This window comes from Lysinibacillus sp. NPDC093197, assembly GCF_044754025.1.
Lineage (GTDB): Bacteria > Bacillota > Bacilli > Bacillales_A > Planococcaceae > Lysinibacillus.
This window is the reverse complement of sequence record NZ_JBIVOH010000001.1, coordinates 864,256-955,834: the sequence shown is the minus strand read 5'-3', so window position 1 is coordinate 955,834 and position 91,579 is coordinate 864,256. Positions and strand designations below refer to the sequence as shown.

90 protein-coding genes (1 of these 90 cut by a window edge) are annotated in these 91,579 nt (G+C 36.6%); 58 read left to right on the top strand and 32 right to left on the bottom strand.

Annotated elements, in window-relative coordinates; all coding sequences use genetic code 11:
* The first annotated feature begins 554 nt into the window (after positions 1 to 554).
* The 6 genes from ACIP9G_RS04880 (at position 555) to recO (ending at position 6,039) form a co-directional block, all read left to right on the top strand.
* Entirely contained in the window at positions 555 to 2,675 is a 2,121-nt protein-coding gene (locus ACIP9G_RS04880) for an HD family phosphohydrolase (protein WP_340823625.1), read from the top strand.
* A 9-nt stretch (positions 2,676 to 2,684) separates the two neighbouring features.
* Positions 2,685 to 3,158 carry an rRNA maturation RNase YbeY gene (gene ybeY / locus ACIP9G_RS04875; RefSeq protein ID WP_340823626.1) on the top strand — a complete coding sequence of 158 codons (474 nt, stop codon included), beginning with the start codon at positions 2,685 to 2,687 and terminating at the stop codon, positions 3,156 to 3,158.
* A complete protein-coding gene (locus tag ACIP9G_RS04870; RefSeq protein WP_340823627.1) occupies positions 3,159 to 3,509 on the top strand; it encodes a diacylglycerol kinase family protein in 351 nt (116 codons plus the stop codon).
* Positions 3,510 to 3,748: 239 nt separating this feature from the next.
* Complete coding sequence (locus tag ACIP9G_RS04865) at positions 3,749 to 4,162, top strand: cytidine deaminase (protein ID WP_340823628.1); 414 nt, start codon at positions 3,749 to 3,751, stop codon at positions 4,160 to 4,162.
* A complete protein-coding gene (gene era / locus ACIP9G_RS04860; protein WP_401017818.1) occupies positions 4,149 to 5,066 on the top strand; it encodes a GTPase Era in 918 nt (305 codons plus the stop codon). The genes ACIP9G_RS04865 and era overlap by 14 nt, the downstream gene beginning before the upstream one ends.
* Before the next feature lie 178 nt (positions 5,067 to 5,244).
* On the top strand, positions 5,245 to 6,039 hold the full coding sequence (gene recO / locus ACIP9G_RS04855) for a DNA repair protein RecO (RefSeq protein WP_340823630.1): 795 nt from the start codon (positions 5,245 to 5,247) through the stop codon (positions 6,037 to 6,039).
* Positions 6,040 to 6,073: 34 nt separating this feature from the next.
* On the opposite strand, the gene ACIP9G_RS04850 is transcribed toward recO, so the two are convergent.
* The gene (locus tag ACIP9G_RS04850) at positions 6,074 to 7,504 is read right to left on the bottom strand and encodes an S-layer homology domain-containing protein (protein WP_401017815.1); all 1,431 of its coding nucleotides are present in this window, start codon (positions 7,502 to 7,504) and stop codon (positions 6,074 to 6,076) included.
* Positions 7,505 to 8,272: 768 nt separating this feature from the next.
* Here ACIP9G_RS04850 and ACIP9G_RS04845 point away from each other — a divergent pair.
* Positions 8,273 to 9,991, top strand: coding sequence for an HD-GYP domain-containing protein (locus tag ACIP9G_RS04845; protein ID WP_401017812.1), 1,719 nt, complete (start codon positions 8,273 to 8,275; stop codon positions 9,989 to 9,991).
* Between the two features lie 115 nt (positions 9,992 to 10,106).
* Positions 10,107 to 10,871, top strand: a complete 765-nt coding sequence (locus tag ACIP9G_RS04840) for a GNAT family N-acetyltransferase (RefSeq protein WP_401017809.1) — start codon at positions 10,107 to 10,109, stop codon at positions 10,869 to 10,871.
* A gap of 246 nt (positions 10,872 to 11,117) precedes the next feature.
* Here the strand turns inward: ACIP9G_RS04840 and ACIP9G_RS04835 are convergent, their stop codons facing one another.
* Positions 11,118 to 12,503 (bottom strand): glycine--tRNA ligase, encoded by a 1,386-nt coding sequence (locus ACIP9G_RS04835; RefSeq protein ID WP_401010533.1) that lies wholly within the window; start codon positions 12,501 to 12,503, stop codon positions 11,118 to 11,120.
* 503 nt (positions 12,504 to 13,006) lie between these two features.
* Here ACIP9G_RS04835 and ccpN point away from each other — a divergent pair.
* From ccpN to ACIP9G_RS04760, 15 genes are all read left to right on the top strand, one after another.
* The gene (gene ccpN, locus ACIP9G_RS04830; RefSeq protein WP_172772074.1) at positions 13,007 to 13,639 is read left to right on the top strand and encodes a transcriptional regulator CcpN; all 633 of its coding nucleotides are present in this window, start codon (positions 13,007 to 13,009) and stop codon (positions 13,637 to 13,639) included.
* Between the two features lie 18 nt (positions 13,640 to 13,657).
* Positions 13,658 to 14,470, top strand: a complete 813-nt coding sequence (locus ACIP9G_RS04825) for a pyruvate, water dikinase regulatory protein (RefSeq protein ID WP_340823635.1) — start codon at positions 13,658 to 13,660, stop codon at positions 14,468 to 14,470.
* 208 nt (positions 14,471 to 14,678) lie between these two features.
* A complete protein-coding gene (gene dnaG / locus ACIP9G_RS04820) occupies positions 14,679 to 16,511 on the top strand; it encodes a DNA primase (RefSeq protein ID WP_340823636.1) in 1,833 nt (610 codons plus the stop codon).
* A 32-nt stretch (positions 16,512 to 16,543) separates the two neighbouring features.
* Entirely contained in the window at positions 16,544 to 17,671 is a 1,128-nt protein-coding gene (gene rpoD, locus ACIP9G_RS04815; protein ID WP_340823637.1) for an RNA polymerase sigma factor RpoD, read from the top strand.
* Positions 17,672 to 17,954: 283 nt separating this feature from the next.
* On the top strand, positions 17,955 to 18,521 hold the full coding sequence (locus tag ACIP9G_RS04810) for a hypothetical protein (RefSeq protein ID WP_401017805.1): 567 nt from the start codon (positions 17,955 to 17,957) through the stop codon (positions 18,519 to 18,521).
* 495 nt (positions 18,522 to 19,016) lie between these two features.
* Entirely contained in the window at positions 19,017 to 19,367 is a 351-nt protein-coding gene (cccA, locus tag ACIP9G_RS04805) for a cytochrome c550 (RefSeq protein ID WP_172772070.1), read from the top strand.
* A 155-nt stretch (positions 19,368 to 19,522) separates the two neighbouring features.
* The gene (locus ACIP9G_RS04800) at positions 19,523 to 20,215 is read left to right on the top strand and encodes a tRNA (adenine(22)-N(1))-methyltransferase (RefSeq protein ID WP_401017802.1); all 693 of its coding nucleotides are present in this window, start codon (positions 19,523 to 19,525) and stop codon (positions 20,213 to 20,215) included.
* Position 20,216: 1 nt separating this feature from the next.
* Complete coding sequence (locus ACIP9G_RS04795) at positions 20,217 to 21,338, top strand: Nif3-like dinuclear metal center hexameric protein (protein ID WP_340823643.1); 1,122 nt, start codon at positions 20,217 to 20,219, stop codon at positions 21,336 to 21,338.
* 15 nt (positions 21,339 to 21,353) lie between these two features.
* Entirely contained in the window at positions 21,354 to 21,578 is a 225-nt protein-coding gene (locus ACIP9G_RS04790; RefSeq protein WP_401017798.1) for a hypothetical protein, read from the top strand.
* A 345-nt stretch (positions 21,579 to 21,923) separates the two neighbouring features.
* Positions 21,924 to 22,352: a lactococcin 972 family bacteriocin gene (locus ACIP9G_RS04785; RefSeq protein WP_401017796.1), complete on the top strand. Its 429-nt coding sequence runs from the start codon at positions 21,924 to 21,926 to the stop codon at positions 22,350 to 22,352.
* An 81-nt stretch (positions 22,353 to 22,433) separates the two neighbouring features.
* The gene (locus ACIP9G_RS04780) at positions 22,434 to 24,446 is read left to right on the top strand and encodes a hypothetical protein (RefSeq protein ID WP_401017794.1); all 2,013 of its coding nucleotides are present in this window, start codon (positions 22,434 to 22,436) and stop codon (positions 24,444 to 24,446) included.
* Between the two features lie 22 nt (positions 24,447 to 24,468).
* The gene (locus ACIP9G_RS04775) at positions 24,469 to 25,086 is read left to right on the top strand and encodes an ABC transporter ATP-binding protein (protein ID WP_340823649.1); all 618 of its coding nucleotides are present in this window, start codon (positions 24,469 to 24,471) and stop codon (positions 25,084 to 25,086) included.
* 168 nt (positions 25,087 to 25,254) lie between these two features.
* Entirely contained in the window at positions 25,255 to 25,503 is a 249-nt protein-coding gene (locus ACIP9G_RS04770; RefSeq protein WP_340823650.1) for a DUF2164 domain-containing protein, read from the top strand.
* 319 nt (positions 25,504 to 25,822) lie between these two features.
* The gene (locus tag ACIP9G_RS04765; RefSeq protein ID WP_340823651.1) at positions 25,823 to 26,359 is read left to right on the top strand and encodes an NADPH-dependent FMN reductase; all 537 of its coding nucleotides are present in this window, start codon (positions 25,823 to 25,825) and stop codon (positions 26,357 to 26,359) included.
* 327 nt (positions 26,360 to 26,686) lie between these two features.
* Positions 26,687 to 27,577, top strand: a complete 891-nt coding sequence (locus tag ACIP9G_RS04760; protein ID WP_401017789.1) for a PhzF family phenazine biosynthesis isomerase — start codon at positions 26,687 to 26,689, stop codon at positions 27,575 to 27,577.
* Positions 27,578 to 27,741: 164 nt separating this feature from the next.
* On the opposite strand, the gene ACIP9G_RS04755 is transcribed toward ACIP9G_RS04760, so the two are convergent.
* The gene (locus ACIP9G_RS04755; protein ID WP_340823655.1) at positions 27,742 to 27,939 is read right to left on the bottom strand and encodes a YwbE family protein; all 198 of its coding nucleotides are present in this window, start codon (positions 27,937 to 27,939) and stop codon (positions 27,742 to 27,744) included.
* A gap of 50 nt (positions 27,940 to 27,989) precedes the next feature.
* Complete coding sequence (locus ACIP9G_RS04750) at positions 27,990 to 28,526, bottom strand: tubby C-terminal domain-like protein (protein ID WP_401017785.1); 537 nt, start codon at positions 28,524 to 28,526, stop codon at positions 27,990 to 27,992.
* Between the two features lie 282 nt (positions 28,527 to 28,808).
* Between ACIP9G_RS04750 and ACIP9G_RS04745 the strand changes: the two genes are divergently transcribed.
* The 4 genes from ACIP9G_RS04745 to ACIP9G_RS04730 all read left to right on the top strand — a co-directional run bounded on the left by ACIP9G_RS04745 (position 28,809) and on the right by ACIP9G_RS04730 (position 33,531).
* Positions 28,809 to 29,657, top strand: coding sequence for a MurR/RpiR family transcriptional regulator (locus ACIP9G_RS04745; protein WP_401017782.1), 849 nt, complete (start codon positions 28,809 to 28,811; stop codon positions 29,655 to 29,657).
* A gap of 65 nt (positions 29,658 to 29,722) precedes the next feature.
* Positions 29,723 to 31,084, top strand: a complete 1,362-nt coding sequence (locus tag ACIP9G_RS04740; protein WP_401017780.1) for a GntP family permease — start codon at positions 29,723 to 29,725, stop codon at positions 31,082 to 31,084.
* Between the two features lie 116 nt (positions 31,085 to 31,200).
* The gene (garR, locus tag ACIP9G_RS04735) at positions 31,201 to 32,100 is read left to right on the top strand and encodes a 2-hydroxy-3-oxopropionate reductase (RefSeq protein ID WP_401017778.1); all 900 of its coding nucleotides are present in this window, start codon (positions 31,201 to 31,203) and stop codon (positions 32,098 to 32,100) included.
* The gene (locus tag ACIP9G_RS04730) at positions 32,101 to 33,531 is read left to right on the top strand and encodes a four-carbon acid sugar kinase family protein (protein WP_401017775.1); all 1,431 of its coding nucleotides are present in this window, start codon (positions 32,101 to 32,103) and stop codon (positions 33,529 to 33,531) included.
* Positions 33,532 to 33,747: 216 nt separating this feature from the next.
* Here ACIP9G_RS04730 and ACIP9G_RS04725 read toward each other — a convergent pair whose 3' ends face one another.
* Positions 33,748 to 35,010: a dicarboxylate/amino acid:cation symporter gene (locus ACIP9G_RS04725; protein ID WP_401017772.1), complete on the bottom strand. Its 1,263-nt coding sequence runs from the start codon at positions 35,008 to 35,010 to the stop codon at positions 33,748 to 33,750.
* Between the two features lie 258 nt (positions 35,011 to 35,268).
* On the bottom strand, positions 35,269 to 36,315 hold the full coding sequence (locus ACIP9G_RS04720) for a TRAP transporter substrate-binding protein (protein WP_401017770.1): 1,047 nt from the start codon (positions 36,313 to 36,315) through the stop codon (positions 35,269 to 35,271).
* Between the two features lie 112 nt (positions 36,316 to 36,427).
* On the opposite strand from ACIP9G_RS04720, the gene ACIP9G_RS04715 reads away from it, so the two are divergent.
* Positions 36,428 to 38,008, top strand: coding sequence for an ATP-binding protein (locus ACIP9G_RS04715; RefSeq protein ID WP_401018171.1), 1,581 nt, complete (start codon positions 36,428 to 36,430; stop codon positions 38,006 to 38,008).
* A gap of 126 nt (positions 38,009 to 38,134) precedes the next feature.
* The gene (locus tag ACIP9G_RS04710) at positions 38,135 to 38,839 is read left to right on the top strand and encodes a response regulator (protein WP_401017767.1); all 705 of its coding nucleotides are present in this window, start codon (positions 38,135 to 38,137) and stop codon (positions 38,837 to 38,839) included.
* A gap of 224 nt (positions 38,840 to 39,063) precedes the next feature.
* Here ACIP9G_RS04710 and ACIP9G_RS04705 read toward each other — a convergent pair whose 3' ends face one another.
* The 4 genes from ACIP9G_RS04705 to ACIP9G_RS04690 all read right to left on the bottom strand — a co-directional run bounded on the left by ACIP9G_RS04705 (position 39,064) and on the right by ACIP9G_RS04690 (position 44,484).
* A complete protein-coding gene (locus ACIP9G_RS04705; protein ID WP_340823667.1) occupies positions 39,064 to 40,032 on the bottom strand; it encodes a 4-hydroxy-3-methylbut-2-enyl diphosphate reductase in 969 nt (322 codons plus the stop codon).
* Positions 40,033 to 40,101: 69 nt separating this feature from the next.
* Positions 40,102 to 40,656 carry a VrrA/YqfQ family protein gene (gene vrrA, locus ACIP9G_RS04700; protein WP_340823669.1) on the bottom strand — a complete coding sequence of 185 codons (555 nt, stop codon included), beginning with the start codon at positions 40,654 to 40,656 and terminating at the stop codon, positions 40,102 to 40,104.
* A gap of 419 nt (positions 40,657 to 41,075) precedes the next feature.
* The gene (locus tag ACIP9G_RS04695) at positions 41,076 to 41,780 is read right to left on the bottom strand and encodes a response regulator transcription factor (protein WP_340823671.1); all 705 of its coding nucleotides are present in this window, start codon (positions 41,778 to 41,780) and stop codon (positions 41,076 to 41,078) included.
* A complete protein-coding gene (locus ACIP9G_RS04690; protein WP_401017763.1) occupies positions 41,773 to 44,484 on the bottom strand; it encodes an ATP-binding protein in 2,712 nt (903 codons plus the stop codon). Before ACIP9G_RS04690 ends, ACIP9G_RS04695 begins: the two co-directional genes overlap by 8 nt.
* Positions 44,485 to 44,849: 365 nt before the next feature.
* Between ACIP9G_RS04690 and kdpA the strand changes: the two genes are divergently transcribed.
* Genes kdpA through kdpC form a run of 3 tightly spaced genes read left to right on the top strand, consistent with a single transcriptional unit; the run spans position 44,850 to position 49,277 of the window.
* On the top strand, positions 44,850 to 46,544 hold the full coding sequence (gene kdpA / locus ACIP9G_RS04685) for a potassium-transporting ATPase subunit KdpA (protein ID WP_340823674.1): 1,695 nt from the start codon (positions 44,850 to 44,852) through the stop codon (positions 46,542 to 46,544).
* Between the two features lie 15 nt (positions 46,545 to 46,559).
* Positions 46,560 to 48,623 (top strand): potassium-transporting ATPase subunit KdpB, encoded by a 2,064-nt coding sequence (gene kdpB / locus ACIP9G_RS04680; protein WP_401017761.1) that lies wholly within the window; start codon positions 46,560 to 46,562, stop codon positions 48,621 to 48,623.
* A 12-nt stretch (positions 48,624 to 48,635) separates the two neighbouring features.
* Positions 48,636 to 49,277 (top strand): K(+)-transporting ATPase subunit C, encoded by a 642-nt coding sequence (gene kdpC / locus ACIP9G_RS04675; RefSeq protein WP_340823677.1) that lies wholly within the window; start codon positions 48,636 to 48,638, stop codon positions 49,275 to 49,277.
* A gap of 152 nt (positions 49,278 to 49,429) precedes the next feature.
* On the opposite strand, the gene ACIP9G_RS04670 is transcribed toward kdpC, so the two are convergent.
* Positions 49,430 to 49,609, bottom strand: coding sequence for a hypothetical protein (locus ACIP9G_RS04670; protein WP_401017757.1), 180 nt, complete (start codon positions 49,607 to 49,609; stop codon positions 49,430 to 49,432).
* Positions 49,610 to 49,868: 259 nt separating this feature from the next.
* On the opposite strand from ACIP9G_RS04670, the gene ACIP9G_RS04665 reads away from it, so the two are divergent.
* The 9 genes from ACIP9G_RS04665 (at position 49,869) to ACIP9G_RS04625 (ending at position 56,938) form a co-directional block, all read left to right on the top strand.
* The gene (locus ACIP9G_RS04665) at positions 49,869 to 51,170 is read left to right on the top strand and encodes a DEAD/DEAH box helicase (RefSeq protein ID WP_340823678.1); all 1,302 of its coding nucleotides are present in this window, start codon (positions 49,869 to 49,871) and stop codon (positions 51,168 to 51,170) included.
* A gap of 12 nt (positions 51,171 to 51,182) precedes the next feature.
* Complete coding sequence (locus ACIP9G_RS04660; protein ID WP_340823679.1) at positions 51,183 to 52,076, top strand: deoxyribonuclease IV; 894 nt, start codon at positions 51,183 to 51,185, stop codon at positions 52,074 to 52,076.
* A 243-nt stretch (positions 52,077 to 52,319) separates the two neighbouring features.
* A complete protein-coding gene (locus ACIP9G_RS04655; RefSeq protein ID WP_340823681.1) occupies positions 52,320 to 52,757 on the top strand; it encodes a LytTR family DNA-binding domain-containing protein in 438 nt (145 codons plus the stop codon).
* A 12-nt stretch (positions 52,758 to 52,769) separates the two neighbouring features.
* The gene (locus tag ACIP9G_RS04650; RefSeq protein ID WP_340823683.1) at positions 52,770 to 53,204 is read left to right on the top strand and encodes a DUF3021 family protein; all 435 of its coding nucleotides are present in this window, start codon (positions 52,770 to 52,772) and stop codon (positions 53,202 to 53,204) included.
* A 174-nt stretch (positions 53,205 to 53,378) separates the two neighbouring features.
* On the top strand, positions 53,379 to 54,680 hold the full coding sequence (locus ACIP9G_RS04645) for an alpha/beta hydrolase (RefSeq protein ID WP_401017754.1): 1,302 nt from the start codon (positions 53,379 to 53,381) through the stop codon (positions 54,678 to 54,680).
* 119 nt (positions 54,681 to 54,799) lie between these two features.
* Positions 54,800 to 55,588 carry a lipid II flippase Amj family protein gene (locus ACIP9G_RS04640; RefSeq protein ID WP_401018168.1) on the top strand — a complete coding sequence of 263 codons (789 nt, stop codon included), beginning with the start codon at positions 54,800 to 54,802 and terminating at the stop codon, positions 55,586 to 55,588.
* Positions 55,589 to 55,658: 70 nt separating this feature from the next.
* Complete coding sequence (locus ACIP9G_RS04635) at positions 55,659 to 56,009, top strand: VOC family protein (RefSeq protein WP_401017752.1); 351 nt, start codon at positions 55,659 to 55,661, stop codon at positions 56,007 to 56,009.
* 215 nt (positions 56,010 to 56,224) lie between these two features.
* On the top strand, positions 56,225 to 56,728 hold the full coding sequence (locus tag ACIP9G_RS04630) for a DUF6773 family protein (RefSeq protein ID WP_401017749.1): 504 nt from the start codon (positions 56,225 to 56,227) through the stop codon (positions 56,726 to 56,728).
* A gap of 15 nt (positions 56,729 to 56,743) precedes the next feature.
* Positions 56,744 to 56,938 (top strand): helix-turn-helix transcriptional regulator, encoded by a 195-nt coding sequence (locus ACIP9G_RS04625; protein ID WP_024362980.1) that lies wholly within the window; start codon positions 56,744 to 56,746, stop codon positions 56,936 to 56,938.
* A gap of 503 nt (positions 56,939 to 57,441) precedes the next feature.
* On the opposite strand, the gene ACIP9G_RS04620 is transcribed toward ACIP9G_RS04625, so the two are convergent.
* The 6 genes from ACIP9G_RS04620 to ACIP9G_RS04595 all read right to left on the bottom strand — a co-directional run bounded on the left by ACIP9G_RS04620 (position 57,442) and on the right by ACIP9G_RS04595 (position 61,454).
* Entirely contained in the window at positions 57,442 to 58,080 is a 639-nt protein-coding gene (locus ACIP9G_RS04620) for an ABC transporter ATP-binding protein (RefSeq protein ID WP_401017747.1), read from the bottom strand.
* A gap of 12 nt (positions 58,081 to 58,092) precedes the next feature.
* Positions 58,093 to 58,791 (bottom strand): hypothetical protein, encoded by a 699-nt coding sequence (locus ACIP9G_RS04615; protein ID WP_401017746.1) that lies wholly within the window; start codon positions 58,789 to 58,791, stop codon positions 58,093 to 58,095.
* Entirely contained in the window at positions 58,788 to 59,519 is a 732-nt protein-coding gene (locus tag ACIP9G_RS04610) for a hypothetical protein (protein ID WP_401017744.1), read from the bottom strand. The genes ACIP9G_RS04615 and ACIP9G_RS04610 overlap by 4 nt, the downstream gene beginning before the upstream one ends.
* Positions 59,509 to 60,402, bottom strand: coding sequence for an NADH dehydrogenase FAD-containing subunit (locus tag ACIP9G_RS04605; RefSeq protein ID WP_401017742.1), 894 nt, complete (start codon positions 60,400 to 60,402; stop codon positions 59,509 to 59,511). The genes ACIP9G_RS04610 and ACIP9G_RS04605 overlap by 11 nt, the downstream gene beginning before the upstream one ends.
* Positions 60,403 to 60,520: 118 nt before the next feature.
* Entirely contained in the window at positions 60,521 to 60,919 is a 399-nt protein-coding gene (locus ACIP9G_RS04600; protein WP_401017739.1) for a hypothetical protein, read from the bottom strand.
* Positions 60,920 to 61,217: 298 nt separating this feature from the next.
* Positions 61,218 to 61,454, bottom strand: a complete 237-nt coding sequence (locus ACIP9G_RS04595) for an endonuclease IV (protein WP_172772040.1) — start codon at positions 61,452 to 61,454, stop codon at positions 61,218 to 61,220.
* Positions 61,455 to 61,562: 108 nt separating this feature from the next.
* Here ACIP9G_RS04595 and ACIP9G_RS04590 point away from each other — a divergent pair, with 108 nt between their 5' ends.
* From ACIP9G_RS04590 to ACIP9G_RS04580, 3 genes are read left to right on the top strand one after another with little or no spacing between them, the layout of a single operon-like run.
* On the top strand, positions 61,563 to 62,309 hold the full coding sequence (locus ACIP9G_RS04590) for a metal ABC transporter ATP-binding protein (protein WP_340823698.1): 747 nt from the start codon (positions 61,563 to 61,565) through the stop codon (positions 62,307 to 62,309).
* A gap of 14 nt (positions 62,310 to 62,323) precedes the next feature.
* Positions 62,324 to 63,187 carry a metal ABC transporter permease gene (locus ACIP9G_RS04585; protein WP_340823700.1) on the top strand — a complete coding sequence of 288 codons (864 nt, stop codon included), beginning with the start codon at positions 62,324 to 62,326 and terminating at the stop codon, positions 63,185 to 63,187.
* Positions 63,184 to 63,612, top strand: coding sequence for a Fur family transcriptional regulator (locus ACIP9G_RS04580; RefSeq protein ID WP_172772037.1), 429 nt, complete (start codon positions 63,184 to 63,186; stop codon positions 63,610 to 63,612). The genes ACIP9G_RS04585 and ACIP9G_RS04580 overlap by 4 nt, the downstream gene beginning before the upstream one ends.
* A 67-nt stretch (positions 63,613 to 63,679) precedes the next feature.
* Here the strand turns inward: ACIP9G_RS04580 and ACIP9G_RS04575 are convergent, their stop codons facing one another.
* A complete protein-coding gene (locus tag ACIP9G_RS04575) occupies positions 63,680 to 64,015 on the bottom strand; it encodes a hypothetical protein (RefSeq protein WP_401017735.1) in 336 nt (111 codons plus the stop codon).
* A 338-nt stretch (positions 64,016 to 64,353) separates the two neighbouring features.
* Positions 64,354 to 65,442, bottom strand: coding sequence for a 3-phosphoserine/phosphohydroxythreonine transaminase (gene serC, locus ACIP9G_RS04570; protein ID WP_340823702.1), 1,089 nt, complete (start codon positions 65,440 to 65,442; stop codon positions 64,354 to 64,356).
* A gap of 221 nt (positions 65,443 to 65,663) precedes the next feature.
* Here serC and ACIP9G_RS04565 point away from each other — a divergent pair, with 221 nt between their 5' ends.
* Positions 65,664 to 66,200: a hydrolase gene (locus ACIP9G_RS04565; protein ID WP_340823704.1), complete on the top strand. Its 537-nt coding sequence runs from the start codon at positions 65,664 to 65,666 to the stop codon at positions 66,198 to 66,200.
* 248 nt (positions 66,201 to 66,448) lie between these two features.
* Here the strand turns inward: ACIP9G_RS04565 and ACIP9G_RS04560 are convergent, their stop codons facing one another.
* A complete protein-coding gene (locus ACIP9G_RS04560) occupies positions 66,449 to 66,955 on the bottom strand; it encodes a PCYCGC motif-containing (lipo)protein (RefSeq protein WP_401017730.1) in 507 nt (168 codons plus the stop codon).
* Between the two features lie 80 nt (positions 66,956 to 67,035).
* On the bottom strand, positions 67,036 to 69,333 hold the full coding sequence (locus ACIP9G_RS04555; protein WP_401017727.1) for a YhgE/Pip family protein: 2,298 nt from the start codon (positions 69,331 to 69,333) through the stop codon (positions 67,036 to 67,038).
* 191 nt (positions 69,334 to 69,524) lie between these two features.
* On the opposite strand from ACIP9G_RS04555, the gene ACIP9G_RS04550 reads away from it, so the two are divergent.
* The 6 genes from ACIP9G_RS04550 to ACIP9G_RS04525 all read left to right on the top strand — a co-directional run bounded on the left by ACIP9G_RS04550 (position 69,525) and on the right by ACIP9G_RS04525 (position 76,444).
* Positions 69,525 to 70,004, top strand: a complete 480-nt coding sequence (locus tag ACIP9G_RS04550; RefSeq protein WP_401017724.1) for a thioredoxin family protein — start codon at positions 69,525 to 69,527, stop codon at positions 70,002 to 70,004.
* 201 nt (positions 70,005 to 70,205) lie between these two features.
* A complete protein-coding gene (locus ACIP9G_RS04545) occupies positions 70,206 to 70,907 on the top strand; it encodes a tetratricopeptide repeat protein (protein WP_401017722.1) in 702 nt (233 codons plus the stop codon).
* A 287-nt stretch (positions 70,908 to 71,194) separates the two neighbouring features.
* Positions 71,195 to 73,366, top strand: a complete 2,172-nt coding sequence (locus ACIP9G_RS04540) for a bifunctional diguanylate cyclase/phosphodiesterase (protein ID WP_401017719.1) — start codon at positions 71,195 to 71,197, stop codon at positions 73,364 to 73,366.
* 383 nt (positions 73,367 to 73,749) lie between these two features.
* Complete coding sequence (locus ACIP9G_RS04535; protein ID WP_401017716.1) at positions 73,750 to 74,931, top strand: NAD(P)-dependent malic enzyme; 1,182 nt, start codon at positions 73,750 to 73,752, stop codon at positions 74,929 to 74,931.
* Positions 74,932 to 75,030: 99 nt separating this feature from the next.
* Entirely contained in the window at positions 75,031 to 75,588 is a 558-nt protein-coding gene (locus ACIP9G_RS04530; protein ID WP_340823714.1) for a hypothetical protein, read from the top strand.
* A gap of 202 nt (positions 75,589 to 75,790) precedes the next feature.
* The gene (locus ACIP9G_RS04525) at positions 75,791 to 76,444 is read left to right on the top strand and encodes an alpha/beta hydrolase (RefSeq protein WP_401017713.1); all 654 of its coding nucleotides are present in this window, start codon (positions 75,791 to 75,793) and stop codon (positions 76,442 to 76,444) included.
* A gap of 58 nt (positions 76,445 to 76,502) precedes the next feature.
* On the opposite strand, the gene proC is transcribed toward ACIP9G_RS04525, so the two are convergent.
* The gene (gene proC, locus ACIP9G_RS04520; RefSeq protein WP_401017710.1) at positions 76,503 to 77,303 is read right to left on the bottom strand and encodes a pyrroline-5-carboxylate reductase; all 801 of its coding nucleotides are present in this window, start codon (positions 77,301 to 77,303) and stop codon (positions 76,503 to 76,505) included.
* A 306-nt stretch (positions 77,304 to 77,609) separates the two neighbouring features.
* Between proC and cyoE the strand changes: the two genes are divergently transcribed.
* A complete protein-coding gene (cyoE, locus tag ACIP9G_RS04515; RefSeq protein ID WP_340823717.1) occupies positions 77,610 to 78,560 on the top strand; it encodes a heme o synthase in 951 nt (316 codons plus the stop codon).
* A 39-nt stretch (positions 78,561 to 78,599) separates the two neighbouring features.
* On the opposite strand, the gene ACIP9G_RS04510 is transcribed toward cyoE, so the two are convergent.
* The 6 genes from ACIP9G_RS04510 to ACIP9G_RS04485 form a co-directional block, all read right to left on the bottom strand.
* Positions 78,600 to 79,334, bottom strand: a complete 735-nt coding sequence (locus ACIP9G_RS04510; RefSeq protein WP_340823718.1) for a metallophosphoesterase — start codon at positions 79,332 to 79,334, stop codon at positions 78,600 to 78,602.
* Between the two features lie 375 nt (positions 79,335 to 79,709).
* Positions 79,710 to 80,162, bottom strand: coding sequence for a helix-turn-helix transcriptional regulator (locus ACIP9G_RS04505; RefSeq protein WP_340823719.1), 453 nt, complete (start codon positions 80,160 to 80,162; stop codon positions 79,710 to 79,712).
* Between the two features lie 175 nt (positions 80,163 to 80,337).
* A complete protein-coding gene (locus ACIP9G_RS04500; protein ID WP_172772022.1) occupies positions 80,338 to 80,742 on the bottom strand; it encodes a hypothetical protein in 405 nt (134 codons plus the stop codon).
* A 159-nt stretch (positions 80,743 to 80,901) separates the two neighbouring features.
* Entirely contained in the window at positions 80,902 to 82,230 is a 1,329-nt protein-coding gene (locus ACIP9G_RS04495; protein WP_340826456.1) for a hemolysin family protein, read from the bottom strand.
* Positions 82,231 to 82,261: 31 nt separating this feature from the next.
* The gene (locus ACIP9G_RS04490) at positions 82,262 to 82,681 is read right to left on the bottom strand and encodes a MerR family transcriptional regulator (protein WP_401017704.1); all 420 of its coding nucleotides are present in this window, start codon (positions 82,679 to 82,681) and stop codon (positions 82,262 to 82,264) included.
* Between the two features lie 184 nt (positions 82,682 to 82,865).
* Complete coding sequence (locus ACIP9G_RS04485; protein ID WP_340826457.1) at positions 82,866 to 83,351, bottom strand: hypothetical protein; 486 nt, start codon at positions 83,349 to 83,351, stop codon at positions 82,866 to 82,868.
* Positions 83,352 to 83,551: 200 nt separating this feature from the next.
* Here ACIP9G_RS04485 and ACIP9G_RS04480 point away from each other — a divergent pair, with 200 nt between their 5' ends.
* On the top strand, positions 83,552 to 83,680 hold the full coding sequence (locus ACIP9G_RS04480; RefSeq protein ID WP_255313805.1) for a hypothetical protein: 129 nt from the start codon (positions 83,552 to 83,554) through the stop codon (positions 83,678 to 83,680).
* Positions 83,681 to 83,815: 135 nt separating this feature from the next.
* Here the strand turns inward: ACIP9G_RS04480 and ACIP9G_RS04475 are convergent, their stop codons facing one another.
* From ACIP9G_RS04475 to ACIP9G_RS04460, 4 genes are all read right to left on the bottom strand, one after another.
* A complete protein-coding gene (locus ACIP9G_RS04475) occupies positions 83,816 to 84,388 on the bottom strand; it encodes a 5' nucleotidase, NT5C type (RefSeq protein ID WP_401017701.1) in 573 nt (190 codons plus the stop codon).
* 12 nt (positions 84,389 to 84,400) lie between these two features.
* Positions 84,401 to 85,516, bottom strand: coding sequence for a flavodoxin-dependent (E)-4-hydroxy-3-methylbut-2-enyl-diphosphate synthase (gene ispG / locus ACIP9G_RS04470; RefSeq protein WP_340823725.1), 1,116 nt, complete (start codon positions 85,514 to 85,516; stop codon positions 84,401 to 84,403).
* 96 nt (positions 85,517 to 85,612) lie between these two features.
* Positions 85,613 to 85,957 (bottom strand): hypothetical protein, encoded by a 345-nt coding sequence (locus ACIP9G_RS04465; RefSeq protein WP_340823726.1) that lies wholly within the window; start codon positions 85,955 to 85,957, stop codon positions 85,613 to 85,615.
* 53 nt (positions 85,958 to 86,010) lie between these two features.
* Positions 86,011 to 86,520 (bottom strand): DUF1189 family protein, encoded by a 510-nt coding sequence (locus ACIP9G_RS04460; RefSeq protein WP_401017697.1) that lies wholly within the window; start codon positions 86,518 to 86,520, stop codon positions 86,011 to 86,013.
* Between the two features lie 194 nt (positions 86,521 to 86,714).
* Between ACIP9G_RS04460 and ACIP9G_RS04455 the strand changes: the two genes are divergently transcribed.
* The 5 genes from ACIP9G_RS04455 to ACIP9G_RS04435 all read left to right on the top strand — a co-directional run.
* Complete coding sequence (locus ACIP9G_RS04455) at positions 86,715 to 88,346, top strand: Na/Pi cotransporter family protein (protein WP_401017694.1); 1,632 nt, start codon at positions 86,715 to 86,717, stop codon at positions 88,344 to 88,346.
* A gap of 63 nt (positions 88,347 to 88,409) precedes the next feature.
* Positions 88,410 to 88,889 (top strand): DUF456 domain-containing protein, encoded by a 480-nt coding sequence (locus ACIP9G_RS04450; protein WP_401017691.1) that lies wholly within the window; start codon positions 88,410 to 88,412, stop codon positions 88,887 to 88,889.
* Positions 88,890 to 89,084: 195 nt separating this feature from the next.
* The gene (locus tag ACIP9G_RS04445) at positions 89,085 to 89,690 is read left to right on the top strand and encodes a superoxide dismutase (RefSeq protein WP_401017688.1); all 606 of its coding nucleotides are present in this window, start codon (positions 89,085 to 89,087) and stop codon (positions 89,688 to 89,690) included.
* Between the two features lie 319 nt (positions 89,691 to 90,009).
* Positions 90,010 to 90,141 (top strand): hypothetical protein, encoded by a 132-nt coding sequence (locus ACIP9G_RS04440; protein WP_401017685.1) that lies wholly within the window; start codon positions 90,010 to 90,012, stop codon positions 90,139 to 90,141.
* Positions 90,142 to 90,254: 113 nt separating this feature from the next.
* On the top strand, positions 90,255 to 91,579 hold the 5' portion of the coding sequence (locus ACIP9G_RS04435) for a peptidoglycan D,D-transpeptidase FtsI family protein (RefSeq protein WP_340823734.1). Its footprint extends 880 nt past the window's final position; the window shows 1,325 of its 2,205 coding nt (coding positions 1–1,325); its start codon is at positions 90,255 to 90,257; the stop codon falls past the right edge of the window.

The following is a 91,579-nucleotide window of genomic DNA, read 5'->3' as shown; positions in this document are numbered from 1 at the left end:
GTTGGTCGACTCCTGCGGGAACAGCACAAAATGTAAGCCGCAACGGACGGCGCGACAGCGACGGTTGTGGCTTACGATGTGCCCGCGGAAAGCGCCCACCCGCAGTGGAAATCAACTGCCATAGTCATCTTTATATATAGGGTGAAATAGGTTGAAGCTGATAACTTTTGAAATTATTAGAAGAACGATATTGTGCTTAATTTTAAGCTTAGTCATTCTATAATAGAAACGAATACTGGTTGATTGCAGCGGAGGGTGGTCGACTCCTGCGGGAACAGCACAAAATGTAAGCCGCAACGGACGGCGCGACAGCGACGGTTGTGGCTTACGATGTGCCCGCGGAAAGCGCCCGCCCGCAGCGGAAATCAACTGCAATAACCTATACTAAAAATGAAGTGACAAATTCAGCGCTTTAAGTATGTTAAAGGCGTTAATAGGATAAAAATGTGACGGCTATACAAATACGTATAGCTGTTTTTTTGCTTTCTTATACATTTTTCGGGAAAAATGTTTTTTGAATTGGTATGATAGAAGATAGATAGAGGAGGTGCCGAATGGAGAAACAACTTCAAAAAATTACGGAGCTTATTGGGTTTCGCTACTTTTTGATTGTCGTTCTCATCCTTACAGGGGCATTACAGTTTGCATTTATGTATGGCAATGTAAAGGGTGTTACATACGATTTTAAACCATTGCAACTTGCATCAGAAACAGTAAGATCAACGAAAACGATTGAAGATACAGTTAAGACTCAGCAGGAACGAGAAAAGGCTGCCAATGCAGTTACGCCCGTTTATCAATTTTCAGAAGACGTTGCAACACAACGTGTAGCGATCGTGACGTCTTTATTTGATTATGTGCTTGAAGTAAAAAAGGCTGTTGATAGCAATAAAGATCCCGATGCAGAAGTAGACCAAGTGGCAAAGCTCCGCAAAAAGTTAGAATCTATTGATGTTGATCAAATGCCTGTCATTTTTACAGATGCACAGCTTGAAGGCTTATTACAACAAAGTGAAACAGATTTAAAGCGAACAAGCGTACAACTTTCAAAACTTGTACAAGAATATTTACAAAAATCAATTCGTAAAGAAAATGTGTTAGCTGCTCAAAATGATTTTGAAACAAAAATTCGTGGACAACGTGGCTATCCTGATAAGATTTTAAACACAGTCATCTTAATTGGACGTGCAAGTATTGTTGAAACCGAAACAATCAATGAGGAACAAACAAAAGTTAGAATAGAGCAAGCTAAGGAAGCAGTTGAACCAACGCGTATACTCCAAGGTCAAATTATTGTACAGGAAGGTCAGATTATTGATAATGAAACATTTAGGCAATTAGAGCTACTTGGAATGGTGAGTAATAAAGCATCAATGAAGCCGATTGCAGGGTTGATTATTTTAACTTTCCTTCAACTGATATTCATGTATATATTATTTGATCGCTGGGAAATAGAAGAACCCAAAAAGCGCAATGCATTACTCGTAACGGTTATTGTGTATAGTTTTTCAATTCTTCTAATGAAGTTTATAAGCTTAGTGGCAGATGGATTTGATGTGACGGTTGCATTTTTATTCCCCACTGCACTAGCTACAATGCTTGTCCGACTGTTAGCAGATGATCGAGCGGCGGTATTAATTACCGTTATGACGGCTGCTTCAGCAGGGGTTATTTTCCAAGAAGGGTATTCGTCTGTGATGCAGATGGAAATTACCTTGTATATTATCTTTGGTGGTTTTGCGAGTTTATTCTTTATGCGCAGTGTAGAAAAGCGCTCACATATTTTGCAGGCTGTTGCTGTTATATCACTAGTAAATATGGGCTTTATCGCATTTTATTTACTGATGACACAATCATCGTACGGACTGTCTGAACTGCTATTTTATTTTATAGCCGCCATATTATCGGCACTTTTATCAGGTGCACTTACAATGGGGCTATTACCATTTTTTGAGTCGGCATTTAGTTTACTATCGACATTGCGTTTAATCGAGCTGTCCAATCCAAATCATCCGTTGTTGAAAAAACTACTAATGGAAACACCTGGCACATATCATCATAGTGTAATGGTGGCAAATTTAGCTGAAGCTGCATGCGAAGCTATTGGGGCAGACGGATTACTAGCAAGAGTCGGCTGTTATTATCATGATATTGGCAAGACAAAGCGTCCAGCTTTCTTTATTGAAAATCAAATGTCAGGTATAAATCCACACGATTCAATGCCGCCGGAAACTAGTGCAGAAATAATTATTGCACATACTACTGATGGAGCTGACATGCTAAGACGTTATAAAATGCCTCAAGAAATCATTGATATAGCTCTACAACATCATGGGACAAGCCTACTTAAATTCTTCCTTTACAAAGCAAAGGAAGAGGGAAAAGTAATTGATGAGGCAAAGTTCCGTTATCCAGGACCGAAACCACAAACGAAAGAAGCTGCCGTCATAAGTGTAGCAGACAGTGTGGAAGCAGCGGTTCGTTCAATGAAGGAACCAAATGCTGAGAAAATTCACAAGCTCGTGCGTGCTATTATTGATGATCGTGTACAGGACCATCAGTTTGATGAATGCGATATTTCGATAAAAGAGTTAAAATGTATAGAGCAAGTACTTTGTGAGACGTTAAATGGGATTTTCCATTCACGTATTGAATATCCAAAGGCAGATAAGTAGGAGGCACTAATGATTTTAACGATTGATTTTACAGATGAGACAAATGAAGTAACTGCACAACATATGGAGCTCGTGGAGAAGCTTTTACAACATGCTGCAAAAGTAGAAAAGATTGAACCTGAAACAGAAGTATCAGTAACCTTTGTGACAAACGAAGCTATTCAAGAAATTAATAGAGACTATCGCGGTAAAGATCAACCAACGGATGTTATTTCATTCGCCTTAGAAGAATTAGGTGAAGGTGAAATGGAAGTAACATTTGAAGGAATGCCACGTATTTTAGGTGATATTATCATTTCAACAGATCGTACAAAGGAGCAAGCTGAGGAATATGGACATTCATTTGAGCGAGAATTGGGCTTTTTAGCTGTCCATGGCTTCTTGCACTTATTAGGTTATGACCATATGGTACCAGAGGATGAAAAGGTGATGTTCGGTAAGCAAGAGGAGATTTTACAATCTTATGGCTTAGGACGTGACTAAATGGACTTACGCAAATATTTACGTTCGTTTGGATATGCTTTTGAAGGGATAATTACAGCATGTAAAGAGCAAAATTTTCAATCACATTTGCTTAGTGCGGGCATTGTTTTAATTGCTGGTTATTTCACAGGTTTATCACGAGTAGAATGGTTTATTGTGCTATTATTAATAGCACTGATGTTTGCGCTTGAAATGATGAATACCGCTATTGAACGAGTTGTAGACTTAGCTTCAACAGACATTCACCCACTTGCTAAGCAAGCAAAAGATATTGCAGCAGGTGCGGTGCTTGTATTTGCGGTATTCAGTGCTATAATCGGTTTACTAATCTTTATACCAAAATGGTTTTAACTTGTTTTTAGCAAAAGTCCATCACCTTTAAAAGTGGGGAATGAATGCCAATTGTGCACTAAATTTAGTGAGAGTTTAAACTTTGGCTATATAAAGGTGAGGAGAATGTCACAGATTTTAGAGTGGCTTCGAGTGAACTCGAAAAAATCTGGACAGAATTACGCGTTAACGTAATTCATTAAAGAATGCCTAGTTAATAAAGGCATATATGATTTTTATGTAGAGGAGAATTAGCATAGATGAAAATGGATATGCATGCGTTACTAGAAGAATCTAAAAAAGCACGCGAGAAGGCATATGTGCCTTATTCAAAATTTAAAGTGGGCGCTGCGCTTTTAACAAAAAATGGGGATGTCATCCATGGCTGTAATATTGAAAATGCAGGTTATAGTATGACGAATTGTGCAGAGCGTACGGCGTTTTTCAAAGCAGTCTCAGAAGGTGTTTATGATTTTGAGGCGATTGCTATTGTAGCTGATACGGATGGCCCTTGTGCCCCTTGTGGTGCGTGTCGCCAAGTAATGATGGAATTTTGTGAGCCATCTATGCCTGTATATTTAACAAATTTAAATGGTGATGTCACGGTAACGTCAGTTGGCGAGTTACTACCGTTTGCATTTACAACGGAGGATTTAGAGAATGCTGGAAAATAATACTGGCTATAAGTCAGGCTTTATCTCAATTATTGGACGACCAAATGTCGGGAAGTCTACCTTTTTAAACAGAGTCATTGGTCAAAAAATTGCCATTATGAGCGATAAGCCACAAACAACACGAAATAAAGTACAAGGCGTACTAACATCAGACGATAGCCAAATGATCTTTATTGATACACCAGGTATCCATAAGCCAAAACATAAGCTAGGCGATTTCATGTTAAAAGTATCGAAAAATACATTACGTGAAGTAGACGTTATTATGTTTATGGTAAACGCTGAGCAAAAGCTTGGTAAAGGTGACGAGTTTATTTTAGAAATGCTTGAAGGCAATCCAACACCTGTATTTTTAGTAATTAATAAAATCGATCAAATTCACCCAGATGAAGTAATGAGTATTATCGACAGCTATAAGGAGCGTTATGACTTTGCAGAAATAGTGCCAATCTCAGCACTTCAAGGTAATAATGTTGAAAACTTACTGGCTACTTTAACAAAATATTTACCCGAAGGTCCACAATATTATCCTGCCGATCAAGTAACAGACCACCCAGAACGCTTTATTATTTCAGAGTTGATTCGTGAAAAAGTGTTACACTTAACGCGTGAGGAAATACCACATTCTATAGCGGTAGTCATTGATAAAATTCGTCGTGATGAAGAAACAGAAGGTAAAATCCGTGTAGCGGCGACTATTATTGTAGAACGTGATTCTCAAAAAGGTATTGTTATAGGTAAACATGGTGCACTACTGAAAGAAGTAGGTATCCGTGCTCGTAAAGATATAGAAATGCTGCTTGGATCTAAAGTGTATTTAGAGCTTTGGGTAAAAGTGCAAAAAGATTGGCGTAATAAATCGACGCATCTTCGTGATTTTGGATTCCGCGATGATGAATATTAATTTTCTCCGCCTGGCTTAATTGCTTAGTTGAGATTATAAAATTCTTCAATTTCTGAAGTGGACAAAGCGTCAGCTGAAGGGATGCTTTTAGCTATACAGGAAATAGTAAAAAGAGCTGTCCAAATACTGTTTGGAGAGCTCTATTTTCTTTGAAAACTTGCAGGAAGGAGGGGGATTGATGCTTTATAAATGGGAAGGTATTGTGCTAAAGGTTCGTGCATACGGAGAATCAAATAAAATTGTGACGCTACTAACGAGAGAAGCTGGTAAAGTGGCAACAATGGCGCGAGGTGCGAAAAAGCCTTCGAGCAGATTATCTGCGGTGACACAGCCGTTTACATATGGGATGTTTATGGTACAGCATCATACAGGTATGGGCACATTGCAACAAGGAGAGCATCTAAATTCAATGCGTCATATACGTGAGGATATTGTAGCAACTGCCTATGCAAGCTATATAATGGAACTAATTGAACGTGTTGTGGAAGAAGGGAAGGCTGAGCCTTTTGCATTTGAAGTACTTCTACAAGCATTACAAGCAATTGAAGATGGCTATGATCCGGAAGCCATTACACTTTTTGTAGAGTGGAAGATGCTGCCCTACACAGGTGTACAACCAATACTCCATGCTTGTGCATCATGCGGAGCAGTTGATGGGGAATTTGCCTTTTCCTTTGCACAAGGGGGCTTCCTATGTCATCGTTGTTATCAGCACGATCCATATATTATTCGACTAACACCAACACAGTTAAAGCTGATTCGCATGTTTTATACAGTTCCAATCGATCAAATTGGCAAACTAGAATTAAAAAAAGAAACAAAATATTTCATTAAAAAAATTATTACAACCATTTATGAGGAACAAACCGGTATCCGCTTTAAGACAAAGAAATTCATAGAGCAATTAGAAAGAACACCTGAATTACAGTTAAGACCAACTACAGACAAAACAGAAATGCCAGAGGACAATTAATATGTCCTCTGGCATTTTTTAAAATTCTAATGTATTAATAGTCATCGGAATCATCGTATAAATCGTAATAAGTAGCCCATTTATCTGCAATTTTCATAAACTCAACATTTAAATATGCAGTTTCTCCATTTTTTCCAGTTACGTGTAACACGGCATTGCCTTCTGCTAATGGCGTTACAATCAATTTATTGCCATCAATTACTGCTTTGACTGGTACTTTGTGTGTTGGATCAGAGCTATCATCTAAATCTTCTAATGCAACTTGCACAGGCTCAAAAGTAAAGTAATCGCTTGTAAATGTTAATTCATTTGTAATTTCATAAAGGTCAATACTACGTACAAAATCATACGTATACACATCAGCCGCCATTGTTTGTTGCTGTGCACCATTTGTAAAAGTTAATAAGTATTGTCCATCTTTAAATATGGATAATGTTGCGATATTATCTTTAGTATCGAATGCAAAGGAATCTGAAGATAGCGCTTGTCCATCAGCTGTTTGAATACTTACTTCTGTTGGTGTGAACGTTAAATCCGTTTCATTTAGATTAAGAGGTAGATTTTCTAAATAATCTCCTTCATTTACTTCTTCTAGCGTAGCTTGCAGCTTACCATTTACAGATTTCACATGAACTAAGAAAAAGATATCTGTAAATTCCTCTGTATCTTCGTTAAAACCAGTGATAACTAATTTACCAGTGCCTTCTTTTAATGGCTTGATTGTAATGGTATTTGTTATCTCTTGTTCGTCATCCCAAGTGAAAATATCTTCCGCTGGTTCTATCCCGCCATATGATGCAAAAATAAAATCTTGATTATAATGATCTGCATGAATCATCGCATTATTTTGAGTGTTTTCAGCGCGCACTACAAAAGAGGCTAGTTGAGAACGTTTTACATAGCTTTGAGGTCCAAAGGTAGTAGGCGTCGTACCTTTTGTAATGTTATTAGCAAATAATGTTTGAATATACGGCTCATATTCACTGCCAGCCTTTACATCTGTAAAAGGTGTATCAATATCGTCAGTGATTGTTAAATCGAAGCCTTTTACAAGCATTTTGGATAGTTGACCACGTGTAATTTGTTTTGTCGGATTAAAATAACCATTAGAGCCACTAATTATCCCTGCCTCTGCAAGAGCAGCGATTGCACCATAGTTTTCGTTATCAGGGGTAATATCCTTAAAGTGAGGATTTTTTACATGAACAGTATCTAGATGTAAAATGCCTGCTAAAATTTTAGCTGCCTGTGTACGAGTAATAAAATTTGCGGGTTTGAACGTGCCATCAGGATAACCAGAAATTATACCACGCTCGGCTAAGTTAATAATTGCTTTGCCTTCCTCTGTAGATGGATTAATATCGGGAAATAACGAAGCGGCATTAGCTGCTGGGGGGGCTATAACAATAGCACTTGTTGCTAAAGTTGCGGCCAAAGCCATTTGATAAAAACGATGAGTATTCAATTTGTTTCCTCCAATGAATAGATATACATTTATAGCGTTTTTCTTTTTAGTAAGAATCCTTCCTATGAACAGTTTCAAACTTCCGGACGATTGATTGTGAATGGTTGGTATTACTATGTATTGTTAAAAAAACGTACTTTAACATAAAAGATTAACTATAATAATATATTTATATCAAATTGTTGAAGGTGAGAATAGAGGGAATATTATCCACTATAAAATGGAAATTATGTGGTGTACATTGATATGAAATCTTCTCATTATTAGGAAAAAAAGATTAGTAGAACATCCACTGTATGAATTAGTGAGAAAAAATTTGTTTTTTTAGCTATATGTTACATTAATAAAAAAATAGTTATTTTTTGTAATTATAAACTTTTGATTTTATAGAATTAGGTCAAATGAAGTGAAATTTAATTGGATGAAATACTGAAGTTTGCATAATTTATGAATCTAAAGAACTATTTTTTAAATAGTTTATAATATATACATAGTATTAACTAATCATTTCAATCCCATATACTAGTTGAAAAGGCATTTTAACCTATGATATTGTAAAGATAAAGAAAATATATATTAGTTATTTTTGTATAATTATACTAATTAATACTTGGAAAACTAGTTTGGATTATTTAATTTAACACATATATATGAAAACCGTGCCTCTATCAGCAAAACGTACAATAGTGCGTTATTAGATTAATGCAGTCCTATGGAAAAGGGAGGGAGGTCACATAATGCTGTAAAGACGCGTGTGTGGCTGAATAAATGCTAAGAAAAGTGACATTAAGTATTGACGAAGTAGAAGCGAACGATATTTTAGCAGAAGATATTTTTTCCGAGTATCGCCTATTAGCTAAAAAAGATTTAGTGCTAACTGAGAGAATTATTGCATTACTTAAACTGAGAAAAGTAGAAGAATTATCAGTTTTTTTATCTTCAGATTCAGTAAGGGTTGTTCATGATTTAAGTTTACAGCGTACAAGAGAGTATGAGGATGTATTTGCACCGCTTTTAGAACAAAAAGAGGAAATAGATGAATATAAAGTAGCAGTCAACAATCTATTTATGACAACATTAGAAAGTGTTGTGCACGAATTACGTTATGGTCAAATTTTAAAAAGTACTCAAGACACAGCATATGTCAGAGGCGTGTTTGAGCGAATTTTAGAAAAAAAACATCGCTACGATTTACTAATACGTTTAAGAGAATGGGATGAGTACTCGTTTGTCCATTCATTTGATGCCTTTGTACTGGGAACTATTTTTGCGCGGCAATTAGGCTTAACGGACATAGAGATGCTAGCACGTGGTTATTTATTTCATGATATTGGAAAAGTATTTATTCCACAAGAGATATTAAGTTTAAAAAGAAAGCTGTCAGAAGATGAATTTGATATTGTCAAAACACATACAACAAAAGGCTATGAGCTACTTATAGAAAATGGTGAAGCGGATATCGCTTATTTAGCACGTGATCACCACGAACGTTTTGCGGGAAAAGGATATCCTAATCAACTATGTGCTGATAAGATGAGTGATGGCGTTCAACTATTACAAATTATTGATGTCTATTCGGCGATGACCTCAAAGCGTGTATATCATTCGGGATATAACGCAACAGATGCTTTAGCTGTATTATATCGGGATCGACATTTATATAATGAAAAGTTTATGCATAAATTTGTAGAGTGTCTTGGCATTTATCCTGTAAACTCAGTTGTGTTATTATCTGATAATCGTAGTGCACAAGTAGAGCTTGTCTATGATTTATTTCCAACGTTACCGAAAGTAAAATTATTAGATGAGCAAACGTCCATGAATTTACCCCTGAATTATAGTATAAAGATTGTTAAAATGATTGATTATCGTGCAAATAGTTTTGAAGAAATTTTCAACTTATTTATCGAACAGTTGATACGAAATGATGAAAATACTTTAAAAGTATATTTCAATAAATTAATCGATCATTTACATCCAAAAGAAATAGTTTTAAAAATCTTTCTACCTGCCTATCGTATTCTACGGCTACTAACTCGAGAAATTCAAACAGATATGAAGAAATTTAAAAATTCCATTCATATATTAAAGAAACTATTGGAAGAGCAATTAAGTGTTTTGTACATGGATTATCAGCATGAGCAAACAACAATTCTAGTTGTTGAAACTTCTATGCGTGAGAACTTTTTTATCAAACTTGTTCAGAGTATTTTGTATATTGATAAAATTGTGCCGTTCTTTATTAATCCTGGCGACGATCAACGTATTACACAACTGATGGAGCATTGCGGGGTCAATGTTGCCTACTTTATCGAGGAGGAACTAACGATAGACAAAAGAGTTCGCCCTATGCGTGAAGGCACATTTTTATATTATTCTTTAAGTGATATTGAGGAACTATTAGTAAACTTAGTTGGAATGAGTATGAAAAAGTTTTTATTTGAGGAAAAAATGCAGGAGCGTTTATTTATATCGTTAAAAGCATAGAACATGGCCAAATCAAAACTTGATTTGGTTTTTATTTTTGTATCTATAAAAAGGGATTGTTTGTTTAGTATTGAAAATAATAAGTATATGAAGCTAGTTTTAGGAGGGCGTAATAGTGGTTATTGAGTATGTAATAGAATTAAATGAACATAATATTTCTCAAAGTGGTTGCTTTTGTCAACGTAGTAAAACGAATGCTACTGGATACATAAATAAAAATAAATGGCTTCTTGAACGATTTCACGAAGGTTTAAAGTATATAAAAATAATGGAGAATAATAAGCAGGCAGGATTTATTGAATATACACCAATTGAGTTATCTTCAAGAGTTGTGTTTGGTGAAAACTATATGGTGATTCATTGTTTATGGGTAGGTATTACGGGAAAGGGCTATGCCTCTAAATTGATTAATAAGTGTCTATTAGATGCTAAGGAACAAAATAAGGCAGGGGTAATTGTTATCACAAACCCAGATACTTCTTGGACTCCAAGTAAGCATATTTTTTTAAAGCATAATTTCAAAGAAATAGCTCACGCGCCATATGGCTTTGAGTTGTTAGTTTGTAAATTTGGAAATGCGCCTGATCCATATTTTCCGAATGATTGGGATGAGAGGCTATCTTCCTTTCAAGAGTTAACGATTTTCCGTACTCCTCAATGCCCATTTGTAGATATTGCAACGGACAATGTTGTGGAGGGCGCAAAAAAACTTGGCATTCAGGCACAATTAATTGATTTGCAAAATAGGGAAGAATTGTTGAGATTTTCTCCAACACCTTATGGTATCTATGGAGTCGTCTATAAAGGTAAATTAATAGCTTTTCACAGACTTACTGTCCATTCAGCGATGAAACGTTTAAAAGAGTTACGTACATTTTAGCAGTGAGATTGTAGATAAAAATAATAAATCTGGACGCAATTACGCAGAGAGAAGTCCATGAATCGCTGGTGTGACGAAAGAAATCGCCGGTAAAAGTCCTCGAATCGCCTGTAAACCTTCGAAAAGCAACCGCCGTAGCAGACATCAACGGCATAGAAAAAAGTGTCAGATTGATTGCAGTCAATCTAACACTTATTTCTTTTGTCACAGCCGTTTGACTTTAGACAAATTTAATTCAAATTCAAATTAAAATTGAAGATGCTTTTCGATATACGCTTTTACATCAGCGATTGGCATACGAACTTGTTCCATTGAATCACGGTGACGAACAGTTACTTGACCGTCTTCTTTTGAATCGAAATCGAATGTGATACAGAATGGCGTACCGATTTCATCTTGACGTCGGTAGCGTTTACCGATTGATTGAGATTCATCAAAATCAACTGGGAACGATTTGCGTAGCTCTGACCATACATCTGCAGCCTCATCCGATAACTTTTTAGAAAGTGGAAGTACTGCTGCTTTAAATGGTGCTAAAGCAGGGTGGAAGCGTAATACTGTACGTTTATCATCACCCTCTAGCTCTTCTTCATCATAAGCGTCACATAAAAATGCTAATGTAACACGGTCAGCACCTAAAGATGGTTCGATGCAGTAAGGTACATATCGTTCGTTTGACACAGGATCAATATAAGTGAAATCTTCACCTGAATGTTCCATATGTTGTTTTAAGTCGTAGTCTGTACGATCAGCTACACCCCAAAGCTCGCCCCAACCGAATGGGAATTTAAATTCGATATCTGTTGTTGCGTTAGAGTAATGCGATAATTCGTCATCCTCGTGGTCACGTAAACGCATCGAATCTTCTTTCATTCCTAAGTTTAGTAACCAGTTTTTACAGAATTCTTTCCAATATGCATGCCATTCAAGATCCTCACCTGGTTTACAGAAAAATTCAAGCTCCATTTGTTCAAATTCACGTGTACGGAATGTGAAGTTCCCTGGTGTAATTTCGTTACGGAAAGATTTACCGATTTGTGCAATACCGAATGGTGTACGTTTACGCATAGAACGTTGAACGTTTTTAAAGTTTACGAAAATTCCTTGTGCAGTTTCGGGACGTAGGTAGATTTCGTTAGTTGAAGATTCTGTAACACCTTGGAATGTTTTAAACATTAAATTGAATTGACGGATATCAGTGAAATCTGCTTTCCCACAATCAGGACAAACAACATCGTATTTCACCATTGTTTCTTTCATTTGATCGAAAGTCATACCGTCTACAATAATTTCATCACCTTTTGCTAGGGCAGCATCCTCGATGATTTTATCTGCACGGTGACGCGCTTTACAAGCTTTACAGTCTACCATTGGGTCGTTGAAGTTACCAACGTGACCAGATGCGACCCATGCTTTTGGATTCATAAGAATTGCCGCATCAATACCAACATTATGCTCTGATTCTTGAACAAACTTTAGCCACCAAGCTTTTTTAACATTATTTTTTAATTCAACACCAAGTGGACCGTAATCCCAAGTGTTTGCTAAGCCTCCGTAGATTTCAGAACCTGGGAAGACAAAGCCTCGATGCTTTGCTAAAGATACGATTGTTTCCATTGATTTGTTAGCCATTATAATAGCCTCCTTCATAATTTTTACTTGCACAAGAGTGAAAAGTAAATGTGTTACATGACGAATTGGAAGAATGACCAGTTCAACCTTGTCATTTTCAAATCTAATTCGCCACATGCGCATATTGCATGATTTTAATTTAGCACGAGCTAAATTAAAAATAGCACCCGTCTCCGGGCACAAATAATGCCCAGGGACGAGTGCTAATACCCGCGGTTCCACCCTGATTGTTTTAAACGAACTGTTTAAAACCTCTTTTCAAAAAGTTAGCTCAAGGAGTGCCTTTTCTCTGCCACATTGTAGACTTTCACCATTTTCTACTCGCTAAAAATTGAACAGATACTTTTTTCCTATCATCGCCTGTATAACGCAAGTTTGCTCGAAAATACATTTAGAGCAAGCGTATGTGTCAATATTGTAGCATGTAGTTCTTTTCTTCGCAATAACCATTAAAATAGTATATAATAATTGAGCATAAGTATAACACTATTAGATTTGAGGCGGTGAGTCCAATCGAACTCAACAAACGTCAGGAAGACATTTTACAAATTGTGAAAGAGAACGGCCCGATAACAGGGGAGCATATTGCAGAACGTCTCAATCTGACAAGAGCAACTTTAAGACCAGACTTAGCAATTTTGACGATGGCTGGCTTTCTAGATGCTAGACCACGAGTTGGTTATTTCTATTCTGGGAAAAAAACATCCGTAACTTTAATGGATAGCATTAACAATTTAAAAGTAAAAGATTTTCACTCGGGACCTGTTGTTGTACCTGAAACAATGACGGTATATGATGCCATTTGTTTCATGTTTTCAGAGGATGTCGGAACCCTTTTTGTCGTTGATAAGAACGAATTTTTAACTGGGGTTCTCTCTCGTAAAGATTTACTGCGTACAAGTATTGGCACGCAGGATTTAAATAAAATTCCTGTACATATTATTATGACACGAATGCCAAATATCTCGTACTGTGAAAGATCAGATTCGTTAGTTGTTGCAGCAAATAAGTTAATAGAACGAGAAGTAGATTCGTTACCGGTAATCGAACCTCAAGAGGGTGGATTGACGATAGTGGGCCGTTTAACTAAAACAACCATTACACGTGCTTTCCTATCTCTTGCGCAAAATGTCTAACAGTTGAAGGGGAACAGAATGAAGAGATTACGCGTTTTTGTTATATCTGATTCTGTCGGCGAAACTGGTGATCAAGTAGCTAAGGCAGTTATTAGCCAGTTCCGACCAGGCTTAGAAAATACGATTATTCGGCGCTTTCCGCATATTCAAACAGAAGAGCTTGTTCGAAAAATAGTCTGCCTCGCTGCGAAACAGAAGGCATTTGTAGTTTATACACTTGTTCGACAAGACATGCGTGCATTATTGCATGATCTATGCGAAAAAGAAAAAGTTCATGCTGTAGATATATTGGGACCAGCATTAAAATCGATGGCAACCTTTATGGAAGAAATGCCATTAGAAACTCCAGGTATTGTGCATCAACTGGATGATGACTACTTTAAAAAAATTGAGGCGATTGAATTTGCCGTGAAATATGATGATGGCAGAGATCCACGAGGCTTATTGCAGGCTGACATTGTACTTGTTGGAGTTTCACGCACTTCAAAAACGCCGCTTTCACAGTATTTAGCACATAAACGTTATAAGGTGGCAAATGTACCGTTAGTCCCGGAGGTAGCACCACCAGAAGAATTATTAAAAATTGATCCGAAAAAATGTTTTGGCTTAGTTATTTCCCCTGATAAATTAAACTCGATACGAAAAGAAAGATTAATGACATTAGGTTTAAATGATGACGCCATCTATGCGCAACATGTACGTATTTTAGAGGAAATACAACATTTTGAAAAAGTTGTTGATGAAATAGGTTGCAAAGTGATTGACGTAACGAACAAAGCGGTAGAGGAAACAGCTAACGTTATTATTGAATATCTTGCAAGCCGTAAATAAGAAACCAAATTTAGTAAACCACCTCGGGTTAGTAGAGGCGGTTTTTTTGAGTCGGTTTTTAAATTTGTATAGATAAATACTAAAATTTGTTTTATAATAATAAAATTGTGGTAAAAATATTTAAAATGAGAAAAATCCTATTTTTTTGTCGAGAAATAAAGGATTTTTAAAACGGATATCGAATTGTGTTCTAGAACGTAAATTAAAGATGGTGATGAGTTTGGCAGGGAAAATACCAGAAGAAGTGATTGAGCAGATTCGTACACAATCAGATATTGTGGATGTCATAAGCGAATATATGCAGCTGACAAAGCGTGGGCGCAATTGGTTTGGTCTCTGTCCTTTTCATGGAGAACAAACGCCATCTTTTTCTGTGTCAACAGACAAACAGATTTTTCACTGCTTTGGTTGCGGAGCAGGTGGTAATGCTATTACTTTCGTCATGGATATCGAAGGGATTTCTTTCCCAGATGCCGTCGTAAAACTTGGTGAACGTGTTGGTATGCATTTAGATGTAGGCCCAAGCTTACCAGAGGCGACGACAAAGATTTCTAAAGCGGAAGAGAGGATGAAAGAAGCGCATGCTTTTGCGGCAGATTTTTTTCATCATTTACTGCTAAACACAGAAGATGGGGAAGAGCCTTTAAATTATTTGCTAGAAAGAGGATTTACAAGGGAACTTATAGAATCTAATAGCATTGGATGGTCTCTCCCAAGCTTTGATGCATTAACGATATTGCTTGAAAGAAAAGGTTATAACTTACAAGAAATCGCAGATAGTGGTCTAATAATCAAACGTGAAGGGGAAGAACGCTATTTTGATCGTTTTCGAGGACGTATTATGTTCCCGATTCGTGATGAGAACGGTAAAATTATTGCCTTCTCAGGACGAATATTGTCATCGACAGGTGAAGAGGCAAAATATTTAAATAGTCCAGAATCACCAATTTTTCAAAAGAGTGAAGTGTTATATAACCTAGATAAGGCACGAACCTCTATTAGAAAAAATCGTCAAGTAGTGTTGATGGAAGGTTTTATGGATGTTTTGGCTGCAACCTCAGTTGGCGTAACAAATGCCGTAGCAACAATGGGAACCTCGCTTACGAATCAGCATATCACAAAGCTAAAACGCTTAGTAGAGCAAGTTACAATTTGCTATGACGGTGATAATGCTGGATTTGATGCGGCGAAAAGAGCGGCACAGTTACTACAAACGGAGCGCATGAAAGTTAATATTGCGGTGATACCTGATAAGCTCGATCCTGATGAGTATATTCAAAGTTTAGGTGGACAGGCTTTTAAGGAACAAATTTTGGAAAACCCACATACGTATATTGCTTTTATGATGATGCATGCTAGACGAAATAAGAATTTTCAATTTGAAAATGATACGCTTCAATATATTCAAGAAGTACTCGAACAATTAGTGGGTAGCTCCTCACCAATTGAGCGAGATTTGTATATCCGACAGCTATCAAATGAAACGACGATTTCGGAAGAAGCTATTTATGCCCAATTCCGAAAATTAGAGGCAAATCAAGTACGCTCTGCGAAAGTGGAAATGCCAACGCATACACCTTCGATGCCAGTCACGCAGCAACAAAAGCCTATGGACGCAGCAGAACGTGCCGAACGTTTATTACTGGCTCATATGCTTCATAATATAGATGTAGTGGACAGGGTATTACGTAGTGAGCAAACAGAGCCTTTTGTAAGAGATGCATATATGGCTGTATTTGTTCGATTGGTAGGATTTTATGAGGAATATGGTCATCCAGATTATCAGCGCTTTGTAGAAATCTTAGATGACGCTGAATTACGCAAAATTGTTATGGAAGCTGCTTTAGTAGAACGTGATCCTGACCAGGCAGAATCAGAAATCGCAGATTCTATCCGACAGCTTCAAAAATATAGAATTGAGCAAGAAATTCATCAAAAGATGCATGAGTCAAAGGAAGCGGAGAAGATGCACGAGTATGCGCGTGCTCTTGAAATCGCCCAACAGATTATTCATTTAAGAAAATCGTTATCGGCGATTTAACCCGATTCGGTTGTTTAGAAGGAGGAAGGTTTATGGCGGACAAGTCTGAACGTTCAAAAGAGGTAGAAGTAGAAATTACATTAGATGAAGCAAAAAAATTACTACAAGAAAAGGCGAAAACTGAAGGTGAAATTTCCATGAAGGAAATTTCAGAGAAATTATTGCCTTATGAATTGGAAAATGAAGAAGTTTTCCACTTCGCTGAAGATCTTGAAAAAAATAAAGACATTCAAATTATTGGTAAAGAAGAATTTGAAGAAGAGAGCTTGATGAAAGAAGAAGCTAGCGAAGAAACGTTCGATTTAAACGATTTGAGCGTACCACCAGGCGTAAAAATTAATGATCCTGTACGTATGTATTTGAAAGAGATTGGCCGTGTTGATTTACTTTCTGCAGAGCAAGAAATTGCTTTAGCAGAGCGTATTGAGCAAGGTGACGAAGAAGCACGTAAACGTTTAGCAGAAGCGAATTTACGTCTTGTAGTATCGATTGCAAAACGCTATGTTGGTCGTGGAATGCTATTCCTTGATTTAATTCAAGAGGGGAATATGGGGCTTATTAAGGCAGTTGAGAAGTTTGACTACCGCAAAGGCTTTAAATTCTCAACATATGCAACATGGTGGATTCGTCAAGCAATCACACGTGCAATTGCCGACCAAGCACGTACAATTCGTATTCCTGTACACATGGTAGAAACGATTAATAAACTAATCCGTGTACAGCGTCAATTGTTACAAGACTTAGGTCGTGAGCCGTCTCCAGAAGAAATTGGCGAAGAAATGGATTTAACACCTGAAAAAGTACGTGAAATTTTAAAAATTGCGCAAGAACCTGTATCTCTTGAAACGCCAATCGGTGAAGAAGATGATTCGCACTTAGGGGACTTCATTGAGGACTCTGAGGCACAGTCTCCTTCTGACCATGCAGCATATGAATTGTTAAAAGAGCAACTAGAAGATGTATTAGATACATTAACAGACCGTGAAGAAAATGTACTTCGTTTACGTTTTGGTTTAGATGATGGTCGTACACGTACATTAGAAGAGGTAGGTAAAGTATTTGGTGTAACACGTGAACGTATTCGCCAAATTGAAGCAAAGGCACTTCGTAAATTACGCCACCCTTCTCGCAGCAAACGATTAAAAGATTTCTTGGAATAATAAACAAACACAATACTTTTACTATAAATGCAAACCCCGCCATCACTATTCATGGCGGGGTTTGCCTTGTATTAGCAATCGAAACGCAACTAGAAAACAGCAACACCCTCGATGTAATCAATATATTATCGGAAGAAACTTTAAATAATTGCTTAAATGATGTAAAAATATATAATTTGAACGGTGTAGTCGTTCCATTTTTGCGACTTTTTACAGATGCTCTTTTATGATTTGTGAGATAAAATTGTATTACAACCATTATTAAGCAATGTTTGGAGAATATATGATGACAAATCCACGGAAAAAAATTATTTTAAATGAGATATTGTTTTGGAAGCAAAATAAGCTATTACCAGAGCACTACTGTGACTTTTTAGCGACTCTTTATGCAGAGGGAAATGATATAGAGGAGATAGAGTCAGCAACTCATAAACAGGCTGTATTGCCTTTAGAAAAAAGAAAAATGATGTTCTTCATTGTGGGATTGTGCTTGGGTATGATGGTACTCTTGTATGTTTATTTTACAGTAACTTCTTTGTTGCTTTTTTTAACGGGCATTGTAGCAATCGCTGCAATTACATTATTCATAATAGCTTTCCGGTTTGCGAGCAAAAATAACTTTTTAGCGCCTGCTTTGCATATTATTGCTGCTATACTGTTATTTAGTTTATCGATTCGCATGTATACTACATATTTTAGTGGAAATAATATAGCGTTATTTGCCTTTATAGCGGCAAATTGTGCCGTCTGGTTATTTTCAGGATTAAAAATGAAACTACTTTATTTCACAGTCTCTGGTGTTCTAGGGCTAGTGGCACTAATTGGTTATTACTTGTATAATTTTATGTAAATTTCAACACCCTTCTATGACTACTATTGTCCATAGAAGGGTGTTTATTTTTCTAATATAGCAGTATGGCTTTATTGGAAAAGTAATTTCAAAAGAAATTCAATGAAAAAATAGTGAATAATAATATATTGAAATAATAGTATAACCTATTTATGCAAATGTCATTATATATAGTCAGCTTAATAAAGCACAAAGGTTTAACGAGAAAGGAGCAATTAATTTTCATCGTTAGATGTATATGAATGCAATTGAAGTGGCAAAATATTTGCGAGAAGTAAAACAATTTTCGTTTGGAAAGGGTTCTCCATAAGTCTAAATATTGGTTTTAACAAGACATAATTTATCCAATTGATACAGAAATGTCGAAATTGTTACAAACAAAGGAAAACTTAGCGAATGGGGCTTTTCGTTTCATGTTTAATGCAGTACAATATTAGATGTTGACTGATTCTATATTATAATAGAAGTAGATTTATTAATGAGGAGGGGAAACATATGAAAAACAATCCAGTCGTTCCTTACATCTTGATTCTGGCATTTGGTATTGGTCTTATTTTCTTCATGTCTTTACAAGGCGCAGATAACAAGAAAGAAATTGCTGCTGAACATGAGGGTGGTGGCGAAACTACAGAAGCTAATGATGATGGTTCTGCATTAGTACAAACTTGTATCGGTTGTCACGGTGGTGACTTAACTGGTAGTGTTGGTCCAAACCTACATGGTTTAGATGAAGCTCATATCGTAGACGTGTTAACAAACGGTATTCCAGGAACTCCGATGACACCAGGAATGAAAAACGAAGCGGAAGCAAAAGCAATCGCTGAGTACATTTCTACTCTAGAATAGTTTTGAAAAGTGGCTGTACTAAAAGTGTATTTACGCTTTTAGTACAGCTTCTATTATTATAATGGAGTTGCTCAATATATGAGACAACTCCATTTGTTTTTTTGTTCAACATCATACATACTAGAATGGACTCTATATAAGGTAGGCGGTTAAAAATGAACGCACAAAAATTATCAAAGCGATTAGAAACAGTGGCAAAATTTGTTCCAACAGGTGCGGTTGTGGCGGATATTGGCAGTGATCATGCTTATTTACCATGCTATTTAATTCATAAGGGAATAGCTACTAGCGCAGTAGCAGGAGAAGTAGTAAAAGGCCCTTATGATTCAGCGGTGGGACAAGTGAAAAAAGAAGGATTAACAGAACAAATCACGGTTAGATTGGCAGACGGCTTAGCTGCAGTGGAAGAATCAGACCATGTAGATACTATTACAATTGCAGGAATGGGTGGACCTCTTATTGTGTCAATATTAGAGAAACATCCACAAAGCTTACAAGGTGTTACACGTCTAATTTTGCAGCCAAACATTCATGCAAAAGTTATTCGGGAATGGGCTTTAAAAAATAATTGGGCAATCCTCGATGAAGATATTTTAGAGGAAGACGAAAAAATTTACGAAATTCTTGTCTTACAACGAGGGCCGATGGAGCTAACTGCAGCAGACATCTTATTTGGACCTAAATTATTGCTTCGTCAATCACCAGCATTTATGAAAAAATGGAATCGAGAAAAGGAAAATTGGCAGCGCGTTTTACAATCTATTGAAGGGGCAGAGCCAACACTTGATATTGAGGAAAAACGTGCAGATTTAAAAGCGCTACTTGATTTAGTGGAAGGAGTTTTATAGCATGAAATCTGTGAATGGTCAGGAGATTATTCAATTATTTGAATCATGGTCACCGAAAAATCTTGCTTGTATGGAAAATGATCCAATTGGGCTTGCCATTGGAACACTAAATAAACCTGTAAGCAAAGTTTTAGTCACATTGGATGTCAATGAAGCTGTAGCAGATGAGGCTATCGCTCAAGGTTGTGAATTGATTATCGCGCATCATCCACCAATTTTCCGCCGACTAGCCAATATTCGTACGGACAATCCTGCAGGACAATTATACGAAAAGCTTATCAAACATGATATTGCTGTTTATGCCGCACATACCAATTTAGATGTGGCTGAGGGTGGTGTCAATGATTTATTGGCTGATGCATTGCTGCTTGAAAATCGTTCTATTTTAGAAGAAACGTATGCTGAGGATGTTCTTAAGCTAGCTGTGTTCGTACCGACTGCAAATGCGGATACGTTACGTGAGGCATTAGCAAAGGCTGGCGCTGGTCGTATAGGTTCTTATGAGGCATGTAGCTATACAACGAGTGGAGAAGGTCGATTCCGAGCGCTAGAAGGGGCTAATCCATATGTTGGTTCGGTTGGTGAGTTACATGTGGAAGAAGAAGTCAAAGTGGAAGTGGTATTCCCAACGCCCATTAAAAATCGCGTTTTAAAGGCGATGTTAAATGCCCATCCATATGAGGAGCCTGCATATGATGTGATACGCTTAGATCAGCAAACGAACATTATGGGATTAGGACGTGTTGGCTATTTACCCGAAGAAATGACGTTAAAAGGCTTTGCAGAATTTGTAAAGAAACAACTAGATGTGCCAGCTGTTCGTGTTGTCGGAGATCTGCAATCAAAGGTAAGAAAGATTGCCGTAGTTGGTGGAGACGGAAATAAATATATTTATACGGCAAAGCGTGCTGGAGCGGATGTGTTTTTAACAGGTGATATGTATTTCCATACTGCTCAGGATGCACAAGCAATTGGTTTACAAATTGTAGACCCAGGTCATCATGTAGAAAAAGTAATGATTGCAGGGGTTGCCAAAAAAATGGCGACGATGTGTGACACAAAAAAATATGCAGTAGAATTTGTTCAATCTACTATTCATACGGAACCGTTTTTATTTGTTTAAGAGAGGGGAATGGGAGTGGCAAATGGGAGACCTGCTGGCAATAGTGCCGGCAAGTTATGGATTATAATTGGTTTACTAATTGCTGTGTTCGGAGGCGGCATGACAATTATGACGAATATGATGAATGAGAAAAAAATAGATGCAATGACTGAGCAATGTGAAGACGATGGGGGCAAAGCCATTGTATCGAAAGAAAAGAATTTTTTATCAACGAACTATTCGTTTGAATGTAACAAATAGTATGTGAATAAACGCAACTTTTAGAGGAATTTCCTTTAAAGGTTGCGTTTTTTTGTTGAGGCTTAAAAAGATAAATCTACTATTTTTTACTGTTATATAAATATTTAAAATATATTGATTTTTCTATTATTTTGTGGTATATAAAAATTAATTAAATGAGAATCGACTGAGAATGCAAATTGAACTAATGTAGAAAAGTGTTGGCGACAACAATAATGCTAGAAATAGGAGGGGTGTTTCTAAATGAAAAGAGACGATAAAATTAAAAAGTTTCCAGCACCATACATAATAAAAAATAGCCATTAAACAAAATTCTTCCTTGTCAAATGAAAGGAGGTGAATAATATGTTAGCCAAAAGAACTGTGAGGGTGAAAATAGTAGTGTTAGCGTGGATGGCATTATTATTATTGCCATCTGCAAATGGGGTTTTGGCAGTGTCTCATAATGCTATTCATGATCCTTTAATTGCTGCAACATCAACGGTTGCAACACAAAGAGATCAATTCAACCAAGAAGATATTTCTCGTAAATGGCTAGCACCAGGACCAATCACACAATATCCAAATGAAGGTGGCACTTGGGAGTATGGATTTTGGAATGCTAAAGTTCGTTCATACTATACAGTGGATCGCTGTCATGGAAGCACAGTAGAGTTGAATGGTAATCAATCTAGATCAGTTGATACTGTAGCAGGGAAAACATCAATTGCTGAACTTTGGGCAGTGCAGTACCCTACCCACGTTGATCGTTATTACTATCGAGTATGCGATTAATTACTGTAGCTTCAATACTTTAGAGGCTTGGAATGTCTTTCGCAGTAGGCTTTCCAAGCTTCTTAATTAAGGAGGAGAGTCATGCTTAAAAGAGCAATACAATTGACATCAATGATTTGTGTAATTATGCTGTCTCTGCTTATTTTTCAATATACGTCGCTTGTCCAACAGCGGCTGCCTTTAGGCACTACAAATCAATTTGATTTAAATCTTGCTGAAACCACTATTGCAAAAGATAAGTTGGTTTCAGACCTTAATCGATTAACAGATCAATATAAAGCAATTGTAGTAAAAACTTCTGTTGACCCAGAAAACTATGACAACAAAAAAGATATTATTTATTTTGGGACTGCTAAACCAGCATTTCATGGCTTGCTTATAGCGCATAAAGAAATTAAGTGGTTCGATTCTACTTTAACAGGTGAGTTGCTTTCTGCTGCAGAAATAGGCACCCGTTCTTTATCAGGCACCTATGCTTTTAACGGTGGAAAAGAATTTCAAGAAGCACTTAAACAATGGGCGCAACAGCATCAAATTAGGATTTTATTTGTTCAAGAACCATCTATACTTACAATAGTTTATGCATACTTATTTCAAAATGGTATAGGAAATGCAGTGCTCGCTTCCTTGTTGTTATTAGTAACGACAATTATTACGTGGATATTTCAACATGCAAAAGCAAGGTCTATTCGATTATTAGGCGGTGTTAATGCAGAGAAAATTCATGTGGAGGATACAACGACAATAGTATCTTTTATCTTTGCCGGTTTTTTACTAGGTTTGTTTATTTCATTAGGCTATGTAGGTGTCATAAAGGACATTCGACAAATTCCATTGGTATTCAATCGTCTAATACTATGTCTATTGCTATTCTTGATTGTCGTTGGCATCATCACAGTATTGCTTTCGCTAATTGCTGGCCCAAAAGCTGCCCATATAGCCAAAAGACAAATACCGTTGAAGCGGTTTTCCATAATGGGAAAGCTAAGTCATGTTCTTGTCATGATATTATCGCTAATTGTTATACCGACTATCATCACATCTTTACTAATAACCAATCAATTGTCAAAAGAATATTCGCTCTGGGACAAAATGCAAAATGTCGTTCGACTGTCAATTATTGACTTAGATTCATTAGAACAAGAGGCGGTACTTCCCGATGTAGAAGATTTTTTTTCTAAAATGCAAGAGGCTAATAATTTAAGTCTTTCACTAGTTATCGATAAATCAATTTCATTAGAGTCATCTGAGATGGGTGGCTATGATCACATTATTATGACGGATAGAGCTTGGATTGATTTGCTAGAAATAGGTGTGGAAACAGAAGGCAAAGGCGGGAAACTCATTGCAAAAAATGTTGAAGATTTACCATTTGAATTGTCATCGTTTTTAGAAGGTCAAATTCCACTATGGACAAAACATAATGATGTCTATCCAGCGCAAGGTTTAACTTTTTACGAATATAAGGGATCAAAATTCCTTGCCTTACCACCAAATGTTGGTTTGGCAGGTGAAACAGTGCAAGCAGAAAATCCGTTGGTTCTACTAATAGATGGTCATCTAACAGACATTGTCAAGACGAAGGGGTTTTTATTATCTTTAGCTTCTAGTGGAAATATCGTTTTTTTTGATGAAAATCATTTACAATCAGCTTTAGCTAATTCGGTCATGAAACCTCATATTACGTCGATTAATGGAATAGCAGACGTTGCTTTGGAAACTGCTCAAAGGTTTAAACAACAATACGTCTATTATATTGTAGCGGGTATGCTTATTTTCATAACAATGTTTTTGACAGGTGTATTGAATGGGAGGCTTTGGGCTGGCACGAATGTAAAACGTATTTTCACTTTGCACACATTTGGTTTGTCTTACCCAGCGATTGTTGGACCGGTTTTAAAACGACAACTATTTACAATCATTATTACAACGATTGTCGGATCCGTAATCGCCTATTTTATACACTATATGGAACTTAGCATATTACTTTCATCTGCTTTGCTTGTCGGAATTTTATATTGGATAGGAAGTTATCTTTCCTTTAAGAGATCCGCAAAGCAAGCATTTTATCGTACTAGTCATCGGTACAATTAAATGAACTAAAGGGGTAATTTATATGGTAATTCAAACAAAAAATATTGGCATTGAAATTAGTGGAAAAAAGATTTTTTCTAATATGTCACTTAATATTAATCGTAACGAAATGATTGCCATTACGGGTCCATCTGGTAGTGGCAAAACAACCCTTTTAAATTGCCTAGGTCTTATTCAATCAGTAAGCAATGGAGAAATTATGATAGAAAATCAAAAAGCTAGCAACTGGAATGAAAAAGAAAAAACGAATTTTTGGAAAAAAAGTGCGGCATTTATTTATCAAGACTATGGCATCATTGAAGATGAAAACGTCAGTTATAACGTGACATTAAATAAGCGGCAAGCAAAGTCAAAGTTTGTTGAAGAAATCCTACAGACCGTTGGACTTGAAGGAAGGGGTCAAGAAATGGCGGCTGTTTTATCAGGGGGGGAAAAACAGCGTCTAGGTGTTGCACGGGCAATATTTAAGAAAGCAACAATTATATATGCGGATGAACCAACTGCATCGCTTGATAAAAATAATAGAGAGATTATTATTAATTTATTAAGAAAATGCAGTCAAAACGGTGCGAGTGTGATTATTGCAACGCACGATGAAAGACTTGTAACTGTCTGCGATAGACGCATTGATTTAGTTTAATTTGTCTAAGTGAGGGGAAATGGCAAGTTATCATCGGTGATTGGTTTGGGTTCGAGGCGGATGACAATTATAAGTAGGAATGTAAAAAATAATAAAAATGGTCACTATAGAAAAATTAAGCATTGGTCTATACTTGATTTAATGTAACGCAGAAGGGAGTGGCGAAATATGTTTATCCGTTTAACAAAGGAACAACAAGAGCAAATCATCGCCGATATACAACGCTTTTTCTATAATCAACGAGATGAGGATATTTCCGATTTTGAAGCGGAAAGAGTATTTGATTTTGTGAAAGAAAATATTGCTCCATATATTTATAATGCAGCGATTTCAGATGCAAAATATGTAGTGGATAGTCAGTTATCTGCTATTGAGGATGAGCTAGTAGCTCTAGAACGTCCAATAAAATTAAAATGATAACGATTAAGAGAAACGATTACTAGAAAATTGTTTCTCTTTCTTTAGTGAAATCAACCTTTATTGGTATGCTTTAGGTTTAAAACAAAAAAATAACAGCTAAACAATTGACAAGGACAATGTAAATATGTTAATTTTATCTCGAAATAAAGATACATGAATTCAAAGTAATCGAGATGCGAAGGTTGCTTAATGAATTTTGATTGAATAAAGTACTGTTTATTTGAACACCATTGGTAAGAGCGCAAATTTTTTGAAAATCACCAAAGTAAGAGCAATCAGAAAAACACTTTTTAGGTACAAATAAGGAGGAATAGAGATGTTGAAAATTGGGATTATTTTAGGTAGTACACGTGAAGGACGTGTAAGTCCGCAAGTTGGTCAGTGGGTAAAGGAATTAGCAGAAAAACGCCGTGATGCAGAATATGAAATTATTGATATTGCCGACTTCAAACTACCTCTTTTAGGAGAACCAGGTGGCGATGCTTCTGGAGCAGCAGCATGGTCTCAAAGAGTAGCTGCATGTGATGGGTTTGTTTTTATTGTTCAAGAATACAATCATTCTATTTCAGGAGCGCTTAAAAATGCTCTAGATTATTTACGTGAAGAGTGGAATAATAAAGCAGCTGGTATCGTGTCATACGGATCAGTAGGTGGTGCACGTGCGGCCGAACATTTACGTGGTATTCTTGGAGAATTATCAGTAGCAGATGTTCGTGTACACCCTGCGCTGTCGTTATTTACTGATTTTGAAAATGGCAATGTGTTTAAACCAAAAGATGTGCAAGCTGATTCAGTAAACCAAATGTTAGATCAAGTCATTCCATGGGCAACAGCCTTAAAAACAATTCGCTAGGCTAGAGTGAATTATATAGCATGTTATTTAGCATACTGGAGTACTTCCAGTATGCTTTTTAGGTGCCAGGCACTCAAACAATTTTGAAAATTTTATGGCTATCCAAGCGAAAATCCACGAAGACTCCTGAGGGAACGCACGTAAAGCGAACTGGATTTTTACGAAATAATAATTTGAATACTATGCATAAAAGATAGTTTAATAAACTTTAAAGAAACTTTACCAAAGGGTAATATTATGCGTTATGCTAATGAAAGCAGAATGGATCATTTGACAGTTCTGCCATCAAAACCTGAATAGCATTCTAACAAAAAAGTGGGGAAGTTTATGAAAACAATAACTGTTCAACATTATGATGCATTTAGTCACATACCAAATAAGGGGAATCCTGCTGGAGTTGTAGTGGAAGGAAATCAATACAGTGAGCATGAGATGCAAGAAATTGCGAAAATGGTTGGCTTTAATGAAACAGCCTTTGCTATGACGTCTGAAAAAGCTGATATACGCATTCGTTATTTTACACCAGGGCATGAAGTCGATTTATGTGGTCACGCTACAATGGCAACCATTTATGCACTACAAACACAAGGCTTATTAGCGAACAAAACGACTATTACGATCGAAACAAAGGCCGGAATATTACCAATCCGTCTGGAAGAAAAAGATGAAAAGCTATACATAACAATGCAGCATGCTGCACCACAGTTTGAAGCATTTAATGGTTCTAGAGCTGCGCTTGCTGAGTCAATAGGCATTGACGAGGATGAATTACATTCAGATTTACCAATTGTCTATGGTAGCACAGGATTGTGGACCTTACTAATACCTGTCCAAAAATTAAGCTCTTTCAAAAAGATGAATCCACAAACCGCTAAATTTCCGTCTATCTTAAATGAAATGCCAACAGCTTCCTTGCATCCATTTTGTTTAGAGGCATTAGATGAAACGGCAAATATGCATGCAAGACATTTTTCTTCACCATACTCTGGCACAATTCAAGATATAGTAACGGGAACGGCTTCAGGTGTGATGGGGGCATATTATGCGAAGTATGTTGATAGTAATGTAGCATACCCGAAAACACTTATTGTTGAACAAGGACAAGAGCTTGATCGAGATGGTCGTGTTTATGTCCATGTGAACGAAGTGAACAACAACTTGGATATTTCAATCACTGGAACGGCTGTCTATGTCACGGAATTGAAAGTGCAAATATAAGTGCCAGGCACTCACACAATTTATCGTACTAATCATATATTTTGCAAAGTAAGACGGAGCAATCCCGCGTGTTAGCGAGGGGTGAGGCTTACACTGGCTAAGTGCCAGGCACTCAAACAATTTTAAACAAAAGAGACTGTTCATCGCTAGAACAGTCTCTTTCATTATTTTTGTAAAATATCACATACTCTACCTATTTGGCCATCCGTTAAACGAACCTTAATGCCATGTGGATGGTGTGAGGAATTGGTTAAAATATCTTTCACAATCCCTTTCGTTTTAACGCCTGTTCGCTGATCTTTTTTGAGAATAATATTGACTTCAAGCCCTGGGTGAATATCTTTTCTATTTTGACCGTTCATACTTAACCTCACATATATATAGAATGATTCAAATTATAGCATAAGTGCTGTTAGTTACCTATTGCAAATAGAGATTGAAACAATGAGGCTAGTAAAGCAACAAATAAAGTATCTTCCGAATGGAATAGCTTATAAATGATGCCTTCCCGTACTATCCCATTTTCTACGAAGTTTGCACTCGCAATTTTTTCATCATTACAATATAAATAAGCAGTCGATGTGAAATCTTTCTCAAAGCGAAAGACAAGACCATCCATCGTAAAGGAATAGGAAGATTCTAATAATTGAACAGTTTTTCTTTGAATAGGTATGATACTCCCATCAGGCATGATAATTTCATGACTGACACCTTTTGTGAGCAGCGTAGAACGCACTTGAAAAAGGGGTTCTCCATGCGTTGTCCGAATTTCATAACGGTGCGGTAACGGTTGCTGTGATGTTACTAGAGAGGCTGCATTAAGTACTTTTCCGATATTTGAGCGCTCAACTTTTTGGAGTATGCAAACTGTTTCATTTTGACTGTTTAGGATTGGTAATTTTGAAAGTCTATCAAATGCTTTTGGATATGTAAGTGTAAATGTTGCCATAAAAAACCTCCAATCTACTTACTATACGAGTAAGCTAGACTGGAGGTTTCACTATTATTAGTTGAATATAAATTTCTCTAACATTTACGTTTTCTTGTTCGGAATTATTAAAATCCGTTCAATGTAATAAAACTACATTTGATTGTAATTTCACTACAAAACTGTATCAATGTTATGAGAAAAAAAGTGAATAAGTAACAATATTATGTCTTTTTCGAAAAATAAACTTGTGAGGAAATTATCATTGTAGTAAAATTACAATTGAAATTAGGAGGTGATTTCTTGTTAAGTTTCGAAGAACGAATAAATAGTAAGGTGAATTCGCTAACAATTTCTGAGAGAAAAGTTGTCGAGCAGCTGAAAATGCATAAACAACCTTTTTTGTTATCAATGAACGAACTCTCAACATTAAGCAATGTAAGTGAACCGAGTGTTGTTCGTTTATACAGAAAGCTTGGATATGCTAGTTACCAAGAGTTAAAAGTGGCACTTGCTCAAGAGCAAGTGAATAACATCTACTCATCAACATCAGACCAAAATGAGATTATGGATGAGGATCTTGCGAATGTTGTATTTGATAAAATAGCAGATCAACTTTCTATAGCGATGTCGATGACTAAAGAGAAATTAAATATTACTCAGATGGAAGAAGCTGTTCAAATTATAGCAAAAGCAGAAAGGCTTTTTTTCTTCGGACAAGGTCTCTCGGGTACGATTGCAGAAGATGTCGCTCATAAATTTATGAGAATGGGCGGTACAACTATCGCTGTTCAGGATCCGCATTATCAAGCGATATATGCCAATCATATGAACAATGAAGATGTTGTCATTGTAATTTCTCATTCTGGAGAAACGGTCAATATTATAGAAGTCGTTCAAATGAGCCAAAAAAGTGGAGCATTTGTTATTGTTATTACATCGAATTCAAATACAACGCTTGCCAAAATGGCTGATACACTACTCCTTACACAGGCGCAAGAGACGGAAAAGCGGTCGGATGCGATGGTTAGCCGCCTTGTACAACTTGCTTTAATTGACACATTATTTACTAGGGTTGTTGCAATAGGGGGTAGCCATGTTAAAAAATCTATAAATATTTCACGGTTAGCCGTTACTAGAATGAAAAAATAATCTTTTTATAAAAGTGTATGCGTTGTCACCTTAGAGATAATTATATTTAAGGAGGATACATTACAATGTTAACAGGTAATACACTCATTATCGGGTTTGTTCTTGCTCTAATTGTTTTATTTGTCCTTATTATGAGATTCAAGTGGGATGCTTTCGTCTCTCTTTTAGTAGTTGCCATTGGACTTGGCTTGTTATCAAGCATTCCGGCGAAAGAAGTCCCTGGCATAATTGCCACAGGATTTGGCACCACACTAGCTGGCGTCGGTATTTTGATTGGACTTGGAATTATATTTGGTCAATTTTTAGCATCATCTGGTGCCATTAATAAAATTGCTACTGGAATGCTACGCGTTTTTGGGGTCAAAAAATCTCCATACGCAATTGCAATGACATCGATTACTGTTTCAATTCCTGTATTCTTTGACGCAGCGTTTATTATTTTACATAAATTAATTCAAAATCTTTCTTTTAAAACAAAAATCTCACTTACTACTTTTGTTGCGATTCTTTCGATTGGGTTAATCACAGCTCATAGTGTAATTATCCCGACGCCAGGACCTTTAGTTGTGGCCGACCAAACAGGATCAGATATAGGTATGTTCTTTATTTATGGATTGCTAGTTTCAATTCCTGGAGTACTAGTTGGCGGTGTAATCTATGGAAAGTATATTGGAAAGCGCATTAAAAATGAGGGACATCTTGATGAATCTGACATAGCAGAAGCAGACAGCACTCTTTCTGGAAGAAAAGAAATTTCAACTGCTCTTTCTTTTGGGATGCTCGCTTTACCAATTATCTTGATTTTATCGAATACGTTAATAAATTTACTTTTCAGAGACAACACAGAACAATTCGTTCCGACACTTTTTTCCGTTATTGGAGATAAAAATGTTGCGTTGTTAATCAGTGTGCTTGTCGCAATGTTTGCCTTAAAGCCATACATCAAGGAAGATATTAAAACCGTTTTTGCCAAGGCGTTAGATCAAAGTGGAGCGGTCATCCTAATTACTGGTGCAGGGGGTGCCTTTGGTAAAGTTGTTCAAGAAACCGGCATAGGGGATTTAATTATTAGCATGATGCAAGGGCTGAACATTCCTGCTTTACTACTTGCTTTTTTATTTGCGCAAATTCTACGCGCTTCGCTCGGATCTGCAACAGTTGCTCTTGTTACAACATCTGCAATTATGGGACCGTTAGCTGCAGAACTTGGCGTATCACCAGTCGTGCTAGGTCTTGCTATTTGCGCTGGTGGAATCGGCTTATCACTACCTAATGATTCTGGTTTCTGGGTAGTAAGTAAATTTGGACGTTTATCGATGACAGAAACAATTAAAGTTTGGTCAATAGGGGGCTTCTTATCAGGGGTGACCGTATTAATTTCCGTTTACGTTCTAAGCATGTTCCAAGGAATTTTACCAGGTTTGTAATTTACTTGTTTAATAGGCAAGGCGGATGGCTAGTCCACCGCTATATATAGTTGATTAAGTATGAATAGGGTACTTTATATCAGTTAATGAACAACTAGATTGGAGCTGAAGTTAAATTGAAGAAGAAACTTGGATTTATTGGACTTGGCATTATGGGGGCGCCAATGGTACGCAACCTTTTGAAAAAGGGTAACGAGGTTACTGTATTCGACCTGAATACACTAGCGGTTGAGATGCTTGCAAAAGAAGGTGCAAAGATAGCTACCTCTGGAAAGGGGGTAGCATTAACAAGTGATGTCGTAATTACAATGTTGCCGAAAGGGAGACATGTCCAGCAAGCTATCTTTGGTGAACATGGGGTTATGGAAGGTGCTCGTAAGGGTATGGTCATCATCGACATGAGCTCTGTCACACCAGTTGAATCAAAAGAAATGTACGAGCTTTCTGCAAAACAAGGGGTACATTTTCTTGATGCACCAGTCAGTGGTGGTGAGCCGAAAGCAATTGATGGTTCACTGACAATCATGGTTGGTGGAAAAGAAGAAGTGTTTGAAAGTGTAAAAGACATTCTTGGCGATATGGGCAATAACATTGTACTTGTCGGTGACTCAGGCAGCGGATCTACTGCAAAGCTTGCAAATCAAATTATCGTAAACTTAAATATTGCGGCAATATCTGAAGCACTTGTGTTTGCGACAAAAGCAGGTATTAATGTGGAGAAAATGTATCAGGCAATTCGCGGTGGTCTTGCAGGAAGTACCGTAATGGATGCAAAAATCCCAATGATTCTTGACCGGAATTTTAAAGCAGGTGGCCGTGTCGACATTAATCTTAAAGATATAAATAATGTGATGCATACTGCTCACGAGCTAGCTGTTCCACTTCCGTTATCAGCTCAGCTCTTAGAAATTTTCTATTCTTTAAAAGCTAATGGAATGGAAACCCTAGATCACGCAAGCATTGTCCAACACTATGAGAAATTAGCAAATGTTGAAGTTTCAAGAGAGGTGCGATAAATGGTAGCGAGAAAAGCATCGGAACTATTATCAGGCCTAATTGAACCAAGTTGCGAGCAAATTCAGATGAAATTGGAGGATGCGCGAAAAGGGTTTAACCATAAAATCGTGATTCTTGATGATGACCCAACAGGTGTACAAACCGTTCACGGTGTTTCTGTTTATACGGATTGGACTGAAGAAAGCATTAAGCAAGGATTCCGTGAGCAAAATCAAATTTTTTTTCTGCTAACAAATTCTCGCAGTTTTACCGCTGAGGAAACAGCGGTTGTTCATCAGGATATAGCTCGCCGAGTGCATGAGGTTTCCTTACAAGAAGGAATTCCTTATCTACTGGTTAGCCGCGGGGATTCTACATTGCGTGGTCATTACCCGCTAGAAACCGAAACAATGAAAAACACAATTGAAGAAATTTCTAATACTAAGTTTGATGGGGAAATACTTATTCCATTTTTTAAAGAAGGCGGCCGTTTAACAATCGACAATATCCATTATGTTCAGTATGGAGAAGAACTTGTTCCAGCTAGTGAAACAGAGTTTGCTAAAGACCGTAATTTTGGCTTTAGTTCTTCACATCTAGGCGAATGGATTGAAGAAAAAACAAAGGGTGTTTATCCAAAAGAAGATACTATTTATATCAGCATTGAAGATTTACGTTCACAAAATATTGAAGCAATCAAAGCGCAATTAATGGAAGCTGAAAACTTCAAGAAAGTCGTTGTGAATGCAGCTGTTTACAGCGATGTTGAAGTGTTTGTAATTGCCTTGCTCCAAGTTATGAAAGCGGGAAAAACGTTTATTTTCCGAAGTGCCGCTTCCTTAACAAAAGTACTTGGAGGCATTTCTGATAAGCCATTTTTATCAAGAGTAGAGCTTATTACGGAAGAGACTTCAAATGGAGGACTTATCGTAGTTGGCTCGCACGTTCAAAAGACAACAGATCAATTGTGTGCCCTTCTTGATAGTGGTCTAGTAACAGGAGTAGAGTTTAATGTTCATCTTGTGCACGATGATGAGAAATTCCAACAGGAAATCAATCGTGTCCGTATTACTTGCGAAGAGCTGATTACTTCTGGAAAATCCGTAGTTTATTACACTCGTCGGGAGAGATTGGACTTAGGAGTGAATCAAGGCGAAAGTGAACTTCAACTATCTGTTAAAATATCACAAGCAGTGACAAGCATTGTCACTGACTTAAAGGTACGACCGAAGTACATAGTTGCAAAAGGTGGAATCACTTCATCCAGTGTTGGAACAGTGGGACTATCAGTCAAGCGCGCTGAAGTAGTAGGTCAAATTAAACCGGGTGTTCCAGTGTGGAAAACCGGAGAAGAAAGCAAGTTCCCTCGTTCTTCTTTCATTATCTTCCCTGGCAATGTCGGCACAACCAACACGCTCAAAGAAATTATTGAAGTATTAGAGGGGAAATAAGTGAATACGATGAAGGATTTTTAGTGTCGTGGACAAAGTTGCATGTTGGAAACTGCAAGTCGATAATAGAGCGGCTGCGTTGAGCATATTTCCGATGTTCGAACGCTCGATTTTTGAATACGTAGCATTAGAAATTGAAGTCTATTAAATGCTTTTAGGTATGTAAAAAACCTCCAATCTACTTACTAACCGAGTAGATTGGAGGTTTCATTATTATTAGTTAGAAATGATTTTACCGGATAATGCACGTTTTTCTTGCTCTGTATCGAATTCATTTTCCATCTTAGATACAACTACTGTCGCTACACCGTTACCAATTAAGTTAGTAACAGCGCGTGCCTCAGACATAAATCGATCGACACCAATTAGCAGTGCAATCCCTTCTACAGGAATCATAGGGAATGCAGCGAGTGTTGCAGCAAGCGTAATAAAGCCTGAGCCTGTTACACCAGCAGCTCCTTTAGACGTTAACATTAAAATAGCAAGTAAAGTAAGCTGATGCCAAATATCTAAATCAACCCCATAAGCTTGTGCGATAAAGATAGCCGCCATTGATAGATAAATGGAAGTGCCGTCCAGGTTAAAGGAATAACCTGTTGGAATTACAAGACCTACAACTTGTTTCGAACAGCCGTAATTTTCTAATTTGCGCATCATCGAAGGAAGTGCAGATTCAGAAGATGATGTACCGATAACGATAAAAATTTCATCTTTAATATATTTAATGAATTTAAAAATACTAAAGCCAAAGAAGCGTGTAATTAAACCAATAACGACAACGATAAATATGAACATTGTAATATAGACAGATAACATTAAGAAACCTAAGTTCCCAAGTGATTTTATACCGAAGTTCCCGATTGTGTAACTCATAGCACCAAATGCACCAATTGGGGAAATTTTCATCACCATATTAACAATTTTAAAGAAAATATCTGCTACTTGCTCGAAAAATTTGATAACAGGTTTAGCCGGTTCTCCAATAGCCGCTGCTGCTAACCCGAATAATACAGCTGAAAATAAAACAGGTAATAACTCACCATTCGCAAGTGCACCGACAACATTATCTGGGATAATTTGCATTATAAATGCCCCAAAACCATGCTCAGCAGCAGCAGCTTGCTCTGTATATTGTGAAACATCCGCAGCGTTTGCTGCATCTGTATTAAATCCTTTACCAGGTTGAATGATATTTACAACAAGTAAGCCAATCGCAAGTGCGAAAGTCGAGACAATTTCAAAATAAATTAATGCCTTACCACCAATTTTACCGACCTTTTTTACATCACCCATGCTACCAATCCCGATAACAACAGTTAAGAAAATAATAGGTGCAATTAACATTTTAATTAATTTAATAAAAATATCAGCTAATATTTTTAAGCTAGCACCGAACTCTGGGAATGCAGCACCAACAATAATACCAAGTATAATGGCAATCAGCACTTGTACCGTTAAGTTTTTAAAATTTATCCGCATAATACTTCCCCCTAAAAAATGTGAACTTTGTGAACGCTTTCATGTGGTTATCATAGCGGAAATTTTCCGACAATAGGATTTATGGCCGTAAAGTTTCTATTGTTCATTTTGTTCATTTTTCATTTGATTAGATAGAAAGCTAGTAATATCAATGGTTTGAGGCTGTTTTATAGTAGAATGCAATTTCTCTAAACTATTATAATACAAAAGAAAAAATCCCCACATAAAGTGAGGATGTATTTTTAATGACCAAAAGTTCTAAGGAGATACAATCTTTTGGATTTCAGGTAATACATTATGCTGTTTTACATTGGCACGATAGAAATCATAGACAGGGGCAAGTTTTTCTTGAAAGCGTTGCCGCTCCTCATCGCTCATCGTATAAATTTCAAAATCGGCTTCTTGTTGTAGTTTTCGTAAATCATTGTCGTTCATTAACACAGCCTGCTTAAATTGCCATTCAGTTGTTTCTTTCATGGCATCTATTAGCTGCTTTTGAACTTTCTGAGGTAACTTTTCCCAAAAATTTTCATTCATTAAAACTGAATAGCCTAAAATTCCATGGTTTGTTAACGTCATATTTTTTTGTACTTTGTAAAAGCCCTTCGAAAAAATATTAGAGGCCGTATTTTCTTGTGCATCGATAGCATGTGTTTCTAAGTCAGTAAAAACTTCGCTAAAGGAAATCGGTACAGGCGTAGCCCCGACTAAGCTAAATTGCTTTTCAAGCGTTTTACTTGGCATTGTGCGTATACGTAAACCTTGTAAATCTTCAAACGTATGAATTGGATGCTCCGCTGTTAACTGTTTAAAGCCATTGTGCCAAAAGCCGAGACCCCGTACATTAAAAGGCTTTAACTCATCCAATAATTGTTCACCGATTGGTCCTGTTAGTACCTCATGAACTTCATCATCTGTATGAAAAAGATACGGCAGGTCAAGCACTTGCCAATCTGGTACATAGGAAGTCATTTTAGAAAAAGTAGGAATGATGATTTCGACTTTTCCATCTTGTAAAGCTTTGAATTCATTTTCATCGTTAAATAACGAGGCATTTGGATAAACATGGACTTTTACCTTTCCGTTTGTTTTTTCCTCTACAAGTTCAGCAAATTTCGTTGCAGCTTGACCTTTTGGCGTATTTTCAGCTACAACATGACTTAAATGTATCGTAATTTGTGTATCAAGGCCCTTTTGTTCATCATCATAGGGGAGCGTTTTCGAAAATAATATTCCTTGCTGTATACTAAATACAATGGTTAAGATCAAAACGGTTGCAATCGTCCCAATAATAAATTTTTTCATATTCTACACCCAATTGATTCGTATTTTCACATGTTTTTGTTATTCTAACATAAGGAGTAAGCTAAAATATAGTAAGAGGGAGGCAATGATCTTGAAATTTCAAAAGTTATCGATGAAGGGCAAAATCATGTCTCTTACTTTTTTTATACTTTTGTTATCTTTTAGTATAGGTGGAACGTTTTTGCTTGGGTTTGTCATGAATGAACAAAAAGAAAAGCTGGCAGAACAGGCATTACTAGTTGCAAAAACTGTCTCGCAGTTACCAGAAATGAAAACGGCTATTGCCAATCGTGATTTCACAGAAGCGACTAAACATATTAATCCTGTTGTTGAAGAAATACGTGATATAAATGGGGCGCAGTATATAGTTGTACTCGATATGCAGCGACGAAAGTATTCCCATCCAAATACGGAGGAAATCGGCACCATCTCACAATCAGGGGATTTAAACGCTGCATTTTCTGAGCATTATTATACATCCATTGCACATGGTGAACGTGGAGATATGGTACGCGCCTTCGTACCAATTATGACTGACAATGGACGTCAAATTGGCGTTGTAATCGTAGGTTATAGTGTATTAACCGTTAGCGAGCTTTTATTATCTATTCAAAAAGAGCTAATGATTACAGTAGCTTTATCACTATTATTTAGTGCATGGGGTGCACACACATTAGGTCGTCATATGAAAAAGCAAATGTTTGGATTGGAGCCACATGAAATTGCTAAAATGTATGTGGAACGCACTGAAACTTTTAACGCTATGCATGAAGGGATTATCGCAATAGATACTGAATTGACGATTACAATTTTTAATGAAAAAGCATGTGATATTTTAGGTGTAGCAGAACGGCCATCTTCGTTAATTGGCAAGAAAATTTTCGAGGTGTTACCAGATACCCGTTTACCAGAAATATTAGCGTTAGATCGTCCTATCTATAATCGTGAACTTTATATAAATGATCATAGCATTATGAGTAATCGTATCCCTATACAGGTCAATGGTGAAACGGTTGGTGCTGTAGCGATGTTTAAGGATCGCACAGAGGTGAAGAAATTAGCCGAGGAATTAACCGGTGTGAAGGCGTTTGTCCAGGCATTACGTGTACAAACACATGAACATAAAAATAAATTGCATACGATTGCTGGTCTTTTACAGCTTGGACATCATGATCAAGCACTATCCTATTTAACACAAGTTAAGGAAGAACATGATGAAATCACTAATTTTTTAAATGAGCGCATTAAAAATGAAAATATTTCGGGGTTATTACTTAGTAAAATTGCGCATGCGAAAGAGCATGGGATTACATTAGAAATAGACCGAGCTAGTCGTCTCACAACATTCCCGAAAAATTTAGATCATCATGATTTTGTCATCTTATTTGGGAATTTAATCGAAAATGCATTTGATGCATTAAAAGATAGTCCAGTTGAAGAAAAGACTGTTCATATTTCTGTAGATGAAGATGATGATGTACTTGCTATTTTAGTAACAGATAACGGAGTCGGCATGACGGAAGCGGTAAAGGCTCAAATTTTTGATAATGGCTATTCAACAAAAGAAAAAAAGGGTCGAGGTATCGGCCTGTATTTAATAAAAGAAATCGTACAAAAGGGTCAAGGTGAAATTGAGGTAATGAGTGAACCTAGTAAAGGGACAAGCTTTTTATTAACATTTTATCATCCTTAGTGTTCGGATTTTACACTCTATAATGAACATAGTACAAAAACATCCACTTCGTATCACATTAGAAACAAGTATGTTTAATTCACATTTTAGAGGAGAGTTGTAATCGATTGTATGGAGGGCTAGACAGTGACGCAAATAAACGTGTTATTAATAGAGGATGATCCAATGGTGCGGGAGGTAAACCGTCAATTTATTGAAAAAGTTGCAGGATTTAATGTAATAGGGCAAGCATCGAACGGCGTAGAGGGAATAGACAAAATCCGTACGCTACGACCTGATTTAGTGTTTATGGATATTTTCATGCCCGAGCAAGATGGTATAACTACCTTGCGAAAAATCCGTGAACTCAAAATTCCTGTCGATGTTATTACTGTAACAGCAGCCAATGATATGGAAACGGTAAAACAAGTTTTGCATCTTGGTGTCTTTGATTATATAATGAAGCCATTTTCGTTTGAGCGAGTGCAAGGAACGTTAGAAAACTACATTCGATTCAAGCAACAAATGCAAACAGAACGGGAGCTAACGCAAGGAGAGCTTGATCAGTTATTCCATTATCATAGTGGAGAAGGTAAGGCAGTAGGAGCAATTGAGGAGAAAACTGAGAAAAGTTTGCCTAAGGGTTTTAATCGAGCGACACTAGAGAAAGTAGTGCATTATTTGCAAACGGTAGATGGTGCATCAGCAGAAGATGTTGCAAGTGGAGTAGGCATTGCACGTGTGACAGCAAGACGATACTTAGATTTTCTAGAAAAGCAAAAGGAAATAACGATGGATGTTCATTACGGTGGTATTGGTCGTCCTATTAATTATTATTTTAGTAAAGAATGAAAATATAGGTAAATGCTATAGGTAATGTCCGTTACGAGTGGAATAAGCTGCAATCCTCGCTAACCACGCAGAATGCCCACGTCTTACGTTGCATAAGTTCCGACAGTAAATATATATAAATGACAAAATGCATCAAGCTAAACATCTTGATGCATTTTGTCGTATACTGACTCGATTGTCTGATGAACAATCGAGTACTTTCACATTGCCTTAAGTCGGTTAAATTAATAAGGCAAAATTTTATCGACAGGCTTAGGCGTTTTTATTTTTGGTAAAATTTTATCAAGTGTAACTGTGCGTTGGATACTATGCGTCGTTTCGTCACTTTCATCAAATTGCTCAAGGAAGTTAATAACCTCTTTCACAATAGGTGTTGGTGTTGATGCACCTGCAGTGACTGCAACCGTATTAATTCCTTTTAACCAATCAATTTTAAGCTCAGAAACATCTGCAATACGGTAAGAAGGTGTACCTGCAATTTCTACTGATACTTGTGTTAGACGGTTCGAGTTATTGGATTTTGGATCGCCAACAACAATTAATAAATCTGCTTCCCCTGCTTGCTTCGCAACGGCTTCTTGACGAACTTGCGTTGCTAAACAAATTTCTTTATGCACTTCAATATGTGGGAATTTCTCTTTTAAACTATCCATTAAATGAGCAACATCCCATTGACTCATAGTCGTCTGGTTCGTTACTAGCAATTTATCATTTGTTAAGTTTAATGCATCAATATCCGTTGAAGATTGTACTAAATGAACATGGTCTGGAGCAACACCGATTGCACCTTCTGGCTCTGGATGACCTTTCTTACCAATATAAATAATATCGTAGCCTTCAGCTGATTTTTCACGAATTAAATCGTGTGTTACTGTTACGTCAGGACATGTAGCATCAATGGATACTAGGCCTTTGCGTTTCGCAATTTCACGAATTTCAGGTGAAACACCATGCGCCGTGAAAATAACAGTGCCCGTTTCAACCTGTTCAATAATTTCTAAGCGATTATCGCCGTCTAGTGTAATGATACCATCTTCTTCAAAGGCATCTGTAACATGTTTATTGTGCACAATCATCCCTAAAATGTAGATAGGTCTTGGTAATGTTTTATCGAGTGCGGCGTTACGTGCAATGACCATCGCATCAACAACACCGTAGCAATAGCCACGTGGATTAATTTTTAATACTTGCATGGTTGTGACTCCTTTCAAGCTTACCTACCTACATTATAACGGACAGGCACGGCGAATACAAAGAAACCTTCACTCCATAGGTGGCTGGAAAATACGCGGTTTGGATGGAATTGGTTCTCGTGGGGTAGGCGCCGCATTTTTTTGCGTTGAACGTTTACCTTTAGAGGAGCCTGCTACTTTACTAGCTGCCACTGCATCAGTTGCAGCAGCTGCTGCAACCCCTGCTGCCGCTCCAGCTGCTGGGAGTCCCTGAAAACCTTTATACAGTTTTAAAAGTGAAGGGATGTTTTTCACCATCGGCATTGCTTGTTGTATATAAGGGGTATACGTTTTGGCAGAGTTAAATAAACTATTTGCTTGCTGTAAAAATGAACCGATTTTGGAAGGTTCCTGTACGGGTGGCGTCGGCATTTGCCCTCCGAATGCCCCCCTCATTCCACCGGACATTGGAAATCCACCTGGAATTCGTGGTTGAGGAAAACCTCCAGGCGGATAAAAGGACTGCGGTGACATCTGAGGAGGTGTTGGCATCCGCATTTGCGCAGGCATTTGCGCTGGCATCTGCGCAGGCATTTGCATGCCACCCGGATACATCGGGTATTGATAAGGTGGTCTAAATACCATAATGATCTCCTTTCATTGTATGCTTTTCATTGATGACATACCTGATTATAGATATGATATGCAGACGCTGATGTTAGCGTTCGACAAATGCTAATAAATGAACAATAGAAAGAGCTCCTATGTGCTCTTTCATATTAGGTTATGTAAGTCACGATAGAATGGATTGTGGGGTAAAGAAAATTCTAAAAAAATACACAAAACATTGTATAATATTTTGTGTATTTGAGCTTATTTGGGTAAAAAAATTGTTCTGCATCGGTAGATGAAATGTTTTCTGTTATTGAATAGTCGAATTGTCTTCTACAATTGAGTAAAGGCATGTCTCCATAGAATAGGAGCCCTGCGCACAGATTTTTACCGTGTAGAAATGGAGTTGTTATAGTTTAATGGCTTATTCGACAGTGCCTTTTGTACTTTCATTATTCATCATCATTAACTCGTAGCATTCTATATCCAACACGAACGTGAGTCTGAATATACTTTGGTTGTGATGGATTTTCTTCTATTTTCTTTCGAAGAGTCGCCATAAATACACGAAGACTTGGTACATCTGACTGAAGTGCATTTTGCCAAATCTCTTTCAATAAAAAATTATGTGTAAGTACTTTACCAACGTGCTTAGATAGCACGACTAAAAGTTTATACTCGATAGGAGTCAAGTGCACTTCTACACCGTTAACAAACACGGTGTTTGCCAAATAATGAATCTCTAACTGACCATTAATAAACACTGCGGACTCAGCTTCAAGCTGATGTTCGCTACTAGTTCTTCGTAATGCAACACGGATACGAGCAAGGAGCTCCTCCACGCTAAAAGGTTTTGTGACATAGTCGTCAGCTCCAGCATCTAAGGCGTTAATTTTATCGAATTCTTCACCACGTGCACTAACAACAATAATGGGTGTTTGGGTCCAGCCGCGTATTTTATTAATAAAATCTATCCCGTCCATATCTGGTAAGCCTAAATCGAGGATAATGACATGAGGCTTCAACGAAATAGCTTTTTGCAAGGCACTAGAACCATCCTGTGCAATATCGAATTCATAGTGCTGTGTAGTTAAGGTCATTCTAATTAAATTGCCGATTGCTACATCATCTTCTACGACTAAAATCCGCTTATTCATTTATACTGACAACTCCTTTTTTTAAAGTAAAACGAAAGATGGTTCCAGTCGGGTAGTTATCTGCAACTTCTAATTCACTATCATGTAATTTTAAAATTGTTTGACATAATGCTAACCCTAAGCCTAAGCCCCTTCGACTATCACTACGCTGTACTTTGCCCGTTATAAACGGCTCAAACAGTTTTTCTTTTAACGAATCGTCAATACCTGGTCCATTATCAGTAATACTAATGTCCACAAATTGGCCTCTATCTTTTGCTATGAAAGAGATGTCACTACCTGCAGGTGTATAGGTTAGTGCATTATCTATAATATTTATAATTACTTGAATCATCAGGCGTGCGTCCATCAATGCCATGACTAAATCAGGCTCTACATGATAAGAAATATTATGTGTATTGTCACGTGGAGTAACATGTTGTAACGCCTCTTGAATAATATCCTCCACTAGCTCTAATTGCATCTCTAATGCAAATTGCCCATCTTCTAACATCGAAACTGCCAGTAAGTTTTCAACCATCTGAACAAGCCATTTTGAGTTCTTATATATATCTTCGTATAATCGTGTTTTTTCGATTTCGGGAATATGAGCTTTATTTGTTAACAGTATATCTGCATTCCCTGAAATAGTTGTAAGCGGTGTTCGTAAATCATGTGAGATGGCACGCAAAAGATTAGCTCTCATCTGTTCAAGTTCCGCTTCTCTTGCAACTTGCGCATTTAAATTTTGCAAATACCATTTATCGAGAGCAAATGAAAAATCATTCATAATGGCATGTAATATATTACGTTCAAATGCGGGTAGAGGTGCTTGCTTAGAAAGAGCAATTCCCACAATGCCCTTAACGCTTCCATTTGAAATAACAGGTAAATAATAGCCATTTACTTCAGGAAATATATCTGTTGATACACCAGCAAAATGGTTATTATTAATAACCCAATGTATTACACCTAATTCATTTGTATTTTGAAAGAGTGATGCTACTTTAGTGTTCTCCATATTAGATAGACTTGCAGTTGGGAAAAAAATAGTGTTAGTAATTGATTTCTGTTCTATTTCAAAAAATTGAACAGGTTTTTCTACTAATTTAACAATTTGTGTCATGCCTTCAGTAATGATTTCTTCGATAGATTTGGCATGTTGTAGCTTGCGATTTGTTTCTAGTAAAACTTCCATCCGATAAGATTTACGAACAGCAACGATGGCCTGCTCTTTTATCTTTTTTGTTAAGCTGCTTGTGATGATGCCAGAGAAAAACATAATCAGAAAAGTAATAGGATAGTCCCGATGATAAGCTTCTAGGGAAAATCGTGGCTCAGTGAATAAAAAGTTGAATAGAAGTACAGCCACTGCAGAGCTAACAATGTTCATCAGCCATCCGGACGACCATATCGCAAGGATTAACACAGTAAGAATATAAATCGTAATAATATTGGATTCGCTGACTCCTATTGTAAAGAAAAATAAAGCTAAAAAAGAACCCAAGATAAACACTACTGCCATTTTTAATAAATCTAACCATTCAATCGTTAATCGATTTCGAACGCCAGTAGGAAAATACAATTGTTCATTTTCTTGATCTGGAACAATATGAATAGTTAAATTCGGCGCGAATTCATTGAGCCGGTCACTGATTTTCGGATGCGGCAGCCACCATTTCTTTTTCAAAGCAGTTCTGCCAAGTACTAGCTTTGTGACCCCACTTAATTGTGCATAGTTTGCTAGGGCAGCTGCGACATCATTCTCTTGAACGATTACGACATGGCCTCCAAGTTGCTCGGTCAATTTAATATGTTGTTGCAATCGTTCAGCATTCGCTTCATTAAAACTACTTTCTTGCACCTTTTGCACAAAAAGGGCAGTGAATTTACCATGTAATGCTTGGGCAAGTCTTGCGGCAGTGCGAATAACTTTTGCATTTGTTGGAGAGCTACTAATACCAACTAAAATATGCTCTTCAATTTGTTTCGGTTGACTAATCGATTCGCAATCGTTTACGTGTTTGTAATTAATCGTATCTGCAGTCCTACGAAGGGCAATTTCCCGAAGTGCAACTAAATTTTGTTTGCGAAAAAAAGATGCTAATGCTTTTTCAGCTTGTTGCTTGTGATAGATTTTGCCTTCTTTTAAGCGTTGAATTAACTCATCAGGTTCAATGTCCACAATTTTAATAAGTGCTGCTTGATCAATTAAATAATCTGGAATGCGTTCTCGCACTTGTACCCCCGTAATATCTTCTACCACATCATGAAGACTTTCAATATGTTGAATATTTACAGTTGTATATACATGGATACCTTTCGCAAGTAATTCTTCTACATCCCCAAACCTTTTTGTATGTCGCATAAGTGGAACATTTGTATGTGCCAACTCATCGATTAGCACAATTTCTGGTTTGCGTTTCAATACGGCATCTATATCTAATTCTTGAAAGTTTCTCCCTTTATAATGAATATTTCTAGTCGGTATTTGCTCAAGTCCGTCAAGTAAGGCTAATGTTTCTGGACGTGGATGTGGCTCTATATAGCCAATTACTACATCTTTGCCTAGTTTTTTTGCTAGATGGGCTGCATCTAACATGGCATACGTTTTACCTACACCAGCAGCATAACCGATAAAAATTTTCAGTCTACCGACAGTTGCTTGCTCCTGATGAATCCTTGCTAAAAACTCTTCTGGAGTGGGGCGCTCATTTTCCATCATCCTTCACCTCATTTGTATTATAGCGTCATCTGACATTAAGAAAGTGTAAAGATTTAACCCCTTTATCGTTTCTTAATATAAAAAGCGATTTCCTAACACTATATTAATTTCAAAGTCAGTATGATGAAAACATCAAATGGAGGGAATGGTGATGTGAATTGATGGACTTTTATATGATTGGCTTATTAATCATTAGTTTCGCCAGTCTATATGCATTAACAATTTGGTGCTATAAGTTAGTCGAAGAGTAGGGGGAATGAATATGGGAATCGTTATTGGCATTATACTTATCTTACTTTTTGGATATTTAGGGTACGCCCTTTTATATCCAGAAAATTATTAATAGGATGCAGGAGGAATAGAGTATGTGGCAAATAGCCATTGTTTGTATGATTTATTTACCGCTTGTTATCTTAACGGGTCATTATCTTTTTCATGTAACGATGCATAAAAAAACATGGCTCGATCCAGTGATGGATAAAGTAGATGATGTCATTTATAAATTATGTGGCATAAAGCAAGTGGATATGACCGGAAGACAATACGTGCTGTCGTTAATTATGTCGAATGCTTTGATGGTGTTCATTGGCTATATGCTGTTGCGCATTCAATCTTATCTGTTGTTAAACCCTAATGAAATTGAAAATATGGAGGCAACGCTATCCTTTAATACGATTATTTCGTTTATGACAAACACAAATCTGCAACATTATAGTGGTGAATCGGGTTTAAGTTATTTGTCACAAATGCTCGTCATTATTTTTATGATGTTCACATCAGCAGCGACAGGCTATGCAGCATGTATGGCGTTCTGCCGACGTTTAGTGGCAAAAAGTGATACTTTGGGCAATTTTTATGTAGATTTTGTACGTGTTATCACACGTGTATTAATGCCAATTTCAATTGTAGTTGCCATTATTTTAGTATCGCAAGGTTCGCCTCAAACATTAAGTGCGAATAAAACCGTCCAAACAATCGAAGGAAAGATGCAAGATATCGCACTTGGACCTGTTGCATCGCTTGAATCGATTAAACATGTTGGTACAAATGGAGGAGGCTTTAATGGAGCCAATTCGACGACTCCTTTTGAAAACCCTTCAGTTATATCCAACATCGTAGAAATGCTATCTATGATGTTGCTACCTGGGGCTTGTGTTATAGCATTCGGCTTGATGGTTGCTTATAGAAAAAAGAAGACGATAGTTGGTAAGCAAGGGCTAGCAATCTTTGGTGCCATGAGTATGCTGTTTCTAATTGGACTAGTAACAGTATACATAGCTGAGCGTGCTGGAAATCCACTTATTAGTGAGCTAGGTATTACACAGGAACTTGGCAGTATGGAAGGAAAAGAAATGCGTTTTGGTATAGCACAATCGGCTCTGTTCACTGCTGTCACAACTGCTTTTACAACTGGCTCTGTCAATAATATGCATGATACTTTAACACCGCTTGGTGGTCTTGTGCCGATGTTTAACATGATGGTAAACGTTGTATTCGGTGGTAAAGGCGTTGGGCTAATGAACATGATGATGTATGTGCTACTGACAATATTTATTGCGTGTTTAATGATAGGCCGCACCCCACAATTTTTAGGAAAGAAAATTGAGGAAAAGGAAATGAAGCTTATAGCGCTTTGTATTTTAATTCATCCTGCCATCATCCTGCTATTTTCTGGGCTCGCTGTTGCTACGACAGCAGGAGTAGCGGGCATAACAAATCCAGGGGCGCATGGTTTATCGCAGGTGTTATATGAATTTGCTTCAGCATCTGCCAACAATGGTTCTGGCTTTGAAGGATTAGCGGATAACTCGACATTTTGGAATGTATCGACAGGGCTAGCGATGTTTTTCGGACGCTATTTAACCATCATAATTCAATTGGCAATTGCTTCGTTACTTGCTAAAAAAATGTTGCATAGCGATTCAATTGGAACATTGAAAACAGATACATCGATGTTTACATTTTTGCTTGTAGGAATTGTACTAATGATTGGTGCATTGACATTCTTACCATCATTGGCACTTGGTCCAATTACAGAGCATTTACAAATACATTCCTGATGAGGAGAGAAATAAATGGAAACTGTAAGAAAAAGCTTTATTTCGAGCGATATGATGAAGCAATCCATGATTGGCGCGTTGAAAAAATTTAATCCATTTTATATGATCAAAAATCCCGTAATGTTCGTTGTAGAGGTCGGATTTATCTTTGTGCTATTGTTATCGTTTTTCCCCAATTTACTTGGGAGTGGGGGAGGCGAGCATGATCGACTCTATAATGTTATTGTAGCTATTATTCTTTTTGTGACGATATTATTTGCTAATTTTGCAGAGTCTATAGCAGAAGGGCGAGGTAAGGCTCAAGTTCAAACGTTAAAAAATACAAAAACAATTACACAGGCACGAGTTCTTTTAGCGGATGGTTCGGAAATAATGAAACAGGCACATGAGCTGAAAAAGGGAGATATTGTATTAGTTCAAGCAGGGGAGGTCATTCCAAACGACGGCGAGGTAATTAAAGGGATTGCAACAGTCGATGAATCGGCTATTACGGGTGAGTCAGCACCTGTCGTAAAAGAACGAAGTGGTGACTTTTCAGCTGTTACAGGTGGAACGACTGTCACAAGTGATTGGCTCATAATTGAAATTACTTCACTGCCAGGAGAGTCATTTTTAGATAAAATGATTACGCTTATAGAAGGGGCTAGTCGAAAAAAAACACCCAATGAAATTGCGTTAAATACATTGTTAGTAAGTTTAACGATAATTTTCTTATTAGTTGTCGTGACATTATATCCTATGACGACTTATTTAAATGTTCACATCTCTATTGCAACATTAATTGCACTAACGGTTTGTTTAATTCCAACTACAATCGGTGGCTTACTTTCCGCCATTGGTATTGCTGGAATGGACCGTGTGACACAGTTTAATGTTATTGCGATGTCGGGAAGAGCTGTAGAAGCGTGCGGTGACGTAGACACACTAATATTAGATAAAACAGGAACAATCACTTATGGCAATCGCATGGCATCTGAGTTTCTACCTGTAAAGGGAGTAGCACAGCTAACATTGATGCAAGCTGCATGGCTTAGTTCCTTAACCGATGACACACCTGAAGGGAAATCTATATTATCGTTGGCATGCAATTTAGGTGTGAATACGACAGATGAAAAACAAATCATTAAAACAAGTGAGCATATGGCATTTTCTGCACAAACACGGATGAGTGGCTTAAATTTGAAGGATGGCACAAAAATTCGTAAAGGGGCTTACGATACGATTAAACAAGAAAGCATCGCTGCAGGGCATCCTATCCCTCGAAATTTGGAGCAGTTAGTCCATCAAGTATCATCTGTTGGGGGGACACCACTTGTTGTGTCGATGAATAATAATATTTTAGGCGTAATCCATCTTAAAGATGTTGTAAAATCGGGTTTAAAAGAACGATTTGAACAGTTGCGGGCAATGGGCATTAAAACAATTATGTGTACAGGTGATAATCCACTAACAGCAGCGGCTATAGCTAAAGAATCAGGAGTGGATAGCTTTATTGCTGAAAGTAAGCCTGAGGACAAAATAAAGGTCATAAAAGATGAACAGGCACTTGGGAAAATTGTTGCGATGACAGGGGACGGAACGAATGATGCACCTGCTTTGGCGCAGGCAAATGTTGGTCTTGCCATGAATTCAGGGACGAATGCAGCAAAAGAGGCTGCAAACATGGTAGATTTAGATTCAAATCCAACTAAAATAATCGAAGTTGTAGAGATTGGGAAACAATTATTGATGACGCGTGGCGCACTTACTACATTTAGTATTGCAAATGATGTTGCGAAATACTTTGCGATTATCCCTGCTATGCTGATGGTGGCAGTACCAGAAATGAGCTCACTTAATATTATGCAACTCTATTCACCAACAAGTGCCATCATTTCTGCTTTAATTTTTAACGCGGTCATTATTCCGTTATTAATTCCTATAGCGTTAAAGGGTGTAAAGTATAAGCCGATGAGCGCTGCAAAATTATTACAGAAAAACTTGTTCATTTATGGACTCGGTGGCATCTTTGCCCCCTTTATCGGGATAAAGGTGATTGATTTACTAGTAGGGCCACTGTTAACCATGCTTGGGCTATAGGAGGAAAATGACATGAATAGATTTTGGGACAGCGCAAAGCAAGCATTATTTGTATCATTAACAATGTTTGTATTATGTGGTTTGATTTATCCTTTTACTGTGACTGGCATTGCACAAGGGCTATTTAATGAGCAGGCAAATGGTAGCATTGTTGAAGTTGATGGCAAAGCTGTTGGTTCAGAACTGCTAGGGCAAGCCTTTACATCACCAGCATTTTTTGGGGGACGTGTTTCTTCTATTAATTATAATGTATATGCAAAGGAAGATATTGTACCAGATGAACATGGCGCAACTGTTTATGGAGGAGTTAGCTCAGGTACCTTTAACTATGCACCGTCCAATCCAGAATTAATAAAACGAATAGATGAAGACATTCAGTCATTTTTAGAGGCGAATCCAACAGTCAAACGACAAGAGATTCCTGCTGATTTAATGACAGCCTCAGGGTCAGGTTTAGATCCGCATATTAGTGTGCAAGCAGCACAAATTCAAATTAACCGAATTGCAAATGCAAGCGGGCTGTCAGTGAAGGAAATTGAAGAAATTGTGGAGATTAATACAGAAGGACGCACGCTCGGTGTATTTGGAGAAGAGAAAGTAAACTTTTTAATGGCGAATTTAGATATTTTCAAAAAGATGAAGCAATACGAATAGGCGATACAAAGCATTTATTTATACGGGCAGATAGAGAAAAGGGTGTAGCATAATTTTCTCTATCTGCTTTTAAAGATATGAAACGAAGCTCTATCATTGTGAGTTAACAAGAATATGAATATGATTTTTCTCTTGCATTAACGCTTTTTTACTTAAATAAAGGGATTGTTTGACTGCAATAAAGATTGGCCTAGCTGCATACCCATGTAAATCACCCCACAAATTCCTGTCCAATGTACTTTCATTTTTACTTTTCCATGTGCAATGGCATGCTCTTCAATATTTTCTACACGGATATCTCTCGCTTTATACCATCTTGCTGCTTTCATCATCTATCAACCTCAGCATGTGGAAACTATTCAAATTATTAGTTGGATAAAAATACGAAAAGTTCATTGGATTTTTTTGCATTATTCACACTTTACATTTTTCATTGCATAATAGCCGCAATTAAAGTAAGTTTGTTAAGGGTTAGCGTTGCATCGATGAAAAAAACAAGAGAATATTGTAAATGCTTATGTTAATAGTACGGAAACATACCTAAAAGGCCGAATCATGGTACAATGGGAAAGATGTAAGGAGGAACGAATTATGTCAAAATATACTGATTATAATTTTCAGCCATTTTTGCAGGACGCAATTGCAAAGCTTGGCTTCACAGAACCAACACCAATACAAAAGGAAATTATTCCGCTAATACTTAAAGGGAAAAGTGCGATTGGTCAAGCACATACAGGGACAGGGAAAACGCATAGTTTCCTTATTCCAATCGTGCAACGCATTCAAGTTGACAAGCAAGAAGTACAAGCTGTTATTACTTCGCCAACACGAGAGCTTGCTCAACAAATTTTTGATGCGTTAAATCAATTAATAGAAGGAACAGAGATTCAAGCGAAATTATTTATTGGGGGTACGGACAAACAACGCTCCATTGATAAGTTAAAAACGCAACCACAAATCGTTGTTGGTACACCAGGACGTATTCGTGATCTTGTTTCAGCTCAAGCGTTATTTGTGCATACGGCACCAATTTTAGTTGTGGATGAAGCGGACCTAGCGTTCGATATGGGCTTTATCGAAGAAATTGATGGCTTTGCTTCTCAAATGCCAGAAAAACTTGAAATGTTCGTGTTCTCTGCAACAATTCCAGAACGTCTACAGCCATTCCTAAAAAAATACATGGAAGCACCTGTACACATTCATATGAACGATAAACGTCCAGTAGCAGAAGGTATTGACTTTGTGCTTGTGCCTGTTCGTTCGAAATCACGCAACAAACGTTTACTAGATGTCATTGAAGGCATTAACCCGTTTTTAGCGGTCATTTTTACGAATACACGTAAAAATGCAGAGCATGTTGCTGGCTATTTAAACGAGCAAGGAATTCGCTGTGGTCAAATTCATGGTGATTTAACCCCTCGTGATCGTAAAAAAATGATGAAGCAAGTTCGCGATTTAGAGTTTCAATATATCGTGGCAACAGATCTTGCTGCGCGTGGTATCGATATTCAAGGGATTTCACATGTCATTAACTATGAAATTCCAGAAGATCTAGAATTCTTTATTCACCGTGTTGGACGAACAGCACGTGCAGGTAATAAAGGAACGGCGATTACATTATTTGAGCCTTCAGACGAGGACGCATTAGCACGCATTGAGAAAATGGGTATTCCGTTTGAACAAAAGGATGTCAAAGATGGTGAATGGTCTGAACTAAAAGAACGTCATGCGCGTAAAAACCGAGTGAAGCACGAAAATGAAATTGATGTAAAAGCAAAATCTTTAGTGCGCAAACCGAAAAAAGTAAAACCAGGCTACAAACGTAATATGAAATGGGAAATGGAAAAGATTAAAAAACGCGAACGTCGCATAAAAGCACGCGGCAAAAAATAAGGAGGCATATATATGTTACTTGGCTCACACGTTTCAATGAGCGGTAAAGAAATGCTGCTCGGCTCTAGTAAAGAAGCTCTTTCTTATGGTGCTAACACCTTTATGATTTACACGGGTGCTCCACAAAACACGCGTCGAAAACCAATTGCAGATCTTAATATTATGAATGGTCTATTACACATGAAAGAGCATGGCATGACCAATATTGTTGTGCACGCCCCATATATTATAAATATTGCAAACACTGAAAAACCTGAAACCTTCCGTCTTGGTGTAGATTTTCTACAATCAGAAATTGAGCGCACTGCTGCATTGGAAGCAACACAAATTGTTTTACATCCTGGTGCACATGTGGGCGCAGGAGCAGATGCAGGTATTGCCAAAATTATTGAAGGTTTAAATGAAGTGCTTTCACAAGACTTTCCCGTACAAATTGCATTAGAAACAATGGCAGGTAAGGGAACAGAGTGTGGGCGTTCTTTCGATGAACTTGCCAAAATTATTGATGGTGTTACACATAATGAACGACTTTCTGTATGCTTTGATACATGCCATACGCATGATGCTGGCTACAATATTGTCGAAGATTTTGATGGTGTGTTAAACGAGTTTGATAAGATTATTGGTGTGGATCGTATTAAGGTCCTTCATATAAATGATTCTAAAAATGTTCGTGGCGCAGGGAAAGACCGTCATGAAAATATTGGCTTTGGGCATATCGGATTTGATGCTTTAAAATACGTAGTCCACCATCCTCAATTGATGGACGTGCCAAAAATATTAGAAACACCATTTGTTGCATTAAACAGTGATGCTAAATCAAAAACAGCACCTTATAAATATGAAATTGAAATGTTACGTAGTGGCGAATATAAACCTGAACTTATTGACGCCCTACGAGGATAATCAAACCGTAGACAAACGCAAAAAAATTTGTGTGTGTCTACGGTATTTTTTTTAGTAATGAAACATGGAAATAAGCACTTTCCACTTTCTAAGAGTCCAAATTCATCCGAAAAATATCTTGCAAAAACGAGACATATTCTTTGAATTGTTAAATGTAGGAAGGTATTTGTTAATATTGTATTGTAAATTGATATGTTAAAATGAGACAATCTGAAAGACACAGCACTTTTAGAGGATGATCTTATGAAAATTTCAATAGAAGAAATAAGCAAAGAACTGATAGAAGAAATACTTATCAGGTGCCATGAAGTAGATGAAGAAATACTTGAAATTGTTAATAAGCTGAAAACTGAAACCCCTCTTATACTCGGATATCAAAATGATGGCGTTCATCGAATTAATGTTAGGGACATCTATTATTTCGAAGCAGTTGATGGAAAGGTTTTTAGTTACTGCAAGGATAACGTTTTTGAGGTAAAACATAAGCTATATGAATTAGAAGAGGTATGCAAAGAAGTTCATTGTTTTCGGGCATCCAAATCAACAATAGTAAACATAGCTAAAATTGCATCTATTCACCCGTCTATAAGTGGCCGATTCGTAGCGGTACTTGATAATGGGGAACGTCTTGTTGTATCAAGGCAGTATGTGCCTGTCCTTAAAAAAATGCTAGGATTGTAATAGGAGGTTAATATGAAGTTTTTCGAAATTGTGCAAAAAATCGTTAAAGATTTCTTAATCATCTTCGCATCCATCATCATTATTATTACTATTTTACGGCAAATCTTTTATCCTGAATTAGCGTTTGATTTAATATCAATCTATATTATTATGGCATTTTCATTTTTAAGTGCATTATTAGGATTAATGTTGTATCTAGCTCATGATATAAGCGAGACGAAAATGCGTATAAGGATTGTTCTTCATTTTTTTACACTGGAACTATTATTAATTGCCCTCGCTTGTGGCTTGGATATTGTAAACAATGCAACAGAGGTCATTATTTTGGCACTACAAATTGCATTCATCTATATTTTAGTTCGTCTACTGTCATGGAATAATGATAAAAAAGAAGCCCAAAAAATCAACGAAAAACTAAAGACGTTTAAAAAAGACATTACCCAATAAAATAATAAATTAGCAGTTTTTCTACAAAAAATAGTTAGCGGTAAGCATATAGCTTACTGCTTTTTTACATCTTATTTGCTTGTAGATACAACTTACTGTTTTTCTATATACTTCCCTTCATTGATTTCTTATGATGAGTTCATAAAAAATTAATCGGAAGAAGGGGTAACGACTATGGGGACTTTATTATTATTAATCATGTTGATTTTCGAGATTGCGTTTGCTATTTACTGTATGGTGACAAAGCAAAACCATAAAAAAATAAAGAATTGGGTAAGGGTTGCTGTGTTCATTACTTTTGTAGTGCTTCTCCTTTCATCGGTAATTGATTGGAATTTCAGCTGGGCGATGCTTACAATTGTACTTTTCATTTTCGCAGTAATGGGAATAATTTCTCTGTTGTATAACAAGAGAAATAGGCAATACAAAACATCATCTATAATATGGAAAACTATTGTAACGATATTGGTACTGAGCATTGCATGTGCACCTGCAATTGTTTTTCCTCAATATAAATCACCAAAAGTGACTGGCACATATCAAGTCGCAACAGCTACTTACACATATAAAGACCAAAATCGGATTGAGGAATTTACTGATAAGGGGGACAACCGATTTGTTAATGTGGAGTTTTGGTATCCAAAAAATGCCGATAAATCATACCCTCTCCTTGTATTCTCACATGGTGCAAACGGTATAAGATCAAGCAATACGTCTACCTATACTGAACTTGCAAGTCATGGATATGTAGTCGCTTCAATCGACCATCCGTACCATTCTTTTTATACTGTTTCAGACGATGGAACAAAGGTACTTATTGATAAAGGTTTTAACAGGGAAGTAATTAATTTAAATAAAGAAGGCATATACACGAAGGAAGAAGTTTATGCTCTTATTCAAAAATGGATGAAGCTTCGAACAGACGATATGAATTTTGTCATTGATACAATACGTTCAAAAACTAAAGGTGACAATAATCCCCTGTATCAAGCTATCGATATAGAGAAAATAGGTGTGTTCGGACATTCAATGGGGGGTGCTGCAAGTGTTTGGCTTGGCAGAGAACGTAAAGATGTTCAGGCAGTTGTCAATATCGATGCCCCATTCTTCAGTGAGCTAGTTTATAAGAAAGAGATTGATGATTTTGTGGCAAGAGGGGAAGACTATACAACACCACTACTTAATATTTATTCGGACGATGTTTGGAAGCAACTCGACAGCAACTCGATTTATATAGCGAACAAACCTGCCAATATCCATTTTAAAGATGCATATACAGTTCATTTTCAAGGAGCAAAACATTTAAGCTTAACTGATTTACCACTTTTCTCTCCTATACTTGCAAATATGTTGCAAGGCGGAAAAGCGGACATTGACAAATATTACGCAATTGAAACTGAAAATGAACTCATTCTTAACTTTTTTGACTTTGAATTAAAAGGCATTGGCCACTTTACTCCTGAAGACACATATTAATATTTTATCGGTAGCATGCAGTAGGCGGAACTATTTCGGTCATTAAACGTCTACATGTGAAATAATTGGAAAGTTAAGAGTAGGTATAGAGAGTGGAAATTGTAACAGAAAAATTAATTATGATTGCTTTATTTATTCTCATCATTCATTCAATCGAAACCCTTGCGTATGCAGTCCGTTTATCAGGAGCACGTGTAAGGTTCCTAGCTTCAGCTTTATCGCTTTTTAATGTAATGGTAATGGTTTCGAGGCTAGCGAATATGATGCAACAACCATTTACAGGAAGTTTGGTGGATACAGCTCCTGCTGACAATGCGTTAGCCTATGTAGAAAACCAGTATCGCATTATTATTGGAGCGGCATCGATAGGAACTCTAGTAGGGATATTATTACTGCCAACGTTCGTAGCCATCTTTTCGCGAGGGATAATCCATTTGGCTGAGGAAAGAGGTTCGATTCCAGCTTTATTGAAAAAAGGATTTACGCTTGAATATGTAAGACGTGGAATTAAACATATTCGTAAGCCAAGTTTTTCGTATTTAAAGGGAATTGGCTTACGAGATATTCCAGTAAAATTATTTGTCATTAACATTGTCATTACAGCGATTTATACGATTGGCGTTTTATCAGCTTTATATGCTGGGTTATTAGTACCCGAATTAAGTAACACTGCTGTCATGGCGTCTGGACTAATCAATGGTATGGCGACGATTTTGTTAATTATTTTTATTGATCCTAAAATTTCAATACTTGCTGATGATGTGATCAACAAGCGGGGTAGCTATTTAGATTTAAAAAGAGCGTCTGTTATGATGATGACATCCAGATTTTTAGGAACGATTTTGGCGCAAGTTTTATTTATACCTGGGGCACATTATGTTGCTTGGTTTGCGAAGCTTATTACTTAATTGCTAAGAAGGAATTCGCTTTTAAAACGAGAATTTAAATGAATAATGAATGGATAGGAAGGTGACTTTTATGAATATAAAGGGCTTTGGAGGGATTTTTTGGAGAACTAAAGATTTAGAGGATATTAAACAATGGTACAGTAAAGTTCTAAATGTGGAAATGGAAGGTTGGAATGGTGCCATTATTACACCACAAGCAGGCAATGAAACGATTTTTTCCTTCTTTACCGAGGATGATCGCTATTTTCCATTAGAACAACAAGTGATGTTAAACTTCCAAGTTGAAAATTTAGATGACAGTATTAAACATCTAGAGAATTTGGGTGTTCCTTTTGTAAAGGAAAAAGAGGTTAGTGAATTTGGAAATTTCATTTGGATTGAAGATCCAGAGGGCAGACGAATTGAGCTATGGGAGAAGTAAACGAATAGAAATTCCTAACGTTAACAGGCAACATGGACATTTATAAAAAATGAATTTTTAAGGCACATTTTCCACAAGAGGATGTGCCTTTTTCATGTCTTTAGAAGAACCCATTTTGCATTTTGTAAATTATAATTAACTTAATGCAATTTATATATTGCAAAAAGCAATGTTGTTTTATATAATAAAATTAATAAAACGAATGGAGGCAAATTATGGCTGCAAGACAGAAGAAGCAAGTTGATGAACGTGTGAAAAATTTACAAAATAAAATATACAAAGAAGTTTACGTATTGATCATGATTGTATGTTCAATATCAATCTTAATTAAATTCTTTAAAATGGGTGTGTCCTTAGATAATGTAATAACAGAGTGGTTGATTATATTTATATCATCTGTCTATTATTATGTTAGAACGGCTTATCTTGGCATATTGACTGATGAAATAGAGGTTCACGATAGTAATAGCAAAGTCAAATTAGGAACAAAAAATGTACTTTTTGGTGTTGCATTTGGTTTAATTTTTGCAATTATTTTAGGACTTAACAGTGCTTTCAATTATGCTGACAGCACACAACAAGCAATAGAATATTTCTTCGTTGTCTTTTTAGTATCTCTACTTATATATGTGCCATTTTTTGCAGGGTTTTTGGGATTATCGTATATGGCTGCTAAAAAGAAAAGTGATCAAGTCGTACAAAAAAATTTAGAAGATTAACAAGTGGTGATAAGCATGAAAAATATCCGTTTAAAAATGGCTCGAATAGAACATGATCTGTCACAAGAAGATTTAGCACAAAAAGTAGGGGTTACTCGACAAACTATCGGCTTAATTGAAGTAGGTAAATATAATCCGACATTAAACTTATGTATTGCAATCTGTAAAACGTTAAATAAAACGTTGGATGAATTGTTTTGGGAAGAGTAAATTAAAGAAAACCTCCACTTTGAACATTGTCAAAGTGGAGGTTTTACTATATTTGAGGGAAATCAAAAGTTAAAATTACTGCAATTGTGTTCAAACAAAAGATAAATACTGCGGTTGATTTCCGCTACGGGTGCGCGCTTTCCGCGGGCACACCGTAAGTCGCAACCCTCGCTAACGCGCAGTTTGTTGTGTCTCACGTTTTGTGCTGTTCCCGCAGGAGTCGCCCGCCCTTCGCTCCAATCAACTTATTAAAGTTAAAGCTTCAAAAGAATAAAAAATAGAAAGAAGTGTCGAGTTACTTTTCAATGCCTTTAAATAATTATCGCTTTTTAATAGACATAAATAGTGCGGTTGATTTCCGCTACGGGCGAGCGCTTTCCGCGGGCACACTGTAAGCCGCAACCCTCGCTAACGCGCGGATTGTTGCGTCTTACATTGCGTGCGTTCCCGCAGGAGTCGCCCGCCCTCCGCTCCAATCAACTGAATATGTTGGCAAAGAGAGGTCAGACGGGACTTTCTGTTAACACGCCTTCACGCAACCTAAAAACTTGATCACATAAGGACTCAATATCGATTTTATTATGTGAAGTTAATAATATGGTAGCACCTCGCTGTTTTTCAGCGTTAATAATGTTATAAACATTTTGGACAGAATCTTCGTCCAAAGCATTCATTGGCTCATCTAGTAAAATTAATTCTGGTGTTTCCATAATGCTTTGAGCAATTGCTAGTTTTTGTTTCATGCCAAGAGAGTACGCTTTGACAGGCCGTTTATCTTCTGGGTCTAAACCTACTTTTGATATCGCAGCTTTTATCTCTTGGTCAGTAATTTGCTTACGTATTGATGCTAAAAAATTCAAGTTGGAAAACCCTGAATAATGCTCTAAAAATCCTGGTTTTTCAAAAATAACACTTGCACTTTTAGGAAATGAAATATCTCGATGTAACACATCCCCGAATAATTTTACGGTTCCGACACTCGGTTTTACTAAGCCACAAATAACGCGAAATAACATTGATTTCCCTGAACCGTTATGACCAACAAAGCCATAAATTTTCCCTCGTTCTAGCTGAAAGTTTATATTTTGAAGCACAGTCCTTCCTTTAATCACCTTAGAAACGTTGGATACTTCAATTGACATATCGTAACCTCCCTAGAAGTAATCTTTTTTTAATCCGAAGCGAACAATGAGTAGACACATCATACAAATTAATAGCCCTTCGATAAATAAAACAATAGCGACCATGTTTGCCTCTAAATTTCCCATTAGCCCATAATAGAAAGGAATATAAGGAGCGGATTGCTTAATACCCGCAAAAAATAGAATGATCAGTAGCACAGATGCAATTTTAACTGAAAACAATAATTCGATTATTTTCCAAAGCAAAGCATGACAGTACATATTGATACACAGAATCAATGGCTGTAGCACAATTAAGATATCAAATTGTAGTGTCACGTGAGCTTTTAAAAAAAGGAAGAAGCTCATGAGATAAGTGATTGCGACATAGCATGCAGTGAATATAAGTAGAATTAGCAGCCGATTAAGCCAAAACCAGCTTTTTGTTGGATAGCGTAATAGCATATTGTATGAAAAAGAAGTGGAGCGAGGCTTCCAAATAATTTGAATTAAAAGCACATAACCAAACCATAGCAAAGTCCAGTACATCCAAGTAAGTTCCTCCACTTGTCCCAAAAGGGCAGTAAATGCTTGGCGCAATGTCATGCCATCAAAAAGTGATGTCATATAGAGTAACAATAAAGTAGTACATAATGGGTAGACGATACAAATACAACAAATTTTAAGGGCATCTTCTCGCAGTAGTTTCCACTCTAACGAAAATGTTGTCATGAATCATCATCTCGCACGTAAAAGTCTAGTTTATTGACTAAATAATGAATGGCATTGATTAACAATATCATAACGGCAACTATTATAAAGAATGTACTAATAGGTGACGTAAATTCAGTTTTATTAAAGGCAATATACACAAAGTGCTTTATATATCGATCCAACATGCCAAGAATCATAACTACAATCGCACTAATGAAGTTATTTTTGAAAAGTTGTTGGAAGACGATATAAAGCAACCCGAAAATAGCAGTAACACAATAAAACATATAGATAAAGTAAAGCAATGAACCGTTTTCTTTAGGCTCAGGCACATATAATAATAGGGCACTGTAATTTGTGATATAAGGGGAAAATAGCCACTTCGCTAACGATGTGCTCAACATACTACTTCCGAAAACAACCGCTGTAAAAAAGGCAGTCACGATAAAAACGAAGCAAATTTTATACGATGCGAATTGCTGGCGGTGACGAAATCTTCTAAGCAATAGCCAATCATTGTCTTTAGATGAAAAGGGTGCTAGTAATATTAAAAAAATAGGAATATAAAAATGCTCATAACGAGAGGCTAAAATAAAGTTTTTCAGCGTATGCCATCTTGTTGCCACTGAAGTGATAGGTAATACTTCAAACAAATGTAGCGATATTATAAAATATGCCACACCCCAAAAGAGCAGTTTTTTCAAGCGAATATCCTGTAGACAATAGAGTAAGTATTTATAAAACATCCTCATATTTCCTCATGCCTATGACGTAAATGACAATGGTAAGTGAAATTTGCATCAGAAATTCAACAACCATAATAGAAATGGAGTTATCTCCATGTATACCTTCGGGGGCTAAAAAGAAAAATGGAACCCATTTTGGGTTATTGGTACCAAAGAACCAAAGACTTGTATAAATAATTTGTGGCATCAAAATTAATAGATAATAATTTTTAATAAATATAGATAGGGCTAGTCCTAGGCAAACATACGCACTAGCAAACAATCCACCAATAATATAAAATACAGCAACATATAGATAAGGAGATATACTTAATAAATCCGAAAAAAGAGGTTGGATATCTCCTTTAAAAACACTTATAGCATTATCTGGTATTGCCAAAGTCCCTTCTACAAACCCTTTATAAATATTGGCATAGGCTGTATAGTCCCAATGATTCGTAAATAGATTAACAAGCACTACACCTAGACATAGTGGCAGTACGAACATAAAAAAGGCAGTTAGAAAAGTAGTAGCAATCTTTGCTATGTAATATTTGCGTCTATCCATGCGCATAAAAGTAAAAAGTAGATAACCACTTTTTCTTTCACGATAGATTGAGTCTATAAGTGCAATAGAAATCAACAATGGAAATAATAAATAATACAATTCAGATGCTAAATTGTTCGTAAAACCGAGCCAGTGCTTATGCGGGGAAATGAAAATAAGCACATCTTCCACAATTTCTTCTTCATAGTATTGGCTATAAATTCGTTCAGTTAATTGATACTCTTCGTTATGTTCTTTCACACCTATTAAGACAGCAATCACAACAAGCAGTATTAATGCACAAACACTAAGATAAAAGTTTTTATTTTTAAACAGTTTTTTATATTCTATAAGCATTGATATCCTCCTACTCAAAAACAGGGTTGTCCCTATCTAAAATAAGACAACCCATTCTAGACAACGATAAAAGAATGACGATGAACGTTGTTATATCAATATTTGGGCATGCTCTATATTATCTTGTGTCTGGATAAAATCTTCCTGAGATTTCTACACTCACTAATTTTTTTTGGTCATTTTCTGCTACTAATGTTACATCGCCACCAACAGCACTTTGATCTACAATGAAGAAACGTGTATCATTATCATTATCAGTTACATCTATAGCAGTATTAGAAACCTTTTTCCCATTAGCATCTACAATCCACATAGTTGCTTCGTAATTTTGACCAACTATAGAGTTTTCAACTTTTGAGTTACTGTTATTGTCTTTTGTCCCTGTCGCTAAATATATATTTCTTGATAAACTAGGTAGCACCTTCGCATAGGTGATCGCACTCGTCCCTGCACTTACTACACCTGTACTAACTAATAGTCCTAAGGCACAAACTGTTGTTGCTAGTCTTTTCTTCATGAAAATCCAACTCCTTTTTTGTATTTTGCTGAAAATTAACTACAAGCAACACAACAATAAACAAGGCATAGAGAAAGAGTATTTCATTCTCTAATTATCAATTATTATAAAATTTAAAATTTTAAAATTTCAATATTTTTTTGCAAAGTAAACCAAAAATTTTTACATAGAAATTCAAAAAAAATTCAAAAAATAGGTAGGTTTTGGGAGGATATATTAGGACCGATATTATGATAGAATTTGCACAAATAGCCATACAAAAGCCCGAAAGTCAAAACTGACTTTCGGGCTTACTATATTATTTAGTAAATAGTGCAATAAGCTGGCGAGAACGTTTTCTTCCGAGAACGGCTTCCACTTCACTCAGTACTTCTTTTGGAATACCTAAAAAGAGCCAAGAAAATGAGAATTGCTCAAGATAAGGTCGAAGCTTTTTCACTTCTGACGTGCTAATTTCAAAACCTTCGGCACGCGCAATGGCAACTACTTCTTTATCAGTACTTTGAGATAATTGCTGTAAAAAATGAATACTCACAACCAATCCCTCCTTTTAAGTTTTGTTTTCTTTACAAATATTGAACATTCATTTATACTTACAACTTGTAAATCGTAATGATTTTGAATTAGAAAGAAGCGATCATGCATGAAAAAAACATTAATTGACATCGATAATGTGTCATTTCAATATGACTATACACAAGTATTGAAAAATATCTCATTCCGTGTGGAAGAAGGAGATTTTTTAGCACTCCTCGGACCTAATGGTTCAGGAAAATCAACATTATTAAAAATTATATTAGGTTTATTGAAACCAATGTCTGGCGAAATTAAGTTGTTTGGAGAGCCAAGTGCAACATTTAAACATCGTGAATGGATAGGCTACGTTTCCCAAAAATCCAATGCTTTCAACTCAGGTTTTCCAGCAACTGTACAAGAGGTAGTCATCAGTGGATTAACAAAAAAATTAGGGCTATTTAAAAGACCTACAAAAGATGTCAAAGACAAAGTATATGAGGCTTTAAAGGCAGTAGGAATGGACGCCTTTATGAACCAAAATATTGGTGAACTATCTGGTGGACAGCAACAGCGTGTCTTTATTGCACGAGCTTTAGTAAGCGAGCCAAGATTACTGATACTGGATGAACCGACTGTCGGCATCGATCACGAGAATGTGCAGTCCTTTTATGATATGCTGGCGAATTTGAATAGGGAACAAGGAATTACGATGATTCTTGTCACACATGATGTTGATACAGTTTCAAACCGAATTAGCCATGTTGCTTGCCTCAACCAAACGATTCATTTCCACGGCTACAAAGACGAATTTGATTCTATTTCTCAGGATGCGCTTGACGCTTGGTACGGCCATTCCGTGAGAAAGATTCATTAGAAGGAGAAGGCACAATGATTGAAGCAATTATTAACTATGAGTTTTTACAAAATGCCTTTTTCTCTGGCTTATTGATTGGCATCATCGCACCACTTCTAGGGGTATTTATAGTAGTTCGCAGACTATCACTAATTGCAGATGCTTTATCCCATGTCACACTTGCGGGTATTGCTGGTAGCTTGTATGTAAGTCAATCTTTTGCAGCATTTGCAATGCTAAATCCTATTTACCTTGGTATTATAGCTTCAGTTAGTGGTTCAATATTAATTGAACGCTTACGTCGACTGTATAAACACTATGAAGAGCTTGCCATACCGATTATTATGTCCGGCGGTATTGGAATTAGCGCCATTTTTATATCGCTTGCCAGTGGCTTTAGCACCGATTTAATGAGTTATTTATTTGGCTCCGTTTCGGCTGTCTCAAGGCAGGATTTATTGGTTGTTATTGGGATTGCGATTGTAGTCATTGTCTTTTTATTTTTATTCTTTAAAGAACTTTTTGTGCTATCGTTTGATGAGGAATATGCGAAAGCTAGTGGACTACCGGCACGATGGGTTCATCTTTTATTTATGATTGTGACAGCGCTTGTAATTGCAGCAAGTATGCGTATCGTTGGTATTTTACTAGTATCATCTTTAATGACTTTGCCAGTTGCTGCAGCAATGCGTCTTGCAAAAGGCTTTAAGCAAACGATTATCTATGCAATTGTATTTGGCGAGGTAGCGGTATTAATCGGTTTAGTAAGTGCATTTTACTTAGATTTAGCACCAGGTGGTACAATTGTTGTTACATCAATTCTTATCTTATTACTTGTAATCATAGGTAAGAAAACGATGTTAAAACTATCTGCAAAACAAGGGGAGGCAGCACAGTGAATATTTCAAGAGCGTGGGAAATTTTAAAAGAAAACGGCTATAAAAAAACAGATAAACGTGAGTTAATTTTAAATATGTTTGCAGAGACGGATAAATATTTAACCGCTCGAGATTTATTAGATGTGCTGAAAAAAGATTTTCCTGGTATGAGTTTTGATACGATTTATCGAAATCTCTCAACGTTTGTACAGCTTGGCATATTAGAAGAAACCGAGTTATCCAGCGAACGAAATTTTCGCATGCATTGTGAGTCTGAACATCATCACCATCATTTCATATGTATGGATTGTGGCAATGTGAAAGAGCTCAATCTTTGTCCAATGGAGATGCTTGGTGAAAAGCTTCCTGATTATGAAATCGAAAATCATAAATTTGAAATATACGGTAAATGTCCAGATTGTAAACATGAAACCCTGTCAAATTAATATTTGACAGGGTTTTATTTATTGTGAAGGAGTAATGTTAGAAGGAAAGGGCATAAGAAGACTACTACTATCTTCTTACAATACGGATAGCATCTATTTTTTTACAGTCAATAATAAGTGGTGTTGTAGAACCTGCTTCTAGGAAATAAGCACAGCAATTTCTTGCATTAAAGCTCACGAAAGTCAAACCAAGGAAACTAAGGCCGCCTGTTAAGAAAACATCTACTACAGCGCCAACTTCTAAACATTTTAATTGCTCACAGATACAGCTTCTGCAGTGATTCATTGCTCTCTGACCTTTTTCTTCTTTGCACTCATGTTGTTTCTTTTGGTGACAGTTGCAAGGTTTTTGGCATTTACAAGGAGCCCAATTCATGTGTGTAACATATCTTCTATCTTCCATTTGATACTACCTCCTTTCGTTAGAATTAATGTAAAGCTATTGCCTTACACTTATAATCTATGTTTTGTAAAAGCAAGGAGGTTGGTAATATGTCCGATAGACACTAAAAAAACTATTTTTTCTTTAAAAAAATGCTTTGTAAGTTTATTTTATTTTGTAAATGTATGTTTGTACCAATGGCATTGTCATAGAGATAGAAGTCTATCATTGGGAAAATAGAAATAATTTTTAGAAGAAGACAGTACATATAAATTATAGAGGGAAGCAATCATGCCATTGTTTCAAAAAACAAACGACGAATGATGCTATTTTAAGCAATCATTCGTCGTTGAATATTATTATTGGTGTTTTTGTTGGAATGCTACCATAAAGTCGCGTAGTGCTTCACAAGTTTCTAATGGAACAGCATTATATGTTGATGCACGGCAACCGCCTACTGAGCGGTGACCATTTAGTCCAATAAATCCAGCTGCTTTTGCTTCTGCAAGGAATTGTTTTTCAAGTTCTTCATCAGCGACGCGGAATGTGATGTTCATTAATGAACGACTTTCAGGCGTTGCGTGACCAGTGTAAAAGCCATTACTGTTATCAATCGCATCGTAAATTACTTGTGCTTTTTCTTCATTAAGTTTAGCAATTGCTTCAACGCCACCTTTAGCGTCAACCCATTTTAATACTTCACCTAACATATAAATACCGAATGTTGGCGGTGTGTTGTATAACGAGTTACCGTCTGTATGCGTTGTATACTTTAACATTGTTGGAATGTCTTTGTTCGCTTTTTCTAATAAGTCTTTGCGAATAATAACGACAGTTACACCAGAAGGTCCAAGATTTTTTTGTGCACCAGCGTAAATAATACCGAATTTGCTGATGTCAACAGGTTTAGATAAAATGTCACTCGACATATCTGCTACTAAAGGAACATTGCCTGTTTCAGGGAATTCTTTCCATTGTGTACCGTAAATCGTATTGTTTGATGTGATGTGCACGTATGCATCATCTTCATTAAACTGAATATCTGATAATGCTGGAATGTTGCGATATTTATTTTCCTTTGTGCTTGCTGCTTCAACAGGAGTACCAAATAATTTTGCTTCTTTGAATGCTTTTTCAGCCCATGAACCAGATAAAACGTAGCTTGCTTTTTTATCTGCTTGAAGGAAGTTCATTGGTACCATTGTAAATTGCAGGCTTGCCCCACCTTGTAAAAATAGTACCTCATAGTTTTCTGGAATAGCATAAAGTTTTTTTAATAGAGCAATTGCTTCATTATGTACTTCGTCGAAGATCGCACTACGGTGGCTCATTTCCATAATAGACATACCTGAATTACGGAAGTTAACTAATTGTTGTTGAGCGTTTTCTAGAACTTCTAGCGGTAGTGCAGATGGACCTGCGTTAAAATTGTATGCACGTTGTGTCAAAGTGGTACACTCCTTGTTTGTTTTGTTTAATAAAAGCACTTTACTGGATTATAACTTAATTTTCAAGAGAAAAAACAAAATTCTCAATATTTTATTTATGTAGGATGAAAATGAGCATTTTAGTGTCAGGCACGCACACAATTCGCACACAATTTATTTAAACACTACAAAAACAAAGAAATTTCGGTATACTATCGTTAAGTAATGAAAGGGGTGTTTTTATGTTTACAGTAGATCAAGCAAGTCTGATTGTCGTGGATGTGCAAGGGAAATTGGCAACGATTGTAGATGATAGCGAAACAGTTATTCAAAATGTGTCAAAACTTGTACAAGGTATGCAAGCATTGGATATTCCGGTACTATGGCTGGAACAAAATCCAAGTCGATTAGGTGGTACTGCGCTAGAAATCGCAAAGCATCTTCAAGGGAATCCAATTGCTAAAATGGCTTTTAGTGCATGCCAAGAAGAAGAGTTTATTGACGCAGTTAAAGCGAGTGGACGTACGCAATTTATTGTAACGGGTATTGAAACACATATTTGTGTCTATCAAACAGCAAGACAATTGAAGGAGCAGGGGTTTGAAGTAGAGGTAGTTGTTGATGCCGTATCTTCTCGCACTAAAGCCAATAAGGAAATTGGGTTAGATAAAATGAAGGCACTAGGCATTTTGCCAACGAGCACGGAGATGATTTTGTATGAGCTTTTACAAAGAGCAGATCATACACATTTTAAAACGGTACTGCAACTTGTTAAATAAACAATACGATGCGGTCTCTATAGGATAGGTTGAAATCAGGGGCAAAGGTGTTTGTAAGTTTGCTATTTATAATGAAGAAGACTTAGCTATCTTTCTTTTGCAATCGATTTAATTTAGACTGCTGCGGGAACGTATGCATCGTAAGACCAACAAACTGCCGTAGCGGACAGCGATGGCGCAGCAAAAAGTGTTAGATTGATTCTTAGTCAATCTAACACTTTTTCACTTTTATCGCAGCTTCTAAATATTTAAGCAGGCATTTCCGTTGGTGTTGGTTTCGCATAACCATTTTTGTACGTCTCATCAATAGTTTGACGGATTTCTTTCAAGCTCATGCCATCTTTATGCATTTTTGCTGATTGTAGTGCAATTTCCAAGCAAACGCCACAACGTGTACCATGGTCGTCCCAGACGATTGTGCCATCTTCACGCTTTTCCTGAATGAAGCAGTTTAAATTGCTTTTATGTCCTGCGGATTCTCCACAGCCACAGTAGCAAGGCATCCACTCTAAAATGTCTGTTGATTGCCCCGCAATTTGGTAAACTAAGCGAATATTTTCAGTTTGGCTATCTAAAAATGATGGTAATACATCGGCACCTGCTGTTTCTTCCTGAATGTCTCCTGAAACATGAGCATGTCCATCATGTGAAGTCTCATCTTGTGAATCATTCGGATTTTCTTTAATTGCTTTATCTGTCCCGCAAGCACTTAGTACGAGTAACAACAACGTAAAAATGGATACAAGTTTTTTCAAAACAAACGCCTCCTACATGTTTACAATATTTCCATTATAACATTGTCCCTGTCCATATTTATAGCAGACAAGGACGGATTTCAATGAAATATATCTAAACCGCGTGTTTTGTTCATTAAAAGTTCCATTTTTTCGCCTAGTAATTTTTTTAAGAAAAAGCCAAACAGTATAAAAATTAACCAAAAGCCTAACAAAAATGCGAGGTCTACCCATACCTTTTGCCAAATGATGCCACCGACTGCCTCTCGCATCATTTCAATTGCATAGGTAAACGGTAAAAACGGATTAATAACTTGGAAAAACTTTGGTAATAATTCTACGGGATAGGTGCCTCCAGAACCAGCAATTTGTAAGACCAACATAACAATTGCTAACGCCTTCCCAACATTTCCAAATACGGATACTAGCGTGTAGACAACAGTTATAAAAACAAAGCTAATGATTAGCCCAAAAATTATAAAGAAGTAGGGCGCACTAATAGAAACATCTAATAATAAAGCATCGCCAATGGTAATAATTAGAGTTTGGATTAATGAGATTGTTGCAAACGTCAGTAATCGCCCAAAGTAAATTTCACGAATACTATATTGTTGGTTGTCGTGTATATTTACCGCAAGTAGTGAGATAAGTAACAAACAACCTACCCAAATAGATAGCACCGTATAAAAAGGAGTCATTGCTGTACCGTAATTCGCGATTGGGAACATTCTATGTTCTTCTAGCTGTACAGGTTCTTCAAAGAAATTCCGTTCAGCATCGACATCGTTCTTTAATAATTGAACAATTTCAGAAATATCGGTTTCATTTTCTAGTGTTCGAAGCTTATTAGCAAGATCAGTAATTTTTTTGCTTAGCGTTGGAAAGTCTGACTGAATTGTAGAAATCGCCTTATTGGCTGTTACGAGCGTATTTTTAGCATTATTTAACCGTTGTTGTGCCTGTGGAATTGAGCTTTGAACCTTTGTTAGCATTGTTGATGCATTCGTTAGCGTATCTTTCGCAGCATTCAAAGTTGTATGAATTTGCGGCTCCAGATTTTCTGAATAGTAGCTAAGAAATTGTTTTAAATTGTCAGCAGCGTCTTGGGCAATTTTTTGGACTTCAGCAATATCGTTTTTTATCTTTTCTTCATCAATATTATTTATTTGCTGAACTTTACTTGTTATATCCGTTAATAAAGCATTTAGTTGGCGTAATGAAGAGAGCGCACCCGTCGAAGAGTCGGTAATTGTAGGATTAGCTCGTAGCGCTCCTTGTATAGACTCCAATTGCTGAATAATGTCTTTATTATTATCGTTAGAGCTGTTTTGTTGAAGTGATGTAATAACATTTTGGAGCGAATTTTCAAGTTGCTTACGAGATGTTGCATCTGCCTGTGTGAGTTTTTGTAAAGCCTCTAAAGTCTGAATACTACTGTTTACTTTGTCTAGCGAAGATGTTAATTGTTGTTGCAGTTCGTCTTTTGATTGCGCTAATGTCGAAGTATCGGAAGTAGCATTTTGCAGCTTTTCTAAAAGATTTGTGAATTGCTGTGCGATTGTTTGCGCACTTTCTAAATCCTTTTTAACGATTGGCGAAAGCTGATTGAACAGTGTATCTGCTTCATTAATTAGCTTTAATCCACCTTGAATAGTTGTAAGACCGTTATTCGTAATTTTCACTATTTCTGGAATTTCACTAATAGTAGTATTTAATAATTTCTCGGCATCTTTTCCACCTGTTGCAGTTTTTGCTAAAAAAGACTCTATATCAGGTAAATGTTGCTCGATTGTAAAAATATACTGTTCAAATTTTTTGAAGTCTGGAAGTTCATGCTCTATTTCAATACCAATTGTATTGAACATCGAGAAAAGAGTGCCATTTACTGTTGATATAAACTCACTAGAAACTTGTTGGGTGATAACGCCAGCGCCTTTACTCGTAATTTTAGGGGCAATGGGATTTATTTTTTCGTTTACATAATAGTCAATATGCGCTTTTGTTGGTTCATCTGTCAGAATGGATGTTAGCTTCTCGGAAAAGTCACTAGGAACAATAAGTACTGCGAAATAGTCACCATTTTTTAATGAATCGAGCGCTTCTTGCCTAGGGGTAAAATACCAGGAAAAACTATTATTTTCTTTTAAATTAGTCATTAATTCCTTTCCTATATTTAGATTTTCTCCTTTAATAGTCGTCCCGTCATCTTCGTTTACTACAGCAATTTTCATATTGGCAGTGTGAGCGTATGGATCCATGGAAGCGTAAATATTAAGCCATGCATAAAGAGAAGGTAAAAAAATAAGACCACCAACGATAACAGCAACTACCCAGTTTGATACGATATTTTTAATATCACTTTTATAAATTCGAAAGACATGTTGGAAAGTGTGTTTCATAGTTAAATTTCACTCCAAATTCATTTTGAGCTTATAGTAGTATGTTTCCATAAATGCACTGAATTATGTTTGAATAGTTGGAAAATTTAATATGAAAGACTAATTAGTTTACTAGGTTCTAAAAACACTTTATAATCAATCCCAAATACACTAAAAGTAGGACATTTTTGTGTGAAAATGGAGGAGTTTAATTGAAAAAATTACTAATTATTGGTTCGGTTATTGTTGTATTATTTGCAGCAATCATTGTGCTTACAAATGTATCGAACAAAAACAAACTTGCTAGTGCAAATAATCCGTATGGTGACAAAAAGTTAACACAAGAAACAATCGATCAATTAGATGATGAAAATTATCAAAATATAATGTTACCAGATGAGCTAGAAAAGAAAATTAAAGCAGGAGAAGATGTGAACGCATACTTCTTTAGTCCAGTTTGTGTACACTGCCAAGCATTTACACCTGTATTAATGCCGATTGCTGATGAACTTGGTGTAAACGTTGCTCAATTAAACGTATATGAATATACAGATCTATGGGATAAGTATGGTATTGAAGCAACACCAACTTTCATTCGTTTTGAAGATGGTAAGGAAGCAGCACGCTTTGTAGGTGCTTTAGCAGAACAAGATTTACGCTCTTTCTTAGATAAAGAAGTGTTAAAAAAATAAAGCATGTAAGAGACTGATCCAAAGAAAATATTGGACAGTCTCTTTTTTATAGAATTGGTACATTCTAATATAAGGTGAGCTCACGAACACGCTTAGTGATGGAAGTGGGGCATTTTAAATAAAACATAGTTTGTTTACGATACGGAATATGTATAATGTATATTATAAAGACTGTAAAGTTTTAAACTGGAGGAAATTTGTATGACAATGGATGATTACTTTTATAATGGAGAGCTGATGAAATGTTATGAAGCTGCTTTGCAAGTAACAGAAGGACCAGAAAAGGCCTTAGCTATTAAATATATAACTTTACTAGAGGAATACGACTTTGCCACATTCCCCAAGCCAACACTTTTAGAAGAATTACAGCATAAGGAACGTGCGAATGAAAGTTACCCTGAATCCGATGCCGTTGTAGAAATACGTGCTCTAAAAGATGAAGCTGCATTTTCGAAGCGTGTTAAAGAACTTGAGGAAATAGCTAAAACAGGGACAGCAATTGAAAAAGCACAATCATTTTTTACACAGGGTGAGCTATTTTTATTTGCACATCATTATAATGAAAGTGTCCATTGCTTCAAACAAGCAGTTAAAGAAAATCCGAACAAAGCTTTATACTGGGGAATAACAGGTCAAACAATGCATCGTTTTGGCTGGATGCCTTTTGATGCGCTTGGTTATTTGGAACAAGCCATTAATTTAGATCCAATGAATGCACGCTGGAAGTGGAATAAAGCACTTGTACTGATTCAACTTGCAAAAGATTTACAGATGGCTCCCTTTATGGCCAATGCAGTGATTGCATTAGAAGAAGCGATTGCTACTTGCGACGAGCAACAGCGTTCTTTAAAAGAGGCTATTCAAAATACAATTGATAATATGGATAGTTATGTATTTTCATAAACTAATGCATAATCACATTCTTTTTTTAAGACTGAAGACAAACTCGGAAAATTCGAGTTGCCTTCGGTCTTTCTATTTTTAATGGAAAAAATACTAATATTAAAGCGGGTTATAATAGGAATTTAGTAATCCTATTAAATTTTCATCGTTACTCAATAAAGACTATAAACAAAATTTTCTTTTGATTGAAATTTAGGTATATCATGGTAATCTATTAGTAGAATATTAGCTTTAAATTATATATAAATAATGAATTACTTATGGGCAAAGAGAAGGTAGGGGTCATCTTGTGGGAATTAAATAAACAATATTCTTTTTTGAGGCAAGGGATTCAATTCATTATATACTCCATTGTTATTTTGCTAATTATCGGTTACTGGAGTGAAGAATTTTACGCGATTTTCGGAAAGCATAATTATGTTTCAATTCATTTGCTAATGGAAATTCTTATTATTGTTGTAACAATGACAATTGCAATACAGTCGTGGTTAACGACACCTTATATATTATCTAATAAAACTTTATACATAGGTGCTTTATTTTTAACTTGTAGTTTTATTGAGGTGGCACACGCACTTGCTTATAAAGGAATGCCATTTTTTATTACGGAGAGTTCTAGTTATGCCGCCACATGGTTTTATATAATTGGTAGATTAGTATTGTCCTGTGGAATACTAGGCATTTTTTGTCTAAAGGAAAGAACTATTCGAAAAAATACATATCGATGGTTTATTTACAGTACGCCATTATTTGTGATTGTTGCTTTAGTTATGCTGATATATGCGCCGAATCCTATACTTCCACCACTTGTTATTGATGGTGTTGGTCCAACAGCTTTGAAAAATTCATTGCAGTATGTCGCAATTGTATGTCATATCGCTATCATGATCATATTATTAAAAAAATTCAACAATGCGCCTAAAATCATTTTTCTATTACTAGGGAGTGCTATTTATTTAATAATTAGTGATATTCTTTTTACAATATATAAGGACGTCTACGATATTAAAAACTTTATAGGACATATTTTTCAATTGAGCTCATTTTATCTTCTTTTTAAAGCAGTTTATTTTTCCTCTATAGAAAAGCCATTTCGAGAATTATTAGAAATGCAAAAAAATCTAGAGAAATCTAGAGAAAAGATGCATTACATGGCTTATCATAATGAAGTTACAAATTTACCAAATGAACGATTTTTAATGGAATCACTACAAAAAAATTTATACAAAACCAAAGGCAATAAGGCTATTTTGGCTGTAGAAATCGAACGGTTTTCAGCGATTAAAGCTTCACTGGGCAGTTCATATGCAGATAAATTGCTCAGTATGGTGGCACAAAGGCTGAAGGATACCTTACCTGAAAAGTATTTACTAAGTATGTTACGAGAAGATTGTTTTATCGTTTTTATTGATGATGCGAAAAATACACAACGTATTATGCAGCTTTGTAAACAGCTACAGGTGGCCATGTTGGAGTCTTTCCAAATCCAACATTTTTCATTGAATGGGAATTTAAATATCGGGATATCTTTATTCCCATCAGATGCCTATAAGGAAGAGGAGCTCGTAAGGTTTGCTGTTTATGCGATGCATGAAGCTAGCAAAGTGCCTTCACGCATATTATTTTATGAAACTTCAATGTCGAGCGATATTACCGAGAAACTTATTTTAGAAAATGATTTACATCATGCAATAGAAAATAATGAGTTATTACTGGAATATCAGCCACAGGTTGATTTGCAAACTGGGCAAATTCTATCTGTTGAGGCATTAGTCCGTTGGCAACATCCTCGCAAAGGGATGATTTCACCAGGCGTCTTTATTCCGATTGCGGAGGAGTCAGGTATAATTATTCCGATTGGACAATGGGTGTTAGAAACAGCATGTAAGCAAGTGAAGGAGTGGGAGCGAGCAGGGTTACCACCCATCAAAGTAGCAGTCAATCTTTCATTAGGACAATTGTTTCAACAAAATATAGTGGAGATGATTGAGCAAGTCCTTGAACAAACAGAATTAGATCCAAAATATTTACAATTAGAAATTACAGAAAGTATGACGATCAATATAGATCATATGACAATGATTTTACATCAATTAAAGGCGCTTGGTGTAACGATTGCTGTAGATGATTTTGGTACTGGTTACTCATCATTATCCTATTTAAAGGATTTTCCAATTGATTGCTTAAAAATTGATCGTTCCTTCGTCCAAAAAATTCAAAGCGATGATACAGATAAGGCTTTAGTCGATATGATATTATCAATGGCTAAGCATCTCCGTTTAAAGGTAGTTGCCGAAGGTATTGAGGAAGTAGAGCAGCTTAATTATTTATTAGCTGGTCATTGTGAAACAGTACAAGGCTTTTTATTTAGCAAGCCATTACACCCAGCCTTTTTGCAAGAAAACTATCAAATGCTTCAACATAATGCACAAAATATTTTAGAGAAATTACATGTGTAGTTTCGCGTAAAATAAAAACATATTAATAGATTATGCATGTTGGTTGAAGAGGGCGACACTTCAAACAACATGCCGCTAGAACAATAGAAAAAAGTGGTAGATTGACTGCAATCAATCTAGCACTTTTTTTGCTGTTGATACCCGCTACGGCGCATGCTTTCTGCCGGAACACCAGTAAGAGGTACCTGAATTTTTTCTAAGCAGGAGACACAACCTTTTTGCTTCAATCGATTCAATAAAAGGCATAAAGAGCAAACGAATGCATTTTGTATTAAAAATATAATTTTGGTTAGTACTATAACGAATGCTATTTGTAAAATTATAGCGGAGTTTACGAGATAAATGTATTGCAGGATAAGGAATGAAAGATTGGAGATTTGACGATGGATATTATGAAAAAAGCAATAGAGTTGCACAAGGAAGCACGAGGGAAAATGGAGATTGTTGCTAAGGTGCCAGTACAGGATACATATGATTTAAGTCTAGCTTATTCACCTGGCGTTGCACAACCATGTATTGAAATCCAAAAAAATCCCCAAGCAGTATACGATTACACCATTAAAGGAAATCTAGTTGGCGTTGTTACGGACGGGACTGCAGTTCTAGGTTTAGGTGATATCGGCCCAGAAGCGGCATTACCTGTAATGGAAGGGAAAGCAATTTTGCTAAAGCGTTTTGCAAATATTGATGCATTCCCTATTTGTCTCGCAACTAAAGATGTTGATGAAATTGTAAGGACTGTTAAGGCAATCGCTCCAACTTTTGGTGGCATTAATCTTGAAGATATTTCAGCACCAAGATGTTTTGAAATTGAAAATCGTCTTCGTCAAGAATGTAATATTCCAGTATTCCATGACGATCAGCATGGAACTGCGATTGTAGTAGGAGCGGGCTTAGTTAATGCAATGAAAATTGTTAACAAAAAACCAGAGGACATGAAGGTAGTCATTAATGGGGCGGGTGCTGCGGGAATTGCGATTTTACGCATGTTAATACAATTGGGATATAAAAATGTAGTAATGTGTGATACAAAGGGGATTATTTATAATGGTCGTAAGGAAGGGATGAATGTCATCAAAGACCAAATTGCCAAAATCTCAAACCCGCTAAATTCAAAAGGGACATTAGAGGATGCCATTGCAGAAAGTGATGTTTTTATTGGTGTATCTGTAGCCAATTTATTAACAAAAGGTCATATCGAGTCAATGAACAAAAATCCGATTGTTTTTGCCCTAGCAAACCCTAATCCAGAAATCACCTATGATAATGCGAGAGCATGGGGCGTTCGTGTCATGGCGACTGGTCGCTCGGATTACCCTAATCAAGTGAATAATCTGTTGGCGTTTCCTGGGATTTTCAGAGGTGCATTGGATGTTCGCGCCACAGATATAAACGAGGCAATGAAGATAGCTGCAATAGATGCTATTGCATCGTTAGTATCTGAAAAAGAATTAAAAGAAGAATTTATAATCCCAAAATCAATGGATGAGCGCGTAGCAAGCGTTGTTGCAAAAGCTGTTAGTGATGCAGCAATTGAATCAGGCGTATCAGCATTATTCCAATAACACCATAGCCAAACCTAAACGTTGTCCATTTCTTTCTATTCAACAATCATGGTATGATAGGGAAGAAATGATTTGTTGAGATAAGGACGGGTTTTTATCATGGCACAAGAAGTAGCGAATAAATTTATTGAAAATGTATGTCATCATTTAGTACGAAATATGAACATTGAAAAGGTCGAGCAGCACTTTAATCAGACGATTGAGATGCAACGTCAATCAGCATTATCTAAAACGGATTTTTGGGATATGCTAATGGTGAATATGCTGTATTTCACTGATAATGAACAAGTTTGGGAAAATGAGCTTATCAATATGCTAGAGAAAAAACAATGGTTAAAACCTGCAGTACTGGAAGAGGAATTGCTCATGCATCAAATGCGGATTCGTCAGCAAGTAGCTGAACGGATGGAGATGGCAAAAGAGTTGTTTCATCAACAATATGAAACAGATGGCTTATCAGAAGAAGATATTATCTATGATTACGCATATAGCTCTGCAGGACATTCGATGCGCATGGATTTACTAACAGTACTTGTATCCACGCCTGCGCAATCAAAAGTATTATTTGACGCTAATCCGCAGGAAACACTGCGCATCATTAACGGTTATATAGCCTATCATACGGACGGGCTTATTTCAAAAACAAACTTAAAATAAAGTGCCAGGCACTCAAACAATTCTAGTAACCAAGTGAAAATCCACGGAGACTCCTGCGGCTTATGTGTGTGCCTGCGGAAAGCGAAGTGGATTTTTACGTTTTAGAAAGCTAGAAATAATCGTTTATAAAAACAACATTTGTGCAGGATAATCGCGCGATATGATAAAATAGGACTGAGTTTACTTGAAAGGAATTATGTCCATGAATACACCATTCACATATAAACATACACAACCAACAAATATGGACCCGACTAAAAAATATCCAGCTATTTTTCTTTTGCATGGCATGGGTAGTAATGAAGAGGATCTACCGCAATTAGTACAAGAATTTCAAGATCAATGTCATATAATTAGCGTAAGAGGTCCTATCACACAAAAGCCTGGTTATGCCTTTTTCACAATTCAGGAAGTTGGAAAACCAGATCGAGCTATTTTTGACAAAGTGTTAATTGCTCTTCAACGCTTTATGTTAGAAGCTATTGAAGAGTTTCAAATTGACCCTCATAAAGTATATGTACTTGGATTTAGTCAAGGTGCGGTATTGGCACAGTCATTAGCTTTTGTTATGGGCAATTTAATTACAGGTATTGTAGCATTGAGCGGATACACGCCAAAATTTGTCACTGAGGAGTATGCAATTCGTACAGTTAATCATCTACATGCCTTTATTTCTCATGGCGATTATGATTATGTGATTCCATCTCAATGGGGTGTTGAAAGCAAGGAACTATTTGAGCAATTCGGTGCATCTGTTTCATTCAAGCAATATCCAGATGGACATGGTGTTACGCCGGAAAACAGACAAGATATAGTGATGTTTTTAACACAACAATTACAAGAGAATATGCAGTAACGATAGAAAATAAAAGGCATCGGGAATAAATTTCTCGATGCCTTTTAAAATTTATGCTTTATTTAGAAAGACTGCGGTCCTTATCCGTTACAGCCGCAACTGCATCGTGGATTGTCGTTTCGAAATGATTGCTTTGCAGTGAAGATACGCCTTGAATTGTCGTTCCACCTGGAGAGCATACTTGATCGACAAGTGCCCATGGGTGTTCTTTTGATTGTAAGATCATTTTCGCACTGCCTAATACAGCATTCGCTGCTATATCAAGTGCCATATTTTTAGGCATACCTTCGCGCACAGCTGCTCGAGCTAATGCATCAATATACATATAGGTGAAAGCGGGTGAAGCCCCACCTATTGTCGTAAAGATGGAGAATAAGTGTTCAGGTACTTCAATAATCGTGCCAATTGTTTCAAATAATGTTGTGATGAGTCGAAGTTGTGAATTTGTCACCTGCTCATTTGTAGTGTAGCAACTTGTTGATGCGCCAATTAGGGCATTGATATTTGGCATAACGCGAATAATTGGAGTGGACTCTGAAAGGTAGCCTTGGAAGTAGTTGAGATTTTTACCAGCAGCAATGGATACAATCATGTGCTTTTCTTGTAAATGGTTTTTAACTTCTGGCAAAACATCAGGTAGCATTTGTGGTTTTACACCTAAAATAATGACATCACAATTTACCATCAGTTCCTCGATAGAAGTTGTCGCTTGTATGCCATAAGAGGTAGCAAGTTTAGTTGTTTTAGATTTTGTGCGATTATAGCCATATATATAAGAGGAATCAAAATCTCCGCTATTGCACATTCCTTTTATAATGGCTGTGGTCATGTTACCTAGACCAATAAATCCGTATTTCACGTGTTAGACACTCCTTCAATTAAATAGAACATACCTATTAGTATAGAGCAGATTGTTTTTCTTGAATAGCATTATGCAGGAAAGAAGGCAATTAGGTTCAAATTCATGCTAGTCGGTGGTATCATAGAAGAAGTTGTGATTTGGCTTAAACCTATTTCATTCATGAAATCATGTACTTTATGTGAACTTTGAGACATAGCTGCCCTAAAAGGGGTAAAATAATAATTTGATATGTTGAATGCAAAAAATGTCTCTTTCTATTGAAGGACGCATATAGAAATTATAATAGAAAAGGAATTAAGAGGAATGGAACAAAATCTAAAAACGGATCAAAATCCACAGACTGTAGAAAAGACAATAGAGAAACACTCGCTCTCTAATGTTTTAGCACAAACAGTTAAAACAGGTATTATAAAATCCAATTTAATTCCTATGTGGGCTGGCTTAACGCTAGGGATGTATAAAAATAAAATGACGCTTTTGGACAATATACCAGAAATCATTTTTGCAACAGTTGGTTCAGCACTTGTTATCGGTGCTGCCGGTGCGTTTAATAACGTGTATGACCGTGATATAGATGCCATTATGCCACGTACAAAAAATCGTCCTACAGTAACAGGCGAAATGTCAGCAAAAACAACGATGATTTTAGCAATTGTTATGCTAATTGTTGGAGTAGGTGTATTAGCATTAGCTTCACCACTAGCTGCATTATTTGGTTTTATTGGTGTCTTTTTATATGTTGTACCGTATACTATGTGGACAAAACGTCGCACAATTTATAATACCGAAGTAGGGAGTATATCAGGCGCTGTACCACCTTTAATTGGTTGGGCGGCTGTATCTTCAGATATTACACACCCAGCTTTAATGGGTCTCTTTTTTGTCATGGTCATATGGCAAATGCCACACTTTTATGCGATTGCTATTCGAAAGCATGCAGATTATGAAGCGGCCAGTGTTCCAATGTTACCTGTAATAAAAGGGATGCGTCGTACTTATTACCAAACGAACTTTTATTTAATATTGCTAATATTATCTAGCTTTTTATTTGGTTCGTTAAGTAAGGGTATTATGCTTGTCGCACTAATATTAAGTGTCGCATGGCTTGCAATGAGTATATACGGTTATCATAGCAATAAAAATCAAGAGAAGTGGGCGACAAAAATGTTTGTATTCTCACTTTTGCATATGACAATCCTCTTCTCAACAGTTATTATTTATTCGCTAGCTGGGGTTATATTTAAACTATATTAACTGTTGTTATAGGTAAAACTAAATAGAAAAGCCAACAAGTTATTCTAAGCTTGTTGGCTTTTCACTTTCAACAGATGTAAATTGACGGTGCGGCCATTCGAAAGCGTGAAGCTTCCCTCCAAATACAGCACCACCATCTATGCCGATAATATTATTGTCACCAAAATAAACATCATAATTTGTTGGGTCCTGATGCAACTTATAAGTAGGGGTATGGCCAAAAATCACCGTTTTCTCTCCATCATAGCCTGTATGAAATTCTTCTCGAATCCATATAAGTTGTAAAGGATCTGTGTCAGCCAATGCTACGCCAGGCACAACGCCGCCATGTACAAAAATTGCATCTTCTAACTCTATATAAGTTTCAAAAGTTTCTATAAGTTGTAAATGTTCTTCAAGCTTCGGTAATGTTTGAATGTAACTAGGTAATGTATTGCTGACAATAGCATCTTCAAAATCTTCCACATGATAGCCATAGCTGGCAAGTGTTGCATCTCCACCACAGAGTGAAGTCCAATGATTCCAAGCTTTTGGAGTCCCTGTACGACAGGCTTTTAGCATAATAGCTTCATGATTTCCTAGTAGTACGCGTACCCCAGTTGCTTGTAATTCCGCAACTATATTTAAAACACCACAAGAAGCAGGACCTCGATCAATATAATCTCCAAGTAAAAATAGTTCATCTTGTGTGGCATCGAACTTTACCTTTAGCAATAATTCTTCCAAAAGTTCTAGTTCCCCATGTATATCACTAATTGCTAGTATACGTGTCATAAAAAGCATCCTTTCCAGTAAAACAGGCGTTACATTTCATTATAGAGATTAATCTTACAAAATTCGACTTTTCTCATTTAGTAATGACGGCAAAAATACCTAAAACATTTTTAGATAAGTAACCATTTTAGAGAATTATGTTCATACGATAAAGCATCTTCTGCAAATTATCGCCTTCTTTTATCTTATGTCAGAGAGAGTTTGAGCATTTAATCGTTTGTCTATAGATTTGCAATAAATGAGGGGAGGAGTTGTGGTAGTGCAAGCGTTGATGGCAAATAAAAAGTATTCTAGATGTTCCTTAGAGATTTTTGTTGTGAAATATAATTTGAATATAAACCTCCTCGGGAATAGGGATTTATATTCAAATTAGTTTTAACTATTTTTAATTTTGTTCCATTCTTGCTCCGCGATACTTTCGTCAAAGGTTGAAAGCAAGCGGTAGTTGTCGGTATCTAAAATTCGATAATGTTGACTAATCACATTTTGTTGTAAACGATAGCCTTTCCACTCGTTTACATTTTTCCACCATATGTATCCGCCCATCGTTTTTTCCTTTGGTTGTAAAGTGCCATTATTGGCGATTAAGTCAACTACCTCAAGGGGATCACCGCCTAGCTCATGCTGTAAAATTGAACTTTCACGACATAGTGCACATACAGCAACTGCAGTGGTCCAGCCTGTTGTAATGCGACCTTTTTCAATTTGCACGAGTGTTTTTTTTGAAAGCCCTAATAGGTTGCTCATTTGGTCTTGCGTTAATGTTTTTTCTGTTCGAATTAATTTTAGTTTCTCTGAAATGAGGGAAATTAGTTGTTCACGATTCATGCAAACATCCTTTCATCAGGTTGTTACGCTCCATTATACATGAAAGTCAAAATAGTAGTGCGAAGATCTGGGGAGCTAGCATTTGAAAAGGTAATAGAATACGGAGCGAAAGAAAAAGACTGCTCAAAGAAGAATCTTTCTCATTGAGCAGTCTGTTGATTGTGATAACAGGCAATTAATATTCATATTTTTTTGTGTCAGAAATAACACGGAAATGAATTCCTTTAATTTGCGCACTTACTTTATGGCGTAATGTATCAAGATCAACTAGCTCGTCTCCATCATTTACACACTCAGCGATTTCTTGTAATAGTTTCGTAAATGCTTCTTTGAATAATGAGCGCATATTATCAAAGTCAAGGCTTCTAAAGCTTCCATCAATATCAAATGCCTCAACAGAATTTAACTGCTTTGAAGCGCCAGCGAAGCGGTCATCGTATACTGTATAGTTTTCGTCAGTTACAACGATAATATATAAAATTTCTCCTGTAATCGTTTTTAATTCGATATTTGTCTTATGTTTTTTGACATCGGTAATAATGTGGATACCGTCTGAATGATAAAGTTTAAAAAGTTTCATAACATTGCCCCCTGAAAATAAAATCATTTATATAAACATTATATATAAATATGGCTAATAATGGAATGAGTCAAAAAGTATATAGAAATACTAGTATAGCCTTATTTATCTTAAGTTTTGATTGCCATTTGATGCTTCTAACGAAGGGAAATTGTCCAGTTAACTTTCTGTTGTAACAGGGGCAGCTTTTTGGAGCGGACGTACTTCGATATAGTGAAGCTGATGACCACGTTGTTCATAAATGCTAAATACATATTGTTCCAGCTCGATGTTTTTACTAGCTCTAATGCCATTATTCACGGTTAAGAACCAACCACCGAGTGTTTCTACATCATCTGTATCTAGTGAAATTTGTAGTAAATTTTCTACATCTTCTACAAGCATTTTGGCATTCAAAATATAATGATTGTTACTTATTTTTCGAATTTCAGCAATTTCATCATCGTCAAACTCATCACGAATCTCTCCAACGATTTCTTCTAAAATATCCTCAACTGTGACAAGTCCGCAAGTACCACCATATTCGTCCATTAAAATAGCCATATGAATGCGTTCCTTTTGCATGCGGCCAAGTAATTGTTGAATAGGTGTCGTTTCTATTACACGAATAACAGGGTTAATAAAATCTTCAAGCACAAAAGAATCATCCGTTAATTGTTCAAGTAGACCATGGGTAAATAATTCTTTTGCATTGATAAACCCTAAAATATTATCTCGGTCACCATCATAAATAGGGTAGCGAGTATATTTTTCAGCGGCGATAAAATGAATAATATTGGTGAAGGTTTCGTTTTTTTCAATGCCTGCAATTTCTGTGCGGGGAACCATAATTTCACGAGCAATACGCTCGTCAAATTCAAAGACATTATTAACGAATTTTAACTCAGTTTTATTGATTTCACCGCTTTTAAAACTTTCAGATAGCAATGAGCGCAATTCTTCTTCCGTATGTGATATCTCGTGCTCATTTGCTGGCTTCATGCCGAAGAAGCCTAGAAGAATACGTGCTGATCCGTTCAAAAACCAAATGAATGGGTACATCAATTTATAGAAAGCGATAATCGGTTTAGCAAAAAGTAATGCAATCTTTTCCGTCTTTTGGATAGCTGCTGTTTTTGGCGCCAATTCACCAACGACAACATGTAAAAAAGTAGCGATAGCGAAAGCGGTACCAATTGTGAAAATCGGTATATACTTATCAGCAATTCCGATTATTTCAAATAATGGGTGCAGCATAAATTCAAAGGTTTTTTCTCCTACCATCCCGATACCAAGTGCTGTTATCGTTATGCCAAGCTGACAGGCGGATAGGTATTCATCTAAGTGATTGACAACATGCTTCGCGGGAATGGCATTTTTATTGCCCTCTGCGATTAATTGGTCAAGCCTAGAGGAACGCATTTTAACAATTGAAAATTCCGTTGCGACGAAAAACGCGGTTAACGCTAATAAAATCGTGAAAATTGATAAATTCAGTATGGTCTCCAAATAGTCGTTCTGCAAAACAGAACGTCACCTCCTAGGTATTAATAAGTAATAATAAAGATTGCATAAGTGCAATACTTTCAGGTGAAACATTTTTTTTAATTGATTGAATATTTTTATTGTCTTGATTGTTCATTTGTTCAAGTAAAGATGATACATCATGTTCTAAATCTTGCATTTTTAAACGTAGCATTTGAACATCGATTTCTTCATAACTATTAATATTGAGTGCGTTTTGTATTTCTCCTAGTGAAAGCCCTTCTTGTTTACGCTGTTCAATAAAATAAAGTCGATCAATCATGGCAGGGTCGTAAAAGCGATAGTTTGACTCGGAACGTTCTGCCTCCAACAGGCCTAAATTTGTATAATAATCAATTGTTCTTTTTGTAATGCCTGTTTTTTGAGCAAGCTCACCAATTTTTAGTTTTTCTGTCCCAATGCAATGACCTCCCAACCATCACGTGATACTTTGATTATAACGTGATGGTTTACTAGCATTCAAATAATAAGCTTTAATATTTCTAAATTGTAAGATTAATTTGTGTCATTGGAATTTGTTGAGGTAAGGTCATGCAAATGGAGTTACTCTACATAAAAATAGCTTTTCTTAACGATAATCGTCAGAAAAGCTATAAGAATTATTTTTTTAAATATGTATCATATAGATGATGAAGGGCATCATCACCACTTAATTGTAGTATCTTTTCTTGATTGAATACAAGCGTTACTTCTGTCTGTGAGCTATCAATTTGATCGTCTTGGATTACACAAATAACGGTTACCAAACCCGTCTCAGCAAGCTGTTTTTGCATATGGTCATCCCAAGCTTGTTCAGAGAATAACGGTGCTTGCCAAGTGCCTTGGACATGAAGCTCATTTTTTTTGCCGTCATATTCCCAGCGTATGTCACGTAAAATAGTTTTAAATAGGTCATTAATAGTAAAGGATTCGTCATTGTAATTAATTGTAAGAGCTCTTATTGCATGCACATCTTGGCTAACTGCGCTAGCTGCTGCATCAGCCGCTGAGTTAATGCCAGAAAAGGCATCTTTAATTTCAGTTAGTCTATCACCGCAGCCAGCAAGTAAGACAGACAGGCATGTAACAATAGCAAGTTTTGTCATCCATTTCACAAGGAGTACCCCCCAGTTCCACTAGTTGTTACTACTATCTTAACGAAAAGAAAATTATGAAGAAAGGGTATGTAAGAGGCAGATTGTGACGTTTTTTCAACGATACGGCCTTTTCCAAAGTATGCTTGATGGCAAAGAATTAATAGACTGAATTTTTAAATAATTATCACTTGAAAGGGGAGCATTTTGGGATGAAAATTAATGATGAAATACTTGACCGATTAGGAACTTATTTTGTGTATCACGCTGTATATGATAATTATGGGATAACTTTTGAAAATTTTGTGGAGCGTTGGTTACGGGGGATTCTTGAAGTTTAAACGTGCAATAAATTTCTTTGTCACACCAGTTGTGTTGCCATGGGCGACTTTTAGACAATTTTTGCATTGCAACAATCTGAAAAGAGTCGTGTTCCACAAAGGAAACACGACTCTTTTGTTTAATTTTTATAAGTTTTACTTAAAGTAATTAGTGATAAATTGATTTGCTTCTTGCCAATTATAAACGCGCACAACATTGTCAGGTACAGCAAGTCGATTGTATGGTGTGTCGAATAACACCACGGGTATTTTTAATTCTTCAGCGAGCATCACAGCATTATCATGTTTATCCTCAAAGAAAGCTGCTACACTATGCTTTTTCGCTGAAGCTAGTTTGTCATGACTCCCTATAAGTTCAATATGATCAAATGGGATAGCCTGTGACTTAAACCAGTTCATCGTAATATCTGATACATTTTGACCGCGTGCAGAAATGTAATATAGCTCATAAGTATTTTGCCAAGCACTTAAAATTTCTTTGGCATCTTTTGCGGCCTCCGAAACTTCATACATATAAGGCTCATTTTCCTTAAACCACGCGTTGAATGCTGTGCGATCTACGGGATGTGGGAAAGCTGATAAAAAATCATATTCGCATACATCATCAAGCGTAATATTTACATTATACTGCTTATTGATGTGAGGAATGAGTGTACTCGGACATGTTACTGTTCCGTCAATATCGATTCCAAAACGAGGCTTTGTCATGCTAGCACCCCCTTAGGCGTTCGCTTTTGCTGCTTCTTCAGCCGCACGTTTTTCTACCATTTCAGCAGCAAGCTTATCGATTTCTTTTTTCAACTCTTCTACCATTGTTTCTTCTGGCACTTTACGGACAGTTTTGCCTTTCATAAATAACAGCCCCTCACCACGCGCACCAGCAATACCGATATCTGCTTCACGTGCTTCACCAGGACCATTAACCGCACAGCCTAGAACAGCAACTTTTAAAGGAACATTCAATTTTGAAATGTATTCTTCAACTTCGTTAGCGATAGAGATAAGATCGATTTCAATACGTCCACATGTAGGGCAAGAAATCAATGTCGCCATATTAGATGCTAAACCAAATGATTTTAATAGCTCACGTGCAACTTTCACTTCCTCTACAGGATCTGCAGAAAGAGAGATACGAAGTGTATTCCCAATGCCTTTTGACAAAATGGCGCCAAGACCAGCTGCTGATTTTACAGTCCCTGCAAAAAGTGTACCTGATTCTGTAATCCCTAAATGTAGAGGATAATCAAATGCTTTTGCAGCTTTTTCATATGCTTCAATCGCTAAATTGACGTCTGATGCCTTCATCGACACGATAATATCGTGGAAATCTAAGTCTTCCAAAATTTTAATATGGTGTAATGCAGATTCTACCATGCCATCTGCAGTTGGATAGCCGTATTTTTCAAGAATATGACGTTCTAGTGAACCAGCATTTACGCCGATACGAATAGGAATGCCTTTTGCTTTCGCTGCTGTAACAACCGCTTCAACTTTTTCTTTACGCCCAATATTACCTGGGTTAATACGAACTTTATCGATACCATTTTCAATTGCTTTTAAAGCTAATTTATAGTCAAAGTGAATATCAGCTACTAATGGAATATGGATACGTTTCTTTATTTCTGCGATTGCATCAGCCGCACGTTCATCTGGGACTGCAACGCGAACGATTTGACAGCCTGCTTCTTCAAGTCGAAGAATTTCTGCTACTGTTGCTTCGACATCATGTGTTTTTGTTGTACACATACTTTGAATGAATAATTCATTACTACCACCAATTGTTAAATTACCGACACGTACTGGACGTGTTTTTGAACGGTGACATATTTCACTCATTAACTTTCTCTCCTTTTCGGGCCACTACTTTCAGCCGTCACTGACACTTATTTTATCAGTGTAAGAAAATAAGGACAAGGAAGAAACGTTAACTTTTCATTTTCCGCATTTATTTTCGAATTCAAAAGAGAGAGGAAGCTTAATATTTTCGCCTGGTACAAGTGCTTGTAATTGTAAATGTGGATTTAATTGATAAAAAAGCTCCAGTCGTTCAGGAAAGGTCATCGGCACTTTTGCAGGATGTAGTGCAAATAAGCTATGTATCGTATCGCCTTGAATCGTTTGTACACTGATGTAAGTAGGTTCGCGTTGGTTTTCACAAAATGCATTTTGACTTTCTTTAGGATAGAAGGCAGCAAGAGATAATGTTCCTTCTGTTAAATCTACTTTAACGACAAAAGCGATAAGCACGATTGCAACGGTTAATAAGAATGCACGCAAAAAATCCCCTCCTTTTTCTACACTATATTGAGAAGAGAGGGGAATCATGCCTATTATTTTAAAATTGCTTGTTTTGGATATTTTGTAAAGGCTACGATTAATAGAGTTATCGTTAATAGTAAAGACAAGATCGAGATAATCGTAGCGGCATTTGGAATGTATTCTGCTAGCATACTTAAAATAGTGGCCCATGTAATAGCGAATGTTGTTGTGCGCCAAATATGGCGGTATTCACCACGGCGTTTCATGATTTTTAAAATAAATAATCCTGCTAACGCATAGAGAGCAATTTGCCCAAAAATCAACATTGTTGTCATTACAAACAGCATAATGAATGTGACAGGGTATAAGAGCCACTTTATTTGTTCTATGTATTCGGTAATACCGCTAATGTCAATCGTATTGATGGACATATCAGCAGAAAAACGCCCAAAAGAAAATACTGTAACAATCGTAATTAATAGAAAGGTATATTGAATAACTTTCCCAATAGGTAGTAAACGATAGGCTGCTAGTTTTTTAGGATGTATTAAGCTATCGATAAATAATTGTGAGTGTTTCATTTATATCTCCTCCAAACGATATTCTAACATGTTCAGGAATGACTAGATATGGACATTAGTAACTTTATCTGTGAATACGATGCTAAAATGTTAACATTGTGTAAAGAAGTTAAAGGTATTCTTTACTTTTTGTACAATTTCATTTAATGATTAGGAATAGAGTAGTAGAGACGTAGGAATTGGAGCGAAAACCATTGACAATAGATTGGCAAAGCATATTATTTCAATTTTTAGGCGGATTAGGGGTCTTTTTATTTTCCATAAAATACATGGGCGAAGGTTTACAAAAATCGGCAGATGATAGACTTCGAGAATGGCTAAATCGATTTACGACAAATCCGCTAATGGGTGTGTTAGTTGGGATAATCGTAACGGTTTGTATCCAGTCAAGCTCAGCAACAACAGTGATTGCTGTTGGCCTAGTGAGTGCAGGCTTCTTAACACTTCGTCAAGCTATTGGCGTTATTATGGGAGCTAATATTGGTACAACAATAACCGCATTTATTATCGGTATTAATATTGGTATTTATTTTTATCCATTACTTGCGATTGGTGCAGCATGTTTGTTTTTCTTTAAAAAAGCAATCTATCATCATATTGGGCAAATTTTATTTGGCTTTGGTGGTTTGTTTTTAGGGCTGGAGTTAATGAGTGCAAGTATGCAGTCGCTGCATCAATTAGCGGATTTCGAATCATTAACTATTCATCTAAGTAACCAGCCGGTAATTGGAATATTTCTAGGTACTATTTTTACGTTACTCGTACAAAGCTCGACAGCGACAGTCGGGGTACTTCAAGGCTTATATGCCGAGAATTTAATTGGCTTAGATAGTGCGCTACCGATTTTATTTGGCGAAAATATAGGGACGACGATTACAGCTGTTTTAGCTTCGTTGGGTGCTTCAATCTATGCAAAGCGTGCTGCGGCAGCACATGTGTTGTTTAATGTTATTGGGACAGTTATTTTTATGTTGCTTTTTACCCCGTTTATAAACTATGTACATTGGATTAGTGGTCTATTTCACTTGGAGCCGCGTATGCAAATTGCTGTAGCACATGGCTCATTTAATGTTTTTAATATGATGATTCAGCTACCATTTATTGCAGGGTTAACGTTGCTAGTAACAAAACTATTACCTGGCAATGATGGCAATATTGATGTTACGACGAAGCATTTAGATCCAGCATTTATCGATTCTTCTCCTGCCATTGCGCTAGGGCAGGCAAAAGAGGAAGTTTTACGGATGGGCGAGCATGCTCTTAGGGGATTAGAAGAAACGTTTTTATATATGAAAACTGGGGAATCCGCACATATTCCGACAGTATTACAATTGGAAGTTGGACTCAATCACTTAGATAAAGAAATAACAAATTATTTAGTTATGGTCTCAAAGCAGCCACTTTCTCATGCTGATTCGGTTCGTCACCATACTCTTTTAACAAATGTACGCGATATTGAGCGTATCGGCGACCATTTTGAAAATATATTAGAGCTTTTACAATATAAAGATCACCATGAAGTAAGTTTAAGTAAATCAGCGCGACAAGATTTAATTGGTATGTTTAGTCTCGCGATTGAGGCAGTACGTAAAAGCATAGAAGCGCTTGATACAGCTAGTCTTAGTTTGGCACAAGAAGTAACAGAGCTCGAGAGTTTAATTGATGATATGGAGGATAAACTAAGACAAAAGCATATCGCACGCTTAAATACTAATGAATGTAGTGGCGCTGCGGGTATCGTTTATACCGATATTGTGAGCAACTTGGAGAGAATAGGGGATCATGCAGTTAATATTGCAGATTCTATATTAGGCATTCGTCATTAGGTATGAAACTTTTGGCAATATGTTTCGTATAAAAGTCAATGCACGACAAAAGGAGAGATTGTTATGGAAGTCGTTGGCTGGATCGTAGTAATTGCCTGCTTTATCATTTCATTTGTAGGTTTAGTGTATCCGATAATCCCTGGCGTTTTATTTTTACTCGGTGGTTTTTTACTGTATGGATTCTTTTTCTCATTCGCCGATTTAAGCTGGTGGTTCTGGGCTATTGAAATATTATTTGTTGTCTTGCTATTTGGTGCTGACACCGTTGCAAATGCTTTTGGCATTAAAAAATTTGGCGGTTCAAATGCAGGGATGTGGGGAAGTACAATTGGCTTATTGATTGGTCCATTTGTTATTCCAGTTGCAGGAATATTAGTAGGTCCATTTTTAGGAGCGGTTATTGCGGAGCTTCTAGTGGAGCGAAGAACAGTTGTGGAAGCTGTGAAAAGTGGTGTTGGTTCCCTCATCGGCTTTTTAACATCAACTGTAGCGAAAGCGGTTATTCAAATTGTGATGATTGTTATTTTCTTCATTGCTATATAATTTGTTCGTGCACTTTTGTGGGTGTAATTATAAAGTTTAACAAAATAAAGAAGTGGGTATGATAGAGAGTGGATTGTTTTTTCGGTCAAAAGGCTGAAATCTTTGATTTGAGGTATTTTTCATTGAATGGTTTGACCAATTTTGATAATCTAAGGATGTACTAATTATTTCTTTATTTTAGGGAGGAACTTAAAAATGGCTTACGAATTACCACAATTAACTTATGCTTATGACGCATTAGAACCAAATATTGATGCAAAAACAATGGAGATTCACCATTCTAAACATCACAATACTTATGTAACAAATTTAAACGCAGCAGTAGAAGGTACTGAATTTGCTGAAAAAGACATTAATGACTTAATCGCAAACATCGACGCACTACCAGCTGACAAACAAACTGCAGTTCGTAACAACGGTGGCGGACATGCTAACCACACACTATTCTGGGAATTAATCGCTCCAGGCGGTTCAAAAACTCCAGTTGGTGAAGTAGCAAAAGCAATCGATGCTAAATTTGGTTCTTTCGATGCTTTCAAAGAAGAGTTTGCTAAAGCTGCAACAACTCGATTCGGTTCAGGTTGGGCTTGGTTAATCGTTGATGGTGATTCAGTAGCAGTTACTTCTACACCAAACCAAGACTCTCCAATCATGGAAGGTAAAACACCAATCTTAGGATTAGATGTTTGGGAGCACGCTTACTACTTAAACTACCAAAACCGTCGTCCAGATTATATCGGTGCTTTCTGGAACGTAGTAAACTGGGATGTAGTAGAAGCTAAATTCCAAGCTGCAAAATAATCATTTGCGAGAAAACAATTATATTTCTGCGAAGCTGACGTCAGTGAAGTGGAACTATAAAAATTAATTTTCGAGTAGAGGGCTATGCAATGGGTGAAAATCACCTTGCATAGCCCTTTTTAAATGAATTTATCGCATCAAGTGATAACTTTCCAATGTAGTTTACTAATTTAAAGAAATCGATATGTTTTGAAGGAAACTTTTCTTGCAAAGTACCGTCAAATAAATGAAGCTATTAGTAAGGAATTATAAAATGAGTTCATTTCATAAGTAGTTTTTCTTGGGGAAGTAACGAATTTCAATGGAGCGAAGGGCGAAGATGCCAGCGGATAAGCAAGCCTGGGCTGAACGTGGTGATGGAAAACGCTTGGTGCTTGCCAAGGAAAGCGTTTGCCTGTTGCATAATGATGCAAAAAATCCTGTTCTACATTTTTTCAATATTTTCTTTTAATGGAAAACAACATTTATGAAATTGATTCTTGTGTATGCTTTTCTGACTTAACTTCGAATGGTATACTAGGTATCGTGTATTTAAACAGTTATTAGATGAGGAGGGTAATACATATGCGCAAAGCACCGGGGAAAAATCGCGCAGCGAGTGTTAAAGCAAAGCATCATTCTAATTTAACATTTCGTATGAATGTCCTTTTCTTTGCAATATTTATCGTATTTTCGATGTTAATTTTTAGGCTTGGTTATATGCAAATTGTAAAAGGGGAAGATTATGTTCGTATTTTAGAGCGGACAGAGGAAGTACCTGTTAATACAAGTGTACCAAGGGGTAGAATGTATGATCGTTATGGGCGAATTTTAGTTGATAACCAACCGGAAAATGCAATTACATATACGAAAATGCAGACGACAAAAACTGAGGATATGCTAGCAATAGCTGAAAAGCTTGCGCAGCTGATTGAACAGCCGATAGACCGTATCACACTACGTGATAAATATGATTTTTGGATTTTAAAAAATCATGATGCGGCATACGCAAAAATTTCTGATGCAGAGCAAACTAAAATTAAAACCCAAGAAAATATTACGACAAGTCAAGCAAATGCAGAGATTGATAAGGTTGTGCGTGAGCGCATTACCGACGAAGAATTAGCACAATTAACTGATGATGATTTAGAAGTACTAGCAATTTACCGAGAAATGGTATCAGGCTATAATTTATCACCACAAATCATTAAAAGTGAAAATGTAACAGCTGATGAATTTGCACGTGTTTCTGAGCGTTTAACGGAGTTGCCAGGAGTCAATACAACGACAGACTGGAAGCGTGTCAAACTATCTTCACTTTCTGTGTTAGGCCGCACAACTGTTCCAACGAAGGGGATTCCGAAAGATAAGCTGAATTATTATTTGGCACGGGATTATTCTCGTAATGACCGCGTAGGAGAAAGTTATATTGAAGCGCAATATGAAGAGCTTTTACAAGGGCAAAAAACAGTTGTCAAAAATATTACGAATAAAAAAGGGCAAGTTGTCGATACCATTACGACATATGAAGGCGAGCCTGGAAAAGATTTAGTATTAACATTTGATAGTGAGTTACAGGCAGCTAATGAAAAAATTGTAGAGGAAGAACTGCTTAATTTAAAAGCGATGTCTGGCTCTAGTTTATTGGATCGCGCTTTCTTAATCATGATGGATCCGAACACCGGTGACATTTTATCAATGGTCGGTAAAAAAATAGAAAAAGATTCAGAAACTGGGAAAAATGTAGTTGTGGATTATGCATACGGATCGTTCACAACAGCTTATGAAGCAGGGTCTGTCGTAAAAGCAGCCACTTTGCTTACAGGTTATAAACTAGGGGCAATTTCGCCGAGCACAGTATTGGGAGATGAACCTATCCATTTACTTGGTACACCAGTAAAAAAATCGAT

Coding starts and splice junctions, on each gene's coding strand:
- ACIP9G_RS04880 (WP_340823625.1), top strand. CDS start 555: ATGGAGAAACAACTTCAAAAAATTACGGAGCTTATTGGGTTTCGCTAC.
- ybeY (WP_340823626.1), top strand. CDS start 2,685: ATGATTTTAACGATTGATTTTACAGATGAGACAAATGAAGTAACTGCA.
- ACIP9G_RS04870 (WP_340823627.1), top strand. CDS start 3,159: ATGGACTTACGCAAATATTTACGTTCGTTTGGATATGCTTTTGAAGGG.
- ACIP9G_RS04865 (WP_340823628.1), top strand. CDS start 3,749: ATGAAAATGGATATGCATGCGTTACTAGAAGAATCTAAAAAAGCACGC.
- era (WP_401017818.1), top strand. CDS start 4,149: ATGCTGGAAAATAATACTGGCTATAAGTCAGGCTTTATCTCAATTATT.
- recO (WP_340823630.1), top strand. CDS start 5,245: ATGCTTTATAAATGGGAAGGTATTGTGCTAAAGGTTCGTGCATACGGA.
- ACIP9G_RS04845 (WP_401017812.1), top strand. CDS start 8,273: ATGCTAAGAAAAGTGACATTAAGTATTGACGAAGTAGAAGCGAACGAT.
- ACIP9G_RS04835 (WP_401010533.1), bottom strand. CDS start 12,503: ATGGCTAACAAATCAATGGAAACAATCGTATCTTTAGCAAAGCATCGA.
- ACIP9G_RS04825 (WP_340823635.1), top strand. CDS start 13,658: ATGAAGAGATTACGCGTTTTTGTTATATCTGATTCTGTCGGCGAAACT.
- dnaG (WP_340823636.1), top strand. CDS start 14,679: ATGGTGATGAGTTTGGCAGGGAAAATACCAGAAGAAGTGATTGAGCAG.
- rpoD (WP_340823637.1), top strand. CDS start 16,544: ATGGCGGACAAGTCTGAACGTTCAAAAGAGGTAGAAGTAGAAATTACA.
- ACIP9G_RS04810 (WP_401017805.1), top strand. CDS start 17,955: ATGATGACAAATCCACGGAAAAAAATTATTTTAAATGAGATATTGTTT.
- cccA (WP_172772070.1), top strand. CDS start 19,017: ATGAAAAACAATCCAGTCGTTCCTTACATCTTGATTCTGGCATTTGGT.
- ACIP9G_RS04800 (WP_401017802.1), top strand. CDS start 19,523: ATGAACGCACAAAAATTATCAAAGCGATTAGAAACAGTGGCAAAATTT.
- ACIP9G_RS04795 (WP_340823643.1), top strand. CDS start 20,217: ATGAAATCTGTGAATGGTCAGGAGATTATTCAATTATTTGAATCATGG.
- ACIP9G_RS04785 (WP_401017796.1), top strand. CDS start 21,924: ATGTTAGCCAAAAGAACTGTGAGGGTGAAAATAGTAGTGTTAGCGTGG.
- ACIP9G_RS04780 (WP_401017794.1), top strand. CDS start 22,434: ATGCTTAAAAGAGCAATACAATTGACATCAATGATTTGTGTAATTATG.
- ACIP9G_RS04775 (WP_340823649.1), top strand. CDS start 24,469: ATGGTAATTCAAACAAAAAATATTGGCATTGAAATTAGTGGAAAAAAG.
- ACIP9G_RS04770 (WP_340823650.1), top strand. CDS start 25,255: ATGTTTATCCGTTTAACAAAGGAACAACAAGAGCAAATCATCGCCGAT.
- ACIP9G_RS04765 (WP_340823651.1), top strand. CDS start 25,823: ATGTTGAAAATTGGGATTATTTTAGGTAGTACACGTGAAGGACGTGTA.
- ACIP9G_RS04760 (WP_401017789.1), top strand. CDS start 26,687: ATGAAAACAATAACTGTTCAACATTATGATGCATTTAGTCACATACCA.
- ACIP9G_RS04755 (WP_340823655.1), bottom strand. CDS start 27,939: ATGAACGGTCAAAATAGAAAAGATATTCACCCAGGGCTTGAAGTCAAT.
- ACIP9G_RS04750 (WP_401017785.1), bottom strand. CDS start 28,526: ATGGCAACATTTACACTTACATATCCAAAAGCATTTGATAGACTTTCA.
- ACIP9G_RS04740 (WP_401017780.1), top strand. CDS start 29,723: ATGTTAACAGGTAATACACTCATTATCGGGTTTGTTCTTGCTCTAATT.
- ACIP9G_RS04730 (WP_401017775.1), top strand. CDS start 32,101: ATGGTAGCGAGAAAAGCATCGGAACTATTATCAGGCCTAATTGAACCA.
- ACIP9G_RS04725 (WP_401017772.1), bottom strand. CDS start 35,010: ATGCGGATAAATTTTAAAAACTTAACGGTACAAGTGCTGATTGCCATT.
- ACIP9G_RS04720 (WP_401017770.1), bottom strand. CDS start 36,315: ATGAAAAAATTTATTATTGGGACGATTGCAACCGTTTTGATCTTAACC.
- ACIP9G_RS04715 (WP_401018171.1), top strand. CDS start 36,428: ATGAAGGGCAAAATCATGTCTCTTACTTTTTTTATACTTTTGTTATCT.
- ACIP9G_RS04705 (WP_340823667.1), bottom strand. CDS start 40,032: ATGCAAGTATTAAAAATTAATCCACGTGGCTATTGCTACGGTGTTGTT.
- vrrA (WP_340823669.1), bottom strand. CDS start 40,656: ATGGTATTTAGACCACCTTATCAATACCCGATGTATCCGGGTGGCATG.
- ACIP9G_RS04695 (WP_340823671.1), bottom strand. CDS start 41,780: ATGAATAAGCGGATTTTAGTCGTAGAAGATGATGTAGCAATCGGCAAT.
- ACIP9G_RS04690 (WP_401017763.1), bottom strand. CDS start 44,484: ATGATGGAAAATGAGCGCCCCACTCCAGAAGAGTTTTTAGCAAGGATT.
- kdpA (WP_340823674.1), top strand. CDS start 44,850: ATGTGGCAAATAGCCATTGTTTGTATGATTTATTTACCGCTTGTTATC.
- kdpB (WP_401017761.1), top strand. CDS start 46,560: ATGGAAACTGTAAGAAAAAGCTTTATTTCGAGCGATATGATGAAGCAA.
- kdpC (WP_340823677.1), top strand. CDS start 48,636: ATGAATAGATTTTGGGACAGCGCAAAGCAAGCATTATTTGTATCATTA.
- ACIP9G_RS04670 (WP_401017757.1), bottom strand. CDS start 49,609: ATGATGAAAGCAGCAAGATGGTATAAAGCGAGAGATATCCGTGTAGAA.
- ACIP9G_RS04665 (WP_340823678.1), top strand. CDS start 49,869: ATGTCAAAATATACTGATTATAATTTTCAGCCATTTTTGCAGGACGCA.
- ACIP9G_RS04660 (WP_340823679.1), top strand. CDS start 51,183: ATGTTACTTGGCTCACACGTTTCAATGAGCGGTAAAGAAATGCTGCTC.
- ACIP9G_RS04655 (WP_340823681.1), top strand. CDS start 52,320: ATGAAAATTTCAATAGAAGAAATAAGCAAAGAACTGATAGAAGAAATA.
- ACIP9G_RS04650 (WP_340823683.1), top strand. CDS start 52,770: ATGAAGTTTTTCGAAATTGTGCAAAAAATCGTTAAAGATTTCTTAATC.
- ACIP9G_RS04645 (WP_401017754.1), top strand. CDS start 53,379: ATGGGGACTTTATTATTATTAATCATGTTGATTTTCGAGATTGCGTTT.
- ACIP9G_RS04640 (WP_401018168.1), top strand. CDS start 54,800: ATGATTGCTTTATTTATTCTCATCATTCATTCAATCGAAACCCTTGCG.
- ACIP9G_RS04635 (WP_401017752.1), top strand. CDS start 55,659: ATGAATATAAAGGGCTTTGGAGGGATTTTTTGGAGAACTAAAGATTTA.
- ACIP9G_RS04630 (WP_401017749.1), top strand. CDS start 56,225: ATGGCTGCAAGACAGAAGAAGCAAGTTGATGAACGTGTGAAAAATTTA.
- ACIP9G_RS04625 (WP_024362980.1), top strand. CDS start 56,744: ATGAAAAATATCCGTTTAAAAATGGCTCGAATAGAACATGATCTGTCA.
- ACIP9G_RS04620 (WP_401017747.1), bottom strand. CDS start 58,080: ATGTCAATTGAAGTATCCAACGTTTCTAAGGTGATTAAAGGAAGGACT.
- ACIP9G_RS04615 (WP_401017746.1), bottom strand. CDS start 58,791: ATGACAACATTTTCGTTAGAGTGGAAACTACTGCGAGAAGATGCCCTT.
- ACIP9G_RS04610 (WP_401017744.1), bottom strand. CDS start 59,519: ATGTTTTATAAATACTTACTCTATTGTCTACAGGATATTCGCTTGAAA.
- ACIP9G_RS04605 (WP_401017742.1), bottom strand. CDS start 60,402: ATGCTTATAGAATATAAAAAACTGTTTAAAAATAAAAACTTTTATCTT.
- ACIP9G_RS04600 (WP_401017739.1), bottom strand. CDS start 60,919: ATGAAGAAAAGACTAGCAACAACAGTTTGTGCCTTAGGACTATTAGTT.
- ACIP9G_RS04590 (WP_340823698.1), top strand. CDS start 61,563: ATGAAAAAAACATTAATTGACATCGATAATGTGTCATTTCAATATGAC.
- ACIP9G_RS04585 (WP_340823700.1), top strand. CDS start 62,324: ATGATTGAAGCAATTATTAACTATGAGTTTTTACAAAATGCCTTTTTC.
- ACIP9G_RS04575 (WP_401017735.1), bottom strand. CDS start 64,015: ATGGAAGATAGAAGATATGTTACACACATGAATTGGGCTCCTTGTAAA.
- ACIP9G_RS04565 (WP_340823704.1), top strand. CDS start 65,664: ATGTTTACAGTAGATCAAGCAAGTCTGATTGTCGTGGATGTGCAAGGG.
- ACIP9G_RS04555 (WP_401017727.1), bottom strand. CDS start 69,333: ATGAAACACACTTTCCAACATGTCTTTCGAATTTATAAAAGTGATATT.
- ACIP9G_RS04545 (WP_401017722.1), top strand. CDS start 70,206: ATGACAATGGATGATTACTTTTATAATGGAGAGCTGATGAAATGTTAT.
- ACIP9G_RS04535 (WP_401017716.1), top strand. CDS start 73,750: ATGGATATTATGAAAAAAGCAATAGAGTTGCACAAGGAAGCACGAGGG.
- ACIP9G_RS04530 (WP_340823714.1), top strand. CDS start 75,031: ATGGCACAAGAAGTAGCGAATAAATTTATTGAAAATGTATGTCATCAT.
- ACIP9G_RS04525 (WP_401017713.1), top strand. CDS start 75,791: ATGAATACACCATTCACATATAAACATACACAACCAACAAATATGGAC.
- cyoE (WP_340823717.1), top strand. CDS start 77,610: ATGGAACAAAATCTAAAAACGGATCAAAATCCACAGACTGTAGAAAAG.
- ACIP9G_RS04510 (WP_340823718.1), bottom strand. CDS start 79,334: ATGACACGTATACTAGCAATTAGTGATATACATGGGGAACTAGAACTT.
- ACIP9G_RS04505 (WP_340823719.1), bottom strand. CDS start 80,162: ATGAATCGTGAACAACTAATTTCCCTCATTTCAGAGAAACTAAAATTA.
- ACIP9G_RS04500 (WP_172772022.1), bottom strand. CDS start 80,742: ATGAAACTTTTTAAACTTTATCATTCAGACGGTATCCACATTATTACC.
- ACIP9G_RS04485 (WP_340826457.1), bottom strand. CDS start 83,351: ATGACAAAACTTGCTATTGTTACATGCCTGTCTGTCTTACTTGCTGGC.
- ACIP9G_RS04480 (WP_255313805.1), top strand. CDS start 83,552: ATGAAAATTAATGATGAAATACTTGACCGATTAGGAACTTATTTTGTG.
- ACIP9G_RS04475 (WP_401017701.1), bottom strand. CDS start 84,388: ATGACAAAGCCTCGTTTTGGAATCGATATTGACGGAACAGTAACATGT.
- ispG (WP_340823725.1), bottom strand. CDS start 85,516: ATGAGTGAAATATGTCACCGTTCAAAAACACGTCCAGTACGTGTCGGT.
- ACIP9G_RS04460 (WP_401017697.1), bottom strand. CDS start 86,520: ATGAAACACTCACAATTATTTATCGATAGCTTAATACATCCTAAAAAA.
- ACIP9G_RS04450 (WP_401017691.1), top strand. CDS start 88,410: ATGGAAGTCGTTGGCTGGATCGTAGTAATTGCCTGCTTTATCATTTCA.
- ACIP9G_RS04445 (WP_401017688.1), top strand. CDS start 89,085: ATGGCTTACGAATTACCACAATTAACTTATGCTTATGACGCATTAGAA.
- ACIP9G_RS04440 (WP_401017685.1), top strand. CDS start 90,010: ATGCCAGCGGATAAGCAAGCCTGGGCTGAACGTGGTGATGGAAAACGC.